Raw genomic sequence first — 111,050 nt, forward strand, 5'->3', positions numbered from 1 at the left:
GCACGCAGCTGCTGCACACGCCGCCGACGGATCTCAGATGCAAACATCGGGCCAAACCGGTTCCACCAGAACCGGATGGTCTCGTGGCTGACGTCGATGCCTCGCTCGTGCAGCAGGTCCTCGACATTGCGGAGTGACAACGGGAAACGCACATAGAGCATCACCGCCAGGCGGATGATCTCAGGGCTGGTTTTAAAGTACTTGAAAGGAGAGCTTTTGGTCATGGCCAGAGGCTACGCAAGCCCCCTGCCCGCCTCAAGCCAAGTTCCTCTGACAAAGCCTCAGGGCTGGTTTTGAAGTACTTGAAAGGTGAGCTTTTGGTCATGACCAGAGGCTAAGCAAGCCCCCTGCCCGGCTCAAGCCAAGTTCCTCTGACAAGACCATCATGGGTGTGGTACCGACAGGTCGCGCCTCCCGCGCAAGGGTCTGCCGACACCCGCTGTCCCATCAACGCAAACGGGCCGCGCCGGACGCACAAGACACAGCCCTTTCTCATGGGAGAAGGGGACATAAAAGCAGGTTCAGCATCCCCCTGCCCAAGGGCCCGTGCAAACCCCTTCGCCTGGCCGCCAGACAGGACTGGACTACTCGCCCGAACCACGCATCACTGTCACTACGCCCGCAGGAGATCGGGCCTTCCTCGGTACAGGGGCCGGCATCCTGCCGGTCCGAACACTCCGAGGAGACACACAATGTCCAAACAGAAACAGAGCAAGATCGGAACGGTGCAGGCAATGCTCAAGCGCCCGGCCGGGGCCAGCCTCGACACGATCTGCGCCGCCACGGGCTGGCAACCGCATTCGGCTCGGGCCGCCCTGAGCGGGTTGCGCAAGGCAGGCTTCACCATAGATCGCGAAGCCGCCCGGAAAGAAGGGGGCGACCCGGTTTACCGCATCACCGCTGGACCTGAGGATGCAGCATGATCCGGGTCAGCGATCTCGAGCACATGGACCGGGCCGCGTTGATCGCGGCCTGGACGGATATTGTCCGAAAGCCGGTGCCCAAAGGCCTGAGCAAGCCGTTCCTGCGGCGGTTTCTCGCCACGGAGATCCAGACACGCATGTCAGGAGGCCTGTCTCCTCGCATTCGAAAGACGTTGAAGCAGGACGAGACCGCTCCACAACGCGCAAGGCGCCCTGGTCTCGAGCCAGGCAGCCGCCTTCTGCGTGAATGGAATGGTGTCACCCATGTGGTCGAGGTGACCGACACCGGCTTCGAATGGAACGGACAGAACTGGCGCTCACTGTCGGTGATCGCGCGTGAGATCACAGGGGCACACTGGTCGGGCCCACGCTTCTTCGGGCTGGGCAGGAAAACCTCACAATGAGCCAGCGTCCGAAGATCCGCTGTGCAATCTACACCCGCAAGTCTTCCGACGAAGGGCTCGACCAGGATTTCAACTCGCTCGACGCGCAATACGAGGCCTGTGCCGCCTATATCGCCAGCCAGCGACATGAAGGCTGGAAGCTTGTGCCTGGGCGCTATGACGATGGCGGGCTGTCCGGGGGCACGCTCGAGCGCCCTGCCCTGCAGCGGCTTATGGATGAGATCGACGCCGGGCGCATCGACATGATCGTGGTCTACAAGATCGACCGGCTCACACGGTCGCTGGCGGACTTTGCCAAGCTGGTGGAACGGCTGGAACAGGTGGGGTGCTCTTTCGTTTCTGTCACGCAGGCCTTCAACACCTCCTCTTCGATGGGACGCCTCACCCTCAACGTGCTGCTCTCCTTTGCCCAGTTCGAACGCGAGGTCACCGCCGAACGCATCCGCGACAAGATCGCCGCCTCGAAGAAAAAAGGGCTCTGGATGGGAGGCGTCCCTCCGCTCGGGTATGATCCGCATCCCGACCGGACCCGGCGGGAGCTGGTTGTGAACGCGGTCGAAGCCGCGGTCGTCCGGCAACTCTTCACCCTCTACGCCGAGCACCGCTGTCTCAATGCTGTCACGCACCACGCAGAGGCGCTGGGTCTGCGCTCAAAGTATCATGTCTTTGCGAGCGGCCGCGAACAGGGTGGTGGCCGCCTGAGCCGGGGACAGATCCACAAGGTCCTGACGAACCCCGTCTATCGCGGATTGATCCGTCACAAAGATCAAAGCTTTGCCGGAAAGCACCCCGCCATTATCGACGCAGATCTGTGGGAGGACGTACAATGCGCGCTACAGGCTGCCAGCGCGCGCCGCCGTGGTGCAACTGCCGGACAGCCGTGTCCTGATACCGCTCCCCTGAAAGGCAAAATCCGGGACGAGACTGGTGATCTCCTCACGCCGACCCATACGAAGAAGGGTAGCAAGATCCTGCGCTATTACATCTCCAACCGGCTGGTATCCGGCGGAACCGATCCGACCGGATGGCGCCTGCCGGCCCCTGGCGTCGAGGCCGCCATGGCCACGCTCGTTGCCGATCACCTTGACAATTGTGCCAATCGCCACGCGCTTCTCAAGGAATGTGATGTCAGCCTGTCGGGCGCCATCGTGGATCGAACCATCGAACTTGCGCGGCACGTTCGCGACGCAGGCATCCGGGAGGCGGCTGCGCTGATCGAAACTGCAACACTGGGCAATGGTCGTATCGACGTCCAGCTTTCCTCTCGGGCCCTCGCCGCGGGTCTCGGTCTTGCAATCGATACCCTGAACGCGGAGGTTCTCCGGTTCAATAACCCGTTCACGCATCGGCGGCGCGGTGTCGAGATAAAGATCGTGGCGGGCACACAGAAGCCGGTGCCGGACGTTGCATTGCTCCGCGCGCTGCGCAATGCGCATTGCTGGGCGGATGCCATCAAATCCGGAACCGCACTGAAGCGCCTCGCCTCAGACGTGAATCGGACAGAGCGCTATCTGGCCAGGATCATCGCTTTGTCAGGTCTTTCGCCCAAAATTCAGGCGGCGATCATTGACGGTTCCCAGCCGGACGGTCTCACGGTCCGACGTCTTTTAAAGACGAACCTGCCCCTGGACTGGGGCGAGCAGGAAAGGCTCCTCGGCTTCGAAGGCTGATCATCACTCCCTGTTCGGGATGAAGCGCTCCCTGTTGCGCCCAGACTATTCCCTGTTCCAAGAATAAAATTCCCTGTTCCTACCTTTAGGGAAATCAGATTACAAACCATTGTTTTCCTAAGCATAATTGCATATCAAGATTCCGCCATTGCCTGAAAACATCCGCAGTTCCCTGTAAATCGAGCCATAACAGGGAAACACGCGAAAAAGCGGACCCACCATTCCGGCACACTGAGACTTCTGGGAATTTCACGCAATGGAATGCAAAGTTATGCGTCTCTGAACGTCGCAGAGCGACGTAAGCGTCGGGAATTTCGCGGGAATTAGGCGCGATATGGACACCGGAATGCGAGACGAATGTCGGTGGCGGAGAGACAGGGATTCGAACCCTGGAGACGGTTTCCCGCCTACACGCGTTCCAGGCGTGCGCCTTCGACCACTCGGCCACCTCTCCGTGCGGCGTGTTCTAGCCACAGCCGTGGGCGGAACACAAGACCGATCTTGCATTGATGACTGATCGTTGCCTCTTGTCATCGCATCACACATACTAGTTTGCACACGCAGAATGACAGGACCGGAATGAACCGCCCCGCCAACGACATGCCGCAACCGACAACCCAAGGCCCCGCTGCCCGCCGGCCCGATCCCTACAGGCTCCAGTCCGGGGCGCTTGTCATCATTGCTTTCGCGGTGGTGCTGTTCCTGCTCGTGCAGGCCCGGTTTCTGCTGATTTCGCTGGCCACAGCGATCGTTCTCTTCGCGCTGACATCGGATGCGATCAACTTCATCGCGCGGCAACGTGTCGGGCCGTTCCGCGTGCCGAACTGGCTTGCTTCGGTGGTTGCGCTGGTACTGATATCGACGGCCCTTCTGACCCTGACCTCGATCATTCTGACGCAGGTCAACACGGTGCTGTTCACCACCCTCACCTATACCGACCGCGCGCCCGAGGCGCTGGCCGCGATGTTCGCCTGGATGGGCGAAGACGTCGAGCAGGCGGTGTTCAACTCGGTGCGCACGGTCGAGGTGTCGGGCTACCTGCGCTCGCTGGCCGGACAGGCCGGCAACCTGATGCAGGGCACCGTGCTGGTGATCCTGTTCGTCGGCTTTCTTTTTGCCGAACGGATCTGGTTTTCGACGAAGCTGACCAATTTCTTCGGCGACCCGGCCCAGGCCGAGCGCGTGGGCCGCATCATCGGCTCGATCATTCACCGGGTGAACTACTACCTGCTGGTCAAGACACTGGTCAGCGCCGTCACCGGCGTCATGATCTTTGGCGTGGCGCAATTCTTCGGGCTGGAGCTGGCTGTGGCGATGGGGGTGATCACCTTCATCCTCAACTACATTCCGAACATCGGCTCGATCGTAGCGACCGTTCTGCTGGCTCTGGTGGCGTATGTGCAATTCGCAGACCCCACGATGACGCTGGCCATCTTCCTGATCGCCGGGGCAATCCAGTTCGTGAACGGCAACGTGATCGACCCGATGCTCATGGGGCGCGCTTTGCGGCTGTCGTCCTTCGGCATCATCATAAGCCTTGCATTCTGGGCCGCGGTATGGGGCATTCCGGGCATGTTCCTGTCGGTGCCGATCATGGTGGGGCTCATGATCGTGTGCAGCCATGTGCCCGCTCTGCGCCCGGTCGCGATCCTTCTGTCGCGGGAAGGGCTGCCCGAGGACGAGGACGACATTCCTCCTGCGCCTACACCCGAAGACAGCGCCACGCGCCCGGCATCCGCCTTTGCGCCCGACCCTGACGAACAGGCCAGGCGCAGCGGTTGAACCGCGAGCGTCCGATCAGTCGGCCAGGTGAATCGCGACGCGGCGGTTCTGCCGGCCCTTCTTTTCGATCTTGCCCAGGCGCAATTGCCCGATCTCGCCCGTGCGCGCGACATGCGTGCCGCCACAGGGCTGCAGATCGACCTGATCGTCGCCCTGCCCGATCCTGACAAGCCGGACACGCCCCTGCCCCATGGGCGGCATCACCGACATGGTTTTGACAAGACCGGGATTGGCGCGCAGCTCGTCGTCGGTGATCCAGTCGTCGGTTACCGGCAAATCGCGCGCGACAAGCGCGTTCAGGCGCGTTTCGATCCCGTCGCGGTCTTCCGGCGCTTCGGGCATGTCGAAGTCGAGCCGACCTTTTTCGGCAGTGATTGCGCCGCCGGAAACCGGAAGGGGGATGACGACCGACAACAGGTGAAGGGCGGTGTGAATCCGCATGTGCCTATACCGCCTGTCCCAGTCGAGCTGCTGCAGCACCTGGGTGCCGACAACCGGCAGAGGTCCGGGCTCGGACGGGACAAGCGCGATCGCGCCGTCATCCGTCTTCACGGATGTTGCGATGTCGATCGCACCGCCATCCCAGGACAGGCGCCCGCTGTCACCGGGCTGACCACCACCGGTGGCGTAAAAGATCGTTCCGTCCAGAACGATCCCGCCTTCGGGCGTGATTGCCACGACCTGCGCGGGTGTTTCACGCAGGTATGCGTCCGTTCGAAACAAGGGGTCGGTCATCGTCCATCTCCGTCGCCGCCGTCACCGTCCATGTCGTCCTCGTCCAGATGCGCTGTCTGGGCGGTTGTCTTTTGCGTTGCCTCGGTTTCGGGTTGTTGATCCGCGATTTCTGCCTTCTTCGGGGCGGTGTTGCCCGGCAGAACCTCGGGGTTACGCAACCAGATGTCGCGCTGCGCAAAGGGTATTTCTATGCCTTCCTCGGCAAAACGGCGCGCGATTTCGTGGTTCATTTCGGATTTCACCGACAAGACCCAGTTCACATCGCGCAGGATTGCACGAATTTCGAAATCGAGACTGTCGGCCCCGAAGCCCTGGAACACCACGTTGGGCGGCGGCTGCAAAAGGACCATGGGATGCGCCTCGGCGACTTCGCGCAAAATCTTCTCGACGCGCTTGGTATCGGTGCCGTAGGCGACACCGACCGGCACGATTACCCGGCCAACGGTGTTGCCGCGCGTGTAGTTGGTGACCGTTCCACTGACAAGATCGGCGTTGGGAATGATCACATCGGTCCGGTCGAAGGTTTCGATCCGCGTCGAACGGACCGATATGTTCCGCACATATCCCATCTGCCCGCCGACCTCGATCCAGTCGCCCTGGCTGATGGGCCGCTCGATCAGCAGGATGATGCCCGAGACAAAGTTCGAAACGATGTTCTGAAGGCCGAACCCGATACCGACCGACAAGGCCCCGGCGACGATGGCAAGGCCGGAAAGATCGATACCTGCGGTCGTGATCGCGATCAGGGCGGCAAGGAATATGCCGACATAGCCCAGCCCGGACACCACCGCGGTCTGCCCGCCGGTATCCAGTCGCGTTTTCGGCAGGACGGTCGTGCGCAACGCGCCCTGCAGCAGCCGGGTGGCGGTATACCCAAGTGCGAAGACCACGACAAAAGTCAGGAAATCGGTGGGCGAGATCCGCGTCGATCCGATCTGGAACCCTTCGCGGAAGCGCGTCCAAAGCTCGCTCAGGTCGCTGACGCGCGCGCCCCAGATCAACGCAAGGATCGGCAGCGCGGCGAAAGTCAGGAAAAACCCGATCAGAACCGGAACCAGGGCTTCGCGTGCGCCTTCCTCGCTTTTGGTGACAAGCGAGTAGATGTCGATCACCAGCCCCTGCAGCAGCGCCACGGCCCCCAGAAGGAACAGCGTGCCGGTCGTGGCGTAGATCAACAGATCGAACGCGCGCGCATATCCCATGATTCCCAGGACAAGCGCACCGATCCCGACAAGCCAAAGCCCCCGCCCGACAAGCGCAGCCAGGAAGTACCGGTAGGGCCGCGCCTGTCCCGGGTCGTCGTTCTCGGGCACGTCGTACTGGCGCAACGCCTTGCCGATCCGCCACAAAAGGACCGCTGCGATCGCACCGACGGGGAACATCAGCACCGAGCGCGCCGCGTCGCCGATATCGGCAGTGTCGGACAGAAGCTTGACCAGCACACCAGCCGAAAGAACCCAGGCCAGCGAGATGAACAGCCAGCGCACCATGTTCAGCGCCTCGTCGGACATCTCGAGCGGGTTGCCCCGTCCGCCGTCGCGATTGGTGAACAGCAGCGAAGTCAGCCAGCGCGCGACGATAATGTTCACCGCGATTGCGGGCAGGTTCTCGATTATGTTCTCACCGCGCAGGCCGAACAACCCGGTCAGCTTGAGCGAGATGGACAACAGGAAGATACCGGCAAGCGGAAGGACAAGCTTGCCAAGCGACAGGACGAATTCCACAACACCGCGTCCACGCCGTGTGCGGGCGCTGACCCTTTGGGACAGCCAGTCGCTCCACATCCGCCCCCGCAGCGTCAGTACCAGCCCGACCACGGCGAGCACGATCGTGAACGGCAGATTGTTGTTGAACTGATCACGCCTGATGGGGTTGGCCCACTGGCTCCGGGCCTCGTTGTACAGCGCCCGAGTGGCATCGCGCAGCCCCTGCGCCGCCTGTGGCCATACTTCGGGGTTGAGAGGCGACGTGACCCGCGTCATCAGGTCTTCGGTCCACCGCTGGCGCACAAGCGCGTCGATTTCCGCAATCAGGCGGTCGGCGCGTGTATGTGCCTCGGTGGCCAGTTGCACGGGAACGCGCAGTTCGGCCAGTTGTTCATTCAGGCGCGCGCGTTCCGTGGCGATCCGATCTGGTTCGCTTTCTCCCTCGGCGGGGGCCGGGCCAAGCGCGTCCAGCTGGCTTTGCAATGTGCGGATGCGGCCGCTATTGGCCGATTGCATCCCCAGAAACGTTGCCCGCCAGTTCACGAGGTCTTCACGCAGTGTCGCCAATGCGAAATTCGATGCACGCGCGGCCTGCAGCGCCTCTTCGGACCGCTTGGCAAGGTTCTGCCATTCGGGATCGTCATAGGCCGGAACAGGGCCGGCTGGCTGCGTTGCGGCGACAGGCGCGGTATCGGCCGCCTGCACAGGGCTATCGGCCGATGCCGAATCCTGCTGGGCCAATGCCAGACCGGTCCATAGCGTCAGCGCCAGAACGGCAAGAGTTTCGACGACCCGGCGCATGTCAGGCATCCGCAAAGACGGTCGGCACATCACGGCCCGGCCCGGTCAGCCATCCCGGCAGCGGAAGCCCCTTTTCGGTCAGGAAGGACGGGTTGAAAAGCTTTGACTGGTAGCGCGTGCCGTAATCACACAGGATGGTAACGATGGTGTGGCCGGGGCCCATCTCCTGCGCCATGCGGATCGCGCCCGCGACGTTCACGCCAGACGACCCGCCAAGGCATAGCCCCTCTTCCGACAGCATGTCGAACACCACCGGCAGCGCCTCGGCATCAGGGATGCGATAGCAGAAATCGGGTGTGAACCCTTCGAGATTGGCGGTGATGCGCCCCTGCCCGATCCCCTCGGTGATCGAGTTTCCGGGGTTCTCCTGTCCGGTGTACAGCTTGAAAAGCCCCGCACCTTCGGGATCGGCCAGACCGATCTTCACACCTTTCGGCTGAAGCGCCATGCCGACCCCGGCCAGCGTCCCGCCCGAGCCGACGGCACAGATGAACCCGTCGACCTTGCCATCCGTCTGTTCCCATATCTCGGGGCCGGTGCCGTCGATATGCGCCTGCCGATTTGCCACGTTGTCGAACTGGTTGGCCCAGATCGCGCCCTTGGGGTCGGATTTCGCCAGCTCGGCCGCAAGCCGCCCGGAATAGCGCACGTAGTTGTCCAGGTTCGCGTAGGGCACTGCCGGCACCTCGACCAGTTCGGCCCCGGCAAGGCGCAGCATGTCCTTCTTTTCCTGGCTTTGGGTTTCGGGGATGACGATGACGGTGCGAAACCCCATCGACGAGCCGACCAGCGCCAGACCGATCCCGGTATTTCCGGCCGTACCCTCGACGATCGTGCCACCGGGTTCCAACTGCCCCTTGGCGATCGCGTCGTGAATGATGAAAAGCGCGGCACGATCCTTGACCGATTGTCCGGGATTCATGAATTCCGCTTTGCCGAGGATGGTGCATCCGGTCATTTCGCTGGCCTTGCGCAGCTTGATCAGCGGCGTGTTCCCGATGGCTCCGGCCAGATCCTGTGCGATATGCATGCCTTCATCCCCCTTACTGCGTCATTTCAGGTGTAGGGGCCCCGGCAAGGGAACTCAAGACGATGCGCGCAGGTGTTCACGATGCCGTGCAAGCCAAAGAAGCATCGCAACCAATGGCATGGCATTGATTTCACCGCTGTCGACCAGCGCCATCGCCCGGTCAAACGGGATCACGTGGCTGCGGATATCCTCGTTTTCATCGGGCAGGCCGTCACTGTGCGCCCGCTGCTGGTTCAGGTCGCAAATGCCCAGAAAACAATGGAAAAACTCGGTCGAATATCCGGGCGAAGGATAGGCCCGGATCATCGGCTGCAGATCGCCGAGTTCAAGACCCGCCTCCTCGACCGCTTCGCGGCGCGCTGTATCGGCGGGCATTTCGCCCGCATCGACAAGGCCCGCAATCGGTTCAAGCACCCAAGGCGCCGGGTCGTCGCGCCAGATCGGTCCGAAGCGAAGCTGTTCAACCAGCAAAACCTGGTCCGTCCTCGGATCGTATGGCAGGACCAGAGCCGCATCGTAGGCCACGAAGGTTTCGCGCTGGAACCAGTCGCTCATCCCGCCGTCAAAGCGGCGGTGCCGCAGATCGAAATGCTTCAGGCTGAAGAACCCTTCGAACCCGGTCGTTCTTTCCGATATCTCGACGTCGCCGGGACGCGCATCCCGGCGCAACGCGGTTGGCGCGGGGCGTTGCCCCAGCATCTGCGCCCAGGCGCGCGACCGGATGAACGGCGCAAGGGCCGCAACGTCATCGGCACCGATGCGCCCCAGACGCCGCATCACCTCGCGGGCAAAGCGCAGCGTCAGCGCCCCGTGCCGATCGACCCAGTCCTGCAGGCTCCAGGCGCCCCCCGGCGTCCAAAGCCCCGGATCGGGAAAATAGACCTGTGCGTCGACCGGACCGGATGAGGTATCCACCTTGACCGGGCGCAAGGTGTATCCGAACCCGCCCTCGTAGAAATCGAGCCGCGCGATATCGTCATCGTCCAACCCGTCCAGCAGCAGCCCCTCGGCCTGCGCGCCGTGCTGTTCGACGATCATGGGAAAGGATTGCCCGTCAGCCCAGTAAACGGCGTGACCGGAAAGATGCGCGGCCACGGCATCGGCTTTCACCGGTCTACCCATAACGATTTCCAGAAGCGGCAAATGCCGCAAGGTGCCATATAGAAAAAGAGCCACGGCCTAACGCCAGCGGCGCGAGGCGCTTTCGGCAAGGATGCCCGTGACGATCCCGCCGATCAGAAGAACCGACATGACTTCGACCGTCATGACCTCGGTAATGTAGTCGATGCCGATGTTGAACATGCCGACCAGTGCCTCAAACGGGCCGTCATATATGCGGCGGTTGGCCATTTTGAACATCTCGCGCGCCGACTGCAGGAACAGCCCCCAGAAAGCCAGCGTGACACCCGCGGTGATGCCGATGCCGATCGCATTGGACATGCCGCGCCCGGTGCGGCTGCCGATCACGACCCAGCCCACCGCCGCGCCAAGGGCGGTGTTCACATATGGAAAGTTGCCGAAATTCTGCAACTCTTCCATCTGTGCCATCACGACATCGGATGCCAACCATCCTGTCAGTGCAAGAAAAAGCGCGGCCACAACGCGCGCGGCGGTATAAGTCATGCGGGTTTCGTCACCGTGATCTGCGTCACGTCGCAATTTCCGCTATGAAATGTCGCCGCGCAAGAGGTCAGGTAAAAATTCCACATCCGGCGAAACCTGTCATCAAAGCCGAGACTGGCCACATCATCCCATTTTTCGTTGAACGTGTCGTGCCACCTGCGCAACGTCTGGCTATAGCTTTCGCCGAATTCGATGTGTCGCGCGACGGTCAGTCCGGCTTTTTCGACCTCGGCCTTCAACGCGCCGGGTGAGGGCAGCATACCGCCGGGAAAGATGTATTTCTGGATGAAATCGACGCCACGCTTGTAGACCTCCCACCGGCGATCCTGCACCGTGATGATCTGCAAAGTCGCGTTCTTGCCGGGTTTCAGGCGCTCGCGCAGTGTGTTGAAATAGACCGGCCAGTATTTCTCGCCCACCGCCTCGAACATCTCGATGCTGGCGATGCCGTCATAGGTGCCTTTTTCGTCACGGTAGTCCTGCAGCTTGAAGGTCACTAGATCGGAAAGCCCTGCCTTTTCAATCCGTTCCTTTGCATACTTGAACTGCTCTTCACTGATGGTAAGCCCCGTGACGCGCAGCCCGCGTTCCTTTGCGGCGTACTCGGCAAAACCGCCCCAGCCACAGCCGATTTCCAGTATGTGATCGCCGGGCTTGGCACCCATCTGATCGACCATGCTGGCGTATTTCGCGATCTGCGCCTGCTCCATGCTGTTCTGACCGGGCTCGAACAGCGCGCTGGAATAGGTCATCGTATCGTCCAGCCACAGCGCGTAGAAATCGTTGCCCAGATCGTAGTGGTAGCTGATGTTCTTCTTCGCCTGGCGCTTGCTGTTGGATTGCAGCCAGAACCGCATCCTCTCATAGGCCCGCACAAGGCCCATTCCCGGAAAGCCATCGTACATTTCGTCGTTGCCATCATGCACCAGGTCCATGAAAGCCTGCAGGTCCGGCGTGCTCCACCAGCCATCGAGATAGGCGTCGCAAAAGCCCAGATCGCCCTCGCGGATCAGGCGCGCGAAGATGTCGGCATTGTGGATCTGCAGTTCTGCCACATAGCCGGGCTCGGCCCCGTCGGCCCGGAACCTCCGGCCATCGGGCAGTACGAAGTCCAGCCGCCCGCGCTGCATGCCTTTGGCCATGTCGAAGACGCGCGTGAAATAGCGTGGCAAATCCTTTTGGTTTTCGGTTGTTGTCAGGATCATCCGCTTTTCCTTCTGCGGTTTTGTCAAAGGCTGGCAATAAATGCCCGTCAGGGCAAGGTTTTCGTGTTTTCCCGGATCAGAAGTTGCGCCCTTCATACGCGCTCAACGCACGTTTGCGCCCATCGGCCAGCGCCACGACCGGCGCGGGATAGCGGTCGGACGCGGACAATGCCCAACTGCGCGGGACCGCGTCGAAATAGCTGCATGCCGTGGCGGGCGGGTTGCCCTGCCCTTCGGCGATCCAGCGGCGCACAAAGCGACGATCGGGGTCGAACTTGTCAAGCTGCGTGTCGGGGTTGAACACCCGGAAATAGGGTGTCGCGTCCGGCCCGGAACCTGCGGACCATTGCCAACCCATCGCGTTGCTGGCCGGATCCCAGTCGATCAGGCAATCCTCGAACCACTTCATCCCGATTTTCCAATGGCTCAGCAAGTGCTTGGTCAGGAAACTGGCCACGATCATCCGCCCGCGATTGTGCATGCGCCCCGTCACATACATCTCGCGCATGGCGGCATCGACCATCTCGATGCCCGTGCGGCCCTGTTTCCACCGGGTGACGTCCTCATTTTCGTCCTCGTTCCAGGGAAAGGCATCCCATTCCTCGCGCCAGTTGGCGGTCAGGATACGCGGGGTGTGATACATCAGGTGATAGGCGAATTCGCGCCAGACCAGTTCTTTCAGAAAGGTCTCGGCGCCTTTCTTGCCCTCTTCGCGGGCGCGAAGACCGGCATGCCAGCATTGATGCGGGCTGATTTCGCCCAGCGCCAGGTTCTCGGACAAGGCGGATGTGCCATCCTCGGCCATGATATCGCGCATGCGGTCGTAGTCTGCCACCTTGTGGGCAATGAACGCGCCCAGCCGTGATTGCGCCGCGCTTTCGCCAAGCTGCACATATGGGCGCACCACAGCCGCGCCACGCCGCATCGCCGCGCCGAGGTTCCACGCACCGAGATCATCCGAGGCAGGCCATCTGTCCGGCGCCGGAATACCCGAGGGCGCAGGCAAAGGCGCATCGACATCGCGTGTCTTCACCGCGTTCCAGAAGGGTGTGTAGACCTTGTATAGCCCGCCCTGCTTGGTTTCGACCGTCCAGGGTTCGAACATTAGGTGGCCGCCGAAACTGCGCGCATCGACGCCGTCTTCCTTCAGCGCGGCCTTGACCGCCTTGTCGCGCGCCATGGCATCCGGGTCGTAAAGCCGCGTCCAATAGACCGCGTGCGCACCGGTTTCGCGCACGAGATCACGCAGCACGTCAAGCGCCTCGCCCTTGCGCAGGATCAGCCGGCTGCCCTTGTCCGCAAGGGCGAGCCCCATTTCCTCCAGCCCCAGGCCCAGCCGCCATTTCGGGGCCGCTCCAAGCCGGGCGACCTGATCGTCATTGACGAAAACGGGTATTACCGGCCCGCCGGATTTGCAGGCCGCGGTCAAGGCTGGGTGGTCGCTCAGCCGCAGGTCGCGGCGGAGCCAGAGGATCGTAGGCGCTGTGTCCGGCAAAAGGCTGCTCCGATTTTATCAGGAATACGCGCCAAGCCCACGCCCGGATTAAAGAATTTCCTCCAATGCGCCGATTAGTTTCGTCACCTCGTCGGGATGGGTGTAATGCACGAAGCTCAGCCGCAAAACGCCCTGCGCCGGATCGACCCCCATGCCTTCGAGCGCGCGCACGGCATAGAAATCCCCGCCGCCAGCCATGATCCCGCGCTCGGCCAGCGCGGCAGCCAAGGGGGCGGCCGGCTGGCGCGCGTCGACGGCCACCGTGGGGGCACGGTCCTCGGCGCGATCGGGGCCCAGCAGCCGGACCGAGTTCTTGGCCTTCAGGTAATCCAGAAGTGGCTGCAAAAGCTGCACCTCGTGCCCGCGCATCAGGTCATGCACCTCTGCCCCACGCGCGGCCGCATTGCCGGAAATGCCGTGATGGCCGGCCAGCAGATCGAAATAATCGGCCATGCCCGCGCTGGCCGCCACCTGAGCGTGATCGGGTCCGGCCGGCGTGAACCGTTTATAGAGCGTGCCCGCGTTGAAATAATGCGCCTGGTTCGGCAGCTGCTCGCCCAGCGCCCGGCGGATGACCATGACGCCCTGATGCGGGCCATAGGTCTTGTAGGCCGAAAACAGGTAGATATCCGGCCCCATAAGACCGACATTCGGCAGACCGTGCGGCGCATAGCTGACGCCATCAACGCAGACGAAAGCGCCCGCCGCATGGGCCATCGCGGTGATCTCGACCACGGGGTTCACCTGGCCCACCACGTTCGAACAATGCGGAAAACAGACAAGCCGCACCTTTTCGTCCAGCAGCTCGGCCAGATCGTCCGGGTTCAATGCGCCGGTTTCGGGGTCGATCTGCCATTCGCGTATCTCGATCCCTTCATCGGCCAGGCGCCGCCACGGTCCGGTATTGGCCTCGTGGTCCTGGTTGGTGACGATGATCGCCTCGCCCGGCTGCATCCACTGGCGAAATGCCTGCGCCAGCACATAGGTGTTCTGCGTGGTCGATGGGCCAAAGCTCAGCTCGTCGTTATCCACCCCCATCAGCGCAGCAAGGCGGCTGCGCGCTTCGTCCATCTCCTCGCCGGCAAGGCGGCTGGCCTCGTAGGGGCCATAGGGTTGCACCTTGCGGCTGTGATAATAGCGGGTCAGACGGTCGATCACCGGCTTGCAGGTATAGGATCCTCCGGCGTTTTCGAAAAACGCCTGCCCCTCCAAGGACGGTTCGGCAAAGGCCGGAAACTGCGCCCGCACGAAATCGATATCAAGATCCATCACCCACTCCCCTGGCTGTGTCTCGCCCAATGAATGGGAAACGCGGCACGGGCGCAACCCGTGCTGTTACGCAAATGAAAAGGCCCCGCGCGAACGGGGCCCTTTGCAAGGGTTTGAACTGCGGCTTATCCAGCGCGGCGTTCGGCCACAAGGCCCTTCCAGATCGCCCAGCACATCACCAGCAGAACCAGCGTGAACGGCAACCCGGTCGAGATCACCATGGATTGCAGCGAACTCAACCCGCCTGCCGAGAGCAGCAGCACGATGGCGACCGCACCTTCGAAGATGCACCAGAACACGCGCTGCGGCACCGGGGCATCGACCTTGCCGCCGGCGGTGATCGTGTCGATCACGAGACTGCCGGAGTCGGACGAGGTGACGAAGAACACGATCACCAGCACGATACCGATCAGCGACGTGATCTGCGTCAGCGGCAGCTGGTCCAGCATCTTGAACAGCTTCAGCTCCAACGGCGCTTCCTGTGCGGCGGTATAGCCGTCCAGGATAACCTGCTGGATCGCGACGCCACCAAAGACGCTCATCCACAGCACGCAGACGAGGCTTGGGATAAGCAGGACGCAGATGATGAATTCGCGGACCGTGCGGCCCCGGCTGACGCGGGCGATGAACATGCCCACAAACGGTGACCAGCTGATCCACCACGCCCAGTAGAACGAGGTCCAGCCCTGGCTGAAGTTCACGTCCTCACGCCCGATGGGGTTCGACAAGGCCGGCAGGTACTGCAGGTAGGCGCCGAGATATTCGACGAACCCGGTCAGGATCGCGATTGTCGGCCCTGCCAGCAACACGAACAGCAGCAAGAGTGCCGCAAGGCCCATGTTGATCTCGGACAGAACCTTCACACCACCGTCGAGGCCGCGCACGACCGAGATCAGCGCGATGGCCGTGATACCGGAAATCAGCACCACCTCGGTGGTCGGGCCGACAGGTATGCCGAACAGTTCGTTCAGACCGGCATTGGCCTGCGTTGCGCCGAAACCCAGCGACGTGGCCAGACCAAAGAGCGTGGCGAACACCGCAAGGATGTCGATGACATGGCCGACCCAACCCCAGACGGCATCGCCGAAAATCGGGTAAAAGGCCGAACGGATCGTCAGCGGCAGCCCCTTGTTATAGCTGAACAAGGCAAGCGCCAGCGCCACCACCGCGTAGATCGCCCAGGGGTGCAGACCCCAATGGAAGATCGTCGCAGCAAAGGCCAGGCGCACGGCCTCCTGTTCGTTTCCGGCGGCGGCGCCCAGCGGCGCCCAGTCGGTCCGCACGCCGTTTTCGACCGCCGTGCCGCCCATGGACGAGCCAAAATGGCTCATCGGTTCGGACACGCCATAGAACATCAGCCCGATGCCCATGCCTGCAGCAAACAGCATCGCGAACCAGCCGACGTAACTGTAGTCAGGCGTCGCGTCTGCCCCGCCCAACCGCACACTGCCCACAGGCAGAACGATCAGCAGCAGGCAGAACAGAACGAAGATGTTGGCCGCGCCAAGGAAGAACCAGTCAAATCCCTTGGTAACGGCCGAAAACATCCAGCTGAATGCCGCTCCTGCCTGTTCCGGCAGCGCCAGCGTGTAGAAAACGAAGGCGATGATGACGAGACCGGAGACCAGAAAGACCGGGTTGTGAATATCCAGCCCGAACGGGCCGATCTGCGTTTCGATGTTGTCCTGACCGATCTCGTAATCGGTCTCGATGATATCCGCTACGCCTTCCGGCTCGGGGATACCCTGATTTGTTGTATCACTCATGTATTGCGTTCCCTCGATGTCTGTTGTCGCGCCCGCTCATCCGCGGACGACCATGACGCTGACCTTGGCGTGGGCCGCGACCTTGCCGCCGTTGGACGGCCAGATGTAATCGGACAGGCCCGGTATGTGGCTGGCCATCACGACCAGATCGGCACCGGTTGTGTCGATTGCACGAAGCAGGCAATCGTCCATGTCCGAGGTCGGGTCATGGCTCAGTTCCATGTGCCCGCTTGCCTCGATCCCGTGCGATTCCCCTTCGGCCGCGGCAAAGGCCGACAGTTTTTCATTATATTCCGAAGGGTTATGACCAAGACTTCCAGGCGTTTCAGCGGTAACGCCGACATAGACGATCTGCGCGCTGTAAAGCCGTGCCAGATCGGCACCACATTGCAGGGCGCGTGTCTGCTTGTCCTTATGTGCCAAGTCTATCGGCACCATTATCGTTTTGAACACGGGTGTTCCCTCCTTCCACGCGATTGTTTTCGGGGGTGGCCAGACCGTCGGGCCAACCGTCCCGCACGTCTTTTCTTTGTCGTGTCCCAGGGGGCGCCACGGCGGCTCCGGGGCGCGTCCTCCTGACCCAACGGTAACGCGCAATTGACCCCAAGTGCAAATCGACGCGGCACTTCCGTAGCGGAAAGCGACATTCGATGTCGCATTCGGGAAGCGGCATACCGCAAAAGAAAACCGGGGCCAGACGGCCCCGGTTGAAACGGCTCGACGATAAAATCAGGCGTTCAGGTCGACCACGACGCGCCCCTTGACCTGACCTTTGAGGATGTCGCCCCCCAGCTTTGGCAGGTCCGACAGCGTCGCCGGCTGCACCATCGCCTCGAGCTTGTCCATCGGCAGGTCGCGGGCGATCCGCTCCCAGGCGCGCTGGCGGTTTGCAAAGGGCTGCATCACGCTGTCGATGCCCAGCAGGTTGACGCCACGCAGAATGAAGGGCGTGATCAGCGCGCCCTCGATCGCCGCGCCGCCGGCCAGGCCGACCGCCGCGACGGAGGTGCCGTATTTCATCTGCTTCAGCACGCGGCCCAGCATCGCGCCGGCCACGGCATCGACGCAGCCGGCCCACAACTCGGATTCCAGCGGTTTGCGGGTTACCTCGGTCAGTTCCTCGCGGGCCACGATCTGGGTCGCGCCCAGATCGCGCAGATACGCCTCCTGTTCGGGGCGGCCGGTGACGGCGGCCACCTCGTGGCCCAGACTGGCCAGCAGCGCCACCGCGACCGAGCCGACACCACCCGCTGCGCCGGTGACCAGAACGGGGCCGTGCCCGGGCTCGAGCCCGTGATCCTCCAGCGCCATGACAGACAGCATCGACGTCAGCCCGGCAGTGCCGACCGCCATCGCCTGCCGGGTGTCCAGCCCCTTTGGCAGCGGCACCAGCCAGTCGGCCTTGACCCGTGCCTTTTGCGAATACCCGCCCCAATGCGCCTCGCCCACGCGCCAGCCGGTCAGCACGACCTTGTCGCCCGGCTTGTAGCGGTCGTCGTCCGAAGCCTCGACAGTGCCCGCGAAATCGATACCGGGAACGTGCGGATAGTTCCGCACCAGCCCGCCGCCTGGCCCGATGCACAGCCCGTCCTTGTAGTTGACCGTGGAATACTCCACGGCGACCGTCACCTCGGCATGGGGCAGATCGTCCAGCGACAGCTCCTTGACCGCGGCGTGCGTCTTGCCGTCATCGTCCTTGTCCACAACCAGTGCGTTGAACATCTTTCGCTCCTTCTAGTTCCAGAATACACCGTTCACGACCGCGGGCCGCACCGTCCCGTCGGGCAGCACGACATCGAGATCGGTGCCTGCCTCCCAATGGGTGATGCGAACCATGCCGATCGCGACATTGGTTTCGAAATCCGGCGACCATGTCGCCGACGTGACCTGCCCGACCTGCAGCTGGCCATCCATCAGCGGCCAGGGACGATCGCAGGGCGGCACCGGGCCACCCTCGATCGCCACGGGACGGATCTGTTTCAGCGGCCCTTCGGATGCGACGCGCAGCAACGCGTCCCGCCCGACGCAGCCGATGGCCGTCTGGGTGTTGCAGAACCGGCCGAGCCCGCATTCGTGCGGCGTGTTCGCCCGCGTCATGTCGTTGCCATAGCTCAGCAGCCCGCTTTCGATCCGTTCGATCAGGTTGGGACAGCCGGCATGCACGTCCAGGTCGCGGCCCGCCTCCATCAGGGCGTTCCACAGCGGCATGGCGATATCGCTGCCCTCGACATAGATTTCAAAGCCACCCTGCTTGGAATAGCCAGAACGCGCCACGGCAAGCGACCGGCCCTGGAAATCGAACCAGCCGAAGCGGAAGAACCGCACATCGCGCACGGACTCGCCAAAGACGCGTGCCATCAGATCGTCGGCCAAGGGCCCCTGCACCGCCAGAGGCGAGACATCGGGCTCGTCCACCAGCACATCCAGGCGATAGCCATAGGCGATCCCCTTGACCCAGAACAGAAGGTCGCTGTCGGCAATCGAAATCCACCAACGATCCTCGGCCAGCTTCACGGCGACCGGATCGTTCAGCATCCCCCCGGTCTCGTCGACGATCGGCACGTAATAGCACTGGCCGGGCAGCATCCCGCGCAAATCGCGCGGTGTCAGCATCTGCATCAGCCGCCCCGCGTCGGGGCCACGCAATTCGACCTGGCGTTCGCAGGCCACATCCCAGACCTGCACGGCCGTTTTCAGGTGATGGTAATCCTCTTCGATCGACCGGAATACCGTGGGCAGCAGCATGTGGTTGTAAACCGTATAGCCCTTGACCCCCGCGGCTTCGACGCCATCGGAAAACGCTGTCCGCCGCAACCGCCGTGAAAGAGAAATGACAGCCATCAAGACATCTCCGGCATGAGGAACAGGTCGCTGACAGGCGCCTCCACCCCCGCTTCGGTCAGCATGGCGTGGATCTGGCCGCGGTGATGGGTCTGGTGGTTGAACATGTGCATCACGACCAGCGCCATCGGCTTTTCGACCTCGCGCCCAAGCACGCCTGAATACCAGCGATGCGGCCCCGCAAGGTCGACGGCGCGCAGTCCTTCGGCCCATAACCGGATACGCCCATCCATGCGAAACCGTTCCGCACTCCACGCCGCCAGCGTGGGATGCATCGTGGCGCTTTCGCTCATCGGCACACCGGGCCCGGGCCCGCCGTCAAAACGCGTCATCCAGACGCCATCCCCCCAAAGTATGTGATTTGCCGTCGCAAGGATCGACCCCCAGAACGCATCGCGGTCCCGGGTCAACGCTTCGGTTCCGAGACCCTCCATCGCCTGAGTGATCTGCTGGTTCTGCCACGTATTATAAGCCGCCATCCGGCGCACATATTCCGGTGTGATCATGCCCCCTCCTGATCCCATGGCGCCAGACCGCGCCCCGCCGCGGCGTCATGGCGCGCGCCAGTGTCGAAGCCTTGGGAACAAAGATCAATCCCCCCTTTTCAAGTTCCCGGCCGATCCCTATATTCAAGCTGTCCTTCGGGACTATGGACATAAACGCGCTCGTAATAAGCGGATCGGACCCGGGGGCGGTACCCGGCGGCTCCACCAAATACCCGGTCGTTGGCGGGTCTTGGGGCCGAAACAGGATCGACGAACGTCTAAAGGGGTTAGCTTTGTCCCGGTGAGATACCACCGTTATCGGTTCACTAAGCATAATTGCCAACGACAATCGTGCTCCGGTTGCAGTTGCTGCGTAAGCAGTAACAAGACCGAAATCTAAGCCCTTGCGCCTAGCAGCGTAAGGCGGGGTTCGCAGGCACCTGGCAACAGAAGCCTGCACTTTCTTCCCTTCCCCGCTTTTCTTAAAGAATTCCGCACGACCCTCGTGCGGAGCGATCGCGCATGAAAAAGGGCCGCTCCAACGGAACGACCCTCCGTCTTTTTCGGGCAAACCCTACTTGGTGATGATTTCGGGGCCCATGAAGGTTGTCGGCAACCATGTCGACAAGATCGGTATGTAGGTCACCATGATCAGGAACACGAACAGCACGGCCAGGAACGGCAGCGCCGCGCGCACGACCCGCATCATCGGCATACCCGCCACACCCGACGTCACGAACAGGTTCAGACCGACCGGAGGCGTGATCATCCCGATTTCCATGTTCACCACCATGATGATGCCCAGATGGATCGGGTCGATGCCCAACTCGATCGCGATCGGAAAGACCAGCGGAGCCACGATCACGATCAGGCCCGACGGCTCCATGAACTGACCGCCGATCAGCAGGATGACGTTGACGATGATCAGGAACATCACCGGTCCGAAACCTGCATCCAGCATCGCCGCAGCAATGGATTGCGGGATCTGCTCGTCCGTCAGCACGTGCTTGAGGATCAGCGCGTTGGCGATGATGAACATCAGCGTGATGGTCAGCTTGCCCGCCTCGAACAGCGTGTCGCGCGTGTCCCGGTGAAAGAATGCCGTCACCAGCGCGATGGGTTTCTGCATCAGGCTGAGGTTACGTTCGCCCTCGGGGCGCGACAGCGGCCCCATGTCGCGATAGACGAAGGTCGCGATGAAGAAGGCATAGATCGCCGCAACGGCCGCGGCCTCGGTCGGGGTAAAGATCCCGCCATAGATGCCGCCCAGGATGATGACGATCAGGAACAGGCCCCAACCCGCCTCGGCCCCGGATTCGAACACCTCGCTCCAGCCGCGCCATTCGCCCTTGGGCAGGTCGCGCATCTTGGCGATGATGTAGATCGTCAGCATCAGCATGGTGCCGGCCATCAGCCCCGGAATCACACCGGCCAGGAACATTCGGCCCACCGACACGTCCGTGGCGCTGGCATAGACCACCATCACGATGGACGGCGGGATCAGGATGCCCAGCGTGCCTGCGTTGGCGATGACGCCTGCGGCGAAATCCTTGGAGTACCCGACCTGCCGCATGCCCGCAATCACGATCGACCCGATCGCGACCACCGTCGCCGGGGACGACCCCGACAGCGCGGCGAACAACATGCAGGCAAAGACGCCCGCGATGGCAAGCCCGCCGGGAAAATGGCCCACGATGGCAATCGAAAAGCGGATGATCCGCCGCGCCACCCCGCCCGTCGACATGAAGGACGACGCCAGGATGAAGAACGGAATGGCCAGCAGCGTGTAATGCCCCGCCATGGCCTGGAAAAAGCTTTGCGCAATCGAGGCCAGCGAGGTGTCGCTGAGCACCAGAAGGAAGATGGTCGAGGAAAAGCCCAGCGCAACGGCGATCGGCACGCCGATCAGCATCAGGCCCACGACCATGGCAAAGAGAATGGCGACTTCCATGGATCAATCCCCCCGGTTCATGTGGGCCACGTCTTCGACCGCGTCTTCGGCCTCGTGGCTGACGATCAGGCTCTGGGCCTGGCCGGTCCAGATCCGCCAGGTGGCCTGCAGAAAACGGAACAGCAGCAGCGCCATGCCGAAAGGCAGCATGAAATAAGGGATGAAGCGCGGGATCTTTTCGTAATGTTCGCCCTCGTTCATGATCGGCTCGATCCAGCGCAGCATCTCGGGCATCGGGATGTCGACGACCTCGTACCAGCCGCGATAAGACGTGCGCTTCATCTCTTCGAAACCGGTCGGGAACCAGCGCCCGGTGGTCTGTGGGAAATTGGCGAAATTGGCCCAGTAATCCCACGCACCCTTCAGCAACAGCGCGGCATAGGCCACGCAAACCGCGCCAGCGACCAATGCCAGAACCCGGCGAACGGAGGGCGAAAAGACGTTGATCAGCGCATCCACGCCAAGATTGGCGGTGACCTTCACGGCATAGCTCACACCGAACAGGACAAGCCAGGCAAACAGGAACGTCGTTGCCTCAAGCCCCCAGATAAGCCCGGTGTTGAAGCCATAGCGCAGAACGACGTTGATGAAGGTGATGATGGTCATCAGGCCAAGCAGAACGGCGATCGCTGTTTCCTCGATCTCGTTCACGGCACGGCCCAGTATCGTGTCCGGCTCGTAGCGTCCCGACATCTGGCAATCCTCCCCCGATTTTGACGGATGTAGAAAGGCCCGGCCCCGATCGTGGGGGCCGGGCCGTCCGGCATGTGCCGGGCCTTAGTGCTTGGCGTTGATCGCCTGGGCCGCGTCGATGTTGTCCTGGCCCACGTCGTCCTTGAACTGCTCCCACACGGGCTTCATCGCGTCGACCCACATGGCGCGCTGTTCAGGCGTCAGTGTGCGGACGGTGCCGCCGGCATCGATGATGGCCTGCTTGGCCTCTTCGTTCACCTTGGTCGATTCCGCGTTACGCGCTTCGGTCACTTCGCGCAGGATGGTGCCGAGCTGCTCACGCACGTCGGCATCCAGGCTTTCCCACCAGTCCACGTTGGTCACGACCAGGTAGTCGATGATGCCGTGGTTGGTTTCGGTCGTGCCGTCCTGCACCTCAAAGAATTTCTGGCCGTAGATGTTCGACCAGGTGTTTTCCTGACCGTCCACAACGCCGGTCTGCAAAGCGCCGTACACTTCCGAGAAGGCCATCGGCTGCGGGCTGCCGCCCAGCGCCGCCATCTGCGCCTTGAGAACGTCCGAGTTCTGCACGCGGAATTTCAGGCCGTTGGCGTCGGTCGGCTCGATCAGAGGCTTGTTGGCCGACATCTGCTTCATGCCGTTATGCCAGAACTGCAGACCCAGCAGGCCGCGGCGGGTCATCGATTCCTTCATCGCCTGGCCGGTTTCCGAGGTCTGGAACTCGTCCACGGCGTCGATGTTCTTGAACATGAACGGCAGGTCGAAGATGCGGAACTGCTTGGTGAACTGCTCGAATTTCGACAGTGACGGCGCGGCCAGCTGCACGTCGCCCTGCAGCATCGCCTCGAGCACCTGGTCATCGTTGTAAAGCGTCGAGTTCGGGAAGACCTCCATGCAGGCCTTGCCGTTCATCTCGTCGTTCACGCGCTGTTGCAGCAGCGACGCCGCGATCCCCTTGGGGTGGCGGTCGGTGTTGGTGACGTGGCTGAACTTGATGACGATCTCGCCGTCGTCACATGCAGCGGTCGCGGTTTGCGCGGTGGCGGTCATCGCCAGCGCCATTGCGGCGGTGGTCAAAAACTTTTTCATCTGTCTCCTCCCAAGTCTCGAGACGTTACATTCGGCGCGCCAGAGACCCCGGCGCGCGCTGCGGGAAGAGTTGCCAAGGACGCGGCATCGCTCAAGGGAATGTGAGATTCGCCGGCAATATGGGCGAAATGCAGCTTTTTTCAGCAGGTTAGAATGTGCGCAGTTGCAGGCATGCCGGGCGCACCGCACGGGATGTGCGAAAACCCGCACAGCAAACCGCGCGGTTTGTGCGGGATTCCGCACAGTTTTGCATATGGGCGATTCTAGACTTCAGACCGGAAGGGCCGCCAGCGCGACGCGCCGGCCCTCGGACAAAAGCACGTTGTATGTCCGGCACGCCGCCGGCGACGACATGACCTCGACCCCCAGCCCCAGATCTTCCAGGCGGGCGCGCAAAGCAGCCGGCGCGTGCGCGATGTCGCCGCCCATCCCCAGAAAGACGACATCCACCTGCCCTGCCAGCGCTTCGAGCGGGGACGGATCGTCCAGTCCGGCCCAGCCTTGCGCACGTTCGGAGGTCGCGATCATCGCGCCTTTGATGACCCGTCCGTCGATGCGGAAAAAGCCGGGGCCGTAGCCTTCGACCGGCACGGCGCTGTCATATCGGATCTCGTGCATTTCCATCGGATCAGTCCCAAAGTGGCAGGCCGCTGATCGCAGCGGCAATGGTTATGGCGTAGGCGGCCCCACGATAAACACGAGCGCGGTCTGGATGAAACACCCGCGCCCCCAGAATATTTCCGGCGATGTTCGGCAGCGCCATCAGCAAGCCCAATACGACCGGCACCGCCTCGAGCCGGCCCTGAAGGCCCAGCAGCGCCAGCAGCATCAGGTCATAGGCATAAAGATAGAGCATCGTGTTCGCGCGGATCAGCGCGGGCGGATTCGGCCCTGCCATGTAAAGCAGGATCACCGGCGGCCCTGGCAGGCCGGCCACTCCGCCCAGGAATCCCGATGCGCCTCCGGTGCCTGTCAACAAAGGCCGGGACATGGGGCCATGGTAGCGCAGCCCGAGGCTGAGAACGATTGGTGCGGCAATGGCCAGCAGCGACACCGCATAACGAAACGCTTCGGGCGACACACGAACCAGGATCGCCAGCCCGAGAGGCAGGCAGACAACGGCCCCCAGCAACAGCCAGCCAACCTGGGCCGCCGCGCCGTCGCGCCACGCGCGCGGCAGGTTCGGTGCCGGGCCAAACATATCCATCACGACAAGGATCGTGATCACCCAGATCGGAGGCACCACCTGCCCTGCCAGCGGAATGAAGATCAGCGCGGTTCCAAACCCAGAAAACCCGCGCACGATGCCTGACAGGACGGCACCAAGGACGATCAGCCACAGGCCCTCGAGCGTGAGGGCCTGCGACAGGATGTCAGGCATCGATATTGGCGTATTGGTTACCGGCGGTGTTGTCCGGTTTGTTCCAGTCGCGCTTGACCCCAAGGCGGAGCAACAGGGCCGACGCCACGAAGATCGAGCTGTAGGTGCCCACGATCACGCCCCAGATCATCGCGAAGACAAAGCCGCGGATCACGTCGCCGCCAAGGATGAACAGCGCGATCAGCGCGATCAGCGTGGTGACCGATGTCATCATGGTCCGGCTGAGCGTTTCGTTGATCGACTGGTTCAACACTTCTTTCAGCGGCGTCTGCTTGTATTTGCGCAGGTTTTCCCGAACGCGGTCGAACACGACCACCGTGTCGTTCAGCGAATAGCCGACAATGGTCAGCAGTGCCGCGATGATCGCAAGGTCGAACCGGATCTGCAGCTCCGAGAAGATGCCGATCGTCAGAATGACGTCGTGCACCAGCGCGGCGACCGCACCCAGCGCGAACTGCCATTCGAACCGCAGCCAGATGTAGACCAGCACCGCGCCAATCGCGAGAACGACCGCGATGATGGCCGTCTGGATCAACTCGCCGGACACTTTCGGGCCCACCGACTCGACGCTGACAAAGCGGATATCGGGCGCGAAGGTCGCCAACGCGTCCTCGACCTGCTGGACGGTTTCGGGGCTGACCGCCTCTTGGCCGTCCTGGGCCTGGATGCGGATCATCGCGACGTTCTGATCGTCGGCGAATGTGGGATCGAACACCTCGGTGATGGTGATGTCGCCCAGCCCCAGCGGCGCGACAGCATCACGATAGGCGCCGACATCGACCGGCGTCGGGCTTTCTGTGCGGATCGTCGTGCCGCCGCGGAAGTCGATACCGTAGTTGAGCCCCTGCACCAGGAAGGATCCAAAGGCGATCACGACCATGACGGCCGATATGCCCAGCCAGAGCTTGGAGCGCGAAAAGAAATCCCAGTTGGTGATTTCGGGAACGAGTCTCAGGCGCATATCACACCTCCAGCGTTTTGGGGCGGCGGCGCTCGAACCACATGGCAACAAGCAACCGGGTGACGAAGAAGGCGGTGAATACGGACGTGATGATGCCCAGGCCAAGCGTGATGGCAAAGCCGCGCACCGGGCCGGACCCCATGACATAGAGGATCACGGCGGTGATGAAGGTGGTAATGTTGGCGTCAACGATCGCGCTCATTGCCTTTTCATAGCCAAGCTCGATCGCGCGGGCCGGACCTCGTGCTGTCTTCAACTCTTCGCGGATACGCTCGAACACCAGAACGTTGGCGTCGACCGCCATCCCGATGGTCAGGACGATGCCGGCGATGCCCGGCAGGGTCAGTGTCGCCCCGATCAGGCTGAGCAGCCCGAAAATCAGCGCGACGTTCACCATCAGCGCGATATTCGCGAACACGCCGAAGGTGCCATAGCTGAGGAACATGAACACTAGCACGGCGATACCCGCCACGATACACGCGACGGTGCCCGCCTCGATGCTGTCGGCGCCAAGTTCCGGGCCGATCGTCCGCTCTTCGAGGAATTCCAGCCCCGCCGGCAGGGCGCCCGCGCGCAGCAGAACGGCGAGGTTGGTCGATTCCTCGACCGTGAAATTGCCGGTGATGATACCCGATCCGCCTGGGATGTGGCTCTGGATCACGGGGGCGCTGATAACCTCGTTGTCCAGCACGATGGCGAAGGGACTGCCGATGTTCTCGGCGGTGTAATCGCCGAACCGGCGCGCGCCGGTCGGATCGAAACGGAAATTCACCGCCGGGCGGCCGTTCTGGTCGAATGTCGGCTGTGCGTCCACCAGTTCCTCGCCGGTGACGACCGCGGCCTCTTCCAGCACGTAATAGACATCGTCCTCGTCCATGGCGGGCAGCAATTCGTTGCCCGGCCCCGGAGGCATGTCGGCATTGGTGGTGCGCGTCACGACCGGTTGAAAGGTCAACTGCGCGGTGGTGCCGATGATTTCCTTCAGTTCGGCCGCGCTGCCGATGCCGGGCACCTGGATCAGGATGCGGTCGGACCCCTGCCGCTGGATCGTGGGCTCGCGGGTGCCGACCTCGTCGATGCGGCGGCGGATGATTTCCAGCGCCTGCGCCACCGTGCGCTGGTCCATGGCAAGGCGTTCGGCCTCGGACAGGCGAATGACCACGTCCGGGCCTTCGACCGTCACCTCGATATCGCTGGCGCCGGCACCCGTCATGCTGACGACCGGGCGGGACAGGCCGCGCACAAGCGCCGCGGCTTCGGCGGCCATGTCGGGCTTTTCGTTCAGGCGGATGCGCAGTTCCTCGGCGTTGCTGTCCTGCAGGCGGAACGTGCCGATGCGGCCGCGTTCCTCGCGCAGAAGGGCCAGAACCTCGGGCCACATCGCCTTGATCCGCGTTTCGTAGACATCGGCGACCTGGACCTCGGCCAGCAGGTGCGCGCCGCCGCGCAGGTCGAGCCCGAGGTTGACCAGCCCCGAGGGCAGGAACGAGGGCCACAGGCTTGCCTGCTCTTGCAGCCCTTCGGCGGTGGCGCCGGTTTCCAGAGCGGCCCGCGCGTCGTTCGAAGTTTCAACCCGCGTGTAGAACGCGTTGGGCAGCGCCAGAAGCAGACCGAGGGCCACGAGGCCCCAGATCACCACCCGTTTCCATAGTTCAATCTGCAACATGGCCGTGCCTGCTGTCTTGGCGCCGCTGTCCGGCGCGGGGGGCGGTTTACTTGGCTTCGGCGGGTTCGGTCTTGTTTAGAACCTGCGCGATGGTCGACTTGACGACGCGAACGCGCACGCCCTCGGCCAGTTCCACCTCGATTTCGTTGTCTTCCTTGACCTTGCTGACCTTGCCGATCAGCCCGCCCTGCGTGACCACCTGGTCGCCCCGGCGCAGCGCCTCGACCATTTGCTGGTGGTCCTTCAGCTTTTTCTGCTGGGGCCGGATCAGCAGGAAATACATGATCGCGAAGATCAGAATGAGGGGGATGAACTGGCCAAAGGCTTCCATCTGGGGCTTCCTTGTCTGCAATGGGATCGCGCCGCCGGACGCGGCGTGAAAGTTGGCGGGAACCTATGTGCGCGCATGGGGTTTTGCAAGACGAAGTGGGCCTGCGCGCTGCGACGAAAAGCCAAACCGCGCACTACCGGCCGCATCCGTCCATATCGGGCCCGCCGCATCCCCCTTTCCCCGCCCTGCGAAATCGGGCAATAGGGGCGCGACCTGATCAAAGCCAAGGGAACCAGACCCATGCATGACATCCGTGCCATCCGCGAAAATCCTGCCGCACTGGACGCGGCGCTTGCGCGTCGCGGGGCAGAGCCGGCGTCGTCGCACGTTCTGGCGCTGGACGAAAAAAGGCGCACGGTCATCCATGCCGCGGAAACCGCGCAGGCCGAGCAGAACAAGGCCAGCAAGGAAGTGGGCGCCGCCAAGGCCAAGGGCGACGAGGCCGAATTCGAACGCCTGCGCGCGCTCGTGGCCGAGAAAAAGGCCGAGGTCGCCGCGATGCAGAGCCAGGCCAAGGAGCTGGATGCGGAACTGACCGCGTTCCTGATGACGCTGCCCAACACGCCCCTTGCCGACGTGCCCGATGGCGCGGACGAAGACGACAACGTCGAAATCCGCCGCTGGGGCACCCCGCGCGAATTCACATTCGCCCCCAAGGAACATTACGAGCTTGAAGGCGTCAAACCGGGGATGGATTTCGAAACGGCCGCAAAGCTTTCCGGCTCGCGTTTCGTCGTGCTGTCCGCGGGCGTTGCCCGTATCCACCGGGCGCTGGCGCAGTTCATGATCGACCATCATGTCGAAAACAACGGGCTGTCGGAAACCTGGACGCCCGTTCTGGTGCGCGACGAGATGATGCAGGGCACCGGGCAATTGCCGAAATTCGGCGAAGACAGCTATCAGACCACGAATGGCTGGTGGCTGGTGCCCACGGCCGAGGTGACGCTGACCAACATCGTCAACGGCATGACGGTCGAAGAAAGCTACCTGCCCCGCCGCTATGTCGCGCATACGCAGTGCTTCCGATCCGAGGCGGGCAGCGCGGGCAAGGACACCGCCGGGATGCTGCGTCAGCACCAGTTCGAAAAGGTCGAGATGGTCAGCGTCACCCATCCCGACCAAAGCCTGAACGAACATGACCGCATGACGAAATGCGCCGAAGGCGTGCTCGAAGCCCTGGGTCTGCCGTACCGCACGGTGGTTCTGTGCACCGGCGACATGGGGTTCGGCGCGCAAAAGACCCACGATATCGAGGTCTGGCTGCCGGGGCAGAACACCTATCGCGAGATCAGCTCGGTCTCGGTTTGCGGCGATTTCCAGGCGCGGCGCATGAATGCGCGGTTCAAGCCCGCGGATGGCGGCAAGCCGCAATTCCTGCACACGCTGAACGGATCGGGCCTGGCCGTGGGCCGCGCGCTGATCGCGGTGCTGGAAAACGGCCAGCAAGAGGACGGATCGGTCGACCTGCCCGAGGCGCTCTACCCCTACCTGCGGGGCAAGACGCGGCTTGCGGCCGACGGTACGCTGACCTGACCGGACACACCCACCAATTAGATGGCCCCCGGCGCAACACGCCGGGGGCCTTTTTGTTCCGTGAGTGATTAAGGCGGTCAGCCTTCGCTGGGGATCATCCCGGCGTCCTTGGCCATCGCCAGTTCATCCGCATCGATCTCACCGTCGCCGTTTGCATCCATTTCGGCAAAGGCGTCTTCGCTCACATCGGGGTGTGCGGCGCTGATCTCGTTGTACGAGTAGGTTCCGTTGCCATCGGCATCGACCAGCGGCGTTTCCGCCAGAAGCGGGGTGGCCAGCAGTGCGGGCAGGATGATCAGAGCAGTCTTTTTCATGTCACGTTCCTCCATGAGTGGTGTGAACGGCAGCCTGTGCCGCCGATGACCCGGATATTCACGTGATGGAGTGATTTTTCAAATGACGGCAAAGACTTAACCGGCATTATTCGACCGATGGCCTGGCGACTTTCTGCACATTGAAGAAACAGGCCGCCGGATATTCTGCGCTTTGGCCGGTGCGGCCGCAGACGGGATCGCCAAATTTTCGTGGCGCCATCATGAGTTGCACCCCCCACGCCTCGGTTGCGCGAATGTCAATCGGGTGAACCAGGCCCGCCCCGCCAGCACGCGGCCAATTGCCTAAACCGGAGCCGGACGCGCAAAAGCCTGCCTGCGGGTCCGGGCGGCCATCAATCCCCGGCCGAATCGACCAGAGTCAATCCGGGCATCGCGCGCAACCGATCGAGGTCGGCATGATAGCGGTCGCGCAGTTTCTGCCGGTCGGTCGCGGCGAATTCCGCCAGGCCCAGCGTGTCGCGGGCGCCCGCATGGCGTTCCATGATCTCGTGAAACGCCTCTTTCGATAGGGTTTCCCCCGCGTGATAGCGGCGCTGCAACTCCTCCAGCGCCGCATCCGTCGGGCTGCGGTTCAATTGGCGATCGGGTTCGGCCAGACTGTCCTTGGCGATGTCGGGCAATAGCCGTGCCACAAGGCTGCGGCTGCTGCCCCGCGCGGGATAAGTCAGAACTGTCAGTTTTGCGGGTTTCAGATACGCCTGAAAAACGGCCATCAATTCGGGCCAGCCTTCGTCCACCTGCATCAGGCCGGGAATGACCTCGTGAAATGGATCGACGGGAATATCCTCGGCCCGCTTGCGATAGGCGGAGACGAACAATTCGTCATAGGGCCGCACGACATAGATCAGATGCGCCACCGGCCCAGGCAGCGCCTGGGCCAGGATGCGCGCGCGGATTTCCTTGGCGGGATAGAACTTGCCTTGCGTGAAATGCAGCATGCGGCCGGGGATGTTTTCCTCGGACAGGACAAGGCGGCTCCGTCCCTGCCGCCGCTTGTCGATCTCGGCGCGGGCCGGCTCGATGAACCCCTTGGCCTTTTTCAGGCCGTGGCGCGGGCTGGGCAACTTCATCTTCAGCTTGCCGCCGGGGATACCGTCGCGCCCGGGATAGGCCAGATCACAACCTGCGTCCCGCAGAAGATCGGCGTTCCGGTCCAGGCACATCTGAAAGCTGCTTGTGCCGGTGCGATGTGCGCCCGCATGCAGGTAAACCCGAACCTCGTCCGCCATCTATTCCCCCGGCCTTTTTGGTCTTTGGCGCAGAATGGGCGGAAATGGGCCGGGGCGCAATCGGCGGTTATGGACAAGGCCGGTTCGGGTTGCCACTGTCCCGCAAACGACTTAGGGACCGCGCATGTCAGCCAGAAAGATCATCATCGACACCGATCCCGGCCAGGATGACGCCGTCGCGATCCTGCTGGCGCTCGCCAGCCCCGACGAGATCGAAGTTCTGGGCGTCACTGCCGTTGCCGGCAACGTGCCCCTTCACCTGACCGAGCGCAACGCGCGCATGGTGTGCGAACTGGCCGGGCGCCCGGACATGCGGGTTTTCGCCGGGTGCGACCGCCCGCTCGGGCGCGAGTTGGTGACAGCCGAACATGTGCACGGAAAGTCCGGGCTGGATGGCCCCACCCTGCCCGAGCCGACAATGCCGCTGCAAGACGACCATGCGGTCGATTTCATTATCGACACCCTGCGCAACGAACCGCCCGGCACCGTCACGTTGTGCCCACTGGGGCCGCTGACGAATATCGCCGTGGCGTTCGAAAAGGCCCCCGATATCGCAGAGCGCGTGGCGGAAGTCGTGCTGATGGGGGGCGCCTATTTCGAGGTGGGCAACATCACGCCCGCGGCCGAGTTCAACATCTATGTCGACCCCCAGGCCGCGAAGATCGTTTTCAAATCCGGCGCCAGGCTGACCGTCATGCCGCTGGACGTGACGCACAAGGCGCTGGTGACCAAGCCGCGCAACGACGCCTTTCGCGCGCTTGGCACGCCGGTCGGCATGGCCGTGGCGCAGATGACGGATTTCTTCGAACGGTTCGACCGTGAAAAATACGGCAGCGCCGGCGCGCCGCTGCACGATCCATGCGTGACGGCCTACCTGATCCGGCCCGATCTCTTTTCCGGCCGGCATATCAACGTCGAAATCGAAACCCAGTCCGATCTGACCATGGGCATGACCGTCGCCGACTGGTGGCGGGTATCGGGGCGCGCACCCAACGCGATGTTCATGGGCGACATCGATGCCGACGGGTTCTTTGCCCTGCTGACGGAAAGGCTGGCCCGCCTGTGACCGCTCTTCACATCGCAAGCATAGAAGACCTTCCGCGCCTGTTGCCGATGGTAGCGGCCTATCACGCCGAAGAAGGCATCCAGAGCGACGAGGCGCATCTGACCGCCGCGCTGACACCGCTTCTGGAAGGCACTCCGCTTGGCGTTGCCTACCTTATCGGGCCGCGCCGCAGCCCCGTGGGGTATATCGTGATTTCCTTCGGCTATTCGGTCGAACTTGGCGGAATCGACGGGGTGATCGATGAATTCTGGATCCGCCCTCCGGTGCGTGGTCGCGGCATGGGCATGGATGTGCTTCTGGGGCTTGTGCCGGCGCTGGCCCAGCATGGGTTGTGCGGGCTGTCGCTCGAGGTCGACCGCGAAAACACCCGCGCGCAACGGCTCTATACCCGCGCGGGTTTCCGGCTGCGCGACAAGTACAGCCTGATGACGCGGGTTCTGCGGTGAGGATCGGCCCCGCGCCGGAAGAATTCGGCAACTGGGACGGATTGCTGTCGCTGATCCTGGAAAGTTTTGCCTATATGGAAGGCCGGATCGACCCGCCATCCTCTGCCCTGCGCCTGACGCCGCAGGCGCTGGCCCACCGCGCCCGGGCGGAACACCTGTATCTCGCGACCGGGGACAACGCATTGCTGGGCTGCGCCTTTTTCGCGCCGCAGGGCAATGCGCTCTATATCGGAAAGCTGGCGGTGTCCCCCGGCGCGCAGCGGCGCGGCGTCGGTGCGCGGCTTGTCGCGGCGGCCGAAGCGTTGGCCCGCGATCTGAACCTGCGCTGCCTGCGGCTGGAAACCCGGATCGAGCTGACGGGCAATCATGCGGCCTTTGCCCGGATGGGTTTCGAAAAGGTCGGGGAAAAGGCGCATCCCGGTTTTGCGCGGCCGACCTCGATCACGATGGAAAAACCGCTCTGGTAAAGATGCGCATCGTGGTTATCTTTGCGCCATGACCCTGCATGTGCCCTTCGACAACACCTATGCCGCCCTGCCCGACCGGTTTTTCACCCGGCAGGCCCCCGAACCCGTGGGCACCCCCCGCCTGATCCGGTTCAACACCGCGCTGGCCGAAGAGCTGGGCATAGAGCCGGGCACACCCGACGAAATGGCACGGGTATTTTCCGGCAATGAAATTCCCCAAGGCGCGACGCCGCTGGCCCAGGCCTATGCCGGGCATCAGTTCGGCGGGTTTTCCCCGCAGCTTGGCGATGGCCGCGCGATCCTGCTGGGCGAGGTCGTGGACCGCGCGGGCCGGCGGCGCGACATCCAGCTCAAGGGTGCGGGGCGCACCCCCTATTCGCGGATGGGTGACGGACGGGCATGGCTGGGCCCGGTCCTGCGCGAATACGTGCTGAGCGAGGCGATGCACGCGCTTGGCATCCCGACGACGCGCGCACTGGTGGCCGTCGCCACGGGCGATCCGGTTTATCGCGAACAGGGCGCGCTCCCCGGTGCGGTGCTGACGCGTGTCGCCGCCAGCCATATCCGTGTGGGCACATTCGAATTCTTCGCCGCGCGCCGCGATCTGGACGCGCTGAAGGCGCTTTATGCCTATACCCGTGACCGGCATTACCCGGAGGCGGGCGATCCTGGCGAACTGCTCGAGGCGGTGATCGACCGGCAGGCCGCGCTGGTGGCGGACTGGATGTCCATCGGGTTCATCCACGGCGTGATGAACACCGACAACACCACGCTGTCGGGCGAAACCATCGATTACGGGCCCGCGGCCTACATGGATGCCTACCATCCGGTCACGGTCTATTCCTCGATCGACCGCTACGGGCGCTACGCGTTCGACAACCAGGCGCAGATCATCGCGTGGAACCTGGCGCAGCTTGCCTCGGCGCTGGTGCCGCTGATGCCCGACCAGGACGATGCGATCCAGGTGTTCACCCGCATGATCCATGCCATGCCCACCCGTGTCGAAGGGGAACGGCGGCGGCGCTTTCGCGCCAAGCTGGGCCTTGCGACGCATCAGGGCGGGGACACGGCCCTGATCGACGACCTGCTGAAACTGATGCAGGACCACGGCGCCGATTTCACCAACACGTTCCGGGGCCTTGCCGACGGCTCTGCCCGCGACCAGTTCACCGATACGGCCGCTTTCGATGCCTGGGAACCGCGCTGGAAGGCCCGGATCGCGGACGAGGCCGATCCCGATGGCCTCATGCGGCGCACCAACCCTGCCTTCATCCCGCGCAATCACCGGGTGGAGCAGATGATCGCCGCCGCCACGCGCGGGGACTATGCCCCGTTCGAACGGCTTCTCGACGTGCTTTCCCGTCCGTTCGACGACCAACCCGATGCCGCCGACCTGCGCCTGCCCCCCGAACCGCATGAAGAAGTGAAACAGACCTTTTGCGGCACCTGAGATTGCGTGGGCGCACGGGGCAGCCTAGGCTTGCCGACGTAATTACCGGTACAAGGAACGGCCCCATGACCCGAACCCTGCGTATGATCGCTTTTTCCATCTCTCTCGCCGTGGCGGGGCCCGTGCTGGCACAGGATGCCGATTACGACGCCAGGCTGGCCGCAGCCCACGAATACGTCGAAGCGTCGATGCAGGATGTGGAAATGCCGCGCATCATCGAACAGATGTGGCGTGGCGCCCTGCCCCAGTTCCAGCAGATCGCGGGCGGCCCGTTGTCCGAGCAGCAAGAGGCCGATCTGCAGGCGCTGTACATGGAAGTCTACGAACAGCCGATGCGCGACGTGATGCGCGAACAGGACAAGCTGATGGCGGACTTGCTGACGCTTGAGGAAATCATCGCCCTGCGCGATTTCTATGCCACACCCGAAGGCCGGTCGGTGCTGCGCAAGCTGCCGGACATACTGGCCCGTCAGCAACCCCAGATCATGGCCCTTGTCCAGGAATCGCTGCCCGCCATCCTTCCTCGGATCATGGAAATCCTCAAACCGCAATAACGGCGTCAGGGTTCGGTGCCGAGCCCCGAAAGCACGGCCGTCGCGGCGCGTATGCCGGGATCGGCCTGCCCGCGCCCCAAACGTTCCATCGTCAGGTCCATCGCGTCATGCTGTGCCATTGGATCGGCAAGGACCGCGCGCACGGCCGGCGTGATCAGATCGGCACGGCAGCGCGCCCCGATGAATTCCGGCACAGCGCGGGTGTCCGACACCAAGTTTACCAGCGTCACCGTATCGACCTTGAGCATGCGGCTGATGATCTGCCGGCTGAGCCAGCTCATGTCATAGGCGATGACCATCGGCGTCGCGCTCGCCGCCAGTTCCAGCGACACCGTGCCGGACGCGGCAAGCGCCACGTCCGCCGCCCGGAACGCCGCGCGTTTCTGTGCCGCGAACCCGGCGGCATCCCCCTGCCGCGGATCAAGGACAAGCGGAGGAGTTTTCCAGCCCTTCGTCGCATCCACGATCATGTCGGCGACGTGGGCCACCGCAGGTATGACGACGCGGAGTTGCGGCATGTCCTTGCAGAGCCTGTCGCACACCTGGGAAAAGACCGGCATCAGCCGCCCCACCTCGCCCCGGCGCGATCCGGGCAGCAGCAGCAGTAGCGGCGCGTCCGCAAGCCCGTTGTCAGAACGGAACGACTCGGCCTGCGCATCGCTGGCCACCGGTTCCGACACCACCGGATGGCCGACGAAATCGCAGCGCATGCCGGCGGCCTCCATATAGGGCGGCTCGAACGGGAAAAGCGCCAGAACCTGGTCGATCACCTGCGCCATCTTTTCGGCCCGACCTGCCCGCCAGGCCCAAACCGTCGGGGCCACGTAATGCACCGTTCGAATACGGCTGGCTGCCTTGACGCGTCGCGCGACGCGCAGGCAGAAATCGGGGCTGTCGATCGTGATCAGAACATCGGGCTGCGCATCCAGCACGGCCTGGGCGGTCTGATCGATCCGGCGCTTGAGTTGGCGGTACTTGGGCAGGATTTCCGCCAGGCCCATCACCGACAGTTCCTCCATCGGAAACAGGCTCTGCATACCTTCGGCCTGCATCAACGGGCCGGCCACACCCTGGAACTCGACCGCGCGCAAGGATTTCAGCCCCGCCATGAGAGCCGCGCCCAACTTGTCGCCCGAGGCTTCGCCGGCGATCAGGAAAACCTTCAGCGCACCCACAGGAACATACCCATCGCGTCGAGGATCGCGACGACCTCATGCTGGTCGAGGACGATCACGCCGCCCGCTTCGATCACGATACCGTCCAAACCGGCCTCGGCCGCGCGGCGCGCGGTCTGTGCACCGATCGTCGGCAGGTCGGCACGGCGGTCCTGACCGGGCTTGGGGGCCTTGAACAGGATCGCGCCCGCGCCCGGGGCATCCGGCGCGTCCTCGGTCGTGTTCGACAGCCAGTCGGCCGCCTGCCCGATCATGTCCCCCGCCAGATCGAACGTCCAGGTGATCGGCCCGAAATCGGGCGAACCGCTGCCGCGCGGCATTGCGAGCCGCGCCAGCATCGCATCGGTGCCGGCCTGACCCTCGCGCGCAAGCACCTTGCCGCGCTTGACCACGCAAGCCTGGCCCAGATCCGCGCGCCCCTGGTCCTGCAGCACCTGCAATGCGATCTCGACGTCGTCGCGATGGGTCTGTTGCGGCTGACGCCGGGTCGGCACACCCCGGTCGGGCAGCAATGCGGGCGCCAGGTCATGCGCGGCCCGTATGGTGAACCCGGTCCTTTCCAAAAGCTCCATCACCGCGCGCAAAGCACCGTCATCGCCCTGGTCCAGCGCCTCTTGCAGTACGGGCACCAGCGGCGCGGTTTCCGCGTCCAGCCGGGCCGGGTCGATCTCGGGTCGTTCGATCGATCCGCACAGGCAGATATCGGTGACGCCACGCTCACCCAGCTGCAACAGGAAGCTGCCCAGGGTTTCCAGACGAAAGGTGATGTCGGGCGCCAGGCCGTCGGGTTCGAACCCGTCGAGAGAGCAGACAAGCGGCGGCCGATCCTGCGCCGCGGCCACTGCCGCGGGCAACCGTCCCCGCCCTGCGATCAGCGCAAGCACCGGCCTACCTTGGCGTCAGGAAATGCCGGTCCGAGGCGGCGGTGACGAAATCGACGATCTGGCGCACGTAGTCGCTGCTGGTTTCCTCGCCCAGCCGGCGCGCGCGGTCCTGAAAGGTGCCGTCGCCCTGCGCCAGCATCTGAAAGGCGGCGCGCAAGGCCGTGATGTCCGAGCGCGCCACACCGCGGCGTTTGAGTCCCACGAGGTTCAGCCCGTCCAATTCGCCCCGCGGCCCCTGGACCAGGCCATGCGGGATCACGTCATTGGTAACCATCGACAGCGCGCCGATGATCGCGCCCTGCCCGATGCGCACCCATTGATGCACGCCGGAAAGCCCACCGACGATCACGTCGTCCTCGATCACGCAATGGCCTGCGATGGCCGAGTTGTTGACGATGATCACGCGGTTGCCGACCTGTGCGTCATGGGCGATGTGACAACCTGCCATGAACAGCCCGTCATCGCCGATGCGCGTCACGCCGCCACCGCCCTCGGTGCCCGTATTCATCGTGACATGTTCGCGGATGCGGTTGCGCGCCCCGATTTCAAGCCGCGTCTGTTCACCCCTGAACTTCAGATCCTGCGGGATCTCGCCCACCACGGCAAAAGGAAAGACCACCGAGTCTTCGCCGATCATGGTGTTGCCGGAAATGACGACGTGCGATTTCAGTTCGACCCGATCGCCCAGGCGGGCTTCGGGGCCGACATGGCAGAATGGGCCGATGCGCACATCCGCGCCCAATTCCGCGCCGTCCTCGATCACGGCAGAAGGGTGAATGAGGCTGGCCATGCGGGCTTACTCCTGCGGCAGGTCCATCATCGCGGTGAACTCGGCCTCGGCGGCCATTTCACCATCGACAGTCGCCACGCCCTTGAACTTCCAGACCTTCGCGCCCGGCTTGCCCCGCAGGGTCGTCAGCTCCATCCGCAACTGGTCGCCCGGCACCACCTTGCGGCGGAATTTGCAGCCGTCGATGCCCATGAAGTAAATCAGCAGATCCTTGTCGGCCAAGTCCATGGCCACACCCACCATGACGGCAGCGGTCTGGGCCATCGCCTCGACGATGGTCACACCCGGCATGATCGGCGTGCCGGGGAAATGGCCCTGGAAATGCGGCTCGTTCATCGAAACGTTCTTGAGGCCCACTGCGCTCGACGTCCCGTCGATATCGCTCACGCGGTCCACCAGAAGGAACGGGTAACGATGCGGCAGGATGCGCTGGATCAGTTGGATGTCGGCGCTTTTGAGCGTGTCACTCATGTGGGTGTCCTTGATAAGTGGCTGGCATCGCTTGTCCCTAGCAACTCCCCCGGTCCGGGGCAAGCGCGGGGGCGCGTCAGTCGGCGGGTTCGTCCCTGGGCGCCGGTTCGGCCGGATCGGGGGACGTGCCGGTTTCATCCCGCGGGGCGGTTTCGTTTTCCGTCGCCTGCGCCGCATCCAGCCGGCTGATCGCCAATGCGGTTATGTCGATCGCTTCCAGCGTCAGCACGACCGAGCGGGTGTCGACGACCATCACCGCCCCGGTTTCCCGCACGATCTCGGTCAGCACGGGCAGGGCGGCATCGTCGAACCTCTTGCGCATCGCATCGCTCTTTTGTGTCAGTTCGACCGCCAGTTGCCGCCGCTCGGCGCGGATCTGTTCGACCTTGCGATCGAAGGCGCTGGCCGCCTCGCGAAAGGCGTCGGGCTCCATCGTGTCGCGCTGTTCCGTCAGCTCGATTTCCTCGGCTTCCAGTTCGGCCTCGATCTTGCGGTTCTCGGCTTCGAGCAGAATGCGTTCGGCCTCGAGTTCCGCCACGAGTTCCCGGCCAAGCTGCGAACCGGAGAAAAACCGATCGTAGTTGATCGACAGGATCGGGCTGCGGATCACCGGCTCGCCCTGGGACAGCGGCTGCGCCGCCACCGGCGGCGCAAACGCCATCAAGGCAGCCAGAAAGACTGCCCGCAGCGCCATCAGAACCGGGTCGAGATCGTGACGTCGAATTTCTGCTCGTCGTCGCGTTCCTCTTTTTGCAGCGCCTTGGAGAAGTTGAACCGCAGCGGGCCGATCGGCGTGTCCCAGAAGATCGACAAGCCGATCACGTGACGGAACGACTGGTCCTCATACAGAACGTTCGAGCTGCTGAAGGTGTTGTCCAGCCCCCAGACCGACCCGACATCGTAGAACGCGCCACCGCGAATGCCGTATTCCTCGGGCAGGCCCAGCGGGAATTCGGCTTCGAACTTGGCAACCGCGTAGATATTGCCGCCCAGCGCGTCGTCGATGACGTTGTTGGGATCGCTGTTGTCGAATTCACGCGGGCCGATGCCGTCCGGCGCAAAGCCGCGCATGATCGAGTTGCCGATCATGAAGCGGTCGGTGACGCGGCTGTTGCCATTGCGGAAGTTCAGCATCCCGCCCTCGATCGAGGCGCGCAGCGTCACTTCTTCGTTGGCGATCTTGGTTTCGAACGTGGCTTTCGCCTTGGTGCGGATGAACTTGCTGTCACCGCCAAGCCCGGCGAATTCCTGACCAAACTGCAGGCGGAAACCGGTATTCGGGTTCAGCCCGTTGATCCGGCTGTCATACGTGTAGTTATAGCCGAGCGCACTGGTCCAGACATCGCCCTGCGCGGCCTCGCGCGAGATGATCGTGCCCGAGGCGTCGAAACTTGGCGACAAGTCCTCGTAGTCGGCATCCATGTCCATCGTTTCGGCCAGGTAATACAGGTTCAGGCGTCCGCGTTCGCTGACCGGGAAGGTCAGGCCGGGGCGGAACCTGCCAAGACGCGTGTCATAGTTGGCGTTCTGGTTGTCGGTTTCGATGTAGCCGACATCCAGCCCGAATTCGAGATCGCGCCCGAGGAAGGCCGGTTCCGCGAATTGCAGACGGTAGATGCGGTTGTCCTGCGCACCCGAGATCGAGAAGGACAGCCTCTGCCCGCGCCCGAGGAAGTTCTCTTCCTCGAAGGAGGCGACCAGCGAGAAGCCGTTATTTGTCGAGAACGCACCACCGAAGGACAGCGACCCGGTGGGCTGTTCCTCGACATTCACGTCGATCACCACCTGGTCGGGGCTCGAACCTTCGCGGGCATCGATATCGGCATTCGAGAAGAACCCGAGCGCGCGGATACGTTCCGCGCTTTCGCGGATTTCGCGCGGGTTGAACGGATCGCCTTCGACGATCTTGAACTGGCGGCGCACGACGCGGTCGAGCGTGGTGGCGTTGCCTTCGATGTCGATGCGTTCGACGAAGACGCGCGGGCCACGCACGACGGCGAATTCCACATCCAGCGTCAGGTCGCGGTCATTACGGGTGATGCGCGGCTCGACCCGGATGAAGTTCAGCCCCTTCTGGATCGCCAGCCGTTCCAGCCGGGCGATCGAGTTTTCCACGATTGTCGGCGAATAGATGACCCCCGGACGCACGCGCAGAGCATCCTGGAATTCGTCGGCATCCACGTCGGGCAGTTCGGTCGTCGTGGTGATCTCGCCAAAGCGGAACTGCTGGCCTTCGTAGACGTTGAAGGTCAGGAAATAGCCGTCACGCTCGCGGGTAAGCTCGGCATTCACGGCTGTCGTGCGGAAATCTACATAGCCGCGCGAGTTGTAGAAATCGCGCAGAACCTGCTTATCGAACTCGATCCGGTCCTCGACGAAGGTGTCGCGGCGGATGAAGGCGCGCAGCAGGCCCGCCTGCTTGGTTTCCAGAACACGGCGCAGACGGCGGTCGGAATAGACCTGGTTGCCGACAAAGCCGATGCGCTCGATCTCGACAAGGTCGCCCTCGAAGATCTCGAACACGAGATCGACGCGGTTGTCGCTGCGGCGGATGATGCGCGGGGTCACGCGGGCGGCCAGGCGGCCGGCGGTGTTGTAGGCTTCGGCGATGCGGGTGGCATCGCGTTCCGCAACGGCCGCGCTGAACACACGGCGCGAGCGGGATTCGACAACGGTTTCCAGTACCTCGTCATCCAGCCGGCGGTTGCCTTCAAACGAAATGCGGTTGATCGTCGGGAATTCGGTGACACGGATGAACAGCGTGTTGCCGCGCGGCTCCAGCTCGACTGTTTCGAACAGGCCCGAGCCAAGAATGTTCTGATAGGCGTCGTTCAACTGCCCTGCCGACACCGTTTGGCCACGGGCGATTCCCGCATAGGACAGGATCGTCGCGGGTTCGATGCGCTGGTTTCCTTCGATTCTCACGTTGCTGAAGCGGTAGGTCTGCGCCTCGGCCTGATCGGGCAACGCGGCGAAAGCCATTGCAATAACAAGGAAAATGAACGCGCCTGCCCGGCGCAGTCTGGCGGTTGTCGTAACCGGGCCTCGGCCCAGCGCAGAAAAAGCGGCGATCATCGGTTCCCCCAGACAGACCTTCAGATGCATCCTGACTACTGGCAATAAAGCCCCTTGTCAAAACGCCAAACGCGCGCCGCATCGGGCGCGCGCTTGAAAGTCGGTCCTATGGGGGATCACAAACTGTAGAGGTAGGTCGCGAAAACGAGGCAGATATAGATGGTCCCGACGAAAAGGATGCGGTCCCAATTCAGCTTGACCAAGAGCCCGAGCCCCCGTGCACCTGTCTGGATCGTTTGCATGTCCGTTCCTCGCGTATTCTGCGTTCAGGACAGAAATTAACAATTGATTGTGGCACGAATTTGGCAGCGTGGCGTCAACCTGCCGTCACGGGTTATGGACAGAAGATGTCGTTTGTCAGCGCAAAGGCCATGAGCGACAGGATCACAACCAGGCCCATCGTCATCAACACGCGCAGAACCTTGTCGCTGGGCGGTTTTCCGGTAACGGCCTCATACGCATAGAAAACGAGGTGCCCGCCATCCAGCACGGGGATGGGGAACAGGTTGAGCAAACCCACAGCCGCCGAAAGCACGCCGATGAAATAGACAAAATTCATCGCGCCCTGGCTGGCCATCTGTCCCGACACTTCTGCAATCCCGATGGGCCCGGACATGTTGCAGCTGGAAATCGCACCGGTGATCATGTGCCACAGCCCTGACACCGAACCTTTCATGATGTCCCAGGTGCCGATCACGCCGCCCCACAGCGCCTCGCCAAAGCCCGGCGCCATGGTTGCGGGTTCGAACGCCATGCCGCCCACGATGCCGATGCGCCAGTTGGTCTGAAACCCGCCATCGGCCTGGGGCTCGTCCACACGGCGGGGCGCAAGGGTCATGTCGAGCGTTTCGCCTTGACGCCAGACAGTCAGGGCAAGCGGCTCTCCCTCGCCCGCCTCGACGCGTTCCTTGAGCTGCGAGAATGCGAAGATCGGCGTTCCATCCACAGCAGTGATGACATCGCCCACCTCGAGCCCGGCGGAAAAGGCCGCCGATTGCGGCGCAAGCTGCGTCACGACGGGCGGCAGCAGCCAAGGGCCGTCAAGCTCTATCCGCGACCCGCCGCGTTCGACCGTGTAGGTCAGGTTCGGCGCTTCGGGAAGTGACTCGATCAAGGCATCGAATGCGTTTTCTTCGTCGAAGGACGGGACCGCCTGGCCGCCGATCGCCACCAGAACATCACCTGATTGCAACGCGGTCGCCTGTGGAAGGGGCCGCATTTCCCCGACGGTCAGCGGATCGACCGCCACACCACGCGTCATTCCGACAGCGGTGAAAACGGCAATCGCCAGAACGAAATTGAAGATCGGGCCCGCCGCCACTGTGGCGGTCCGCGCCCAGAGCGGCGCCCCGGCCATCGTGCTGCGCTTTTCTTCGGGGCTCATGTCGCGCACCGCGGCGCCGTCAGGCGCGCTTGCCGCGTTGGCATCGCCGCGGAATTTCACATAGCCGCCGAATGGCAGGGCCGCGATCTGCCAGACCGTGCCGCGCTTGTCGGTTCGGGCATAAAGAACCGGACCGAAGCCGAGGGAAAAGATATCTGCGTGAATGCCCGACCAGCGGCCGACGATGTAATGCCCGTATTCATGGATCGCCACGATCAACGACAATGCGATCACAAATGCGACAAGCGTCCAGATCAACCCGCCGAACTGGGGAAGCAACGTCAGAATATCCAAAAGCCCGTCCTTTTTCTTGCCTGTCCTGCCCGTGTGCCCGCGCTGTCAGCCGCGCATGGCGATCTCGGCATCGACACCCTTACGTGCCAGATGGTCCAGCCGGGCCACGTTATCAAGGGTGATTTGGTCATTAACAAGGCCGGACTGGGACGTCAGCTTGTCCAGAACCCGCGCCACGATGCCGGCCATGTCGGTAAAGCCGATATGCCCGGCGATGAACGCATCCAGCGCGCGTTCCTTTGCACCGTTGAACACCGCGCCCGCCAGCCCGCCTTGGCGCATCACCTGCTGCGCCAGGTCCAGTGCCGGGTAACGCGCCGGGTCGGGGCTGCGGAAATTCAGCTGCCCGATGCGCGCCAGGTCCAGCCGCTCCACCGGCAAATCGACGCGGTCGGGCCAGTTCAGCGCATAGCCGATCGCGTGGCGCATGTCCGACGGGCCGACATGGGCCATCAGCGCACCATCGCGGAATCCCACCAGCGCATGAACCAGGGATTCCGGGTGGACAAGCACCTCGATCTGCCCAGGCGAAACGCCGAAGAATTCTTTTGTTTCAATAACCTCCAGCGCCTTGTTGAACATGGATGCGCTGTCGATCGTGATACGTTGCCCCATGTCCCAGTTCGGATGGCTGGACGCCTCGGCCACGCTGGCCTGCGCCAGTTTTTCCAGCGGCCAGTCGCGGAAGGCACCGCCCGACGCGGTGATGACGATCCGTTCGACTGCGGCGATGTCTTCGCCGACAAGGGCCTGGAAGATAGCCGAATGTTCGCTGTCCACCGGCAGGATGCGCGCGCCATGCCGCGCGGCTGTCGCCATCAGAAGCGGGCCTGCCGTCACCAGGGATTCCTTGTTGGCCAGCGCCAGCGTGGTGCCCTGCTCCAGCGCCTTCAGGCCCGGCGCCAGCCCGGCCACGCCGACGATGGCCGACATGATCCAGTCGGCCGGGCGCGTGGCAGCCTCGATCAGCGCCGCCTGCCCTGCCGCCACCTCGATACCCGTTCCGGCCAGCGCCGCGCGCAGGTCGTCCAACCGCGCAGGATCGGCTGTAACGGCCAGCTCCGCCTTCAGCCGCTTCGCATCTTCCGCAAGCCGCGCGATGTTCTGCCCACCGGTCAGCGCCACGACATCGAACCGCCCCGGATCGCGCGCGATCAGGTCTATCGTGTTCTGCCCGATCGATCCCGTGGCACCGAAAATCGACACGCGCCGCGTCATTGGAACAGCCCCAGAACCAGGACCACCAGCGCGCCGCCGATCAAGCCATCGAAGCGGTCCAGAAGCCCGCCATGCCCCGGGATCAGCGACGAACTGTCCTTGACACCGGCCCGGCGCTTTATGGCGCTTTCGGCGATGTCGCCCATTTGGGCCGCGAACCCCACGAACATCGAGAAGACAACAACCGTCAGCGGCTGCGCGGGCTTTTCGAAGAAATCGCTGAAGACATGCACGAAATAGAGTCCCACCAGCCCCGCACCGATCCAACCGGCCACCGTGCCGGACCAGGTTTTCTTGGGGCTGATCGCCGGCCAGAATTTCGGCCCGCCGATCATCCGTCCCGCGAAATAGCCTGCCACGTCCGAGGCGATCACGACGCAAAGCAGCCAGATCAGGAATTCGACCCCAAGCCCGTCGCGCATCCAGCACAGGCTGTACCCCGCCAGCAGGATCATCGGCGCATAGAGAAGCCAGGATTTTCGGTACGAACGGATCAGCACCGCCCCCAATGCCACGATGCCCGCGATCACTGGCAGCACCACGATCCCCGGCACGTAATTCAGCGCGATCATCACGGCGCCCGACAAGGCGCCAAGCTGCGCGGCGCGCCCATCCCCCTTACCGGTCAGCATGCGCACCAATTCCCAGATCATGACCCCGATCAGGAGGCCGGCAAAGACATGAAACCATAGTCCGCCCAGCCAGACCTCGACCCCGCCAATCGCAAGCATCGCCGCTGCAGAGGCGATACGCACCCACAGGTCATCCCATTTCGAGGTTGGGGCACTCATGCCGGGACAGCACCAAAGCGGCGTTCGCGGTTCGAGTAACTCTCGACCAGGGAGGCAAATTCCTGGCGCGTGAAATCGGGCCACAGCGTGTCGATAAATTCGTATTCAGCATAAGCTGATTGCCACAGCAGAAAGTTGGAAATCCGTGCCTCGCCGCTGGTGCGGATCACCAAATCGGGGTCTGGCAAAACGCAGGTATCCAAATACCTTGGCAGGGTTTCCTCATTCACGCTGGCAGGGTCCAGACGCCCGTTGGCCACGTCCTGGGCCAGGCGTTTGGTGGCGCGCGCGACCTCGTCGCGGCCACCATAATTCAGCGCGATCGTCAGGTGTACCAGATCGTTTTCGCAGGTCAGATTCTCAAGCTCGTCCATCATCGCGACCAGCTTGGCGTCCAGCCGCACCCTGTCGCCGATGAACCGAACCCGAACGCCGGCTTCACGCAGGGCGCGGGCCTCTTTGGTGATGTAGCGGCGGAACAAGTTCATAAGCCCCGCCACCTCGACCTGGGTCCGTTTCCAGTTCTCGGTCGAAAAGGCAAAGATCGTCAGATACTTGACGCCCAGATCGGGGCAGGCCTCGACGATTTCGCGCACCCGGCGCGCCCCGGCATGGTGGCCGAAAAGACGCGGCCGGCCACGCTGAGTCGCCCAGCGGCCGTTTCCGTCCATGATGATGGCGACATGGCGCGGGCCGCGCCCGATATCGGGGATGGGTTTCAAGGGTTCCGCGCCGCCGTCCATCAAACCTGCATGATCTCGGCTTGCTTGGTTTCCAGCGCCTCATCCACCGACTTGATGTAGCGGTCGGTCAATTCCTGCACCTCGGTTTCCCAGAATTTCTGATCGTCCTCGGACACCTGATCCTTGGCTTTCTTGATCTGGTCCATGCCATCGCGGCGCACGTTGCGGATCGCGACGCGGGCATGTTCGGCATATTGCGCGGCCACGCGGCCCAGTTCGCGGCGGCGTTCCTCGTTGAGTTCGGGGATCGGCAGCATGATGATCGTGCCGTTGGTCTGCGGGTTGATACCCAGGCCCGAATTCATGATCGCCTTTTCCACGGCGCTGACCAGGGATTTGTCCCAGACGTTGATCGTCACCATGCGCGGTTCGGGCACATTCACCGTACCGAGCTGGTTGATCGGGGTCTGCTGGCCATAAGCCTCGACCACCACGGGCTCCAGCATCGTGGCCGAGGCACGGCCCGTGCGCAGCGATGCGAATTCGGTTCTCAGCGATCCCATCGCGCCTTGCATACGGCGCTCGAGGTCGGCGGTATCCAGTTCAAAGTCTTCGTCGGCCATCTGCTCGTCTCTCCCCAAAGGGCTTGTCTTCGCCCTTGCTATACCCCCAAGACGCGCAGTTTGTATAGGGCCGAGCTTTGGGCAATTGCGCCTGTTAGCCGTGGACCTTGGTATAGGTGCCCTCGCCCGCAAGGATACCGCGGAACCCGCCCGGCTCATCCAGGCTGAACACGATGATCGGCAGATTGTTGTCGCGCGCCAGGGCGATTGCACTGGCATCCATCACGCCAAGGTGCTGCTGCAGCACGTCGTCATAGGTGATCGTGTCGTACCGCGTGGCATCATCGAATTTCTTGGGATCCTTGTCATAGACCCCGTCCACCTTGGTCCCCTTGAAGATCGCCTCGCAGGTCATTTCGTTGGCGCGCAGCGTGGCGGCTGTATCGGTGGTGAAATACGGGTTGCCGGTGCCGGCGGCAAAGATGCAGACCCGCTTTTTCTCAAGGTGGCGCACGGCGCGGCGGCGGATATAGGGCTCGGCCACCTCGTCCATGCGGATGGCGCTGATGACGCGGGTGTAGACGCCGATCGCCTCGAGCGCGGATTGCATGGCCAGCGCATTCATCACGGTGGCGAGCATCCCCATGTAGTCGGCGGTCGTCCGTTCCATCCCCTGCGCGCTGCCGGCAAGGCCGCGAAAGATGTTGCCGCCGCCGATGACCATGCAGATTTCGACCCCCATGTCGTGGACCGACTTCACCTCTTGTGCGATTCGCTGGACGGTAGGCGGATGCAGGCCGAAACCCTGGTCGCCCATCAGCGCCTCCCCCGAAATCTTCAGCATCACGCGTTTGAAAGTGGCTTTCGGGGATTGGGCTGCGTCATTCATCGCGGTGCTTTCCGTGCCTTATGTCTGGATCGCCCGCAAAATGTCGGAAAACGCGTCCGGGTTCAATGCGAGTCGTCGCGGTTTCGGCTTTGGCTTTTGAAACCGCGCGGTTTTGCGGCTAAATCGCGCGGCATGGAGTATCTGAACACCCTACCCGCGGACCGCCCCGTCCTGATCGCCGGCCCGACTGCCAGCGGCAAGTCGGCGCTTGCCCTGCGTATTGCGGAAACCGCGGGCGGCGTGATCGTCAACGCCGACGCGATACAGGTGTTCGCGTGCTGGCGCGTGCTGACGGCGCGTCCCGATGCCGCGGAAGAAGCCCGCGCGCCGCATCGGCTTTATGGCCATGTGCCTTGCGATTTTGCCTATTCGGTGGGGCATTGGTTGCGCGAGGTCGCGGAAATTCTGCAAGGTGACGGGCGGCCGATCATCGTGGGCGGCACGGGGCTCTATTTCCGCGCCCTGACCGAAGGACTGGCAGAGATTCCGCCGACACAGCCGGAAATCCGGGCCGAGGCCGACGCCCGGCTGCGTTCGGACGGGTTGGAGGCCATGTTGTCCGATCTCGATGCACCCACCGCCGCGCGGATCGACCGGCAGAACCCGATGCGGGTGCAGCGCGCATGGGAAGTTCTGCGCGCCACGGGGCGCGGGCTGGCCGACTGGCAGGATGACACACCACCGCCCCTGCTGCCGCTGGATGCCACGACGCCGCTGCTGGTCGAGGCCGGCAAGGATTGGCTGAACGCCCGCATCGCACGGCGTTTCGACAAGATGCTGGACGAGGGTGCGCTGGACGAGGCGCGTGCCATGCTGCCGCGCTGGGACGCAACGCTGCCCGCAGCCAAGGCAATCGGCGCGCCTGAATTGATCGCCCATCTGCGCGGCGAGCTGTCATTGGACGCCGCGCGCGAGGCGGCTACGATCGCAACACGGCAATTCGCCAAGCGGCAGCGCACATGGTTCCGCGCCCGGATGGGCGGATGGACGCGGATTGCCGCCGAGACGCTTTGATTTCGCCATTGTTTTTTGCGACGACTGTCTGAACCGCAACCGCAGCCTTCCGTGTGACCACCCTATGCAGGATCATTCGTCACTTCCGGCCCCGGCCATCCAGACCATCGTTCAGTTCGCCGGGGGGGCGCCCTGGCGGCTGGAACTGCTGCATGCGCATGATCATGACGTGCTGTTCTGGATCACGCGCGGCCAGGGCCGTGCGATCGTCGAAGGCACAAGGCGCGGGATCGGGGCGCATAACGCGCTTTTCCTGCCTGCGGGCACGCTTCACAGCCTGGAACTGGGGCCGCAAAGCTTCGGCCTTGCTCTGAGCCTGCCGGACGGACCCGCGCACGGGTTCGGCCGCATGGCGCGTCACTTGCGTATCCGTGACCAGCAGGCGCAAGCCGACCTGACGGCGATCCTGGATGCGATGCAGCGCGAGAACGGTCGGCGCGCTGCCCTTCAGGATCGGGCCATGGCCGCACATGCGCAACTGGTTGCCGTCTGGATGCACCGTCAGGAAATCGACCCGCCCACCGTTCGCGACACCGCCGCACAGCGGCTGGTGGCTGCCTATTGCGATCTACTGGTGCGCCGGCACCGCAGCGGTGCCAGCATGGCGGACCTGGCCGAAGCCCTGGGCGTCACGCCGACCCATCTCAGCCGGAGCTGCAAGCAGATGTGCGGGCTGACCGCGGCCGAGATGCAGACTCAGGTCACGCTTCACGCCGCGCGCGACTTGATCGAAAGCGGGAAAACGCCCCTTTCGGGCATCGCAAATCACCTCGGATTCGGTAGTGCTGCTTATTTTTCCCGTTTCATCACGCATCACACCGGCAAAACCCCCAGCGCCCTGCGACAAGCCCGCGCGGCGGTTTCAAAAAGTCCCGCCTAGGGGATTTTCAGGTTGCACCATCGCCCTATGTCGTTTTTGTATTACCGAAATGTCGCTTTCGGTAAGCGAAATGACGATTGCGAGCGTTGACGCATGGGAAAAACTCGTGCCGAATGCCTGCAAAGGAGGGGATGCAAACGCCGCTAGAGGCGGAGGGGTGGCATGTGCCGGCCCCGGCATATCATCCAAAAAGACCAAACCACTGTGTCACAGGGAGAAAAAGATGACGCAAACCAATAGTGTAACCGAGACCGTGCACGATGCGGCGAAGATGTACGCAGAAGAGTTCAAGGCAGGCAAACTCAGCCGCCGCGAATTCCTGACGCGCACGACCGCTCTGGGTGTCTCGGCTGCGACCGCCTATGCGCTTGGCGGCCTTTCGCAGCCGGCCAAGGCGGCCGCACACGGCACCCCGAAGCGTGGCGGAACGATCCGCATGCAAATGGAAGTGCGCGCATTCAAGGATCCGCGCACCTATGACTGGACCCAGATCGCCCACCTGACCGCGGGCACGCTGGAATACCTGGTCGAATACAACAACGACGGTACGTTCCGCGGCATGCTGGTGGAAAGCTGGGATGTGAACGACGACGCGACCGTCTACACCATGAATGTCCGCAAGGGCGTGAAATGGTCGAACGGCGACGATTTCACCGCCGAAGACGTGGCCCGTATCTTTACCGACTGGGCCGACAAGTCGGTCGAAGGTAACTCGATGGCAGCGCGCGTTGCATCGCTGATCGACGACGAAACCGGCAAGGCCGCCGACGGCGCCATCGAAGTGGTCGACAGCCACACCGTCCGCCTGACCTGCAAGACGCCCGACATCACCATCATTCCGGGCATCGCGGATTATCCGGCAGCCGTCTATCACAGCAGCTTCGACCCGAACGCCGACATCACCACGCTTGTGGGCACCGGGCCGATGAAGGTCGAAAGCCTCGAGGTTGGCGTCAAGGCCGTGCTGGTCAAGTCGGGCCATCCCTGGTGGGGCGACGAAGCCTTTGAAGAGGGTGGGTTCTACGCGGACTCGATCGAATATATCGACTACGGCACCGATCCGGCGGCCTGGGTTGCCGCGGCCGAAGCCGAAGAAGTCGACATGTTCTATGAAACAGTCGGCGACTACATCGAGATCATGGACGGCCTGGGCTGGAACAAGTCCGAGGTTGCCACCGGGTCGACCATCGTGGTGCGTCCCAACCAGTTGGCCGAAGTCGACGGCAAGCAGATCTATGCCGACAAGCGGGCGCGTCAGGCGCTGGCCATGGCGGTGGACAATGCGGTCTGCCTTGAACTGGGCAACTCCAACAACGGTGTCGTGGCCGAAAACCATCACGCCGCCCCGGTTCACCCGGAAACCGACCCCGATGTGGGCCGCCTGCCCTATGATCCGGCCAAGGCCAAGGAACTGTGGGATGCCGCCGGCATGACCGATGTCGAGATCGAGCTGCACTCGATCGACGACGACTGGCGCAAGAACACTACCGATGCGGTCGCCGCGCAGCTGCGCGACGCCGGCATCATGGTGAAGCGCACGATCCTGCCCGGTTCGACGTTCTGGAACGACTGGACGAAATATGCGTTCAGCTCGACCAACTGGAACCACCGCCCGCTGGCCACCCAGGTCTGGGGCCTGGCCTATCGCTCGGGCGAGGCGTGGAACGAGTTCGGCTATGCCAACCCCGAGTTCGACGCCCTGCTGGCCGAGGCGAACGCGATCGCAGATGCCGACAAGCGCCGCGAGGTGGCGGGCAAGCTGCAGGCGATCCTGGTCGAGGATGGCGTGACGATCCAGCCTTACTGGCGCTCGCTGTATCGCCACTTCAACGACAAAGTGACGAATTGCGACATGCACATCGCCTACCTGCCGCAGATCTACAAGTGGTGGGTCACGGCCTAAAAGGATCGGGGGCGCGGATGAAAACGCGCCCCCTTTCGTCTGTCCTGGCGGCATCGCCGCCACAAGCAAAAAGACCCACAAACCGGGTCACCTAGCCACCAACAGGGGCACCAATGGGACTTTTCATTTTGCGCCGCGTCGGGGTCATGATCCTGACCGCTCTATGTCTGACCTTCGTCGTGTTCTTCATGACGAACTTGTATCCGAACCTCGAAAAACTGGCCAAAACGCAGGGCAACTTCCGCATGTCGGATGAAGCCGTGGCAAGCTGGCTGGAAAAACGGGGCTACATGCAATCGACACCCAAGAAATACGCCGAATGGCTGGGGGTCGTGCCATCCTACCGCTTCGAGGCGGAAGACGGCACCGTGACCGGGCGATGCATCGACCCGGGCGTTGACCCGGCAGACGCGCCGAATTTCTGCGGTATCCTGCAGGGATACTGGGGATATTCGACGGTTTTCAAGGAACCGGTGTCCGAGATCGTATCCACGCGACTGGGCCTGACAGGCGTGCTGATGTTCTGGGTGATGCTTCTGATGGTGCCATCGGCGCTGATCCTGGGTGTTCTGGCGGGCATGCGGGAAGGCAGCGCGACGGACCGCACCCTTTCGACATTCGCCATCACGACCACGGCGACGCCGGAATACGTGTCGGGCGTGATCCTGATCGCGGTTTTCGCGTCCTCGGCAGTCGGGCTCAAATGGTTCAAGGGCACGGCCGCAAGCGCCATGGAAAGCCCGAACTTCGAGAACTTCTTTCTGCCGGTGCTGACCATCGCGCTTTACGGCATGGGGTACATCGCCCGGATGACACGGGCCTCGATGGCCGAGGTCATGACCGCGCAATACATCCGCACCGCGCGGCTGAAGGGCGTAAGCTTTCCCAACATCGTGATGCGGCACGCGCTGCGCAACGCGCTGATCGCGCCCTTCACTGTCATCATGCTGCAGTTTCCATGGCTGCTGAACGGCGTCGTGATCGTCGAGACCCTGTTCAACTACAAGGGCTTTGGCTGGACGCTGGTGCAGGCGGCCGGCAACAACGACATCGAATTGCTGCTGGGCGTTTCCGTGGTGTCGGTGATCGTCGTCCTGGTGACGCAGCTCATATCCGATATCGGGTATGTCTATCTCAACCCGCGCATCAGCGTAACCTAAGGGAGGGCCGGTATCATGGAAGAACTTACCTGGACCGGATCGCTCGGGGATATCCTTGACCCGATCCTTTTCGTGCTGGTGCCCGTGTTCGTGGCGCTGGTCGTGCTGCGCATCGCGGTGTCGGTGCTGCTGCCCGCCCCCACCATGCAAACCAATCCCGACGGCACACTGAGCGCCGTCAGCGGCGGCCCCGCCGTTTGGGTGCCGAAGCTGTCGAACCTGTCGGGCCTTCTGCTGCTGGCGCTGGTGCTGGCCTACCTGATCGTCGGCGCGATCATGGGTGCGCCGGGCGCGGGCATCATCGGCGGCATGAGCCAGCAACTCGTGCCGGTCTGGATCGCGCTGGTGGTGCTGTTCGCGGTCTCGATCAACTTCAAGCGCCGGCTGGGCCTCTATGGCAAGCTGTTCGACAGCACGATCGGGATGATCGGCTTTGGCCTTGTCATGTTCTGGGTCTTCGTCGGGGCCTTCGCGGCCGTCGACATGCTGCTGACCCACGCGCCGCTGGATCAGGTATCGGGCATGAAGAACAAGGTGCCGGGCACACCGCTGCGGGGCGCCGAAGAAGGTGAATTCCAATGGTATCTGCTGGGTGGCGACGCGCTGGCGCGCGACGTGTTCAGCCGGATGCTCAAGGGATCGACCATCGTGATCGCGATTGCACCGCTTGCGACGCTTTTCGCCTTCATGGTGGGGATCACGCTGGGCCTGCCGGCGGGTTACTACGGCGGTAAGCTGGACACGTTCCTGTCGTTCCTCGCGAACCTGATCCTGGCCTTCCCGGTGATCTTGCTGTTCTACCTGCTGGTCACGCCCGAGATCGTCGCCACGGGCCTGCCGCAATACATGGCGGTGGTTCTGTTCGTGTTCCCGCTGATCTTTTCCGCTGTGCTGATCAACTCGCGATACGGCGGGCAACCCGGCAAGAACTGGACTTACCTGGCCATCGTGCTGGTGCCTTTGTTCCTGCTCTACATGTCGGTGATCAACGCCAACGATTCCAAGATCGATTTCTGGCCGCTCGATTTCTTCGACATCGCGCCGGGTATCCTAGTGGTCTTTGTCTCGGTGGTCTTCGTGAACTCGCCCACGGTGTTCCGCATCGTGCGCGGCCTGGCGATGGACATCAAGACGCGCGACTACGTGGCCGCGGCCCAAACCCGTGGTGAAGGCCCCTGGTACATCATGCTGTGGGAAATCCTGCCAAATGCGCGCGGTCCGCTGATCGTCGATTTCTGCCTGCGTATCGGCTATACCACGATCCTTCTGGGAACCCTTGGCTTCTTCGGGCTGGGCCTGCCGCCAGAAAGCCCCGACTGGGGGTCCACGATCAACGAGGGCCGCAAGCTCTTGTCGATCTACCTGCATCCCGCCCTGCCCCCCGCGCTGGCGCTGCTGAGCCTTGTTCTGGGGCTCAACCTGCTGGCGGACGGGCTGCGCGAGGAAAGCCTGAAGGACTGATGAAGAACTCCGGGGGGCCAGCCCCCCGGACACCCCGGATATTTCCGGCAAGAGGAAAGCGACAAGGCTTTCCCGGCTGACAGGGAGATAACAAGAATGAGCAAACTGGCTGATTACGACGGTCCCATCCTCGAGATCGACAAGCTGTCGATTTCGTTTTTCACCCGGCTGCGGGAAATCCCCGCCGTGATGGATTTTTCCTGCGTGGTGCAACCGGGCGAGGCGATGGGCCTTGTCGGTGAATCGGGCTGCGGGAAATCCACCGTGGCGCTTGGGGTCATGCAGGACCTGGGTGTGAACGGGCGGATCGTCGGCGGGTCCATCAAGTTCAAGGGCCGCGACCTGAGCGAAATGAGCACGGACGAGCTGCGCGACATCCGCGGCAACGAGATCGCGATGATCTATCAGGAGCCGATGGCCAGCCTGAACCCGGCGATGAAGATCGGCAAGCAGCTGATGGAAGTGCCGATGATCCACGAAGGCATCGGCGAGAAAGAGGCCTATCAGCGTGCGCTCGAGGTGGTCACGGACGTGAAGCTTCCCGATCCCGAACGCATCCTGAAATCCTATCCTCACCAGCTTTCCGGCGGTCAGCAGCAACGCATCGTGATCGCGATGGCGCTGATGTCCAAGCCCTCGCTGCTGATCCTCGATGAACCGACGACGGCGCTTGACGTGACGGTCGAGGCGGCGGTCGTCGAGCTGGTCAAGGACCTGGGCAAGAAATACGGCACCTCGATGCTGTTCATCAGCCACAACCTCGGGCTTGTGCTGGAAACCTGCGACCGGATCTGCGTGATGTATTCGGGCGAGGCAGTGGAAACCGGCAGCATCGCGGACGTGTTCGACAAGATGCAGCACCCCTATACGCAGGCGCTGTTCCGGTCGATCCCTCTGCCGGGCGCCGACAAGAACGCCCGACCGCTCAAGGCTATTCCGGGCAATTTCCCCCTGCCCCACGAACGCCCGCCGGGCTGCAATTTCGGGCCGCGCTGCGATTACTTCGCGAAGGGTCTCTGCGATATCGACGAGCGGGTGCCGATGGTGGACATTCCCGGCGACGACCGGCACAGGTCGCGTTGCCTGCGCATCGACGAAATCGACTGGCACGCCCCGATCGAGGCCTCGACCGAAACAGCCAAGACCGAGCCTGGCGATGTCGTGCTGCGGATGGACAAGCTCAAGAAATACTACGAGGTCGCGGCCAACGCGCTGTTCGGCGGCAGCGGGGCGACCAAGGTGGTCAAGGCCAACGAGGAGCTGTCCTTCGAGGCACGCGAATCCGAAACGCTGGCCATCGTGGGCGAATCCGGCTGTGGCAAATCGACCTTCGCCAAGGTTCTGATGGGGCTGGAAACGGCGACCGACGGGCAGATCCTGCTGGACAACCGCAACATCGAGGCCACGCCGATCCAGGCCCGCGACACCAAGACCGTGGCCGATGTACAGATGGTGTTCCAGAACCCGTTCGACACGCTCAACCCGTCGATGACGGTGGGCCGGCAGATCATACGCGCGCTCGAAGTGTTCGGCGTGGGCAAGAACGATGCCGAACGGCGCGACCGGATGCTGCAATTGCTGGACCTTGTAAAGCTGCCCCGCGCCTTTGCCGATCGCATGCCGCGCCAGTTGTCGGGCGGTCAGAAGCAGCGCGTCGGCATCGCCCGCGCCTTTGCCGGCGGCGCCCGCATCGTTGTGGCGGACGAACCCGTTTCGGCGCTCGACGTGTCGGTCCAGGCGGCGGTGACGGACCTGCTGATGGAAATCCAGCGCGAGAACAAGACGACGCTGCTATTCATCAGCCACGACCTGTCGATCGTGCGCTATCTCAGCGACCGGGTGATGGTGATGTATCTGGGCCATGTCGTGGAACTGGGCACCACCGAACAGGTCTTTGCACCGCCCTACCACCCCTATACCGAGGCGCTCCTTTCCGCCGTGCCGATCGCCGACACCAAGGTGGAAAAGCAGCATATCGTTCTCGAAGGCGATATCCCGTCGGCCATGAACCCACCGCCCGGCTGCCCGTTCCAGACCCGCTGCCGCTGGAAGGACAAGGTGCCAGGGGGGCTGTGCGAGAAAGAGGTGCCGCCCCAACGCACCATGGCGGAGGGCCACCAGGTCAAATGCCACCTGTCCGACGAAATCCTCGCCGGAATGGAACCCGTCATCAAGGTCGCGGCAGAGTAGACCCCAAAGGGCCGCCCCGTTCGGGCGGCCTTTCTTTTTGCTTGTTGGTTACAAATGTAACCGTTACGCCCTCAACCAATACGCCAAAGGAGGGCCCCATGAAGATCGAGAAAATCCACCACGTCGCCTATCGCTGCAAGGACGCCAAGCAGACCGTCGAATGGTATCGCGACATGCTGAACATGGATTTCATGCTGGCGATCGCGGAAAACCGCGTGCCGTCTACCCATGAACCCGACCCGTATATGCACGTCTTCATCGATGCGGGCCAAGGCAACGTCCTGGCGTTCTTCGAACTGCCGACGAAACCCGAAATGGGCCGTGATCCCAACACACCGGAATGGGTGCAGCACATCGCCTTCAAGGTGAAGGACCGCGACGAGCTGGTCGCCTACAAGGATCATCTGGAAAAGAGCGGGGTCGAGGTTCTGGGCGTCACGGATCACTCGATCTTTCATTCGATCTATTTCTTCGACCCGAACGGACACCGCATCGAACTGGCCTGCCCCGATCCCGAAGAGGACGCGATGCTGGCGAAACTGGACGCGGTGAAATGGGACATGCTCGAAGAATGGAGCCGCACGAAAAAGGCGCCGCGCCACGCCGACTGGATGCATGCGAAGGAACTTGAAGGGCTGGAATGATCCTTCATCTTGCCGGAAATACTCCGGGGAGTGTGAGGGGCAGCGCCCCTCACCCATGAACAAGACTGCGCGCCGCAGGCGCACCACTGGCCCAGTGGTCCAGGCCGGGCTTGCGCCCGGCTTGCCATCGGCATTAGCCTTCGCGCACCAGCACGAAGGATACCCCGTTGGACCGCTTTGCCCCCCTGCCTGATCCTCCCTACTACGCCGTCATCTTTTCAAACCAGCGCGCCGATGGCGATCACGGCTATGCCGCCATGGCCGAACGCATGGCCGATCTTGCGGCCGCTTCTCCGGGTTGCATCGGCATGGAAAGCACACGCGACGAACAGGGGTTCGGGATCACCGTCAGCTATTGGACGGACGAGGCGGCGATCCTGGCGTGGAAGGAAGATGCGCATCATCTGGTCGCCCAGCAACTGGGCAAGGACAGGTGGTATGAACATTACCGCCTGCGCGTGGCACGGATCGAACGGCAATATAGCGGGCCCGAAGGACGCTGAAGCTCAGCTGCCCCAGATGACGCGCACGTAGTTGCGGGTTTCGTTGAACGGCGGCACACCGCCGTATTTCTTGACCGCCCCCGGCCCCGCGTTATACGCGGCCAGCGCCAATCGCCAGTTTCGAAATTCGCGGTATTGCTCGGCCAAATAGCGCGCGCCACCGTCCAGGTTCTGATAGGGATCGTGCGGATCGACACCCAGCTTGGCGGCCGTGAACGGCATAAGTTGCGCCAATCCGATCGCCCCCTTGTGGGACCGGGCCCTGGGATTGAACCGGCTTTCCTGGTGGACCAGCCGCAGGAACAGATCCTCGGGGACGCCGTGCCGGCGCGCGGCGTCGCGGGCCATCTGCAGGTATGGGCCGTTATAGCGGCCCTCGTAGCTTTCGACATCGTCGCCCCAGATGGTCGGGGTCATGACCTTTTGCGGCTGCAGCCGGACAGAGCTGTTGTATTGCTCGGCCGCCCGCGTATCGAGAACCTTGGTCTGCGAGCGGAACAGTTTCGTCCGCGACTTGGACGACAAGACATCCGCCGTCGCCGCACCGGACATGGTCACGCCGCAAATCAGGGAAACAAGCACAGTTCTACGCATATTCCGAAAGCCCCCCAGAACTTCCGGCGCAGTATACGCATTTCGCCTGTCACGAAAACCCTTAACGCTTAGACGGTCCCGGCCCGCGTGCCGCACCGTCGAGCAGTGGCGACTGCATCAGATCCTCGACCAGCAGGCTCAGCAGCGCGCCCCGACCGGACACACCTGCCTTGCGGTAAATCCCGTTCAGGTGCGCCTTGACCGTGCCTTCGGCCGATCCGCGCAGCTCGGCGATTTCGGTATTACTCATACCTTTGAGCGCAAAGGTCGCGACATCACGCTCGGCCGGGGTCAGCGCCCAGGTGTCGAAATAGGCTTCCATCACTTCGTGCAGCGCCCCCGCCGCGATCGACAGCCCGCGTTCGACATGCGCCTTGCGGCGAAGCAGCCGAAACAGATAGCGCAGTTCGAAAACGATACCGACGACAAGACCGAGTGCCGCCACCGTTTCTACGATCAGGTGCCAATCCTTGAACGCAAAGCGCCCGGCATCGGCAAAATCGCTCATGGCGTCTGTCAGAAAAAAGACGGCGCAAAAGGCCTGGACCAGTATCAACAGTACCAGCCCCAGCCCTTCGCGTCGTATCCGAGTCAGATTGTCACCCGTCAAAAGCGTCATCCGGCATTACCTTGGAGCCCGTCACCATCGCGCGCGGCAGGTTTACCCCCGTCCGGCAGCTTTCCACGATGACAGCCACCACATGAACGCCGGCGGACAGTCCTACCCACACAACCAGAACTTCGTGCAATTCTTCGACCCAGTCCACACCCCAGAAGGTCGCGGTCGTCATCATCCAGCCTGTCAGGCTGATCGCGGCGATGCCCACAAGCAGGTTCCAGATCATCCAGGCACCCAACGGGCTATGCCCCAAATGATGCCGCACGCGCCCGGTGGCCATGTCGCGCAACTGCCCGATCGCGCCGCTGAAGCTTGGCAAGAAATCGCTGAAACGCGCGTGACGCGACCCGATCAGCCCCCAGACCAGCCGCGCAGACAACAGCGCCACGATCACCCAGCCGATCTGTTCGTGCAGTTTGCTGTCCTCGTCGATTATCAGCGCATTCAGGACGAAGCCGCCCACAAGCGTCCAGTGGAACACCCGGATCAGCGGATCCCAGACCTTTTTTGTTACCATGGTTTCTTCTCCTGTGTTGCGGGGGCCGGCGAGATGCCGGCCCCCCGATGCCCGGATCAGTCGTCGACCTTGGTGCGGCTCACGGTCAGGTCGGGGTTGAGGTAGATTTCCAGCCGCTGACCGTCCTTGAGGGCGTAGACTTCGATCTCGCCATCTTCCATGTCGATCTTGCGCACTTCATACCCTTCGCCGGTCAGTTTCTCGGTGATCTGGGCGCGCTTTTCCTGCGTCAGCCCACGGTAATCGTCGCCGTCATCGGACGCGTGCGCCATCGGGGCGACCAGGGCCAGGGCTGCAATCAGGGGAATGGTCTTGAGCGATTTCATGGGTATCATCCTTTTGCATGTGTTTGAGTTGGTCTTACATCAGCCGGCACCAGCGCCGGTCTGACGGCTATCTCGGACCTGCCGGCCGCAAAAGGAATTGACCCGGGGGTGTAGCCCGGCCGACCACACCCGGCCTATAACCGGGGTTTAGAGCGAAAAACCGCGTAATTTCGGAAAAGTTTACCTTTCCTTCACGCACGCGGGATGATGTAACCTGCGCAAACACGACTCGACAGGAGGGATGGCATGGCCGGTTCGGTGAACAAGGTAATTCTGGTGGGCAACCTGGGACGCGACCCCGAGGTTCGTACGTTCCAGAACGGCGGCAAGGTCTGCAACCTGCGTATCGCCACCTCCGAAAACTGGAAAGACCGCAACACCGGCGAACGCCGCGAACGCACCGAATGGCATTCGGTCGCGATCTTTTCCGAACCGCTGGCGCGCATCGCCGAACAATACCTGCGCAAAGGCTCCAAGGTATATATCGAAGGCCAGCTCGAAACCCGCAAATGGCAGGACCAGTCGGGCCAGGACCGGTACACGACCGAGGTCGTGCTGCGTCCCTACCGGGGTGAGCTGACCCTGCTGGACAGCCGTGGCGATAGTGGCGGCGGCGGCGGCGGGAACTTTGGCGGAGGCCAGGGCGGCGACTACGGCGGGGATTACGGCGGCGGCTATGACAGCGGCGGATCGCAAGGCGGCGGGTCGCCCGCGCCCTCGCGCGACCTGGACGACGAAATCCCGTTCTGATCCACAGACCGCCCCCGATCCGGGGGCGGTTTTCGTTTCAGCCCCACACCATCTGGATCAGGCAGCCGCAGGGGATCGCGACCACGAGCGCCGACAGCGCGGCCAATTGCCATGTGGGGCGAGCGCGCGGGGCGCGAATCCCCATTACTTCCGGTCCTTTCCTGCTCATGCGCCGATTAAGCCGGAATTCACTTTCACATGGGTTAATCCACCCATGATGGATGGCAGCTTTCTCCAAAATTCCACCGCGGCGCATGTCCCGCTGCAGCAGCACCCCGCGCACCTGACCGCCTTGCGCATGATCGGAGCCGAGGCGCGCCGGGTCGACCTCGAAGATGGGGGACACGCCAACATCCTCCTGCGCCGCTTCGGCCCCTTGCAGCTTGCGCTGGTGCCACGCGGCCCGGTCTGGCCTGACGGTCGGCTGCCGCGACCCTCCGATCTCACGGCACTGCGCCGCCAACTGCCCGCGCTGATCGTCAACGCCGATACGCCGCTGCCGGTCAGCCCGCGGCTTTTGCCACTCTTCACGGCGCAATGGGTGGCCGAATGGGATATCGACCGCCCCCGTTCCGAGTTGCGCGCGCGCCTGCACCAGAAATGGCGCAACCGCCTGTGCCGGGCCGAGTCTGCGGAACTGGCGCTTCGCGACCAGCCAATGCCCGCGCGGCCGGATCACTGGCTTTTGCGGCTGGACGCCGCCCATGCCCGGCAGAAACGCTATGCAACCTGGCCCCCTGCCCTGATCGCGGCCCATGCGGCCGCCGGAAATGCCAGGTTGTTCACCGCCGGGCCCGACGCCGCGCCGGTGGCGGCCATGCTGTTTCTTGTTCATGGCCGGCGCGCCACCTATCAGGTGGGCTGGACCGGCGCGACGGGCCGCGCGCAGGATGCACATCGCCTGTTGATGTGGCACGCGGCGATGACACTGCGCGATCGGGGTGTGCAACGGCTCGATCTCGGCACGATCGACACCGACAGCGCGCCGGGTCTGGCGCGGTTCAAGCTGGGCACCGGCGCGGCCGCAAGGCCGCTTGGCCCTACGGTACTGGCGCTTTGACGCCGCAGCGCGGCGTTTTGCGGCTGGTATTTCCGTCGCACACAGGCTAGGCGGTCCGCGAACAGGCCCAAAGGACATGCGCATGGATCTTCGCAATATCGCCATTATCGCCCACGTCGACCACGGCAAGACCACCCTGGTGGACGAGTTGCTCAAGCAATCGGGGGCGTTCCGCGAAAATCAGGCCGTTGCCGAACGCGCGATGGACAGTAACGACCTGGAGCGTGAACGCGGCATCACCATCCTTGCCAAGGCCACCAGCGTGGAATGGAAAGGCACCCGCATCAACATCGTCGACACGCCCGGCCACGCCGATTTCGGCGGCGAGGTCGAACGCATCCTGTCGATGGTCGACGGCGTCGTCCTGCTGGTCGATGCCGCCGAAGGCCCGATGCCACAGACCAAGTTCGTGACATCCAAGGCACTGGCGCTGGGTCTGCGCCCGATCGTCGTGCTGAACAAGGTCGACAAGCCCGACGCCGAACCCGACCGCGCGCTGGACGAATGTTTCGACCTGTTCGCCAACCTCGGCGCGGACGAGGATCAGCTTGATTTCCCGCATCTCTACGCCTCGGGGCGCTCGGGCTGGGCCGATGCCGAACTGGACGGCCCGCGCAAGAACCTCGATGCGCTGTTCCAGCTTGTGGTCAACCACGTGCCTGCACCGCGCCAGATCAAGCACCAGGACGAACCGTTCCGCATGCTGGCCACCACGCTCGGATCGGACCCGTTCGTTGGCCGCATCCTGACCGGCCGGGTTGAATCGGGCCGCGCCAAGGTGGGCGCAACCGTGCAGGCGATCAGCCGCGTGGGCCAGAAGATCGAACAATTCCGCGTCACCAAGATCCAGGCTTTCCGCGGCCTTCAGATGCAGGACATCGACGAGGCCGTGGCCGGCGACATCGTCAGTCTTGCCGGGATGTCCAAGGCCACCGTGTCGGACACGATCTGCGCGCTTGCGGTCGAAGACCCGCTCGAGGCGCAGCCGATCGACCCGCCGACCATCACCGTCACCTTCGGCATCAACGACAGCCCGCTGGCCGGGCGCGACGGCAAGAAGGTGCAAAGCCGCGTGATCCGCGAACGCCTGCTGAAAGAGGCGGAATCGAACGTCGCGATCCGCGTCAAGGACACCCCCGGCGGCGAGGCGTTCGAGGTTTCGGGCCGCGGCGAATTGCAGATGGGCGTGCTGATCGAAAACATGCGCCGCGAAGGGTTCGAGCTGTCGATCTCCCGCCCGCAGGTGATCCTGCGTGAAGAGGACGGACAGAAACTGGAACCGGTCGAAGAGGTCACGATCGACGTCGATGACGACTATACCGGCGCGGTGATCGAAAAGATCACCGGCCCGCGCAAGGGCGAGCTGGCCGAGATGAAACCCGCAGGCGTCGGTAAGACGCGCATCATCGCGCATGTGCCGTCGCGCGGGCTGATCGGCTATCACGGCGAATTCCTGACCGACACGCGCGGCACCGGCGTTCTGAACCGCGTCTTCCACGGCTGGACCCCGCACAAGGGCGCGATCCCGGGCCGGCGCGCGGGCGTTCTGATCTCGATGGAGGATGGCGAGGCCGTGGCCTATGCGCTGTGGAACCTCGAAGAGCGCGGCCGCATGTTCATCGGCCCGCAGGAAAAGGTCTACCAGGGCATGATCATCGGCGAACACAGCCGCGACAACGATCTCGAGGTGAACCCGCTGAAGGGCAAGAAGCTGACCAACGTGCGGGCCAGCGGCACGGACGACGCGGTCCGGCTGACGCCCCATATCCAGTTCACGCTGGAAGAGGCGATTGCCTATATTAACGACGACGAACTGGTCGAGGTGACGCCGAACGCGATCCGTCTGCGCAAGCGGTATCTCGATCCGCACGAACGCAAGCGGATGTCGAAAACGATATAAGCCACCAGCAGGTTACGGGTCGATCAGGATGCGGCCCGTGACCTGCAGCGCGCCGTCGCGAAGCTCGGCCACGACGATCTCGCCCGACCGGGGGAAAACTCCGGTCAGCGCGGTGATGTTCACCTGGTGCGTCACCAGCATCAGCCGCGCGCCTTGCGCCCCAGCCAGCAGATCAAGCGTCGCCCGAGTCTGAGCCTCTTCGTTTTCGCGCGACTGAAAGAACGAATTGAGGGGCGGTTTTTCCGTCACCTCGCCAAGGTCCAGCAAACGGGCCGTGTCACGGCAGCGGCACCATTGGCTGGTCCACACGGCATCGAACGCGATCCCGCGTCCGCGCAAGGCTGCACCGATCCGGCGGGCCTGATCGCGGCCCCGATCATCCAGGTTTCGTTGCGTGGAGCAATCGGTCACATCGAACCGCGCAGGATCGCCCGTTCCGGGCGCCAGCGCATGACGCATGATGGCAATCGCGCCCGGCCGTTCCAGCGCGGCCCAGTCGTTGGCCGCCGCTATCGTGGGCAGCAGAAAGCAGAAAAAGGCAAACAGAAACCGGTGCATCGCATCCTCCTTTGGGATGCGAAGCTAGGGCCGCGCGGCCCGGCGACCAGTTACTCGCTGGTTTCGACGATCAGCAATTCCCGTTCGGACGCGCCGCGTGCGTGATCCAGCGCTTCCTGGTATTCGGGGCTGTGATAGCAGGCCTCGGCCGCTTCGACCGAAGGGAACTTCGCCACCACATTGCGCGGGCGTTCCTTGCCTTCAAGCTGCACGAAACGGCCGCCGCGGGCGATGAACTGCCCGCCATGCTTGGCGATGGCGGGGCCGGCCAGCTTGGCGTATTTGCCATAGGCCTCGTCGTCGGTGACGGTCACATGGGCGATCCAGAGTGCGGGCATCAGTCTTATCCTCCGATGACGGCCTTGGCGGCCGCGATTGCCTGGGGCGCGTTGGCGGCGTCCTTGCCACCACCCTGCGCCATGTCGGGACGGCCACCGCCGCCCTTGCCACCCAGCGCCTCAACCGCCGCCTTGACCAGGTCGACCGCCGACAGTTTTCCGGTCAGGTCATCGGTGACGCCTGCTGCCACGGCGGCCTTGCCGCCCGTGTCGGCAATCAGAAGCACCGCGCCCGAGCCGATCCGCGCCTTGTGTTCGTCGATCAGCGCGGGCAGGTCTTTGCCGCTGACGCCCTGCAGGCTCTGAGCAAGGAATTTCACGCCCGCGACCTCTTCGGCCTCGGCTCCGCCGCCCTGCCCCGCGCCGCCGGCCATCGCCAGTTCGCGCCGCAATTGGGCGACCTCGTTTTCCAGCCGCTTGCGTTCGTCCAGAACGGCACGCACGCGCGCGGCCACGTCACCCGGCGCGGTGCGCAACTCGGCCGCGGCAGCCGCAAGCTGTGCGGATTGCGCATGCAGATGCGCCAGTGCCGGCGCACCGGTCAGGGCCTCGATCCGGCGCACGCCCGCGCTGCTGGCGCTGTCGCCCAGCAGGACGAACATACCGATATCGCCGGTCTGGCGCACATGGGTACCGCCGCACAGCTCGATCGAATAGGTCTTGCCGTCGGCGCCCTTGCCGGTGCCGTCCAGCGCACCCATCGACACGACGCGCACTTCGTCGCCGTATTTTTCACCGAACAGCGCCTGCGCCCCGATCTCGCGCGCATCATCCGGCGTCATGATCCGGGTGGTGACGGGGCTGTTCTGGCGGATGAAGGCGTTCACCTCGTCCTCGACCTGCACAAGCTCCTGCTCGGACAGGGCCTTGGCGTGGCTGAAATCGAAGCGCAGCCGGTCTTCGGCGTTCAAACTGCCGCGCTGTGCGACGTGATCGCCAAGAGCACGGCGCAATGCCTCGTGCAGAAGGTGCGTGGCCGAGTGGTTGGCCCGAATCGCAGTGCGCCGGGCATGATCGACCTCGAGAACCGCCGCGGAACCGCGCGCGATCTCACCGTCTTCGACTTCGGCGATGTGGATGAACACGCCCGCCACCTTGCGCGTATCGGTCACACGGGCACGGCCCGTTTCGGTGCGGATGAGTCCGGTGTCGCCGACCTGACCGCCGGATTCGGCGTAAAACGGCGTCTGGTTCATCACGATCTGCACGGCCTGGCCCTTGGCGGCGCTTTGCACCTCGGCCCCGTCCTGCACCAGCGCCATCACCTGGCCCTCGGCGGTTTCGGTGTCGTAGCCCAGGAAATCGGTCGCGCCGTGGGTTTCGCCCAAATCGTACCAGATCGCAGCATCCGCCGCCTCACCCGACCCGGCCCATGCGGCACGCGCCTTTGCCTTTTGCTCGGCCATGGCGGCGTCGAACCCGTCGGTATCGACGGTCCGGCCCTTTTCGCGCAGCGCGTCCTGCGTCAGATCCAGCGGGAAACCATAGGTGTCATAGAGTTTGAAGGCCGCCTCGCCCGGCAGCGCTGCGCCGTCGGGCAGAGACGACAATTCGTCATCCAGCAGCTTCAGCCCGCGGTCCAGCGTCTGCTTGAAGCGGGTTTCCTCCAGCTTCAACGTCTCTTCGATCAGCGCCTGCGCACGGTTCAGCTCCGGGTAAGCCGCACCCATCTGGTTGACCAGCGACGGCACCAGCCGGTGCATCAGCGGATCCTTCGCACCCAAAAGGTGGGCGTGGCGCATGGCGCGGCGCATGATCCGGCGCAGAACATAGCCGCGGCCGTCATTCGATGGCATCACGCCGTCCGCGATCAGGAACGAGGTCGACCGCAGGTGATCCGCGATCACCCGGTGATGCACGCTGCCCGGCCCGTCCGGGTCGGTGCTGGTGGCGTCGGCGCTTGCCTCGATCAGGCTGCGGATCAGGTCGGTCGCGTAGTTGTCGTTGGTGCCCTGCAACAGCGCGGCCACCCTTTCGATCCCCATCCCGGTGTCGATCGACTGGTTCGGCAGCTCGGTCCGGCTGCCATCCTCGAACTGCTCGTATTGCATGAAGACGAGGTTCCAGATCTCGACGAACCGGTCGCCGTCTTCCTCGGGCGATCCCGGAGGGCCGCCCCAATACTTGTCGCCATGATCGAAGAAGATCTCCGAACAGGGGCCGCAGGGGCCGGTCGGCCCCATCATCCAGAAATTGTCGTCCGTGGGGATGCGGATGATGCGGTCGTCGGACAGGCCGGCCACCTTTTTCCAGATGTCCGCCGCCTCGTCATCGGTGTGATAGACGGTCACCAGCAGCCGGTCCTTGGGGATATCGAGCTCCTTGGTGATCAGCTCCCACGCAAAGGGGATGGCGTTTTCCTTGAAATAGTCGCCAAAGCTGAAATTCCCCAGCATCTCGAAAAACGTATGGTGGCGCGCGGTATAGCCCACATTGTCCAGATCGTTGTGCTTGCCGCCGGCACGCACGCATTTCTGCGCCGTCGTCGCGCGCTTGTAATCGCGGTGTTCGACCCCGGTGAACAGGTTCTTGAACTGCACCATGCCCGAATTCGCGAACATCAGGGTCGGGTCGTTGCGCGGCACCAGCGGGCTGGACGGCACGATCTCGTGCCCCTGCTTGGCGAAGTAGTTCAAAAAGGTCGAGCGGATGTTGTTCAGCGTCGGCATGATGGGCGGTCTCTGGCCTTGTCATTTGCGGGTTTGCGCAGATGTATCCTTGCCATTGCGCGCTGTCCATAACGGGTTGGGATTTCTTCGCCCCGTCAACGAAAAGGGCGCCTGCCCGGCGCCCTTTGGATACGTGTCAAACGGGTGATGCGGTCAGCCTTCGAAAACGTCGTCGTCTTCGGCCTCGTGATCGCCTGCGGCCATATCGAACTCAAGCCCGTGCGCGGCGCGGATCTTGTCTTCGATCTCCAGCGCCATGGCGGCATTTTCCTTGAGGAAGGTCTTGGCGTTCTCACGCCCCTGGCCGATGCGTTCGTCACCGTAGCTGAACCATGCACCCGATTTTTCGACCACCCCGGCCTTGACGCCCAGATCCAGCAATTCGCCGGTTTTCGAAATGCCCTCGCCATACATGATGTCGAATTCAACCTGCTTGAAGGGGGGGGCGACCTTGTTCTTGACCACTTTCACGCGGGTTGCGTTGCCGACCACTTCGTCCCGGTCCTTGATCGCGCCGATGCGGCGGATATCCAGGCGCACCGAAGAATAGAACTTCAGCGCGTTGCCGCCGGTCGTGGTTTCGGGGCTGCCAAACATGACGCCGATCTTCATGCGGATCTGGTTGATGAAGATCACCATGCAGTTGCTGCGGCTGATCGAGCCGGTCAGCTTGCGCATTGCCTGGCTCATCAGGCGGGCCTGAACGCCCACATTGCTGTCGCCCATATCGCCTTCGAGTTCGGATTTCGGCGTAAGCGCGGCGACCGAGTCGACTACAACCATGTTGACGGCGCCCGAACGTACCAGCGTATCGACGATCTCCAGCGCCTGTTCACCGGTATCGGGCTGGCTGATCAGCAACTCGTCCAGATCGACACCCAACTTCTTGGCATACTGCGGATCGAACGCGTGCTCGGCGTCCACGAAGGCGCAGACGCCGCCCTTTTTCTGCTCTTCCGCGATGCAATGCAGCGTCAGCGTCGTCTTGCCCGAGGATTCGGGGCCGTAAATCTCGATGATACGGCCCTTGGGCAGGCCGCCGATGCCCAGCGCGATGTCCAGGCCCAGCGATCCGGTCGACGTGGCCTCGATATCGCGGACGGGATTGTCGCTGCCCATCTTCATGATCGAACCCTTGCCGAATTGCCGTTCGATCTGGGCAAGCGCGCTGTCGAGCGCCTTTTGCTTGTCGGCGTTTTTCTTGCTGTCCATGCTGAGAAGATCTGCCATTGTGGTTGCTCCGATCCGTTATTCCACACCCTGTCGGGGGCGGCAACACTTGCCTGTTGTTCACATATTGTTCCTGATCCCCTTATGAGATCAAAAGCAGAACATTTCAACCGAAATGTTGTACATTTCCAGATTTGGCGGTTTTGGTTAAAAACTCTTTAAGGTGCGCAGGGCGATACGGGCGACAAAAGGCGGGCAGCGGTATGTTGGTGTTCTGGAAACAGAAATTGGTGTTTCTTTCGGTGCCCAAAACCGGGACCACCGCCTATCAGGAGGCGCTGGCCCCCCTCGCCTCGATGGTGATTCTCGACCCGCCCGAACTGAAACATGCGCCGCTTTACCGCTATAATCGGTTCTTCCGGCCGATGTTCGAAAAGGCGTGCCGCACCGATGACATGGAAACCCTGGCGGTGATGCGCGAACCGATCTCGTGGCTGGGCAGCTGGTACCGGTATCGCCGGCGCCCGTTCATGCAGGGGCGGTCCAATGCGACCTTCGATGTCAGCTTCGACGATTTCGTCGAAGGCTACATGCAGGGCAATCCGCCCGGCTTCGCAAATGTCGGCAGCCAGGCCAAGTTCCTCGAGCCGCGCCCCAATGGCACGGCTGTCACGCATCTTTTCCGCTACGAAGACCAGGCCGGGCTGATCGCCTTTCTCGAACAGCGGCTGGACACGACCATCACGCTGCCCCGCGCCAATGTCTCGCCCGAGATGACGTTGACGCTATCGCCGCAGGTCGAACGCAAGCTGCGCCGGAAAAAGGCCGAAGAGTTCGATCTTTACGCCTCGATCCCCGTTCGGTGAGGCACGGGATGTCAATGCATCTGGCGCTGCACCGTTTCGGTCAGATCGTTGAGAGAGAAAGGCTTGGGAAGAAAGACGGAATTGGGCAAGTCCTTTTGCGCCTCGCCAAAGCTTTCCTCCGCATATCCCGACACAAACACCACCTGCACGTCAGGCCGGTCGCGCAGCGCCTCGCGCACCCAGCTTGGCCCGTCGCGTCCCGGCATCACGACATCCGTCACGAACAGGTCCACTTCGAGTGCCGGATCGCGTAGCAGTTCCAGCGCGGCCTCGGCCGACTCCGCCTCGATCACCGTGTAGCCGCGCAACCGCAGGGCCCGCGCCGCAAAGGCGCGCACGGGCGCCTCGTCCTCGACCAGCAGGATCACCCCGTCGGCCGGTTTCGCGGGCACCGACGGTTTGTGCACAGCAGGCGCGACGTCGCGGCCCGAATCCTCCAACGCGGGGAAATACAGCGTGAAACACGCGCCCTGCCCCGGCGTGCTGTCGACAAAGATGTAGCCGCCGCTTTGCTTGACGATGCCATAGACCGTCGACAGGCCAAGCCCGGTGCCCTGCCCGACGGCCTTTGTGGTGAAAAACGGCTCGAACACCTTTTGCCGCACGTCGTCATCCATGCCGCCGCCATCGTCGCTGACGCGGATCGTGACATAGCGGCCCGCCGGCACCGTCGCACGATCGCGCGACAGGGGGGCATCCAGCCGCAGGCAATCGGTTTCGATACGGATTTCGCCGCCTTGCGGCATGGCATCGCGCGCGTTCACGACAAGGTTCATCAACACCTGCTCAAGCTGCCGTTTGTCCACGCGGATCGGGCGCAGCGCCGGATCGTGGATCAGCGACAGCGTCACCCGTTCGCCAACCAGCCGGTTCAGCAGATGCGCCAGGTCGGCCAGCGTGTTGCGGATATCCACCGTTTCGGGCTGCAGGGTCTGCTTGCGTGAGAACGCCAGCAACTGCCCCACAAGCGCGGCCGCCCGGTTGGCGTTCTGGTTGATCTGAACGAGGTCGGCATAATCCGGGTCGCCCTGGTCGTGGCGCAGCAACAGCAGGTCGCAATGCCCGGTTATCGCGGTCAGCAGGTTGTTGAAATCGTGGGCGACACCACCGGCCAGTTCACCGATCGCCTGCATCTTCTGGCTCTGCACGAATTGCGCCTCGAGGGTCTTGAACTCGGTCGCGTCCGACAACACCGCCATAAGCTCGGCCTGCCCGGTGTCCCCGGTGGCGTGCAGCGCCACCTGTACGAACACCTCGCGGTCGGATCGGGCCAGTCGCAGAAACTCCGAATGGCGGGGCAACCGGCCGGCCAGTGCATCCGCGATCCAGTCCGAGATCGAGCGGCCCAACCCCTCCATCAGCGAAGACAGGGGCTGACCCTCGCAATCCATCCTTCCCAGAAGCTCCAGCGCCATGCGGTTGGCGCGCCTGACATGCCCGCGGGCATCGACCTGCACCAGCGCGACGGGCAATGTGTCGAAGAATTCGTTCGTCGCCGGCGTTTTCCGCATGTCGGCCGGCGGCGGCAAAAGAAATATCTCGCGCCGGCCTGCAACCCCTTCGGATTGGGCGATCAGGCAATCGATGCCACCTTCGGCGGTGCTGACCTTCTGGACGTGCCCGGGCCTGAGCGGAAGGTCCGGGAAAATCCGGTCGAGCGATTTGTGCCGATCGCCGATCAGACGGCGCGCGGCGTCGTTCATCGACAGCACCGTGCCGCTGCGCCCGACCGTCAGCAACGGCAGCGCGACCGACCCGCGCCCGCCCGCCACGCGGTCGGCCATGTCTTCGAGACGCCAGAGAAAGGCATTCGGTTCCAGCCGGTGGGCCGAGATCCGGGTATGCCCACGCCGCGAAACGACGTCTTCGCCGGCGTGGCCGTCGCTTGCCGCCTTGGTCTGGAGGCGGAAAAGCACGGCCCCCGGATTGGCGAAACTTCGCTCCAGCGCCCCGGCCATCGTGTTTGCACCGCCCGCAAGCTTTTCCGCGGCAGCGTTGCGGCTGCGGATCGCGCCGTCGCCATCGGTGACAAAGGTCGGCAGAACGTCGTTGTCGACAAACCCTTTCACAAGGTCGAGCGCGCGGTTCTTTCGCCTTTCATGCAGCCATACGCCGATCCCGGCGACTGCAAAAGCCGAAAGCAATGTGGCCCCCATCGTCAGGCTGCCCAGCGCAAGCGCCCGGTTTGGCAGGCTCCAGGCGGCCATGAGGCAGATGCACCCAAGCAGCATAACGACACCGCCGCGCTGCAGCACGCGAGCCGCACCGCGCGTGAATGGACCTTGGGAAATCACGGTGTCGGCCAAGTCGCTGCCCCCGATGCAATCTGTATCGGCGCATTAAGGCGCGCGATGCGTTAACCGGGGTTTAACACGGCAGAAAATCTCTCTGAAGTTGTATTTCTGACGCCTACTTCGCCAAAACAGCCAGGTAAAAGCCGTCGCCTTCGGCACCCGGCAACCAACGGCGCTCGTGGACAAGGCGCCAGTCTTTCCGCCGTTGCAGGAACGCCTCCACTCTTTGCGAGTTCTCGCATTCCAGGAGAGAACATGTCGCATAGGCCAGCACGCCCTCGGGCGCAACGAGCGGGGCGACTTGCTCAAGAATGCGGTCCTGCGTGGTATTCAACGCTTCCAGCTTGTCGGGCGTCAGCGTCCACTTGCCTTCCGGCGCTCGGCGCCACGCACCGCTGCCTGAACAGGGCACATCGACCAGGACAAGATCATAGGGTGCGGCCGCCTCGACCTCGGCGTTACCGGCAAGGCGGATGTCGGCACCGGCCCGGGCGGCACGCGCGGGGATATCCTTCATCCGGTCCGGCGCGGCGTCATGGGCCAGAACCGGGCACCCGAACCGCGCGGCCAGGGCCAGCGCCTTGCCACCACCACCAGCACAAAAATCCAAAATCTTTCGGGAGCTTACATCCGGTATTTCATGCACCATCGCCTGGCTGGAGCCGTCCTGCAATTCGACCAACCCGGCCGTATAGGGGGCCGACTGGGCAATGCGCCGCGCACCTTCGGTGACGATCAGGGCCGTGGGGGCGCTGGCCGCGTTCATGGCGGCAATGCCCGCTTCGGCCAGGGCGCCGCGTGCTGCGTCACGTGTGCCGCGCAGGGTGTTGACGCGCAGCATGACCGGCGCGCGATGGCGCAGGGTTTCGGCCACATCGGATGCCGCGTCGCCAAGGCTTTGTTGCCAAAGCGGCAAAAGCCAGTCGGGCAGATCCAGCGCATCCGCCCCCTGCGGTTCGGTGCCGGCTTCCAATTCTTGCGCGCTCAGCGGTGCCGGTGCGTGGCCTGCGCCGTTGAATAGCGCGGCCAGATCGGCGCCTTCCTCGCGCAAGAGGCCGATCATCCGCGCCCGGCCGGTATCCGCGCCCCCACGCACCGCACAAGACCGCCAGCGCCGCAGGGCATCGAACACATGATCCCGGACCGCCGCGCGGTCCTTGGACCCGGCAAAGCGCGAGGCGCGCGCCCATCGGGTCAGCGCAACCTCGGCCGGGGTGCCGTCACGCACGGTATCGAGGATCCCGGCCGCTGCCTCCACGCGCGCGCCCGGCGTCAAATCCGCACCTCAAGACCAGCCTGCAACCCCATGATAAAGTTACATGATCCGGTAGTTCGGGCTTTCGCGCGTGATCTGCACGTCATGGACATGGCTTTCCTTCAGTCCGGCGCCGGTGATCTTGACGAAACGGCAGTTGCTGCGCATTTCCTCGACCGTGGCACAACCGGTATAGCCCATCGCAGCGCGCAGGCCGCCCACCAGCTGGTGGATCACCGCGCCTGCCGACCCCTTGTAGGGCACTTGCCCTTCAATGCCTTCGGGCACGAGCTTGTCGCTGGCGGCGTCCTTCTGGAAATACCGGTCGGCGGAGCCGCGCGCCATCGCGCCCAGGCTGCCCATGCCGCGATAGGCCTTGAACGACCGGCCCTGGTACAGGATCACCTCGCCGGGGGATTCGTCGGTGCCCGCGATCATGCTGCCCACCATCGCGCAGGACGCGCCCGCCGCGATCGCCTTGGCGAAATCGCCCGAGAACTTGATGCCGCCATCGGCAATGACCGGCACGTCGCCCGCGGCGGCCGCGCAATCCATGATCGCGGTCATCTGCGGCACGCCCACGCCGGCCACCATCCGCGTCGTGCAGATCGAGCCCGGCCCGATCCCCACCTTGATCGCGTCCGCGCCCGCATCGATCAGCGCCCGTGTCGCCTCGGATGTGGCAACGTTGCCCGCGATCACCTGCACCTCGTTCGACAGCTTCTTGACCCGGCCGACCGCGTCCAGCACGCCCTGGCTGTGACCGTGGGCGGTATCGACCACGATGATGTCGCAGCCCGCATCGACCAGAGCCTCGGACCGTTCGAACCCGGAATCGCCCACGCCGGTCGCCGCGGCGACGCGCAGACGTCCCAACTGGTCCTTGCATGCCGTCGGGTTCAGCACCGCCTGCTCGGTATCCTTAAGCGTCAGAAGGCCGGTCAGCTTGCCGTCCTTGTCGGTGACCAGCAGCTTTTCGATCCTGCGGGCCTTCATAAGGCTGATCGCCTCTTCGCGGTCAGCCGGTTCGCGCAGGATCGCCAGGTTGTCGGCGGTCATCATCACCCGCACCGGCGTGTCGTCCTTTTCGGCGAACCGCATGTCGCGGTTGGTCACGATGCCGACGACGCGGTGCTTTTCATCGACCACGGGAAACCCGGTGAACCCATACCGCTCGGTCAGCGCCTTGGCGTCGGCCAGCGTCTGGTTCGGGGTCAGCGTGACGGGGTTGTAGACGATGCCGGATTCGAACCGTTTCACGCGGCGCACCTCGCGGGCCTGTTCATCGACCGTCAGGTTCTTGTGAATGACGCCGATACCGCCGGCCTGCGCCATGGTGATCGCCATGTGGCTTTCGGTGACCGTGTCCATCGCCGAGCTCAGCAATGGAATGTTCATCGAAATGGATTTGGTCACTTTCGTGCGCGTATCCGCCGTCGATGGCAGCACGGACGACGCGGCGGGAACAAGCAGAACATCATCGAAGGTCAGGGCCTCGCGAATCTCCATGGGGCAACTCCTTGGGAGGGGTTCGGTTGGCACGTCCCTATCGCATGGATGCGCGCCGGTGGAAAGCCCGATTCCCGCTTGCCCGCTGCGACAATCGCGGCCAATCTCGCGGCCGGAACAAAAAGGAGCGCAAGATATGGCTGGGCACGGGTATCAAGACGGGCGGCTCGACCTGCCATTCGTGGGCATTTCGACCTTCGGCAAACGCCCCTATGTCAGCGACTGGTCCACGATCGACGCCGATATCGCGATCCTTGGCGCGCCGTTCGATTTCGGCACCCAATGGCGTGCAGGCGCCCGGTTCGGGCCGCGCGGCGTGCGCGAGGCCTCGACGCTGTTTTCCTTCGGCCACGCGGGTGCCTACGATCACGAGGACGACGTGACCTACCTTCCCGGCTCGGTGCGGATCGTGGATATCGGTGACGCCGACATCGTGCATACCGACACAAGCAAGAGCCACGCCAATATCGAAACCGGCGTGCGCGCGATCCTGGACGCCGGTGCGCTGCCGGTGGTGATCGGCGGCGATCATTCCATCAACATTCCCTGCATCGAGGCGTTCGAAGGCCGGGGCGACATCCACATCCTGCAGATCGACGCGCATCTCGATTTCGTCGACGAACGCCACGGCGTGACGCGCGGCCATGGCAATCCGATGCGCCGCGCGGCAGAAAAACCCTATGTCACCGGGCTGACCCAGGTGGGTATCCGCAATGTCAGTTCCACCGCGAAAGAAGGTTACGACGCCGCGCGCGCAATGGGCTCGGACATTCTCAGTGTGCGCCAGGCCCGCAATCTCGGCCCGCAGACGGTGATAGACCGCATCCCGCAAGGCGCACGCGTCTATGTCACTGTGGATATCGACGGCTTCTGCCCCTCGATCGCACCGGGCACCGGCACGCCCAGCCATGGCGGGTTTCTCTACTACGAAGTGCTGGAGATGATGCAGGCCCTCGCAAGGCGGCACGAGGTCGTGGGCATCGACCTTGTCGAGGTCGCCCCCGATTACGATCCGACCGGCTCGACCTCGATCCTGGCGGCACAGCTTTTGCTAAATACGCTGGGCTTCATCTTTCACGCGCGCGGTTTTTCCTGAACCGGATCGAACATCATCTGGAAAAGATTTCAGCCGCATCTGCCGCCCAAGGCGCGAAAAATGACGTTTGCCGCCTTTCGCACGGCGCCTCAGCGTCTATGTTCTGCGCAAGCGCGAACAAGCAGGGCCAGACATGAGCACCGATCCCTCCAAAGATCCCCTTGTCATCTTCACGCCTTCGGGCAAACGCGGGCGGTTCGCCAGGGGCACCCCGATCCTGACGGCGGCCCGGCAACTGGGCGTCGATCTCGACAGCGTCTGCGGCGGGCGCGGCATCTGTTCGAAATGCCAAGTCACGCCGTCCTATGGCGAATTTTCCAAACATGGCGTCACCGTCGCCGATGACGCGCTGTCGGAATGGAACGCGGTCGAGGAACGCTACCAGCAGAAACGCGGGTTGAAACCGGGCCGGCGTCTGGGCTGCCAGGCCACGGTGCAGGGCGATGTCGTGATCGACGTGCCCCCCGAAAGCCAGGTCCACCGCCAGGTCGTGCGCAAGGCCGCATCGGCCCGCGCGATCACGATGGACCCGGCCACGCGGCTCTATTTCGTCGAGGTGCAGGAACCCGACATGCACGAGCCCACCGGCGATCTCGAACGCCTCGAACGCGCGTTGGGCGAACAATGGGAAATCGGCGAGATCACCGCCGATCTCAGCGTTCTGGGCAAGCTCCAGCCGACCCTGCGCAAGGGCAAGTGGCAGGTCACCGTCGCGCTTTACCACGATCACACCGGCGGCCCCGCGCGCCTGATCGACATCTGGCCGGGCCTGCACGAGGGCGGCATCTACGGCCTGGCGATCGACCTCGGCTCGACCACCATCGCGGGCCATCTGTGCAATCTGGACACCGGCGAGGTTCTGGCCTCGTCAGGGTTGATGAACCCGCAGATCCGCTTTGGCGAAGACCTGATGAGCCGGGTCAGCTATGCCATGATGAATCCCGGCGGCGACGCCGAAATGACCCGCACGGTGCGCGAGGCGCTGAACGCGCTGGCGCAGGAACTGGCCGACGAGGCGTCGATCGACGCCACGCTGATCTGCGAGATCACGCTGGTCTGCAATCCGGTGATGCACCACCTCGCGCTGGGGATCGACCCGGTCGAACTGGGCCAGGCACCGTTTGCGCTGGCGACCTCGGACAGCCTGTCGCTGCCGGCCCGCGAACTGGACATGACCGCGATCAACCCCCGCGCCCGCACCTATGTGCTGCCCTGCATCGCGGGCCATGTGGGCGCAGATGCCGCCGCCGTGGCGCTGTCGGAAGAACCCGACAAATCCGAAGACCTCGTGCTGGTCTGCGATGTCGGCACAAATGCCGAGATCCTTCTGGGCAACAAGACACGCGTGCTGGCCTGCTCTTCGCCCACCGGACCGGCCTTCGAAGGCGCGCAGATCAGCTCGGGCCAGCGCGCCGCCCCCGGCGCCATCGAACGGATCGAGATCGACCCCGCCACAAAGGAACCGCGCTTTCGCGTGATCGGGGTCGAGCTGTGGTCGGACGAGGACGGGTTCGACGCCGCCGTGGCCGAAACCGGCATCACCGGCATCTGCGGATCGGGCATCATCGAGGCGGTGGCCGAGATGCGCATGGCGGGCCTTCTCGACCCGTCCGGGCTGATCGGGTCGGCGGCACAGACAGGCACGCCGCGCTGCGTGGCCGATGGGCGGACGCATTCCTACGTCATCCATGACGGCACCGCCGAGGGCGGCCCCCTGATCAGCGTGACGCAGGGCGATATCCGCGCGATCCAGCTGGCGAAATCGGCGCTTTACGCCGGTGCGCGGTTGTTGATGGACGAAATGGGCGTCGACCGGGTCGACCGCGTGGTTCTGGCTGGCGCCTTCGGCGCGCATATCAGCCCCAAGCACGCGATGGTGCTGGGCATGATCCCCGACGTGCCGCTCGACCGCGTGACAAGCGCGGGCAACGCGGCGGGCACCGGCGCGCGCATCGCGCTGCACAACGTCGCCGCCCGCGCCGCGATTGAAAAGACAGTGCGCGAGATCACCAAGGTCGAAACCGCGATCGAGCCGAAATTCCAGGAACATTTCGTCGCCGCCAACGCGATCCCGCACGCGACCGACCCGTTCCCGGAACTGTCGGCCGTGGTGCCCCTGCCCGCTGTCAGCTTCAACACCGGCGGCGGCGACGCCGAAGGCGGCCGCAGACGCCGGCGGCGGGGATAGCGCGTCACTGCGCCTGAACTTCCGCGCTCCACTCGCGAAAGCAGCCAACAGCAGGCTTGCCTTCTGAGCGGACAGTCATGCGTCGTTATCAAGCGTCAGCATCGTTCCCTTGGCAGGTTGTCGTTACGGCAATCCCGGTTTTCTGAATTGATCCGGATCAAGGCATGTCGGTTTTTCGTCAGTGTTCACTGATCCATGAAGATTTTCTGCGAAACACTGACAGGAGAAAGGTCATGAACACCAAAGGTTTCAGTCTACTCATCGGTCTGGTCACGGTCGTAGGTTTGGCCGGGTGCGTAGAAACCACCCAGGTAGGTGTTCCCAGTGATGCGACGGCACAATACTCGAAGGTCGCCTTGGTCACTCAAATCGGCGACAGGGTTGTATCGACATATTGGGAAGCCGCATTTTCCGAACCTCAACCGATTGACGGCAAGTTGGGATGGAACGCTGCGTCGGCGGCAAGCGGTTTCGTGAAGGAGCAGCTCGGCCCTGTCGGCACGGTTGTTTCAAGCGTATCCTCGCATACTGGCGCCGCGGCAAAGCAGAACGATGCGGTCATCGTGCTTCAGCAAACGCCGCTGGATATGCTGGGTCAAAACTACAATCCCGGGCGCGATTTCTTTGCGCTTGGCGGTGGGCTCATTGCAATCGCCGCGGTTGCAGGGGCCGAGAAAAACAAAGCCGAAAAATATCAACCGCGGTTTGTATTGTGGGTGCGCAACCCTGCGGCCAACAAGGCGGTTATCGGGGAAAATGCCTGTACCGTCGGTTTGACCGCATCCCTCCTGGATCCTCAAACCGGCGATCAGATTGTCGAAGGCAAACAGGTAACCGGACGATCCGTCATTCCGGGCGCCTTGCAGGCAAGGGATTGGGCACGTTTTTCGAAAAGCGAAAAGCAGCTCGTGATTTCGCATTGCTCTTTGGCGCTCCGCAGCGCGGTGTCGCAGGCACTACTGGCGCTGAAGGTCGTGCGATGAAATCAACCGCTTTCGGGCCGTTCTACCCTGCTGCCCCAAGCGCCTGCTCCGCCCCCGGCACCCAACCGCCTTGCCCTGCCCCCTCACACGGCTATCCTGCCCGCAACACATCGTCAGGAGGCAGCAATGAAAATCCACCGTGCGGGCAGCCGCCCCTCGCAAGGGCCCAACCCCGATTACTTCACCGGCACCGTCCGGTTCGATCCCGTCATCTCGGCCGAGCCGCCCGCGCGCATCAACGCCGTGACCGTCACGTTCGAGCCGGGCGCGCGCACGGCATGGCACACCCATCCTTACGGCCAGACCCTGATCGTCACCTCCGGCAAGGGCCGTATCGGCAAGCGCGGCGGCCCGGTGCAGGAAATTTCCCCCGGCGATGTCGTCTGGTTCGAACCGGGCGAAGAACACTGGCACGGCGCCGCACCCGACTGCGCGATGACCCATATCGCGATCCAGGAGAAAGAGGGCGACAGCGCCGCCGACTGGCTGGAAAAGGTGGCCGACACCGACTATCTGGCCGACCCGTCCTGAACCGCGCGGTGCCGCGCCGAAACCGCGCGGTTTCGGCATATTTACGGACCGCAGGAATATACGGGACACGGGTTTGCGGCCCGTGAAACGGTCTTGACGGAACCGGCGCGCTGGCATACCTCTGGCGCGCTCAAGCGGGTGTAGCTCAATGGTAGAGCCGCAGCTTCCCAAGCTGAAGACGAGGGTTCGATTCCCTTCACCCGCTCCAAGCCTTCCCCCCATTGGCATTCCGGTTGGCGCTGCGCTATAGCATGCAGGCAACGGACGGTTTTCAATGACGCGTGACAGCATTCTGACAACGCTGGCCCTGGTGCTGGTGGGCGGGCTTGGTGGGTTTGCGGCCCATCTTTTGCACACGCCCCTGCCTTTCATGCTGGGCAGCCTTGTGGCCACCGCTCTCAGCGCGACGCTGTTTGCCCGCGCGATCCCGGAAGGTTATGTTTTCCCTCAGAAATTCCGCCTGATCTTTTTGGCTGTGATCGGTGTGATGATCGGGGCGCAGGTGTCGCCCGACCTGCTGGACCTGCTGCCGGCGATGCTGGCCAGCTTTACCGCGATCGTGCTGTTCGTCGGGCTGGCGCATGGTGGAAACTACCTGATCTTCCGACATGTCGGAGGATACGATCCCGCCACGGCATTCTATTCCGGCACACCCGGCGGTCTGCTGGAATCCATCGCCATGGGCGAGGCCGCGGGCGCCGATATCGCCACGCTGACGATGCAGCAGTTCCTGCGGATCATCCTGGTGATCACGATGGTGCCCGTGGGGCTGTCGATCTGGATGGGCGCGCCCGTAGGCAGCGCCAGCGGCATGACCCTCGCACATGCCAGCCCGTCGGATTTCAGCCATGTGCATCTTGTTGTTCTTACGGGACTTATCGGGATCCTGATCGGCAAACCGCTGCGCCTGCCCGCCTGGCAGTTGACAGGCCCGCTATTCGCCGCCGCCATCGTCAGCTCGACCGGCCTCGGCGTGCTGGACCTGCCGAACTGGATGATCTCGGTCTGCCAGGTGGTGATCGGGGCCAGTCTCGGCATGCGGCTCGGGGGCTTGCGCGGGCGCGCGGTGCTGCGCGGTGCGGGCCTTGGTATCCTGTCGGTGGGCCTGATGCTGTCGATCGGGCTGGCGTTCGCACTGGTGCTGGTGCGCCTGACGGGACAGCCGATCGACGTTCTGATGGTCAGCTTCGCGCCAGGCGGCGTGACGGAAATGGCGCTTGTCGCGCTCAGCCTCAATGCCAACCCGGCGCTGGTGACGGCCCACCACATCTGGCGTATCATCCTGACCGTGATCGAACTGGCGTTCATCGGACGCTACGTTCAGCCGCGCACACTTTGACAGGGCGGCTGACGCTGCGTTATCTGAACGCATGTTCAATTGACCGGCAGGAAAGGCCACAGCCATGAAAATGCAAGATACCGCTGCGATCATCACCGGGGGCGCTTCGGGCCTTGGCGAGGCGACGGCGCGCCTGTTCCGCGAAAGCGGCGCGCAGGTGACGATCCTCGACCGCGACGCCGAACGCGGCCAGAAGGTCGCCGACGAGATCGGCGCGACCTTCGTCGAAACCGACGTCACCAGCGAGTCATCGGTACAGAACGCGGTCGATACCGCCGTCAAGGCCATGGGCCGCATCAACGCCGCGATCAACTGCGCGGGCGTCGGCACGGCGGAAAAGACCATCCACAAGGACGGCGCGCACAGCCTGGACCACTATAACCGCGTGATCGGCATCAACCTGGTGGGCACCTTCAACGTGTCTCGCCTGGCCGCCGTCGAGATGGCCAAGAACGACCCCACCGAGGACGGCCAGCGCGGCGTGATCGTCAACACCGCATCGGTCGCGGCTTTTGACGGCCAGAAGGGCCAGGTGGCCTATGCGTCGTCCAAGGCGGGGATCGCGGGCATGTCCCTGCCCATGGCGCGCGACCTGTCGCGCGAAGGCATCCGCGTTATGGCGATTGCACCCGGCATCTTCCTGACGCCGATGCTGATGAGCCTGCCCGAAGAGGTGCGCCAGCAACTGGCGATGGACGTCACCTGCCCCAAACGCCTGGGCGATCCGCGCGAATACGCCGAACTGGCACGGTTTATCACCGAGTCGGGTTACCTGAACGGCGAAACGATCCGCATCGACGGCGCGCTGCGGATGCGCTGATTGCGCATCACGATGCTTGCAAGACACGGCAAGGCCGGGGCGTTTCCTACGCCTCGGCCTTTTCCATGAGGGTCAGCCATTCCTCTTCGGCATTGGCCAGGGCGGTCTGGCGTTGAACCAGCGCCTCGGTCGCCTTTTGGAATTTCACCGGTTCGCGGGTGTATAGATCGGGCTGGGCCAGCAGCTCTTCCAGCTTGGCAATCTCGGCGCCGAGGCGGTCGATCTCGGCCGGCAGCGCTTCGAGCCGGTGCTTTTCGGTAAAGGTCAGCCCCTGGCTGGCGGGCTTTTCTTTCTTCGAGTCGCGCTTGACTTCTGGCTCTTTCGGCTTTGATTTTTCTGCCTTTTCCTCAGGCGCGGCTGTCTGCGCCTGGGCCTGGTAATCGCTCCAACCGCCGGCATAGACGGTGGCGCGGCCATCCCCTTCCATCGCGATGGTGGTGGTGGCGACGCGGTCCAGGAAATCGCGGTCGTGGCTGACCAGCAGAACGGTGCCGTCGAAATCGTCCAGCAGTTCCTGCAACAGGTCCAGCGTTTCGATATCCAGATCGTTCGTCGGTTCGTCGAGCACCAGAAGGTTCGATTCCCGCGCCATCAGCTTGGCCAGCAAAAGCCGCGCCTTTTCCCCGCCCGAAAGCGACCGGACAGGCGCGCGCGCCTGGGCGTCGTCGAACAGGAAATCCTTGAGATAGGCCACCACATGCTTGGGCTGACCGCGCACCAGAACCTGATCGGCCTTGCCGGAAACGCGCATGTCCGGGTCGCCGGTCAGGCTGTCCCACAGCGTCATGTCCGGGTCGAGCTGCGCGCGCGCCTGGTCGAACACGGCGGGCACGAGGTTGGTGCCATGCGTTACGGTGCCGGTGTCAGGGTCGATTTCCTTCATCAGCAGTTTAAGCAGCGTGGTCTTGCCAACACCGTTCGGCCCGACAAACGCCACGCGATCCCCGCGCAGGATGCGGATGTCGAACGGGCGCAGAATCACCTTTTCGCCGTAAGCCTTTGAAATTCCGTTCGCCTCGATCACCTTGCGGCCGGATTTCGGGCCATCGGCCAGTTCCATCGCTGCCGTGCCCTGGCGTTTGATCTGGGCGGCACGGTCGGCGCGCAATTCCTGCAGGGCGCGAACCCGGCCCTGGTTGCGCTTGCGCCGTGCGCTGATGCCTTCGACTGCCCAGCGGGCCTCGGCCTTGATCTTTCGGTCCAGCTTGTGGCGGGCGGTGTCCTCTTCTTCCCAGACCTTGTCGCGCCACGCCTCGAAGCCTTCGAACCCTTCCTCGCGGCGGCGCACGGCGCCGCGGTCGATCCAGAGCGTGGCGCGGGTCAACGCCCTGAGAAAGGCGCGGTCGTGGCTGATCAGGACAAACCCCGCGCGGGTCTGTTTCAACTCGTTTTCCAGCCAGCGGATCGCCTGGATATCCAGGTGGTTCGTGGGCTCGTCCAGCAGCATCAGGTCGGGTGCCTCGGCCATCAGCTTGGCCAGGGCCGCGCGGCGCCGCTCGCCGCCGCTGGCGGTCGCGACAGGGCGCGCGGGGTCGAATTTCAGCCCCTCGCCCGCCATCTCGACGCGATACATCTCACCGGGTTCCAAGGCACTGGCCGCATAGTCGCCCAGCGTGGCAAAACCGGCCATGTCGGGCTCTTGCTCCATGTAGCCCACGGAAATGCCCGGCGGAACGACGCGTTCGCCGGTATCGGGTTCGACCAGCCCGGCCATCACCTTCATCAGGGTGGACTTGCCCGACCCGTTGCGCCCCACCAGCGCCACCCGGTCGCCGGGCTGCACCACGAGCGACAAGCCGGAGAAAACCGGATCGCCGCCGAAAGTCAGCGAGATGTCATTGAGTTGAAGCAAAGGTGCGCGTGCCATGACGCGCAGCTATCCCCGCGCCCCGTGGCCGTCAAGCGGTTCAACCGGCCACAGCGCGCAGCAGTTTCTTGCGCGCCGGCGGAATGGCGCTGATTTCCAGACCTGTGAACACATGCAGCGTGTTCATCTGGTCATCGACGACCGCGTGATCGCTGACCCATCCCCCCATCAGCAGGTAGGTGCGCAGCAGCGGCGGCATCCGCAGCATCGCCAGCTTCGCGTCGGGCTTGCGCCGCAAAAGCTGGGCGAAACGAAAGACGCGCGGCGCCTTGACCCGCGGCAGCCAGCGTTTGGGGGCGATATGGCGGTCGCGCAGAACGGTGAAGGCATCCAGATACTGGTCGGCTTCGGTCCCCTTGAAGGACGAGCATCCAAACAGCAGCTCGACGCCGTTTTCATCGACATAGGCCGTCATCGCCCCCCAGGCCACGCGCAGGATGTCGGCGTCACGGAAATGCGGATGGATGCAGAACCGGCCCAGCTCCACCATGGGGCCGCGGAAGGTGCGCAGGCGGGACAGCTCGTAATATTGTGCGGAATAGCTACGGTCGATTTCGGCCCCGTCCTTCAGCGGCAGGAATCGGAAACAGCAGACAAGTTGCCCGGTCTTCGCGTCCTCGATCAGGACGTGCGCGCAAATGTCATCGAACCGGTCAGCATCCACGCCATCGGTTCCGTGGAAGCACAGGTGCCGCAAGCGTTGCGCGGCGGTCAGGTCGTCTGGCGCGTCGGCCAGGCGCGCGTTGTAGCGGCCCCGCTTCAGTGTCGTCATGGCGGCCATCCTGCAATGAGCCCTGCGCAAAATGTAATCGCAGGCCGAATAGCACACAAGATGTGACGACAAGGCGAAGGTTAGCGCGCTTATTCCAGAATATCGCCCGCGGCGAAGTTGCCGAGGTTGCGCAGAAGCTGCCGCAGGAAGCCGTTATCCGATGCGGCGGTTTCGGTCACGCGGCGCGTCAGCGGCACGACCTGGCCATCTTCCAGGCCAAAGCGTTCGATATTGCGCACGACGCCCGCGTTGTCGAAGGTGATGGCCAGAACCTCGCGGCTGACCACCTCGGGGCGGCGATAGGCAAAGTGGCGCACACGGCTCTGGACATAGTAATAGCCCGAACTGTCCAGGACGCCCCCGGCCGAGGGTGAGCCGACGGTTTCGGCCACGGTGTCGCGCGTATCCACGCCGACCACGATTTCGGACAATTCCTCGTCCTTGGGCACGTAGCCATGGTTGCGATAGACCGATGTACATCCCGCCACGACGAGAACGCACAGAATTGCAACGAATTTGCGGACCATCGACGCCCCCCTTGCCATGGCACCCGGTGCCTTCTATCCCGATTACAGAAGGAACCGTCAGGGTTCAAGAATGGAAGCACTGAACGATGACCAAAGCCCCGACCCGTTTTCTCATGTCCGAGCTGCCGCCCTCGCGCGCCGTCACGTTCGAATTGCGCCCCACACCCGAGGAAAACCGCGCGATTGCGGACGATCTGGGGATCTCCGGGCTTCGCAAGTTGTCGTTCACGGGCGAGCTTGCCCCCGAAGGAAAAAAAGATTGGCGGCTGATCGCGCATCTCGGCGCCACCGTCACCCAGCCCTGCGTCGTGACGCTGGCCCCCGTGACCACCCGCATCGAAGAGGACGTGGAACGCCTGTACCTTGCGCACATGCCCGAGCTGCCCGACGAGGAAGAGGTCGAGATGCCCGAAGACGACCGGGCCGAAGCGCTGCCGGATATGCTGGACCTGCAGGCCGTCATGACCGAGGCGCTGGCACTTGCTTTGCCGCTTTACCCGCGCGCGGCCGATGCCGAACTGGGCGAAACCGTTGTCACGGAACCCGGCAAGACGCCGCTGAAAGATGAAGATACCAAGCCATTTGCGGGCCTTGCCGCCTTGCGTGACACGCTGAAAAAAGACGATTGAGCCATGGCTTGCCGCACCCGCAAAAAACCGCTTGCTTATACAAGGAATCGCAGTATTTTCCGGCCTTCATCGGATTCAGGGTTGGACATGCGGGCAACACTTCTGTAACTGCCCGGTAAACCCTTGTGAAACACGGCGCAGCGCGCCACAGGAATAAAGGTTGTGACATGGCTGTCCAACAGAACAAAGTATCGAAATCGCGCCGCAACAACCGCCGCGCACATGACGCGCTGGTTGCGGCAAACCCGAACGAATGTCCCAACTGCGGTGAACTGAAGCGTCCGCACCACGTCTGCGCGGCCTGCGGCCATTATGCCGACCGCGAAGTGGTCGCCATGGTCGACGAGGTTGATCTGGACGAAGACGCGGCCTGAACGCGGGGCGATGTGTCCGCATGAGTGGCTCTCAGGATCAATCCTCGAACGCTCGCAGACGCATCGTCATTTCCGTTGACGCCATGGGCGGTGACCAGGGGCCGGCGACAGTTGTCGCCGGCATTTCGCGTTCTGCGAAGAAGAATCCCGATGTCGCGTTCATTCTGCACGGGCCCAGGGACGAGTTGGAACGACTCGTCGCCAAACGGCGCAACCTGGCCGGCCGCTGCGAGATTCGCGACGCAACCGACGTCGTCCACATGGAGGACAAGCCCAGCCATGTGATGCGCCACGGCACCGAAACCTCGATGTGGTCGGCGCTGGAATCGGTGCGCAACGGCGAAGCGACGGTCTGTGTCTCCTGCGGGAATACCGGCGCGCTCATGGTGCTGTCGATGGTCCGGCTGAAAAAGCTGCCCGGCGTGAACCGCCCTGCCATCGCGGTGCTCTGGCCGTCGCGCAACCCGCATGGGTTCAACGTGATGCTGGATGTGGGTGCGGATATCCGTGCCGATGCGCAGGATCTGCTGCAATATGCGTTGATGGGCGCGTCCTATGCCCGAAACGGCCTGGCGCTGGAACGGCCGCGGATCGGCCTGCTGAATGTCGGCACCGAAGAGCACAAGGGCCGGGCCGAGTTGAAGGCCGCGCATGACCTGATCGCGGCCAACGCCGAAAAGGCGCGGTTCGATTTCGTGGGCTTCGTCGAAGGCGGCGATATCCCGGGCAATCGCTGCGATGTCATCGTGACGGACGGGTTTACCGGAAACATCGCCCTGAAAACCGGCGAAGGCACGGCCAGCCTGATCGGCGACCTGTTGAAGGAAGCCTTTGAATACACACCGCTTTCGCGAATTGCCGCGCTGCTTGCGCTGACATCGCTAAGGCGGCTGAAAAAGCGGATCGACCCGCGCCGCGTGAACGGCGGGGTGTTCCTGGGCCTGAACGGAACGGTCGTGAAATCCCACGGCGCGGCAGACGCGACAGGCGTATCGGCCGCCGTGAAACTGGCCTTTCAACTGGCCCAGAGCGGGTTTTCGGAAAAGATCGCTGCGCGGCTTGCGGCCGCGACCTCGCAGCTGGAAGACATGAAGAACGAAAAGGACGTGGCAGAATGACGATACGGGCAGTGGTGCGGGGCGTTGGGCATTACCTGCCCGAGCGTGTCGTCGAAAACTCCGAATTCGAGGAATCGCTGGACACGAGCGACGAATGGATTCGCTCGCGCTCGGGGATCGAGCGCCGTCACTTTGCCGCCGACAACGAGACCACATCCGATCTGGCGACCCATGCCGCCAAAGCCGCGTTGGCCGATGCCGGGCTTGCCGCCGACGATCTGGACGCGATCATCCTTGCGACATCGACCGCGGACCTGACCTTTCCGTCGGCCGCCACCATGGTGCAGGCCAACCTTGGCATGACGTCCGGCTTTGCCTTCGACGTTCAGGCAGTGTGCGCGGGGTTCATCTTTGCGCTGGCCAACGCCAATGCGCTGATCGCGTCGGGTCAGGCCAGCCGCGTTCTGGTGATCGGGGCGGAAACCTTCAGCCGGATCATGGACTGGACCGACAGGTCGACCTGCGTGCTGTTCGGGGATGGCGCGGGCGCGCTGGTGCTCGAGGCGCAGGAAGGCGCGGGCACGACCGCGGACCGGGGCATCCTGTCGACCGACCTTCATTCCGATGGCCGCCACCGGGACATCCTGTATGTGGATGGCGGCGTTTCCACGCAAAGCACCGGTTACCTGCGCATGGAAGGCAAAGAGGTCTTCCGCCACGCCATCGAAAAACTGGCCGCGACAGCACATAGTGCGCTGGAAAAGGCCGGGCTGTCCGACAGCGAGGTGGATTGGATCGTGCCGCACCAGGCGAATATACGCATCATCCAGGGCACCGCGAAAAAGATGGGCCTGCCGATGGATCATGTCGTCGTCACCGTTCAGGATCACGGCAACACCTCGGCGGCGTCCATCCCGCTGGCGCTGTCGGTGGGACGCGCGCGCGGGCAGATCAAGCAAGGCGATCTTATCGTCACCGAGGCGATCGGCGGCGGGCTTGCCTGGGGTGCTGTGGTGCTCCGCTGGTAAGAGAAAATCCGGCATGTAAACGCCGCTCTCCAAGTCATTGATATTGACTCGTAAATTGCCCTGCCCCTATCATCCCGAAAACCGCAGGGGGATATGTGGATGTCTGGCAAAACCTTAACGCGTATGGATCTGAGCGAGGCGATATACCGCGAGGTCGGTTTATCGCGCAACGACGCCAGCCAGTTGGTCGAAACGGTGCTTGATCACATGTCCGATGCGCTGGTGCGCGGCGAGCAGGTCAAGATCTCTTCTTTCGGGACGTTCTCGGTACGCGACAAGGCCGCCCGTGTCGGCCGCAACCCCAAGACCGGCGAAGAGGTTCCGATCAACCCGCGCCGGGTGCTGACCTTCCGGCCCTCGCATCTGATGAAGGACCGGGTTGCCGCAGGTAACAAACGGTAAGGAAAGGACAAAAGGGCGATGGCGAAATCCCCTGACGCATTCCGCACCATCAGTGAAGTGGCGGAATGGCTGGACAAGCCCGCCCATGTCCTGCGCTTCTGGGAAAGCAAGTTCACGCAGGTGAAACCGGTCAAGCGCGCCGGCGGACGCCGCTATTACCGGCCCGAAGACATGCTGCTTTTGGGCGGTATAAAAAAGCTGCTGCACGACGATGGCATGACCATCAAGGGCGTGCAGAAAATCCTGCGCGAACAGGGCGTGAAATACGTGGCCTCGCTGTCGCAACCGCTTGACGAAATCAGCCAGGCAACTGACTCGCACGACACGATCGACGCAACGCCGGCACCGGCGCCACCCGTGTCCGACCCTGCCCCGACCCCGCCCGAGACAGCGGATCCGCCGGTTTCCGCGCGTGACAGCGACGATGAAGCCACTCAGCAGGATATTGACGCGAAACCGGAAGAAGGCCCCGCAGAACCCGTCCCCGTGCCGGAAGAGGTGGACACAGCCGAGGCCGACACCTGGGACGACGGAACTGCCCTGCCCGCCTTTCTCCGCATGAGTCAGGCGCGCGCACAGGCGCCGGACAAGGGCACGGAAGAAACTTCGCAAGATGGCGAACCGGACGCGGACGAACCCGATGCCGAACCCGCAGCACCGGCGATTGAACAACTCGATCTGCCCGAGGTTCCGCCCCTGGATCAGATCGACGCCGCACCCGGCGTGATTTCGGCGGCCCTCGCACGGCGATTGCCGTTGGACGCTGCCACGCGGGCGAAACTCTCTGCCGCGCGCGACGATCTGGCCCGTCTGCGGACGCGCCTGGCGCAAAACGCCAAAGAGTGACGAAAGGCGCGAAATTCGCCCTTGCCCCCCGGCGCAAATCCGGTATGTAGGCGCAGTCGTCGGGCTATAGCGCAGTCTGGTAGCGCGTCCGTCTGGGGGACGGGAGGTCGTAGGTTCGAATCCTGCTAGCCCGACCATCATCCACCCCGCCCCAGCCAATCCATTGAAAACCGCGCGATTTGCCTTGCGTTCCGCGCGATTTTTCCTGCAAAACACCCCGGACCATCAGGGGACGGATGCGATGACAGGGGTTCTTGCCAGCCAGCAGATCGAAGGGTTGTGTGACAGCGGTGCGATCACGCTGGATGCGCCGCTGGCCGAAGGCCAGGTGCAACCCGCGAGCCTGGATTTGCGGCTGGGAAACACCGCCTACCGGGTGCGCGCGTCGTTCCTTGCCGGGCATGGCCGCCGCGTCGAAGACCGCCTTGAGCAATTCGAGATGCACCGCGTCGACCTGCGCGAGGGCGCGGTTCTGGAAAAGGGCTGCGTCTATCTTGTGCCGCTGATGGAGTCGCTGGCACTGCCGGGCGACATCCATGCCGTCGCCAACGCCAAAAGCTCGACCGGGCGGTTGGACCTTCTGACTCGTGTCATCACCGATGGCGGGGTCGAATTCGACCGGATTCCCGCGGGTTACCAAGGCCCCCTGTTCGCCGAGATCTGCCCGCGCTCTTTTTCCGTGCTTGTGCGCCCGGGGATGCGGCTGAACCAGATCAGGTTCCGACAGGGGCAAGCGGTGCTTTCCGACGATGAATTGCGTGCGCTTCATGCCCAACAGCGCCTTGTCGATGGCGAGGCGGTGATCCAGGACGGGCTGGGGTTTTCGGTTGACCTGACCGCGGGGCCGCGTGGCCTTGTGGGGTATCGCGCCAAGCCGCATACCGGGGTGATCGACCTTGAACGGACCGGTGCCTACGACCCGGCCGATTTCTGGGAAGAGGTGATTTCCCATGACGGCCAGATCATCCTCGATCCCGGCGCGTTCTACATCCTCGTCAGTCGCGAGGCCGTGCATATCCCGCCCGACTATGCAGCCGAAATGGCCCCCTATATCGCGATGGTGGGCGAATTCCGTGTGCATTACGCGGGCTTCTTCGACCCCGGTTTCGGCCATGACGCCGCGGGCGGCGCCGGATCGCGCGGCGTGCTCGAGGTTCGCTGCCACGAAGCGCCCTTCGTGCTGGAACACGGGCAGGTCGTGGGGCGGCTGGTCTATGAACGCATGTCGCAAGCGCCGCGTCAGGTATATGGCGCGGGTATCGCGTCGAATTATCAGGGCCAGGGGCTGAAGCTGTCCAAACATTTCCGTGCGGGCTGACCCGCGCGGCGTTCAGAACTTGCCGACGCGCCGCGTGATCCGTGCGGCCTTGCGCGCGGTACGTGCGGCCTGCTTGCCCTTACGGGCCTGCGAGCGTTCCGCATCGGTCATCTGGTCACGGGACTTGCCGCCCCCGGACACCCGGTCAATTCCGGCGTTGAGGCCCTTGTTGACCACTTTTCGCACGAACATGCGCGTGATCATGTTGATAAGCTGATTGGCGTTCATCGCGCCCTCCTTTCCTGCCTCACCTCACGATATAGCAGGAAATTACGCAAATTTCAGGGCATCGCCGCAGGTTTCCCGCGACATGGCGCGCGCGATCAGTCCTCGAACAGTTCGCTCTGGCCTTCGGCCGTTTCTTCCTCGGCGTCCTGATCGCCCTCACCCATCTGGGGCATCACGCCCGGCGGCGGGCGGTTGTCCAACAGCCCGGCGGCGCGCAATTCCTTGAGGCCCGGCAGGTCACGGGCCGATTCCAGGCCGAAATGATCCAGGAATTCCTGCGTCACCACGAAGGTGACAGGCCGGCCCGGCGTCATGCGGCGGCGGCCGAAACGGATCCACTCCATTTCAAGCAACTGGTCGACCGTGCCGCGGCTGACGGCGACACCGCGGATTTCCTCGATCTCGGCGCGCGTGACGGGCTGGTGATAGGCCACGATCGCGAGGGTTTCGATGGCCGCGCGCGACAGCTTGCGCGTCTCGACCGTTTCCTTCTGCATCAGGAAACCGAGGTCGGGCGCGGTGCGGATCGCCCAGGCGTCGCCCACCCGTACAAGGTTCACGCCACGGCCTTCGTAGCGTTTGCGCAAATGCACAAGCGCCTCGGCGGCGTCGCAGCCATGCGGCATGCGGCCGTTCAACTCCTTCACGGTGACGGGTTCCGCACTGGCGAAAAGGATCGCTTCGACCATGCGTTCCTGTTCGCCCATGGGCGGGGCTTCGAACAGGCTCTTTTCCTCGGTTTCGGCGGCGTCCTGCGGCATGTCTGTGTCGTCAGCCATCGCTCTCTCCTCGTCTGCGCAGCTGGATCGGCGCGAATGTGTCGGACTGGCGCAGCTCGACCCGGCCTTCCTTGGCCAGTTCCAGCGATGCCGCGAATGTCGCCGCTGTGGCCGAGCGCAACCGCACCGGATCGGACGACCAGCCATCCGGGAGATAGGCGGAAATATCCGTCCATGTGCCGGCAAACCCGATCAGCCCGCGCATTCGGTCCAGGGCCTGTTCCATGGTGAACACGCGGTCGCGATCCATCACGAAGGGGCGGAACTCGTCACGGGTGCGGATGCGGCTGTAGGCCTGCATCAGGTCCAGCAGAGTCGCGGTATAGGTCACGCGTTTTACACGCTCGACATTTTCGGGGATGCCGCGCACAAAGAAATCCCGCCCTTTCTGATCGCGCGCCATCAGCCGGGCGGCGACATCGCGCATCGCCTGCAGGCGTTCGAGCTGGAAGGCAAGGTGGGCGGCCAGTTCCTCGCCCGAGGGGCCCTCTTCGGTCGGGTCGGGCGGCAACAAAAGGCGCGATTTCAGAAAGGCGAGCCACGCCGCCATCACGAGGTAATCGGCCGCCAGTTCGATGCGCAGTTGCTTGGCCTTTTCCACGAAGGCCAGGTATTGCTGCGCCAGATGCAGGATCGAGATCTTGCGCAGGTCCACCTTTTGGGTGCGTCCCAGCGTCAGCAGCAGGTCCAGCGGGCCTTCGAACCCGTCCACATCGACGATCAGCGCCTCGGCGGCAAGCCGGGCGGCAACGCTGTCTGTATCCTGCGTGTCGTCGAATTCGGGATCGTCAGTCATCCGGGCGCCCGTTCAATAGCGCCTCCAACTTGGCCGCAAGGGCGGGGATGTCAACCTCGTCCGGTGTTTTGCGCGCCTCCAGGGCGCGCTCCGCCCGTGCCTGCGCCGCGTCCGACATCGGCCCGGCAGCCCCGGCCACCGCGCGGCGTTCGTCCAGCGAGCCGTTGCAATGCAGGATCACGTCGCAGCCCGCATCGAGCGCCGCACGGCTGAGATCGGCCAGATCGCCCGAAAGCGCCTTCATCGAAATGTCGTCGGTCATGATCAGACCGTCGAACCCAATCTCTTCGCGGATCAGGCCCATGATGCGTGGCGACAGGGTCGCGGGGCGCTCGTCCAGCGCGGAATAGACCAAGTGTGCGGTCATCCCCATCGGCAGGTCGTTCAGAGCCTTGAACGGCGCAAAATCGCTGGCGCGCAACGTTGCGGGATCGTCGGCGACGACCGGAAGGTCGAAATGGCTGTCGACCACGGCGCGGCCATGGCCGGGGATGTGTTTCAGCACCGGCAGAACGCCGCCATCCAGCAGCCCGTCGGCGGCCGCGCGGCCCAGGCGGGCCACGGTGCCGGCATCGAAACCGTAGCAGCGGTTTTGCAGAAATGCATGGGTATCGGGGGTGGCCACGTCGACCATGGGCGCACAATTGCTGTCTATACCCAGGGCGTGCAGTTCGTCGGCAATGATGCGGTACCGCAGGTACATCGCCTGTTCGGCTTGCGCCCCCGCGCGCTGGACGTGTTCGAGCGGCGGCAGCCATTCGCGCCAGCGTGGCCCGCGCAGGCGTTGCACGCGCCCGCCCTCCTGGTCGATGGTGATGGGGGCATCGCGGCCCACGGCCTCGCGCAGGTCGCCACACAGCGCCCGCACCTGGTCCGGCGTATCGATGTTGCGGGCGAACAGGATGAAGCCGAAGGGGTTTGCCTCGGCGAAGAAGCGCTTTTCGTCAGGCGTCAGGCGCAGACCATCCGCATCGAGGATGGTCGCACCGAAGCTTGCGCTCACCGCGTCACCACGGGGATGCAATCGGCCTTTTCGCTGACGAAGGCCGCGCAGAAGCGGCGCGCATCGGCCAGGTCTTCGAAGCCCATGGCGCGCAGACGATAAAAGGTGCGCCCACCCGATTGTGCACGTTCGATCACGCGATCCTTGCCTTCCATGTAATGGCCAAAGCGGATTTCCAGCCGGTCCCATTCGCGGCGCGCGATGTCTTCGCTGTCATAGGCGCCAAGCTGCGCAAGGCGTGTGCCAGCGGGAATGTCCGCGGGGTCGACATCGCGCGCACCCGCGGCGGCGGCGACGGCCGCAGCGACGGCGGCGGGGTCCACGCTGGCGACGCGCTGACCGATACTGGCAGGGCGGAGCTGCGGACGCAGCGACCGCGCAAGCCCGGTGGTCGGGCGGTCGGTTTCGACCTCTTCGGCAATCTCGGCCACGGTCTCGTCAGCGGCGGCGGTTTCGTCCTGCTGCGCATCCAGGGGCTGCGCGCCGGCTGTCAGCTGCGCCACGATGTCGTCCACGCTGGTCGCGGCGGGCTGGATCGGTGCGTCGGTGACGGGTTCGCCTGCTTCGGCGTTGCTCTGCGGGGCCGGTTCGACGGCCGGCAGGTTGTCCTGAACAGGCGCTGCGGCAAGCTGCGCGGCAGGTGCGTCCTCATCGGTAAGGTCGACCGGCCGTGGCGCCAATACAAGGCGGTCGGCGGGATCTTCGGCGGTGCCCACGGCGGCGACGCTGTTCACCGCAAGCCCCTGGTGGGCCGCGGGACGCCCGCCGGGATCGTCGGGTTGCACCCGCATCGGGCCTTCGGCTGCGCGCACCACCGGAACGCCGCTGACGTCGCGCACCAACAGCTTGTAACCCCAGACAGCCACGCCGATCAAAAGCGCCACGGAAATAGCCGCGCCGATCCAGTTCGCCACCGTTCCGATAGGAGTGCCCGCCACAGGCTGCCCGCCCTGCGCGTTCAGGTGTAGTTCCGCCATGTTTCGCCTCACTGCCACCGGCGATACGTTGCCACCGGGGTTTCTTGCTGCCTCAACTCAACCCGGCGGCGGCGCGATTTGTTACCGCATCTCTTCCGCCGGTTCGACGCCAAGAATACCAAGGCCGGCGGAAATGACAACGGCGACGGACCGCGCAAGGGCAATTTTCGCCTGCGATGTGGCTACATCACCCTCTTGCAGGAAGCGAAGGCTGGTATCCTCGTTGCCGCGGTTCCACAAAGTGTGGAAATCGCTGGCCAGTTCATAGAGGAAGAACGCCACGCGGTGCGGCTCGTTCGCGCGGGCGGCGATTTCCACAAGGCGCGGCCATTCGGCCAGCTTTTTCATCACCGCCTGTTCGGCGTCGTCGTCGAGTTTCGACAGGTCCGCCGCACCAAGCGTCGCGTCATCCGCGGCAATGCCCGCCTCGGCGGCCTTGCGCAGTACCGAACGGACCCGCGCATGGGCATATTGCACGTAAAAGACCGGGTTGTCCTTGGATTGCTCCAGCACCTTGTCGAAGTCGAAATCCAGCGGCGCATCGTTCTTGCGCGTCAGCATGTGAAACCGCGTGACGCCGGGGCCGACCTGATCGACCACATCCCGCAGGGTCACGAAGTTGCCCGCGCGCTTGGACATCTTGAAGGGTTCGCCGTTCTTCCACAGCTTGACGAGCTGTGTCAGCTTGATGTCGAGCGGCACCTTGCCGTCGGACAGGGCCGACACGGCGGCTTTCATGCGTTTGACATAGCCGCCGTGATCGGCGCCGAAGACGTCGATCAGCAGGTCGTAGCCGCGCTCGACCTTGTCATAGTGATAGGCGATGTCGGGGGCAAAATAGGTCCAGCTTCCGTCCGATTTCATGATCGGGCGGTCCACGTCGTCACCATGTTCGGTGGATTTGAACAGGGTCTGTTCGCGCGGTTCCCAGTCTTCGGGGGTCTTGCCCTTGGGCGGCTCCAGCACACCGCGATAGATCAGGCCCTTGCTGCGCAACGCCTCGATCGCGGCTTCGATCCGGCCGGTGCCGTAAAGCGATTTTTCACTGAAAAAGCGGTCCATCTCGACGCCCAGCGCCTTCAGGTCGGCGCGGATCAGATCCATCATCGCGTCGGTCGCGAAATCGCGGATTTCGGCCAGCCAGACGTCTTCGGGCTGATCGACATAGGCATCGCCCACCTTGTCCTTGAGCGCCTCGCCCACCGGTATCAGGTAATCGCCGGGATAGGTGCCATCCTCGAACGCGACCTTCTGGCCATGCGCTTCGAGGTAGCGCAGGTAGACCGAGCGCGCCAGCACATCGACCTGCGCGCCGCCATCGTTGATGTAGTATTCGCGCGTGACGTCATAGCCCGCGTAGTCCAGCAGGCTGGCCAGCGCATCACCGAACACAGCGCCGCGGGTATGGCCCACATGCAGCGGCCCTGTGGGGTTGGCGGACACGTATTCGACATTCACGCGCTTGCCCTGCCCCAGGTCCGAGCGGCCGAAATCGGCGCCTTCGGCCAGCACACGGCTGACGACGCCCTGCCAGACCGATGGTGCAAGCCGCAGGTTCAGGAAACCGGGGCCGGCAACCTCGGCGCTGGCGATGCGGTCATCGGCGCGCAGGTGTTCGGCCAGCGCCTCTGCAATGTCGCGCGGCTTCTTCTGGGCGGGCTTGGCCAATACCATCGCGGCGTTGGTGGCCATGTCGCCATGGGCGGCGTCGCGCGGCGGCTCGACCGCGACATTGGCGGTATCAAGGCCAACGGGCAGATCCCCGGCCTCGGCCATCTTGCCAAGACTGTCGATCACAAGCTCGCGCAAATCGGTAAAGAGGTTCATGCGTCCCATCCTTTCGCTTGGCCGCGGGTTTACCAGCAATCGCGCCCGCGTCAATCGTCAGGCATCACGCATCGGGCGGAACTGGCTGGCGATCCTTCTTGGCGGGCGAAAAATGCAGGATGCGCAGCCCCTCGCCCGAGCCGATGCTCTCTTCGTCGCGCGGAAAGCGCAGCGTACCGCGCGGTCCGATCGTCGCGATCAGCTTTGCATCGGGCCGGTCGGCGCGCCATTTGTCGATGCCATATTCGTCGGTCAGGCCGGTCACGCGGAATTCCCAGCCCTCGGCCAGCAGCCGGGCCATTTCACGGTAGGTGGCGCATTGCGCGAAGGGGCGGCCACCCAGCGTGGACGGCAGGGCGTGGCGGCTGGTTTCCGACGCGTCGCGCTTGATCTGCAGCACGTTCTCGCGTCCGAATTCTGGCGCAAGGTCGGTGGTGACAAGCGTGTTGTAGGCGTCGTTGTCGGACAGCGCGATCACGGTGGCGTATTGCGTCAGTTCGACATTGTGCTCGGCGGCTTCGGACAGGATATCGCCGTAGAACGTGGGCAGGCCCAGTTCGCGCGCACCGCGCAGGCGCAGGTGGTTGGCGTCGCTGATCAGGACCGGCACCTCTGCCCTTTTGAGCGCCTCGGCAAGCGCGGTCGCCCAGGCCGAACCACCGACCAGCAGAACGCCGGGGCGGTCCGTCGCCGCAACCCCAAGCAGCCGCGCCATGGGCGCAAGGGTAAAGCCGTGCAGCAGCACCGTGACGGTGACCAGCGCAAAGGCCAGCGGCCCGACCAGCGCGGCATCGGCGATGCCGATTTCCTGCAGGCGTTCCCCGAAAAGGCCCGCCACCGCAACCAGCACCACGCCGCGCGGTCCGGTAAAGGCAATGAGCGCTCGTTCGCGCCACGGAAGGTCCGTCCCAAGAAGCGACACGAACACCGTCACCGGCCGCGCCACCAGCACGACCAGCGCCACGAAGACGGCAGCCCGCCAGGTCAGCGTCCCCAGCGTTTCAAGATCGAGCGAGGCGGTCAGCAGGATGAACACGCCCGACACCAGCAGGACGGTCGCATGCTCCTTGAAGCGGCGCAGTTCGGTAAAGGAAGGCAAGTCGGAATTGGCGATCCAGATACCCATTACGGTCACCGCCAACAGCCCGCTTTCATGCAGCACCCAGTCGGACAGCGCGAACGCGCCCAGAACGCTGACGAAAAGCAGCGGCACCTTGATGTATTCCGGCACCCAGCCACGGCGGAAACTTTGAACCAGAAGCGCACCGGCCGCCGCGCCGACGATCAGCGCCACCACGATCCCCAGCCCCAGTTGCAGCGCGGCCTCGGCCCCGTCTGCCGAGGTATAGATCACCTGAACCACGGAAAACGCCAGAACGGCCGCCAGCGCGCCGATCGGATCGTTGATGATCGCCTCCCACTGCAGCAGTTGGGCGGGGCGGCGCGACAGGCGCGCACCGCGCAGCAGGGGCGCGATCACCGTGGGGCCGGTGACGATCATGATGCCGCCAAAGACAGCGGCGGTTTCCCATCCGAGGCCTGCGCCATAGTGCAAGGCCAGCGCCGACAGCAGCCAGCCCAACGGCGCGCCGATCACGACAAGCCGCAAAACCCCATGAGCCGCGTCACGCAAGCTTTTGAAATTGAGCGTCAAACCGCCTTCGAACAGGATGATCGCCACGGCGATGGCAATCATCGGCGTCATCACCGGGCCGATATCGCGCGCAGGATCGAACACGCCCAGCACCGGGCCCACCACGAAACCTGCGGCCAGCATCAACACGATGGCAGGGATGTTCATCCGCCATGCCCAGAGCTGTGCACCCACACCCAGTACGCCCACCAGCGCAATCGCCGTGACCGGAGCAAGTGCGGCGCCGTCCGCTGCTGTCGCCATCCTGTTTCCCCCGTCCCTCGTCAGACGCCCTGGCCGCCGACGGAAACCGTCTTGCCGGTCAGGCGGTTGTAATCTTGCAGGGCGAACCGGTCGGTCATCCCGGAAATATAATCGCTGACGATCCGCGCCAGACCGGTTTCGCCATCCGCCTGCGCCACGTCCTTTTGCCATGCCGAGGGCAGCAGCGTGGTGTCCGCCATATAAATCGGAAATAGCGCGTGGATCACTTGTGTCACCTCGGCGCGCATCTGCACCACCGATGGCGCGCGATACATCCGCGCAAAGAGGAACGCGCGGATTTCCTTGAGATCAGACCACACGCCCGGGGAAAACTGCACCATCATGCGCCCGGCAGCGCGGATATCGCGCACGTCCGCCGCCCCGCTGTCGACGAGGTTCTTGCGGCTGACGGCGATCACATCCGCCACGAGGACGCCGAAGAAACGGCGCAGCGCCTCGTGCCGGAGGCGCTTGGGCTCTAGCCCCGGATGCGCGGCGTCGACCTCGGCGAAGCAGTCGCGCAGGATGGGCAACGCGCGCAGTTCGTCCATCGTGAACAACTCGGCCCGCAGCCCGTCATGAAGATCGTGGTTGTTATAGGCGATGTCGTCCGACAGGGCGGCGACCTGCGCCTCGGCGCTGGCATGGGTGTGAAGCTCCAGGTCGAACCCGGCGTTGCATTCGGCCAGCGCCCAGGGAATGTCACCCGTCACGGGACCGTTGTGCTTGGCGATGCCTTCCAATGTTTCCCAGGTCAGGTTCAGCCCGTCCCAGTCTGCGTAATGACGTTCCAGCGCCGTGACGATCCGAATGGCCTGCGCGTTGTGATCGAACCCGCCATAGGGGGCCATAAGCTCGGCCAGCGCGTCTTCGCCGGTGTGGCCAAAGGGCGTGTGGCCCAGATCATGCGCAAGCGCCACCGCCTCGGTCAGTTCGAGGTTGAGATCGAGCGCGCCGGCAATCGTGCGCGCCACCTGCGCCACCTCGATCGAATGGGTCAGGCGGGTGCGGAAATAATCGCCCTCATGTTCGACGAAAACCTGCGTCTTGTGCTTGAGCCGGCGAAAGGCGCTGGAATGGATGATCCGGTCACGATCACGTTGGAAACAGGATCGAAAAGCGCTTTCTTCCTCGGGGAAACGCCGTCCGCGCGATGCCTGCGGGTCGGATGCATAGGGCGCGATCATTCTTTGTCGGTCCTTGTCGCCTGAGCCTGTGCCCCATATATTTGAACGCACAAGGAAACGAAACACCGGGAATTTCAAGATGCAGCTTCCCCCTTCCGTGACAGAGCGCGCCTTTGCCCGCCTTGCCGAGATCGGAGCCGCCGATCAGGGTCAGGCCCTGCGTGTGGCCGTCGAAGGTGGCGGCTGCTCGGGGTTTCAGTATGACATCAGGCTGGATCAGCCCGCCGACGATGACCTTGTATTGGAAGGCAACGGCCAGAAGGTGGTCGTCGACAACGTGTCGCTGCCCTTCCTTGCCGGCGCCGTGATCGATTTCAGCGAAGAGCTGATCGGCGCGCGTTTCGTCATCGACAACCCCAACGCAGCCTCGTCCTGCGGCTGCGGCGTGTCGTTTTCGATCTGAGCGCGCTAGCCGGCGCCGACCCGGCCGGTGCGGGCGAAATGGACAAAGAACTCGTCGAAAAGATCACCTGACGCTTCTGCCAGTCGCAGGGTTGCCCTGCCCTGACCGCCTATGTCGGCCAGCACGCTCAATCGCATGCGCGGCCAGTCGGGACTGCGCGCGCGGGTCGATTGCAGCAGAGCATTGGACAGCACGCGCAGCGGCCCGTCCGGTGGCGCCACGTAAAAACCGAAGGCGCCAGGCGTGACGCCGCCCCCGACAAGGCCCCCGACCGACAGCGCCCGCGCCCATTCCGCCATCAGCCAGTCATGGTAGGTGTCGGGCAGCTGCGTTTGCGCCCCGGTCGTGATCCGCGATGCGCGCCGCCGCCCCTCGACAAAAGCCAGCCAGGCAGCCGGGGGTTCTGCGCCTGTGAACAGCATGGCAATGCAGATTTCGGCCAGCAGATCGGCGTTATGCTCAAGCAGCGCGACAAGACCCGCGAAATGCAGCGATTTCGACACCTCGTCGCCCAGGGCTGCATCGCGGCGTCCGTATTCGGTCAGGTAGAACACGATATGGGTCAGTTCATACGCGGCCTTGCGATTGGGCAGCGCAAAGGTGCCGGACCTTGCCGCGAAGGACAGCAGGCGGCCGTCAAGCCCTGGATCGCGCACCGCGCCGTGCATCGCGCGCCGAGCCAGAAGCCTGCGTGCCTCGGCGCGCTGCAAGTCGGACAGTTCACTGTCAAACAGGCGCGTCTTTGCCACAAACCGCGCCATCGCATCGGAATCCACGCCCGGCACGCCCATGTCGTCGAGGTCGAGCGCGATCGACAGCAGGAACCGGTAATATTGCGGGAAGAATCGCAAGCGCTCGGGCAGCGCGGCGGCGTGTGGCGCGTAGGGGGTCAGAAGGTTCGCATCGCCCTGCCCGGCCGATTCCAGCACGTTCAGAAGCTCGGCATTTTCCTTGAGCCAGAAAACATCTTCGTGCGAACGCCGGCCATTGACGACAGACGCGACCAAGGCGGCCGGTCCGGCTACTCCGTCGCCACCGCGCGGGCGAAATGCGATCACCTGCGCCATGCCCTGCCCCCTGTAAACACTGCGCTGTGGGTTCAGGCACCGGATGAAAAGAGATGCGTTCCGGTGCCATCGTCCAGCCCTGCCCGCGATGCCGGTGCCGCGCCGGATGAAAAAAGCCCGGTTTCAACGCCGCTTTCCATCAATGGGACAGCACCGGACGAATAATGGCCCACCCCACAGCCGTCATGCATGCTGAATTCGACCGTGTCCGCCATATGTGGATTTTTCTGTTTCACTGCCTGCATTCCAAACTCTCCCTATGATTGCATCTGGTTCAGAAAATATACTTTTGCATGTTCGTCAACGATTTTTGCAATTCTCGGGTGCATTGCCGCATCCCGACCCTTGCGGCCACCCCGCCCCTGCGCGATAGACTGCGCCCTGTTCAGCAGGGGATCGGTCATGAAAATAGCCACGTTCAACATCAACGGCATCAAGGCGCGGCATCAGGCCCTTTGCGACTGGCTGGACGAGGCACAGCCCGATATCGCGATCCTGCAAGAAATCAAATCGGTGGACGAGGCATTTCCCCGCGAATTGTTCGAGGACCGCGGCTATCAGGTCGAAACCCATGGGCAGAAAAGCTTCAACGGCGTGGCGATCCTGTCGAAACTCCCGCTCGAGGATGTCAGCCGCGGCCTGCCCGGCGACGATGGCGACGAGCAGGCCCGTTACATCGAAGCGACGGTCGTCGGCCGCGAGGCGATCCGCATATGCGGGCTGTATCTGCCCAATGGCAACCCGGTGGAACTGGATGACGCGGGCCGCCCCGTCGCGGACGGCAAGTTCGCTTATAAACTGGCGTGGATGGAGCGGCTCAAGGCGCGCGCCGAGGCGCTGCTGGCCGAAGAGATGCCGTTCCTGATGGCGGGGGATTACAACATCATCCCGCAAGAGGAAGACGCCAAAAGCCCCGAAAAATGGCGTGGCGACGCGCTGTTCCGCCCCGAAAGCCGCGCCGCGTTCCGCCGCATCGTCAACCTTGGCCTGACCGAGGCGTTCCGCGCGCGTGTGCAGGCGCCGGGCCATTATTCGTTCTGGGACTACCAGGCCGGCGCCTGGAACCGCGACGAAGGGATCAGGATCGACCATTTCCTGCTCAGCCCGCAGGTGGCCGACATGATGACCGACTGCCAGATCGACCGCGATATTCGGGGGCGCGAAAAGCCGTCGGATCACGTTCCGGTCTGGATCACGCTGGAGAACTGAACGGGCCTAGCGTTCGTCCGTGATGTCGTAATCGTAGAGCCAGTCGAACTGGTGGAGCATCCGGTCCGGCATCAAGGCACCGCCCAGGCGCAATGCGCCGTGCGCGGCCATGCGCAGCGGACCGAAGCGCAGGTGATACTTCCAGGCATTGGCGCTGGCGGCATCGATGACACGGCGCGCACGACCCGCGCGCAAGCCCTGATAGGCGGCAAGCCCGCTTTCCACGCCATCCGCCCCATCGAGTGCCCGGACCAGCCCCCACGCGTCCTCCAGCGCCATGCAGGCGCCTTGCGCCAGAAACGGCAATGTCGGATGTGCCGCATCGCCCAGCAACGCACAATGGCCACCATGCCAGTGCCGCGCGACGGGGTGACGGAACAGCCCCCACTGACGGACGGTTTCGACACGCTCCAGAAGTGCGCGCAGGTCCGGCCCGAAATCGGGAAATGCCGCGCGCAGGTTCGCGGGGTCGTCCTCTTGCGTCCAGCTTTCCGCGACCCAGTCGCGTTGCTCGCGCACGGCAACGAGGTTCAAGAGGCCGCCATCGCGCAGCGGATAACTGACGACGTGCCGCCCCGGCCCCATATGCACCTGCACCTGTGCGCCGCGGCCTTCGGTGTTGGGCACCAGCGCGCGCCAGGCGACCTGGCCGGTAAAGAACGGCGCCTCTGCCCCGTTGAGCGTGCCGCGCAACACGGAATGAAGCCCATCCGCGCCGATGATCAGATCCGCCTCGCGAGTGTCGCCCGTCTGCAGCGTCACCCGCGGTGTCCGGCCCGGTTCGATGGCCGTCACCTTTTGCAGCAGGCGGATCCTGACGCCGGCGGCGCGGGCGCCCTTGGCCAGCAGATCGATCATGTCGGCACGATGCACGAAGAAATAGTCGCGCCGCGCCAAGCGGCGCAAATCGAGTTGCAGCACCTCGCCACCACGGTAGTCGCGCAGGCTGATCGTTTCGCCCCGCACGGAACAGGTCCGCAAGGCACCGTCGAGCCCCAAAGTGCGCAGCACCGCGAATCCGTTCGGGCTGACCTGGATGCCGGCGCCGACCTCGGTGATTTCGGGGGCCTGCTCCAGAACGGTGACATCAGCGCCACGCAACGCCAAAGCGCGGGACACGGCCAACCCGCCGATGCCCCCTCCGACTACCAGTACCTTCAGTCCCGAAATGTCCATGTGGCGCCTTTTGTGACGAAAAACGCCGGAGCGAAAGCCCCGGCGTCCCCCGAATTCGTCGATTGACTGCGATCAGTCGTCGCGATGAACCTTTTCGCGGCGCTCGTGACGTTCCTGGGCCTCAAGGCTCATGGTGGCGATCGGGCGCGCATCCAGTCGCTTCAGGCTGATCGGTTCGCCCGTCACTTCGCAATAACCGTATTCACCCTCTTCGATGCGGCGCAGCGCGGCGTCGATCTTGGCCACCAGCTTGCGCTGGCGGTCGCGGGTGCGCAGTTCGATCGCGCGGTCGGTTTCCTCGCTCGCGCGGTCGGCGATGTCGGGAATGTTCCGGGTGCTTTCCTGCAGGCCTTCGATGGTGTCGCGGCTGTCTTCCAGCAGCTCGCTTTTCCAGGCCACGAGCTTGCGCCGGAAATACTCCAACTGCCGCTCGTTCATGAATGGTTCGTCTTCCGCCGGTCGATAATCGTCGGGAAGAAAGGTTTCAGCCTTCATATCCGCTCCCTCATCAAGGCCAACAGCATTCAGGTTTTCCTGTGGCATATGGCACCCCCTTCGCGCAGGCAGATACACCCCCCTTGCGGGATTGTCACTACCCGAATGCGCGAATGATACGCCCTGCATTGCCCGTGCCCGACGTTCGGGCTAGGTTGCCGCGAAATACGCGCAACAAGGGATTGATGATCCATGAAATTCCAGGGCACCGACGCCTATGTCGCCACCGAAGACCTGACCGTCGCGGTCAATGCAGCCGTCACGCTGGAACGCCCCCTGCTGGTCAAGGGCGAGCCGGGCACGGGCAAGACCGAACTGGCCCGCCAGGTCGCCAACGCGCTGGGGCTGCGGATGATCGAGTGGAACATCAAATCCACCACCAAGGCACAGCAGGGCCTTTACGAATACGATGCCGTCAGCCGCCTGCGCGACAGCCAGCTTGGCGACGAGCGCGTGCATGACGTGCGCAACTACATCAAGAAGGGCAAGCTTTGGGAAGCGTTCGAAGCCGGTGAAAAGGTGGTTCTGCTTATCGACGAGATCGACAAGGCCGATATCGAGTTTCCCAACGACCTGCTTCAGGAACTCGACAAGATGGAGTTCTATGTCTACGAGACCGGCGAAACGATCGCCGCGCAGAACCGGCCCATCGTCATCATCACATCGAACAACGAAAAGGAACTGCCCGACGCGTTCCTGCGGCGGTGTTTCTTTCACTACATCCGCTTCCCCGAAGCCGACACGATGAAGAAGATCGTCGAGGTGCACCACCCCGGCATCAAAGAGGCGCTTCTGACGACCGCGCTGACCCAGTTCTACGAAATCCGCGATATGGCCGGGCTCAAGAAAAAGCCGTCGACCTCGGAGGTGCTGGACTGGCTCAAGCTGCTCTTGGCCGAAGACCTCAGCCCCGAGGATCTCAAGCGTGACGGACCCAACGCCCTGCCCAAACTGCACGGCGCGCTTTTGAAGAACGAACAGGATGTTCACCTGTTCGAACGCCTTGCCTTCATGGCCCGGCGCGGAGGCTGACACCGGCGGGACGGCATGCAGGCACATTTCCGCCACATTCAGGGGGAAAAACCCCAATTCTGCTGGTTTTGCCCCCTGAAATTCGATGCGCGGACGCCTGAAGACCTGCAAAACCGCGCCGCAAGCAATTGTATTAAAACGATTTCCCCTGGCACCTCGCAGCCGCACCCGCGGAAAGTGAGCTGCCACATTTATGCCCTAATTCACCCTTATGACCGACAACAAGAGAGGCAAAAGTTCTCTCAACTGAATAAGAATTCGAGGCAGAAAATGACCGGGACAGTTGACGCCCCTTTCGCGGGTCTCCATCTTTCTGCGCGCTTCATCCGAGCAAATTATCCGTTCCCGGAATGCAGGAGGGGCTTTCGATGATGCGCCGCCTCCTGTTGCCAGCCTGCCTTGTTCTGAGCGCCTGTATGCCAGGCGGGCCCAGTGAAACCGCAACCCGTGCGGCGCAGTTCACCGAAAGCGCGCTGCCGCCGATGAAAACGTTCTCGTCGCCACGGCCCACGCCGCCTGTGCAATCGAATGCCGACGTGGCGCGCGACTTCCTCGACCTGGCCTTCATGCTGGAATCGGGACGCCGCCTGCCCTATTTCTCGCGCTTCGAAGGGCCGATATCGGTGCGCGTCACCGGGTCGCCGCCGGCCCATCTAGGGCTGGATCTGAACCGCCTTCTGACGCGGCTGCGCACCGAGGCCGGGATCGACATCCGCCAAACCAGCAATGCAAACGCGAATATTACCATCCAGGCCGTCCCGCGCGCCGACATCCGCCGCAACCTGCCGCAAGCCGCATGTTTCGTCGTGCCGAACATCTCGCGGCTGAGCGAGTATCGCAAGGCGCGGCGCAGTCCGCGCACCGACTGGGGCCAGTTGCGTGTGCGGGAAAAGCTGGCGATCTTCCTGCCGGCGGACGCCTCGCCGCAAGAGGTGCGCGATTGCCTGCACGAAGAGCTGGCCCAGGCGCTTGGCCCGCTGAACGACCTTTACCGCCTGCAGGACAGCGTGTTCAACGACGACAACGTGCACACGGTTCTGACCGGCTATGACATGATGATCCTCCGGGTTTACTACGCGCCCGAATTGCGCGCCGGCATGTCGCAGCGCGACGTGGCCGAACGGTTGCCGGCCATTCTTGCACGGATCAATCCTGGCGGGCAGAACCTGTCGCCACGCCGCGCAGAGGCCACCCCACGCGCCTGGGTGCAGGCGATCCAGACCGCGCTTGGCCCCGGTGCCGGCCCGATCGAACGCCGCCGCGCTGCAGCCGAGGCTCTGGATATCGCGCGCCGGATGGGTTGGTCCGATCACAGAATGGCCTTTGCGCATTATGCCATGGGCCGGTTGACGCAGCGCGTCGATGAAAGCGTCGCGCAAGAGCATTTCCTGGCAGCCGATCACTATTATTCACTGACCCCGCATACCGAGTTGCATCGCGCCTACGTGGCATCCCAACTCGCGGCCTACGCGTTGGTGCAAGGCCGGGGACAGGATGCGCTGGCGCTGGTGACAAAGCACCTGGGCACCGCCGCACGGCACGAAAACGCCGCCCTGCTCGCCACGCTTCTGATGTTGCGTGCCGAGGCACTGGATTACCTTGGCCGCACCGCCGAAGCTGCAAGCGTCAGGGTGGACAGTCTGGGTTGGGCGCGCTACGGATTCGGCGCGGATTGGGCGGTGCGCGCCAAGCTGCGCGAGGTCGCCGCGCTCAATCCGGGCAAAGGACGCAGCTGAGGCTTGAACACATGATCGTACTGTCGGGGGCGCTTATCGGCGCGGCCTTCGGGGCATTTCTGGCGAAGCGCCGCAAGGGCAAGGCGCTGGATATCGCGCAATATGCGGCAGCATATGCGATCTTGTTCATGATTGTCGGTGTTTTCCTGACCTTGTTCGTCCATCGCGCATCGCTCTGATCCCATGTTCCTGCCGTTCTTCGAAAATCTGCGAAAAGGCGGCGTTCCGGTCACGGTGCGGGAATACCTCGCCTTTCTCGAGGCGATGAAATCGGGCCTTGTCACCTATGACGTGGAAGGTTTCTACTATCTCGCCCGCACTGCGATGGTTAAGGACGAACGGAACCTCGACAAGTTCGACCGTGCATTCGCCGCGACCTTCAAGGGGCTGGAGGATATCCAGCTTGGCGACGTGCTGAACGCCGTCGACATCCCCGCGGACTGGCTGGAAAAGCTGGCAGAAAAGCACCTGAGCGAAGAGGAAAAGGCCGAGATCGAGGCGCTTGGCGGCTTTGAAAAGCTGATGGAGACCCTCAAGGAGCGGCTCAAGGAACAGCAGGGCCGCCACCAGGGCGGCAACAAGTGGATCGGCACCGCCGGCACCTCGCCGTTCGGCGCGCACGGCTACAACCCCGAAGGTGTGCGCATCGGGCAGGAAAAATCCCGCCACCAGCGCGCCGTCAAGGTCTGGGACAAACGCGAATTCAAGAACCTCGACGACAGCGTCGAGCTGGGCACCCGCAACATCAAGGTCGCGCTAAAGCGCCTGCGCCGCTGGGCGCGGGACGGCGCGCATGACGAGCTGGACCTCGACGGCACGATCCGCGCGACGGCGGAACACGGATACCTGGACGTCAAGACCCGTCCCGAGCGGCGGAATGCCGTCAAGGTGCTGCTGTTTCTCGACGTGGGCGGCTCGATGGATCCGCATATCAAGGTGGTCGAGGAGTTGTTCAGCGCCGCGCGGGCCGAATTCAAGCACCTGGAATACTACTATTTCCACAATTGCCTGTACGAAGGCGTCTGGCGCGACAACCGCCGCCGCTGGGATCAGCAGACCCCCACCTGGGACGTGCTGCACACCTACGGGTCTGATTACAAATGCATTTTCGTGGGCGACGCCAGCATGTCGCCTTATGAAGTCGCCTATCCGGGCGGCGCGAACGAACACTGGAACGCCGAGGCCGGTCAGGTCTGGCTGCAACGCGCGCGCGACCAGTGGCCGGACCACCTGTGGATCAACCCGGTTCCCGAGAAATACTGGGGTTACACCCATTCGATCGGCATGATCCGCGAGATTTTCGAGAACCGCATGGTGCCTATGACGCTAGCCGGGATCGAACAGGGCATGAAGGAACTGACGCGCTGAGCGCAGCCACCCGGTCCCACCCGCGCGAGGGTCAGGAATGAAAAAGATCGGCCATCTCTGGCGGCATCACCGCATCGGGTTGCTGGCGTTCTGCCTGGCGGTGGCGGTCACCCTGTTCTTCGTCTTGCGCCTGATCGTGCAGACCCTGCACTGGATCGACGCGGATAACCGGTTCCAGCCCCCTGCCCCATGGATGACGCCGCGCTATATCGCGCTGTCCTGGGATGTGCCGCCCTCCGAGATCGGCGCGGCGCTGCAGGCCGACGCGGTTACCAGCGGCCGCCCGACGCTCGAAGCGATCGCAAGGGCGCGTGGCGTGCCGGTCGCGCAGGTGCTGGACGAGGCCGCGGCCTATCTGCAGACGCGGACGCCGGGCCAATGACCGACGAGGCGCTTGCCCTGCTTGCGGCCTGGGGAACGCCGGCGCTGTTTTTCGTCACGCTGGCGTCATGCCTGGCGCTGCCTGTTCCCGCCTCGATGATGATGCTGTCTGCGGGCGCCTTTGCCGCGTCGGGCGATCTTTCGGCATCAACCGTCGGCCTGGCGGCATTGGCGGGCGCGATATCGGGCGACCAGGTCGGTTACTGGCTGGCGCGTCTGGGGCGTGGACGTTTGCCACCCGACCAGGCCGCGGGCAAACGTGGCGCCTTGATCAAGAAAGCGGCGCGGCTGATGCACAGCCACGGCGGATACGGCGTGTTTCTCAGCCGCTGGCTGTTCAGCCCGCTTGGACCCTACGCAAACCTGGCGGCCGGGGCCGCGGGCATGCGCTGGGGCAGGTTCACGGCCTGGGGCGCGTTGGGCGAAGCGGTGTGGGTCGGGCTGTACGTCGGTCTTGGCCTGGCTTTCGCCCGCAACCTGTCGATCGCGGTCGATGTGGCGGCGAACCTGATCGGCATCCTGTCGGGCGCCCTGGTCAGCCTGGGCCTGGCCTGGTGGCTGCGCCGCGCGCTACGCAAGGCGCGGCGCAGGCGGGCCGTCAGAGGCTGAAAAGCCGCCCCGGCCCCCAACCGCGCGCGTCCACGCCGGCCAGGTGCAGCATGTGCCACAAGAGCGCCTGGTTCGAACTGACCACCGGGCGGCCCGTTGCCGCCTCGACCGCGTCGATGATACCGAAGGTGCGCAGGTTGGTGCAGCTTGTGAAGAACCCTTCGGCTTCCGGGGTTTCCGCCAGCGATTCCAGCATGTTGCGCGTCGATCCTTCGGTGATCCGGGCCACCGTGTAATCGTCGCTCTGGTCAAAGCTCGTCTCGGCCACGGTGTCGATCCCTTGCCCCGCCAGGAATTCGCGCATCGGGGCCGTCACGCTTTGCACGTAAGGAGAGCCATAGCCGATACGCCCGACACCCAGCGCCTTGAGCGCCGCTGTGACGGCGGTGATCGGGGTGCTGACCTTGACGCCCGGATGCGCCTGCTGGATCAGCGCGGCCACCTTGTCGGGGCCGATGATCGTCGAGGCGCTGGTGCAGCCATACCCGATGACGTCCAGCCCCTGCGGCAGGCGCGCGGCTGTGGCGGTCATCTCGTCGGCCATGCGGCGCAGGCTGTCAGGTGTCACGTCGGGCTGGGCGGGGATGCGCGCATGCAGCAGGCTGACGGGGCGGCCCGCCAGTACCATGCGTGCCTCGTTTTCCAGGCTTTCGTCGGTCGACAGAACGATAAGCCCCATGCGCACGCCCTCGCCATAGCCCGCGTCCAGTTCATATGGCTGTGTCATCGTCTTCTCCGTCATGTCCCTCCGCAAGCAGATCGTGATTCACGCGCCGAGGCAACCCGGCGCTTGCCGCCCGCCGAAAGCTGCCCCATATCTGATCCATGTTGAAATTCACACCCATACTTCTGGCGCTTATCTACGGCCTTGTGATGTACCGGTTTTCGGTCTGGCGCACGCAGGCCGAGCTGTCGGCGCGTTCGACCGAGCTGAAGGATCCGCAACTGCAGCCGATGCTGGACCGGATGGCCGCCGCACTGGAACTGCCGCGTGTGCGGGTGCATCTCTACGATATCGAACCGGTGAACGGACTTGCCGCGCCGGATGGGCGGATTTTCATTACCAATGGCTTCTACCAGAAATTCCGCCAGGGCGAGGTCACGGCCGAGGAAATGGCCAGTGTGGTAGCGCATGAACTGGGTCATGTGGCCCTGGGCCATGCCCGCCGCCGGATGATCGACTTTTCCGGTCAGAACGCGCTGCGCACGGCGCTTGCGATGGTGTTCGCGCGCTTCCTGCCCGGTATCGGCGTCTGGATCGCCAACATGCTGACCACGCTTCTGGCCGCACGGCTGAGCCGCGGCGACGAGTACGAGGCAGATGAGTATGCCTCGGCCCTGCTGATCAAGGCCGGGATCGGCACCGCGCCGCAGAAATCGCTGTTCGAAAAGCTCGAGGCGCTGACGAATTCTCGCGCGGGCGTCATGCCGGCCTGGCTGATGTCGCACCCGCCGACAAAAGACCGTATCGCCGCCATTGAACGGCATGAAATCAGCTGGGGTGCGCCCTAGGCGGCCAGCGCCTTGCCGAGCCTTGGCAGGCGGGCTTTCTTCATCAAGCCGCGAATGTCCCATTCCTCGCCCGAAAGGCGCCGCGCCTCGGCCAGCACCTGGTTGCCGACATGGGCCACCATATCCGGCCGGGCTTTCCAATGCCCCAGAAGAAAGGCATCCGGGTCGGCGCGGCTCAGCCCCTCCTCGGCCAGGATGTTGCGGGGAAAATCGCCGGCGTTCATCGTCACGATAACATCGGCGCTGCCCGCGATGGCGGCGGCCAGAACGTGCAGATCGGCCGGATCGGGCAGCCACAAACGCGATTCCAGCGAGGGCGGCCACGTGACTGCGGCATCGGGCCAGGCCACCTCGACCATGGCGATCTCGGCGCGGGCCTGCGCCTCGCCACCGGGGCCCAGCTTGCGCGCCGCGCGGGCCCATTCCTCGAGGATGCGGGCCGACCACAGCGGCGTGAATGCGCCCTGCCCGGCCACGCCCAGCAGCATCTCGCGCATGACGGTCGGATACAGCACGCAGGTGTCCAGAAGCACCTTCATAGACGGTAGAACAGCGCCTTGAGATACCCGCTTTCCGCCAGTTGTGGCATCAGCGGATGGTCCGGTCCGGCAAAGCCTGTGTGGATGATCTGGCCCGCGCGGCCCGCCCGGCCAATCCCGCGGGTGCAGGCCGTGCGGAACTTGGACAGGTCCGCGGCGTGCGAGCATGAACAAAGCCCCAGGTATCCGCCCGGCGCCACCAGCGGCGCGGCCAGCCGCGCGATGCGCTCATACGCGCGCAGACCGGCCTCGAGCGCCTGTTTCGACGGGGCGAATGCCGGCGGGTCGCAGATCACAACGTCGAACTGCGCGCCTTCGTCGCCCAAGGCGGTCAGCATGTCGAAGGCATCGCCCCGTCGCGTTTCGAACCGGTCGGCCATGCCGCCGGCCTGCGCACCTGCGCGCGCCAGTTCCAGCGCCGGTTCCGAGCCGTCGACCGACAGAGCATGCGCCGCGCCCCCCGCAAGGCACGCCAGCGCAAAGCCACCGACATGGGAAAACACGTCCAGCACCCGCGCACCGTTTGCAAGGCGGGCGGCAAAGGCGTGGTTCGGGCGCTGATCGAAAAACAGGCCCGTCTTCTGGCCCCCGGTCAGGTCGGCCATGTAGGTCGCACCGTTCATCGGGACGGGCACCGGCGCATCCGGCGCGGCACCGCGCAGAACGGCGCTGTCTTCGTCCAACCCTTCAAGCGTGCGCGCCCGGCCGCTTGCGTTCTTCAGAACGTTCGCCACGCCCGTCACGTCCACCAGCGCATCGGCCAGCTCGTCCAGCAGAAGCTCGGCCCAGGCCGCGTTGGGCTGGATCACCGCCGTGTCGCCAAAGCGGTCGATCACGACACCGGGCAGCCCGTCGGCCTCGGCGTGGATCAGGCGATAGAACGGCGCATCATAAAGCCTTGCCCGCATCTCCAGCGCACGGGTCAAACGGTCGGCCAGCCAAGCCTTATCGATCCGCGCGGTCATGTCGCGATCGAGAACGCGGGCAAAGATGCGCGAATTCGGGTTGACCGCCACCAGGGCCAGCGCGTTGCGCTCGGCATCTTCCAGAACGGCGATGCTGCCGGGCTGCAGGGCCTTGGTGCGGCGGTCGGTGACCAGTTCGTTGTCGAACACCCAGGGCGCCCCGTGCCGTACGGCGCGGGCATTGGCCTTTGGTTTCAGGCGGACAACAGGAAAAGAGGACGGCGTCATGCCGTCCTCTTACTCATCTTCGAAAGCGGGGGAAAGATCAGACTGCGTTGTCGTCCACACCGGCAACCAGTTGCGCCACGCCCTTCGGTGCCGAGCCGGGATTGTCCAGTTCCATCCGTATCACGTTGGCAAGATGCTGGGTGATACGGACCTTCTGCGTGATACCCTTTTGTTCGGCTTCGATCGCCCGCGACCCGCCAAAGCCCTTGAGATCGGCCCTGATTTCGCGCGGGGGCATGATCGCGATGCCTGTTTCGGGGTCGCGCAGGATCAGTTCGAACCGGATCGAGTGCACGCCGCCAATGGTGTAGCGGGTCTTTTCCGTCAGCGCGTGAAACCGTTTGACGACGATTTCGGCCGTCACGGGCAGCGCACCGGACATGTCGGCGGTGGCCCGCGACAGGCTTTCGTCGAAGATCGCGGCGATCTGCTGATGACGGTCGCCCAGCGGATCCTCGCGCCAGACGATATCGCCCATCGGGTAATAGCTGTTGGCCTCGCTCACCTTCAGCGAACGCGGCACCTTGACCACGTAGGACTGAACCGAAATCGACCGCACGGCAGCCGAGGGCGC

Annotated in this window: 112 protein-coding genes, 3 tRNA genes, 1 other RNA gene and 1 pseudogene (1 of these 117 running past the window's edge); 47 read left to right on the top strand and 70 right to left on the bottom strand. The window is 63.6% G+C overall.

All coding sequences use genetic code 11. The annotated features are described in order from the left end of the window. Positions 1-224 (bottom strand): annotated as a pseudogene (locus BLT50_RS16140) (IS6 family transposase); the annotation flags it as partial. Positions 225-692: 468 nt separating this feature from the next. Here BLT50_RS16140 and BLT50_RS19330 point away from each other — a divergent pair. The 3 genes from BLT50_RS19330 to BLT50_RS16155 are packed head-to-tail and all read left to right on the top strand — an operon-like array spanning position 693 to position 2,997. Beyond that, the gene (locus BLT50_RS19330; RefSeq protein WP_175491503.1) at positions 693-923 is read left to right on the top strand and encodes a DUF3489 domain-containing protein; all 231 of its coding nucleotides are present in this window, start codon (positions 693-695) and stop codon (positions 921-923) included. After that, complete coding sequence (locus BLT50_RS16150) at positions 920-1,327, top strand: DUF2924 domain-containing protein (RefSeq protein WP_090029863.1); 408 nt, start codon at positions 920-922, stop codon at positions 1,325-1,327. Before BLT50_RS19330 ends, BLT50_RS16150 begins: the two co-directional genes overlap by 4 nt. After that, the gene (locus tag BLT50_RS16155; RefSeq protein WP_090029867.1) at positions 1,324-2,997 is read left to right on the top strand and encodes a recombinase family protein; all 1,674 of its coding nucleotides are present in this window, start codon (positions 1,324-1,326) and stop codon (positions 2,995-2,997) included. The genes BLT50_RS16150 and BLT50_RS16155 overlap by 4 nt, the downstream gene beginning before the upstream one ends. Positions 2,998-3,361: 364 nt before the next feature. Here the strand turns inward: BLT50_RS16155 and BLT50_RS16160 are convergent. Then, positions 3,362-3,451 (bottom strand) — tRNA-Ser (locus tag BLT50_RS16160). A 146-nt stretch (positions 3,452-3,597) separates the two neighbouring features. Between BLT50_RS16160 and BLT50_RS16165 the strand changes: the two genes are divergently transcribed. Next, the gene (locus BLT50_RS16165) at positions 3,598-4,779 is read left to right on the top strand and encodes an AI-2E family transporter (protein WP_090030097.1); all 1,182 of its coding nucleotides are present in this window, start codon (positions 3,598-3,600) and stop codon (positions 4,777-4,779) included. Between the two features lie 15 nt (positions 4,780-4,794). Here the strand turns inward: BLT50_RS16165 and BLT50_RS16170 are convergent, their stop codons facing one another. The 13 genes from BLT50_RS16170 to BLT50_RS16230 all read right to left on the bottom strand — a co-directional run bounded on the left by BLT50_RS16170 (position 4,795) and on the right by BLT50_RS16230 (position 19,756). Further along, positions 4,795-5,514, bottom strand: coding sequence for an alanyl-tRNA editing protein (locus tag BLT50_RS16170; protein WP_090029870.1), 720 nt, complete (start codon positions 5,512-5,514; stop codon positions 4,795-4,797). Further along, the gene (locus BLT50_RS16175) at positions 5,511-8,021 is read right to left on the bottom strand and encodes a DUF3772 domain-containing protein (protein ID WP_175491504.1); all 2,511 of its coding nucleotides are present in this window, start codon (positions 8,019-8,021) and stop codon (positions 5,511-5,513) included. Before BLT50_RS16175 ends, BLT50_RS16170 begins: the two co-directional genes overlap by 4 nt. A gap of 1 nt (position 8,022) precedes the next feature. After that, positions 8,023-9,051 carry a cysteine synthase A gene (locus BLT50_RS16180; RefSeq protein ID WP_090029874.1) on the bottom strand — a complete coding sequence of 343 codons (1,029 nt, stop codon included), beginning with the start codon at positions 9,049-9,051 and terminating at the stop codon, positions 8,023-8,025. A 54-nt stretch (positions 9,052-9,105) separates the two neighbouring features. Next, positions 9,106-10,227 (bottom strand): gamma-glutamylcyclotransferase, encoded by a 1,122-nt coding sequence (locus tag BLT50_RS16185; RefSeq protein WP_245723424.1) that lies wholly within the window; start codon positions 10,225-10,227, stop codon positions 9,106-9,108. Between the two features lie 3 nt (positions 10,228-10,230). Continuing rightward, entirely contained in the window at positions 10,231-10,674 is a 444-nt protein-coding gene (locus BLT50_RS16190; RefSeq protein WP_090029876.1) for a TrgA family protein, read from the bottom strand. After that, positions 10,671-11,879 carry an SAM-dependent methyltransferase gene (locus tag BLT50_RS16195; RefSeq protein WP_090030099.1) on the bottom strand — a complete coding sequence of 403 codons (1,209 nt, stop codon included), beginning with the start codon at positions 11,877-11,879 and terminating at the stop codon, positions 10,671-10,673. The genes BLT50_RS16190 and BLT50_RS16195 overlap by 4 nt, the downstream gene beginning before the upstream one ends. Before the next feature lie 76 nt (positions 11,880-11,955). Further along, positions 11,956-13,374, bottom strand: coding sequence for a cryptochrome/photolyase family protein (locus BLT50_RS16200; protein WP_090029878.1), 1,419 nt, complete (start codon positions 13,372-13,374; stop codon positions 11,956-11,958). A 48-nt stretch (positions 13,375-13,422) separates the two neighbouring features. Beyond that, positions 13,423-14,643 (bottom strand): aminotransferase class V-fold PLP-dependent enzyme, encoded by a 1,221-nt coding sequence (locus BLT50_RS16205; protein WP_090029880.1) that lies wholly within the window; start codon positions 14,641-14,643, stop codon positions 13,423-13,425. Positions 14,644-14,768: 125 nt separating this feature from the next. After that, positions 14,769-16,409, bottom strand: coding sequence for a BCCT family transporter (locus BLT50_RS16210; RefSeq protein WP_090029883.1), 1,641 nt, complete (start codon positions 16,407-16,409; stop codon positions 14,769-14,771). A gap of 36 nt (positions 16,410-16,445) precedes the next feature. Next, positions 16,446-16,862: a universal stress protein gene (locus BLT50_RS16215; protein WP_090029886.1), complete on the bottom strand. Its 417-nt coding sequence runs from the start codon at positions 16,860-16,862 to the stop codon at positions 16,446-16,448. Positions 16,863-17,138: 276 nt separating this feature from the next. Beyond that, entirely contained in the window at positions 17,139-18,131 is a 993-nt protein-coding gene (gene acuI / locus BLT50_RS16220; protein WP_090029888.1) for an acryloyl-CoA reductase, read from the bottom strand. 12 nt (positions 18,132-18,143) lie between these two features. After that, the gene (locus BLT50_RS16225; RefSeq protein ID WP_090029891.1) at positions 18,144-19,250 is read right to left on the bottom strand and encodes a dimethylsulfoniopropionate demethylase; all 1,107 of its coding nucleotides are present in this window, start codon (positions 19,248-19,250) and stop codon (positions 18,144-18,146) included. Continuing rightward, positions 19,250-19,756 carry a DinB family protein gene (locus BLT50_RS16230; RefSeq protein WP_090029894.1) on the bottom strand — a complete coding sequence of 169 codons (507 nt, stop codon included), beginning with the start codon at positions 19,754-19,756 and terminating at the stop codon, positions 19,250-19,252. The genes BLT50_RS16225 and BLT50_RS16230 overlap by 1 nt, the downstream gene beginning before the upstream one ends. 91 nt (positions 19,757-19,847) lie before the next feature. Here BLT50_RS16230 and ssrA point away from each other — a divergent pair. Then, positions 19,848-20,196: a transfer-messenger RNA gene (gene ssrA / locus BLT50_RS16235) on the top strand. Positions 20,197-20,309: 113 nt separating this feature from the next. Here the strand turns inward: ssrA and BLT50_RS16240 are convergent. The 8 genes from BLT50_RS16240 to yajC form a co-directional block, all read right to left on the bottom strand. Then, a complete protein-coding gene (locus BLT50_RS16240) occupies positions 20,310-21,686 on the bottom strand; it encodes a TRAP transporter large permease (protein ID WP_090029897.1) in 1,377 nt (458 codons plus the stop codon). A 3-nt stretch (positions 21,687-21,689) separates the two neighbouring features. Then, a complete protein-coding gene (locus tag BLT50_RS16245) occupies positions 21,690-22,379 on the bottom strand; it encodes a TRAP transporter small permease (protein ID WP_090029899.1) in 690 nt (229 codons plus the stop codon). Positions 22,380-22,463: 84 nt separating this feature from the next. After that, positions 22,464-23,468, bottom strand: coding sequence for a DctP family TRAP transporter solute-binding subunit (locus tag BLT50_RS16250; RefSeq protein ID WP_090029901.1), 1,005 nt, complete (start codon positions 23,466-23,468; stop codon positions 22,464-22,466). 270 nt (positions 23,469-23,738) lie between these two features. Further along, on the bottom strand, positions 23,739-24,092 hold the full coding sequence (locus BLT50_RS16255; protein WP_090029902.1) for an Mth938-like domain-containing protein: 354 nt from the start codon (positions 24,090-24,092) through the stop codon (positions 23,739-23,741). A 4-nt stretch (positions 24,093-24,096) separates the two neighbouring features. Continuing rightward, on the bottom strand, positions 24,097-24,849 hold the full coding sequence (locus tag BLT50_RS16260; RefSeq protein WP_090029904.1) for a sulfite exporter TauE/SafE family protein: 753 nt from the start codon (positions 24,847-24,849) through the stop codon (positions 24,097-24,099). Further along, positions 24,842-25,810, bottom strand: a complete 969-nt coding sequence (gene secF / locus BLT50_RS16265) for a protein translocase subunit SecF (protein ID WP_090029907.1) — start codon at positions 25,808-25,810, stop codon at positions 24,842-24,844. Before secF ends, BLT50_RS16260 begins: the two co-directional genes overlap by 8 nt. Position 25,811: 1 nt before the next feature. After that, positions 25,812-27,476 (bottom strand): protein translocase subunit SecD, encoded by a 1,665-nt coding sequence (gene secD, locus BLT50_RS16270; RefSeq protein WP_090029909.1) that lies wholly within the window; start codon positions 27,474-27,476, stop codon positions 25,812-25,814. Positions 27,477-27,522: 46 nt separating this feature from the next. Continuing rightward, the gene (gene yajC / locus BLT50_RS16275) at positions 27,523-27,807 is read right to left on the bottom strand and encodes a preprotein translocase subunit YajC (RefSeq protein ID WP_090029911.1); all 285 of its coding nucleotides are present in this window, start codon (positions 27,805-27,807) and stop codon (positions 27,523-27,525) included. A 240-nt stretch (positions 27,808-28,047) separates the two neighbouring features. Between yajC and serS the strand changes: the two genes are divergently transcribed. Further along, positions 28,048-29,340, top strand: a complete 1,293-nt coding sequence (gene serS / locus BLT50_RS16280) for a serine--tRNA ligase (protein WP_090029913.1) — start codon at positions 28,048-28,050, stop codon at positions 29,338-29,340. 77 nt (positions 29,341-29,417) lie between these two features. Here serS and BLT50_RS16285 read toward each other — a convergent pair whose 3' ends face one another. After that, the gene (locus tag BLT50_RS16285; RefSeq protein ID WP_090030101.1) at positions 29,418-29,654 is read right to left on the bottom strand and encodes an EF-hand domain-containing protein; all 237 of its coding nucleotides are present in this window, start codon (positions 29,652-29,654) and stop codon (positions 29,418-29,420) included. A gap of 353 nt (positions 29,655-30,007) precedes the next feature. Then, the gene (locus tag BLT50_RS16290; protein WP_090029915.1) at positions 30,008-30,904 is read right to left on the bottom strand and encodes a hypothetical protein; all 897 of its coding nucleotides are present in this window, start codon (positions 30,902-30,904) and stop codon (positions 30,008-30,010) included. Positions 30,905-31,028: 124 nt separating this feature from the next. Between BLT50_RS16290 and BLT50_RS16295 the strand changes: the two genes are divergently transcribed. The 5 genes from BLT50_RS16295 (at position 31,029) to BLT50_RS16315 (ending at position 34,887) form a co-directional block, all read left to right on the top strand. After that, positions 31,029-31,970, top strand: a complete 942-nt coding sequence (locus BLT50_RS16295) for a nucleoside hydrolase (RefSeq protein WP_090029916.1) — start codon at positions 31,029-31,031, stop codon at positions 31,968-31,970. After that, the gene (locus BLT50_RS16300) at positions 31,967-32,416 is read left to right on the top strand and encodes a GNAT family N-acetyltransferase (protein ID WP_245723425.1); all 450 of its coding nucleotides are present in this window, start codon (positions 31,967-31,969) and stop codon (positions 32,414-32,416) included. Before BLT50_RS16295 ends, BLT50_RS16300 begins: the two co-directional genes overlap by 4 nt. A 74-nt stretch (positions 32,417-32,490) precedes the next feature. Next, positions 32,491-32,883 (top strand): GNAT family N-acetyltransferase, encoded by a 393-nt coding sequence (locus tag BLT50_RS16305; protein ID WP_090030103.1) that lies wholly within the window; start codon positions 32,491-32,493, stop codon positions 32,881-32,883. Positions 32,884-32,911: 28 nt separating this feature from the next. Then, positions 32,912-34,333, top strand: coding sequence for a protein adenylyltransferase SelO (locus BLT50_RS16310; RefSeq protein ID WP_090029918.1), 1,422 nt, complete (start codon positions 32,912-32,914; stop codon positions 34,331-34,333). Between the two features lie 65 nt (positions 34,334-34,398). After that, the gene (locus BLT50_RS16315; protein ID WP_090029920.1) at positions 34,399-34,887 is read left to right on the top strand and encodes a DUF2059 domain-containing protein; all 489 of its coding nucleotides are present in this window, start codon (positions 34,399-34,401) and stop codon (positions 34,885-34,887) included. Between the two features lie 5 nt (positions 34,888-34,892). Here BLT50_RS16315 and lpxB read toward each other — a convergent pair whose 3' ends face one another. From lpxB to pyrH, 13 genes are all read right to left on the bottom strand, one after another. Then, positions 34,893-36,053 carry a lipid-A-disaccharide synthase gene (gene lpxB, locus BLT50_RS16320; RefSeq protein WP_090030107.1) on the bottom strand — a complete coding sequence of 387 codons (1,161 nt, stop codon included), beginning with the start codon at positions 36,051-36,053 and terminating at the stop codon, positions 34,893-34,895. Continuing rightward, the gene (locus tag BLT50_RS16325) at positions 36,050-36,946 is read right to left on the bottom strand and encodes an LpxI family protein (RefSeq protein ID WP_090029922.1); all 897 of its coding nucleotides are present in this window, start codon (positions 36,944-36,946) and stop codon (positions 36,050-36,052) included. Before BLT50_RS16325 ends, lpxB begins: the two co-directional genes overlap by 4 nt. Positions 36,947-36,950: 4 nt before the next feature. Beyond that, entirely contained in the window at positions 36,951-37,736 is a 786-nt protein-coding gene (gene lpxA / locus BLT50_RS16330; protein WP_090029924.1) for an acyl-ACP--UDP-N-acetylglucosamine O-acyltransferase, read from the bottom strand. Positions 37,737-37,742: 6 nt separating this feature from the next. Continuing rightward, positions 37,743-38,207: a 3-hydroxyacyl-ACP dehydratase FabZ gene (gene fabZ, locus BLT50_RS16335; RefSeq protein WP_090029926.1), complete on the bottom strand. Its 465-nt coding sequence runs from the start codon at positions 38,205-38,207 to the stop codon at positions 37,743-37,745. 76 nt (positions 38,208-38,283) lie between these two features. Further along, on the bottom strand, positions 38,284-38,901 hold the full coding sequence (locus BLT50_RS16340) for an OmpH/Skp family outer membrane protein (protein WP_090029928.1): 618 nt from the start codon (positions 38,899-38,901) through the stop codon (positions 38,284-38,286). After that, the gene (bamA, locus tag BLT50_RS16345; RefSeq protein ID WP_245723427.1) at positions 38,901-41,189 is read right to left on the bottom strand and encodes an outer membrane protein assembly factor BamA; all 2,289 of its coding nucleotides are present in this window, start codon (positions 41,187-41,189) and stop codon (positions 38,901-38,903) included. The genes BLT50_RS16340 and bamA overlap by 1 nt, the downstream gene beginning before the upstream one ends. Before the next feature lie 209 nt (positions 41,190-41,398). Further along, positions 41,399-41,524 carry a hypothetical protein gene (locus BLT50_RS19710; protein WP_281241657.1) on the bottom strand — a complete coding sequence of 42 codons (126 nt, stop codon included), beginning with the start codon at positions 41,522-41,524 and terminating at the stop codon, positions 41,399-41,401. Positions 41,525-41,616: 92 nt separating this feature from the next. Then, positions 41,617-42,960 (bottom strand): RIP metalloprotease RseP, encoded by a 1,344-nt coding sequence (rseP, locus tag BLT50_RS16350; protein WP_090029930.1) that lies wholly within the window; start codon positions 42,958-42,960, stop codon positions 41,617-41,619. Positions 42,961-43,005: 45 nt separating this feature from the next. After that, positions 43,006-44,178: a 1-deoxy-D-xylulose-5-phosphate reductoisomerase gene (gene dxr / locus BLT50_RS16355; protein ID WP_090029933.1), complete on the bottom strand. Its 1,173-nt coding sequence runs from the start codon at positions 44,176-44,178 to the stop codon at positions 43,006-43,008. Continuing rightward, on the bottom strand, positions 44,175-44,969 hold the full coding sequence (locus BLT50_RS16360) for a phosphatidate cytidylyltransferase (RefSeq protein WP_090029935.1): 795 nt from the start codon (positions 44,967-44,969) through the stop codon (positions 44,175-44,177). The genes dxr and BLT50_RS16360 overlap by 4 nt, the downstream gene beginning before the upstream one ends. Continuing rightward, on the bottom strand, positions 44,966-45,712 hold the full coding sequence (gene uppS, locus BLT50_RS16365; protein WP_090029937.1) for a polyprenyl diphosphate synthase: 747 nt from the start codon (positions 45,710-45,712) through the stop codon (positions 44,966-44,968). The genes BLT50_RS16360 and uppS overlap by 4 nt, the downstream gene beginning before the upstream one ends. Continuing rightward, entirely contained in the window at positions 45,712-46,275 is a 564-nt protein-coding gene (frr, locus tag BLT50_RS16370; protein ID WP_090029939.1) for a ribosome recycling factor, read from the bottom strand. Before frr ends, uppS begins: the two co-directional genes overlap by 1 nt. 94 nt (positions 46,276-46,369) lie before the next feature. After that, complete coding sequence (pyrH, locus tag BLT50_RS16375; protein ID WP_090029941.1) at positions 46,370-47,104, bottom strand: UMP kinase; 735 nt, start codon at positions 47,102-47,104, stop codon at positions 46,370-46,372. Between the two features lie 132 nt (positions 47,105-47,236). Between pyrH and miaA the strand changes: the two genes are divergently transcribed. The 8 genes from miaA to BLT50_RS16415 all read left to right on the top strand — a co-directional run bounded on the left by miaA (position 47,237) and on the right by BLT50_RS16415 (position 56,859). After that, entirely contained in the window at positions 47,237-48,118 is an 882-nt protein-coding gene (miaA, locus tag BLT50_RS16380) for a tRNA (adenosine(37)-N6)-dimethylallyltransferase MiaA (protein ID WP_090029943.1), read from the top strand. A 64-nt stretch (positions 48,119-48,182) separates the two neighbouring features. Then, a complete protein-coding gene (locus BLT50_RS16385) occupies positions 48,183-48,998 on the top strand; it encodes a helix-turn-helix domain-containing protein (RefSeq protein ID WP_090029946.1) in 816 nt (271 codons plus the stop codon). Positions 48,999-49,221: 223 nt separating this feature from the next. Beyond that, positions 49,222-50,901 carry an ABC transporter substrate-binding protein gene (locus BLT50_RS16390; RefSeq protein ID WP_090029948.1) on the top strand — a complete coding sequence of 560 codons (1,680 nt, stop codon included), beginning with the start codon at positions 49,222-49,224 and terminating at the stop codon, positions 50,899-50,901. A 113-nt stretch (positions 50,902-51,014) separates the two neighbouring features. Next, a complete protein-coding gene (locus BLT50_RS16395; protein ID WP_090029951.1) occupies positions 51,015-52,061 on the top strand; it encodes an ABC transporter permease in 1,047 nt (348 codons plus the stop codon). A gap of 15 nt (positions 52,062-52,076) precedes the next feature. Beyond that, a complete protein-coding gene (locus tag BLT50_RS16400) occupies positions 52,077-53,522 on the top strand; it encodes an ABC transporter permease (protein WP_090029953.1) in 1,446 nt (481 codons plus the stop codon). A 96-nt stretch (positions 53,523-53,618) separates the two neighbouring features. After that, positions 53,619-55,712, top strand: a complete 2,094-nt coding sequence (locus BLT50_RS16405; protein WP_090029955.1) for a dipeptide ABC transporter ATP-binding protein — start codon at positions 53,619-53,621, stop codon at positions 55,710-55,712. Between the two features lie 98 nt (positions 55,713-55,810). Continuing rightward, complete coding sequence (locus BLT50_RS16410) at positions 55,811-56,356, top strand: VOC family protein (protein WP_090029957.1); 546 nt, start codon at positions 55,811-55,813, stop codon at positions 56,354-56,356. Positions 56,357-56,523: 167 nt separating this feature from the next. Further along, on the top strand, positions 56,524-56,859 hold the full coding sequence (locus tag BLT50_RS16415; protein WP_090029959.1) for an antibiotic biosynthesis monooxygenase family protein: 336 nt from the start codon (positions 56,524-56,526) through the stop codon (positions 56,857-56,859). Positions 56,860-56,862: 3 nt separating this feature from the next. Here the strand turns inward: BLT50_RS16415 and BLT50_RS16420 are convergent, their stop codons facing one another. The 4 genes from BLT50_RS16420 to BLT50_RS16435 form a co-directional block, all read right to left on the bottom strand. Continuing rightward, positions 56,863-57,453, bottom strand: a complete 591-nt coding sequence (locus tag BLT50_RS16420; RefSeq protein ID WP_090029961.1) for a lytic transglycosylase domain-containing protein — start codon at positions 57,451-57,453, stop codon at positions 56,863-56,865. 61 nt (positions 57,454-57,514) lie between these two features. Beyond that, positions 57,515-57,961, bottom strand: coding sequence for a helix-turn-helix transcriptional regulator (locus tag BLT50_RS16425; protein WP_245723428.1), 447 nt, complete (start codon positions 57,959-57,961; stop codon positions 57,515-57,517). 91 nt (positions 57,962-58,052) lie between these two features. After that, positions 58,053-58,589 (bottom strand): cytochrome b/b6 domain-containing protein, encoded by a 537-nt coding sequence (locus BLT50_RS16430; RefSeq protein WP_090029965.1) that lies wholly within the window; start codon positions 58,587-58,589, stop codon positions 58,053-58,055. 56 nt (positions 58,590-58,645) lie between these two features. Beyond that, positions 58,646-58,915 carry a PepSY domain-containing protein gene (locus tag BLT50_RS16435; RefSeq protein WP_090029967.1) on the bottom strand — a complete coding sequence of 90 codons (270 nt, stop codon included), beginning with the start codon at positions 58,913-58,915 and terminating at the stop codon, positions 58,646-58,648. A 246-nt stretch (positions 58,916-59,161) separates the two neighbouring features. Here BLT50_RS16435 and ssb point away from each other — a divergent pair, with 246 nt between their 5' ends. Then, on the top strand, positions 59,162-59,665 hold the full coding sequence (gene ssb, locus BLT50_RS16440; RefSeq protein WP_090029969.1) for a single-stranded DNA-binding protein: 504 nt from the start codon (positions 59,162-59,164) through the stop codon (positions 59,663-59,665). A 37-nt stretch (positions 59,666-59,702) separates the two neighbouring features. Here ssb and BLT50_RS19715 read toward each other — a convergent pair whose 3' ends face one another. After that, on the bottom strand, positions 59,703-59,834 hold the full coding sequence (locus tag BLT50_RS19715; protein ID WP_281241658.1) for a hypothetical protein: 132 nt from the start codon (positions 59,832-59,834) through the stop codon (positions 59,703-59,705). A 45-nt stretch (positions 59,835-59,879) separates the two neighbouring features. Here BLT50_RS19715 and BLT50_RS16445 point away from each other — a divergent pair, with 45 nt between their 5' ends. Both BLT50_RS16445 and typA read left to right on the top strand, forming a co-directional pair. Next, entirely contained in the window at positions 59,880-60,725 is an 846-nt protein-coding gene (locus tag BLT50_RS16445; RefSeq protein ID WP_175491505.1) for a GNAT family N-acetyltransferase, read from the top strand. Positions 60,726-60,807: 82 nt separating this feature from the next. After that, positions 60,808-62,625, top strand: coding sequence for a translational GTPase TypA (typA, locus tag BLT50_RS16450; protein ID WP_090029973.1), 1,818 nt, complete (start codon positions 60,808-60,810; stop codon positions 62,623-62,625). Positions 62,626-62,637: 12 nt separating this feature from the next. On the opposite strand, the gene BLT50_RS16455 is transcribed toward typA, so the two are convergent. From BLT50_RS16455 to recA, 4 genes are all read right to left on the bottom strand, one after another. Next, a complete protein-coding gene (locus BLT50_RS16455) occupies positions 62,638-63,183 on the bottom strand; it encodes a histidine phosphatase family protein (RefSeq protein WP_090029975.1) in 546 nt (181 codons plus the stop codon). A 50-nt stretch (positions 63,184-63,233) separates the two neighbouring features. Further along, on the bottom strand, positions 63,234-63,521 hold the full coding sequence (locus tag BLT50_RS16460; RefSeq protein WP_090029977.1) for a DUF1330 domain-containing protein: 288 nt from the start codon (positions 63,519-63,521) through the stop codon (positions 63,234-63,236). A gap of 5 nt (positions 63,522-63,526) precedes the next feature. Beyond that, positions 63,527-66,190, bottom strand: a complete 2,664-nt coding sequence (alaS, locus tag BLT50_RS16465) for an alanine--tRNA ligase (protein ID WP_090029979.1) — start codon at positions 66,188-66,190, stop codon at positions 63,527-63,529. Between the two features lie 153 nt (positions 66,191-66,343). Further along, entirely contained in the window at positions 66,344-67,420 is a 1,077-nt protein-coding gene (gene recA, locus BLT50_RS16470; RefSeq protein WP_090029980.1) for a recombinase RecA, read from the bottom strand. 203 nt (positions 67,421-67,623) lie between these two features. Here recA and BLT50_RS16475 point away from each other — a divergent pair, with 203 nt between their 5' ends. Further along, positions 67,624-68,226 (top strand): gamma-glutamyl kinase, encoded by a 603-nt coding sequence (locus BLT50_RS16475; protein ID WP_090029983.1) that lies wholly within the window; start codon positions 67,624-67,626, stop codon positions 68,224-68,226. An 11-nt stretch (positions 68,227-68,237) separates the two neighbouring features. Here the strand turns inward: BLT50_RS16475 and BLT50_RS16480 are convergent, their stop codons facing one another. The 3 genes from BLT50_RS16480 to guaB all read right to left on the bottom strand — a co-directional run bounded on the left by BLT50_RS16480 (position 68,238) and on the right by guaB (position 73,284). After that, complete coding sequence (locus BLT50_RS16480; RefSeq protein WP_090030111.1) at positions 68,238-70,457, bottom strand: hybrid sensor histidine kinase/response regulator; 2,220 nt, start codon at positions 70,455-70,457, stop codon at positions 68,238-68,240. A gap of 178 nt (positions 70,458-70,635) precedes the next feature. Then, entirely contained in the window at positions 70,636-71,796 is a 1,161-nt protein-coding gene (locus BLT50_RS16485; RefSeq protein WP_090029985.1) for an RsmB/NOP family class I SAM-dependent RNA methyltransferase, read from the bottom strand. A gap of 39 nt (positions 71,797-71,835) precedes the next feature. Next, complete coding sequence (guaB, locus tag BLT50_RS16490) at positions 71,836-73,284, bottom strand: IMP dehydrogenase (protein WP_090029987.1); 1,449 nt, start codon at positions 73,282-73,284, stop codon at positions 71,836-71,838. A gap of 136 nt (positions 73,285-73,420) precedes the next feature. Here guaB and speB point away from each other — a divergent pair, with 136 nt between their 5' ends. The 7 genes from speB to BLT50_RS16525 all read left to right on the top strand — a co-directional run bounded on the left by speB (position 73,421) and on the right by BLT50_RS16525 (position 80,241). After that, positions 73,421-74,380, top strand: a complete 960-nt coding sequence (gene speB / locus BLT50_RS16495; protein WP_090029989.1) for an agmatinase — start codon at positions 73,421-73,423, stop codon at positions 74,378-74,380. A gap of 133 nt (positions 74,381-74,513) precedes the next feature. Continuing rightward, on the top strand, positions 74,514-76,568 hold the full coding sequence (locus BLT50_RS16500; RefSeq protein ID WP_090029991.1) for an ASKHA domain-containing protein: 2,055 nt from the start codon (positions 74,514-74,516) through the stop codon (positions 76,566-76,568). Between the two features lie 233 nt (positions 76,569-76,801). After that, entirely contained in the window at positions 76,802-77,551 is a 750-nt protein-coding gene (locus BLT50_RS16505; protein WP_090029993.1) for a hypothetical protein, read from the top strand. Positions 77,552-77,677: 126 nt separating this feature from the next. Continuing rightward, entirely contained in the window at positions 77,678-78,082 is a 405-nt protein-coding gene (locus BLT50_RS16510) for a (R)-mandelonitrile lyase (RefSeq protein ID WP_090029995.1), read from the top strand. 134 nt (positions 78,083-78,216) lie between these two features. Continuing rightward, positions 78,217-78,290 (top strand) — tRNA-Gly (locus BLT50_RS16515). 66 nt (positions 78,291-78,356) lie between these two features. Then, positions 78,357-79,421, top strand: coding sequence for an AbrB family transcriptional regulator (locus tag BLT50_RS16520; protein ID WP_090029997.1), 1,065 nt, complete (start codon positions 78,357-78,359; stop codon positions 79,419-79,421). 64 nt (positions 79,422-79,485) lie between these two features. Beyond that, a complete protein-coding gene (locus BLT50_RS16525) occupies positions 79,486-80,241 on the top strand; it encodes a 3-hydroxyacyl-CoA dehydrogenase (RefSeq protein WP_090029999.1) in 756 nt (251 codons plus the stop codon). A gap of 46 nt (positions 80,242-80,287) precedes the next feature. Here BLT50_RS16525 and BLT50_RS16530 read toward each other — a convergent pair whose 3' ends face one another. The 3 genes from BLT50_RS16530 to BLT50_RS16540 all read right to left on the bottom strand — a co-directional run bounded on the left by BLT50_RS16530 (position 80,288) and on the right by BLT50_RS16540 (position 83,407). After that, positions 80,288-82,108 (bottom strand): ABC-F family ATP-binding cassette domain-containing protein, encoded by a 1,821-nt coding sequence (locus BLT50_RS16530; protein WP_090030001.1) that lies wholly within the window; start codon positions 82,106-82,108, stop codon positions 80,288-80,290. A gap of 40 nt (positions 82,109-82,148) precedes the next feature. Beyond that, positions 82,149-82,880, bottom strand: coding sequence for a GNAT family N-acetyltransferase (locus tag BLT50_RS16535; RefSeq protein ID WP_090030113.1), 732 nt, complete (start codon positions 82,878-82,880; stop codon positions 82,149-82,151). Between the two features lie 89 nt (positions 82,881-82,969). Further along, complete coding sequence (locus BLT50_RS16540) at positions 82,970-83,407, bottom strand: outer membrane protein assembly factor BamE (protein ID WP_245723429.1); 438 nt, start codon at positions 83,405-83,407, stop codon at positions 82,970-82,972. An 86-nt stretch (positions 83,408-83,493) separates the two neighbouring features. On the opposite strand from BLT50_RS16540, the gene BLT50_RS16545 reads away from it, so the two are divergent. From BLT50_RS16545 to BLT50_RS16580, 8 genes are all read left to right on the top strand, one after another. Further along, entirely contained in the window at positions 83,494-84,036 is a 543-nt protein-coding gene (locus BLT50_RS16545; RefSeq protein ID WP_245723430.1) for a YceD family protein, read from the top strand. 167 nt (positions 84,037-84,203) lie between these two features. Next, the gene (gene rpmF / locus BLT50_RS16550) at positions 84,204-84,410 is read left to right on the top strand and encodes a 50S ribosomal protein L32 (protein WP_090030007.1); all 207 of its coding nucleotides are present in this window, start codon (positions 84,204-84,206) and stop codon (positions 84,408-84,410) included. Between the two features lie 20 nt (positions 84,411-84,430). Continuing rightward, positions 84,431-85,528, top strand: coding sequence for a phosphate acyltransferase PlsX (gene plsX, locus BLT50_RS16555; RefSeq protein WP_090030009.1), 1,098 nt, complete (start codon positions 84,431-84,433; stop codon positions 85,526-85,528). After that, positions 85,525-86,496 (top strand): beta-ketoacyl-ACP synthase III, encoded by a 972-nt coding sequence (locus BLT50_RS16560; RefSeq protein ID WP_090030010.1) that lies wholly within the window; start codon positions 85,525-85,527, stop codon positions 86,494-86,496. Before plsX ends, BLT50_RS16560 begins: the two co-directional genes overlap by 4 nt. Before the next feature lie 99 nt (positions 86,497-86,595). Beyond that, complete coding sequence (gene ihfA / locus BLT50_RS16565) at positions 86,596-86,898, top strand: integration host factor subunit alpha (RefSeq protein ID WP_090030114.1); 303 nt, start codon at positions 86,596-86,598, stop codon at positions 86,896-86,898. 18 nt (positions 86,899-86,916) lie between these two features. Then, positions 86,917-87,744 (top strand): MerR family transcriptional regulator, encoded by an 828-nt coding sequence (locus tag BLT50_RS19590; RefSeq protein ID WP_245723431.1) that lies wholly within the window; start codon positions 86,917-86,919, stop codon positions 87,742-87,744. A 60-nt stretch (positions 87,745-87,804) separates the two neighbouring features. Further along, positions 87,805-87,881 (top strand) — tRNA-Pro (locus tag BLT50_RS16575). Positions 87,882-87,985: 104 nt separating this feature from the next. Continuing rightward, entirely contained in the window at positions 87,986-89,062 is a 1,077-nt protein-coding gene (locus BLT50_RS16580) for a 2'-deoxycytidine 5'-triphosphate deaminase (RefSeq protein WP_090030116.1), read from the top strand. 12 nt (positions 89,063-89,074) lie between these two features. Here BLT50_RS16580 and BLT50_RS16585 read toward each other — a convergent pair whose 3' ends face one another. The 8 genes from BLT50_RS16585 to BLT50_RS16615 form a co-directional block, all read right to left on the bottom strand. Then, the gene (locus tag BLT50_RS16585; RefSeq protein ID WP_090030012.1) at positions 89,075-89,290 is read right to left on the bottom strand and encodes a hypothetical protein; all 216 of its coding nucleotides are present in this window, start codon (positions 89,288-89,290) and stop codon (positions 89,075-89,077) included. Between the two features lie 95 nt (positions 89,291-89,385). After that, entirely contained in the window at positions 89,386-90,069 is a 684-nt protein-coding gene (gene scpB, locus BLT50_RS16590; protein WP_090030014.1) for an SMC-Scp complex subunit ScpB, read from the bottom strand. Beyond that, on the bottom strand, positions 90,062-90,865 hold the full coding sequence (locus BLT50_RS16595; protein WP_090030018.1) for a segregation and condensation protein A: 804 nt from the start codon (positions 90,863-90,865) through the stop codon (positions 90,062-90,064). Before BLT50_RS16595 ends, scpB begins: the two co-directional genes overlap by 8 nt. Next, the gene (gene nagZ / locus BLT50_RS16600) at positions 90,858-91,868 is read right to left on the bottom strand and encodes a beta-N-acetylhexosaminidase (protein ID WP_245723432.1); all 1,011 of its coding nucleotides are present in this window, start codon (positions 91,866-91,868) and stop codon (positions 90,858-90,860) included. Before nagZ ends, BLT50_RS16595 begins: the two co-directional genes overlap by 8 nt. Next, the gene (locus BLT50_RS19595; RefSeq protein WP_245723433.1) at positions 91,865-92,845 is read right to left on the bottom strand and encodes an SPOR domain-containing protein; all 981 of its coding nucleotides are present in this window, start codon (positions 92,843-92,845) and stop codon (positions 91,865-91,867) included. The genes nagZ and BLT50_RS19595 overlap by 4 nt, the downstream gene beginning before the upstream one ends. An 81-nt stretch (positions 92,846-92,926) precedes the next feature. Next, entirely contained in the window at positions 92,927-94,672 is a 1,746-nt protein-coding gene (gene argS / locus BLT50_RS16605) for an arginine--tRNA ligase (RefSeq protein WP_090030118.1), read from the bottom strand. 64 nt (positions 94,673-94,736) lie between these two features. Further along, the gene (locus BLT50_RS16610; protein WP_090030022.1) at positions 94,737-96,569 is read right to left on the bottom strand and encodes a cation:proton antiporter; all 1,833 of its coding nucleotides are present in this window, start codon (positions 96,567-96,569) and stop codon (positions 94,737-94,739) included. Between the two features lie 20 nt (positions 96,570-96,589). After that, complete coding sequence (locus BLT50_RS16615) at positions 96,590-97,756, bottom strand: deoxyguanosinetriphosphate triphosphohydrolase (protein ID WP_090030024.1); 1,167 nt, start codon at positions 97,754-97,756, stop codon at positions 96,590-96,592. Between the two features lie 79 nt (positions 97,757-97,835). On the opposite strand from BLT50_RS16615, the gene BLT50_RS16620 reads away from it, so the two are divergent. After that, positions 97,836-98,159, top strand: a complete 324-nt coding sequence (locus tag BLT50_RS16620; RefSeq protein WP_090030026.1) for a HesB/IscA family protein — start codon at positions 97,836-97,838, stop codon at positions 98,157-98,159. A 5-nt stretch (positions 98,160-98,164) separates the two neighbouring features. Here BLT50_RS16620 and BLT50_RS16625 read toward each other — a convergent pair whose 3' ends face one another. Genes BLT50_RS16625 through BLT50_RS19335 form a run of 3 tightly spaced genes read right to left on the bottom strand, consistent with a single transcriptional unit; the run spans position 98,165 to position 99,630 of the window. Further along, a complete protein-coding gene (locus BLT50_RS16625; RefSeq protein WP_090030027.1) occupies positions 98,165-99,226 on the bottom strand; it encodes a DUF6902 family protein in 1,062 nt (353 codons plus the stop codon). Positions 99,227-99,258: 32 nt separating this feature from the next. Beyond that, on the bottom strand, positions 99,259-99,471 hold the full coding sequence (locus BLT50_RS16630; RefSeq protein WP_090030029.1) for a DUF6749 family protein: 213 nt from the start codon (positions 99,469-99,471) through the stop codon (positions 99,259-99,261). Between the two features lie 12 nt (positions 99,472-99,483). After that, entirely contained in the window at positions 99,484-99,630 is a 147-nt protein-coding gene (locus tag BLT50_RS19335) for a hypothetical protein (RefSeq protein ID WP_175491506.1), read from the bottom strand. Between BLT50_RS19335 and xth the strand changes: the two genes are divergently transcribed. After that, the gene (xth, locus tag BLT50_RS16635) at positions 99,629-100,435 is read left to right on the top strand and encodes an exodeoxyribonuclease III (RefSeq protein WP_090030031.1); all 807 of its coding nucleotides are present in this window, start codon (positions 99,629-99,631) and stop codon (positions 100,433-100,435) included. The genes BLT50_RS19335 and xth overlap by 2 nt on opposite strands. 6 nt (positions 100,436-100,441) lie before the next feature. On the opposite strand, the gene BLT50_RS16640 is transcribed toward xth, so the two are convergent. Beyond that, positions 100,442-101,611, bottom strand: a complete 1,170-nt coding sequence (locus tag BLT50_RS16640) for an FAD-dependent monooxygenase (RefSeq protein WP_090030032.1) — start codon at positions 101,609-101,611, stop codon at positions 100,442-100,444. Between the two features lie 72 nt (positions 101,612-101,683). Then, positions 101,684-102,106, bottom strand: coding sequence for an RNA polymerase-binding protein DksA (gene dksA, locus BLT50_RS16645; protein WP_090030120.1), 423 nt, complete (start codon positions 102,104-102,106; stop codon positions 101,684-101,686). 192 nt (positions 102,107-102,298) lie between these two features. Between dksA and BLT50_RS16650 the strand changes: the two genes are divergently transcribed. The 6 genes from BLT50_RS16650 to BLT50_RS16670 all read left to right on the top strand — a co-directional run bounded on the left by BLT50_RS16650 (position 102,299) and on the right by BLT50_RS16670 (position 107,232). Continuing rightward, on the top strand, positions 102,299-103,138 hold the full coding sequence (locus BLT50_RS16650; RefSeq protein WP_090030034.1) for an AAA family ATPase: 840 nt from the start codon (positions 102,299-102,301) through the stop codon (positions 103,136-103,138). Positions 103,139-103,509: 371 nt separating this feature from the next. Then, positions 103,510-104,874 carry a DUF2927 domain-containing protein gene (locus BLT50_RS16655; RefSeq protein WP_090030122.1) on the top strand — a complete coding sequence of 455 codons (1,365 nt, stop codon included), beginning with the start codon at positions 103,510-103,512 and terminating at the stop codon, positions 104,872-104,874. A gap of 11 nt (positions 104,875-104,885) precedes the next feature. Beyond that, positions 104,886-105,053 carry a hypothetical protein gene (locus tag BLT50_RS19340; protein ID WP_090030036.1) on the top strand — a complete coding sequence of 56 codons (168 nt, stop codon included), beginning with the start codon at positions 104,886-104,888 and terminating at the stop codon, positions 105,051-105,053. 4 nt (positions 105,054-105,057) lie between these two features. Beyond that, a complete protein-coding gene (locus BLT50_RS16665) occupies positions 105,058-106,242 on the top strand; it encodes a vWA domain-containing protein (RefSeq protein WP_090030038.1) in 1,185 nt (394 codons plus the stop codon). 37 nt (positions 106,243-106,279) lie between these two features. Further along, positions 106,280-106,624: a hypothetical protein gene (locus BLT50_RS19345; RefSeq protein WP_175491507.1), complete on the top strand. Its 345-nt coding sequence runs from the start codon at positions 106,280-106,282 to the stop codon at positions 106,622-106,624. Beyond that, positions 106,621-107,232, top strand: a complete 612-nt coding sequence (locus tag BLT50_RS16670; protein WP_175491508.1) for a DedA family protein — start codon at positions 106,621-106,623, stop codon at positions 107,230-107,232. Before BLT50_RS19345 ends, BLT50_RS16670 begins: the two co-directional genes overlap by 4 nt. Here BLT50_RS16670 and BLT50_RS16675 read toward each other — a convergent pair. Next, complete coding sequence (locus BLT50_RS16675) at positions 107,222-107,959, bottom strand: maleate cis-trans isomerase family protein (protein ID WP_090030124.1); 738 nt, start codon at positions 107,957-107,959, stop codon at positions 107,222-107,224. The two genes, BLT50_RS16670 and BLT50_RS16675, sit on opposite strands and share 11 nt — an antisense overlap. A gap of 98 nt (positions 107,960-108,057) precedes the next feature. On the opposite strand from BLT50_RS16675, the gene BLT50_RS16680 reads away from it, so the two are divergent. Then, on the top strand, positions 108,058-108,744 hold the full coding sequence (locus BLT50_RS16680; protein WP_090030042.1) for a M48 family metallopeptidase: 687 nt from the start codon (positions 108,058-108,060) through the stop codon (positions 108,742-108,744). On the opposite strand, the gene BLT50_RS16685 is transcribed toward BLT50_RS16680, so the two are convergent. The 3 genes in view from BLT50_RS16685 to BLT50_RS16695 are tightly spaced (at most 37 nt apart) and all read right to left on the bottom strand, a layout consistent with a single transcriptional unit that may run on beyond the window. Beyond that, positions 108,741-109,283 (bottom strand): RSP_2648 family PIN domain-containing protein, encoded by a 543-nt coding sequence (locus tag BLT50_RS16685; protein WP_090030044.1) that lies wholly within the window; start codon positions 109,281-109,283, stop codon positions 108,741-108,743. The two genes, BLT50_RS16680 and BLT50_RS16685, sit on opposite strands and share 4 nt — an antisense overlap. Further along, the gene (locus tag BLT50_RS16690) at positions 109,280-110,476 is read right to left on the bottom strand and encodes an RSP_2647 family RNA methyltransferase (RefSeq protein WP_090030046.1); all 1,197 of its coding nucleotides are present in this window, start codon (positions 110,474-110,476) and stop codon (positions 109,280-109,282) included. Before BLT50_RS16690 ends, BLT50_RS16685 begins: the two co-directional genes overlap by 4 nt. 37 nt (positions 110,477-110,513) lie before the next feature. After that, positions 110,514-111,050, bottom strand: partial view of a DUF6778 family protein gene (locus tag BLT50_RS16695; RefSeq protein ID WP_090030048.1) — the 3' portion only. 120 nt of this gene lie beyond the right edge of the window; the window shows 537 of its 657 coding nt (coding positions 121-657); its start codon lies beyond the right edge, outside the window — the gene reads right to left on this strand; the stop codon is at positions 110,514-110,516.

Source organism: Lutimaribacter saemankumensis (genome assembly GCF_900100005.1).
GTDB lineage: Bacteria > Pseudomonadota > Alphaproteobacteria > Rhodobacterales > Rhodobacteraceae > Lutimaribacter > Lutimaribacter saemankumensis.

What these genes read in the sequence shown, in the direction of transcription:
- BLT50_RS16690 (WP_090030046.1), bottom strand. Translation starts at nt 110,476, where the DNA reads ATGACGCCGTCCTCTTTTCCTGTTGTCCGCCTGAAACCAAAGGCCAAT.
- pyrH (WP_090029941.1), bottom strand. Translation starts at nt 47,104, where the DNA reads ATGAATGACGCAGCCCAATCCCCGAAAGCCACTTTCAAACGCGTGATG.
- BLT50_RS16435 (WP_090029967.1), bottom strand. Translation starts at nt 58,915, where the DNA reads ATGAAATCGCTCAAGACCATTCCCCTGATTGCAGCCCTGGCCCTGGTC.
- BLT50_RS16505 (WP_090029993.1), top strand. Translation starts at nt 76,802, where the DNA reads ATGAACACCAAAGGTTTCAGTCTACTCATCGGTCTGGTCACGGTCGTA.
- BLT50_RS16395 (WP_090029951.1), top strand. Translation starts at nt 51,015, where the DNA reads ATGGGACTTTTCATTTTGCGCCGCGTCGGGGTCATGATCCTGACCGCT.
- BLT50_RS16420 (WP_090029961.1), bottom strand. Translation starts at nt 57,453, where the DNA reads ATGCGTAGAACTGTGCTTGTTTCCCTGATTTGCGGCGTGACCATGTCC.
- BLT50_RS16210 (WP_090029883.1), bottom strand. Translation starts at nt 16,409, where the DNA reads ATGAGTGATACAACAAATCAGGGTATCCCCGAGCCGGAAGGCGTAGCG.
- BLT50_RS16255 (WP_090029902.1), bottom strand. Translation starts at nt 24,092, where the DNA reads ATGGAAATGCACGAGATCCGATATGACAGCGCCGTGCCGGTCGAAGGC.
- uppS (WP_090029937.1), bottom strand. Translation starts at nt 45,712, where the DNA reads ATGGACGGCGGCGCGGAACCCTTGAAACCCATCCCCGATATCGGGCGC.
- BLT50_RS16625 (WP_090030027.1), bottom strand. Translation starts at nt 99,226, where the DNA reads ATGGCGCAGGTGATCGCATTTCGCCCGCGCGGTGGCGACGGAGTAGCC.
- speB (WP_090029989.1), top strand. Translation starts at nt 73,421, where the DNA reads ATGGCTGGGCACGGGTATCAAGACGGGCGGCTCGACCTGCCATTCGTG.
- miaA (WP_090029943.1), top strand. Translation starts at nt 47,237, where the DNA reads ATGGAGTATCTGAACACCCTACCCGCGGACCGCCCCGTCCTGATCGCC.
- BLT50_RS16535 (WP_090030113.1), bottom strand. Translation starts at nt 82,880, where the DNA reads ATGACGACACTGAAGCGGGGCCGCTACAACGCGCGCCTGGCCGACGCG.
- BLT50_RS16170 (WP_090029870.1), bottom strand. Translation starts at nt 5,514, where the DNA reads ATGACCGACCCCTTGTTTCGAACGGACGCATACCTGCGTGAAACACCC.
- alaS (WP_090029979.1), bottom strand. Translation starts at nt 66,190, where the DNA reads ATGCCGACGCTGAACAACATCCGCTCGACCTTTTTGAACTACTTCGCC.
- BLT50_RS16585 (WP_090030012.1), bottom strand. Translation starts at nt 89,290, where the DNA reads ATGAACGCCAATCAGCTTATCAACATGATCACGCGCATGTTCGTGCGA.
- BLT50_RS16385 (WP_090029946.1), top strand. Translation starts at nt 48,183, where the DNA reads ATGCAGGATCATTCGTCACTTCCGGCCCCGGCCATCCAGACCATCGTT.
- lpxA (WP_090029924.1), bottom strand. Translation starts at nt 37,736, where the DNA reads ATGGCCAGCCTCATTCACCCTTCTGCCGTGATCGAGGACGGCGCGGAA.
- scpB (WP_090030014.1), bottom strand. Translation starts at nt 90,069, where the DNA reads ATGGCTGACGACACAGACATGCCGCAGGACGCCGCCGAAACCGAGGAA.
- dxr (WP_090029933.1), bottom strand. Translation starts at nt 44,178, where the DNA reads ATGACGCGGCGCGTGTCGATTTTCGGTGCCACGGGATCGATCGGGCAG.
- secD (WP_090029909.1), bottom strand. Translation starts at nt 27,476, where the DNA reads ATGTTGCAGATTGAACTATGGAAACGGGTGGTGATCTGGGGCCTCGTG.
- BLT50_RS16410 (WP_090029957.1), top strand. Translation starts at nt 55,811, where the DNA reads ATGAAGATCGAGAAAATCCACCACGTCGCCTATCGCTGCAAGGACGCC.
- fabZ (WP_090029926.1), bottom strand. Translation starts at nt 38,207, where the DNA reads ATGAGTGACACGCTCAAAAGCGCCGACATCCAACTGATCCAGCGCATC.
- BLT50_RS16290 (WP_090029915.1), bottom strand. Translation starts at nt 30,904, where the DNA reads ATGGCGGACGAGGTTCGGGTTTACCTGCATGCGGGCGCACATCGCACC.
- BLT50_RS19715 (WP_281241658.1), bottom strand. Translation starts at nt 59,834, where the DNA reads ATGAGCAGGAAAGGACCGGAAGTAATGGGGATTCGCGCCCCGCGCGCT.
- BLT50_RS16390 (WP_090029948.1), top strand. Translation starts at nt 49,222, where the DNA reads ATGACGCAAACCAATAGTGTAACCGAGACCGTGCACGATGCGGCGAAG.
- BLT50_RS16295 (WP_090029916.1), top strand. Translation starts at nt 31,029, where the DNA reads ATGTCAGCCAGAAAGATCATCATCGACACCGATCCCGGCCAGGATGAC.
- BLT50_RS16430 (WP_090029965.1), bottom strand. Translation starts at nt 58,589, where the DNA reads ATGGTAACAAAAAAGGTCTGGGATCCGCTGATCCGGGTGTTCCACTGG.
- BLT50_RS19330 (WP_175491503.1), top strand. Translation starts at nt 693, where the DNA reads ATGTCCAAACAGAAACAGAGCAAGATCGGAACGGTGCAGGCAATGCTC.
- BLT50_RS16680 (WP_090030042.1), top strand. Translation starts at nt 108,058, where the DNA reads ATGTTGAAATTCACACCCATACTTCTGGCGCTTATCTACGGCCTTGTG.
- BLT50_RS19335 (WP_175491506.1), bottom strand. Translation starts at nt 99,630, where the DNA reads ATGACCGATCCCCTGCTGAACAGGGCGCAGTCTATCGCGCAGGGGCGG.
- yajC (WP_090029911.1), bottom strand. Translation starts at nt 27,807, where the DNA reads ATGGAAGCCTTTGGCCAGTTCATCCCCCTCATTCTGATCTTCGCGATC.
- BLT50_RS16250 (WP_090029901.1), bottom strand. Translation starts at nt 23,468, where the DNA reads ATGAAAAAGTTTTTGACCACCGCCGCAATGGCGCTGGCGATGACCGCC.
- BLT50_RS16240 (WP_090029897.1), bottom strand. Translation starts at nt 21,686, where the DNA reads ATGGAAGTCGCCATTCTCTTTGCCATGGTCGTGGGCCTGATGCTGATC.
- BLT50_RS16595 (WP_090030018.1), bottom strand. Translation starts at nt 90,865, where the DNA reads ATGACTGACGATCCCGAATTCGACGACACGCAGGATACAGACAGCGTT.
- BLT50_RS16665 (WP_090030038.1), top strand. Translation starts at nt 105,058, where the DNA reads ATGTTCCTGCCGTTCTTCGAAAATCTGCGAAAAGGCGGCGTTCCGGTC.
- recA (WP_090029980.1), bottom strand. Translation starts at nt 67,420, where the DNA reads ATGGCAGATCTTCTCAGCATGGACAGCAAGAAAAACGCCGACAAGCAA.
- BLT50_RS16445 (WP_175491505.1), top strand. Translation starts at nt 59,880, where the DNA reads ATGATGGATGGCAGCTTTCTCCAAAATTCCACCGCGGCGCATGTCCCG.
- BLT50_RS16545 (WP_245723430.1), top strand. Translation starts at nt 83,494, where the DNA reads ATGACCAAAGCCCCGACCCGTTTTCTCATGTCCGAGCTGCCGCCCTCG.
- frr (WP_090029939.1), bottom strand. Translation starts at nt 46,275, where the DNA reads ATGGCCGACGAAGACTTTGAACTGGATACCGCCGACCTCGAGCGCCGT.
- BLT50_RS19590 (WP_245723431.1), top strand. Translation starts at nt 86,917, where the DNA reads ATGGCGAAATCCCCTGACGCATTCCGCACCATCAGTGAAGTGGCGGAA.
- BLT50_RS16655 (WP_090030122.1), top strand. Translation starts at nt 103,510, where the DNA reads ATGCGCCGCCTCCTGTTGCCAGCCTGCCTTGTTCTGAGCGCCTGTATG.
- BLT50_RS16305 (WP_090030103.1), top strand. Translation starts at nt 32,491, where the DNA reads ATGGAAGGCCGGATCGACCCGCCATCCTCTGCCCTGCGCCTGACGCCG.
- dksA (WP_090030120.1), bottom strand. Translation starts at nt 102,106, where the DNA reads ATGAAGGCTGAAACCTTTCTTCCCGACGATTATCGACCGGCGGAAGAC.
- BLT50_RS16510 (WP_090029995.1), top strand. Translation starts at nt 77,678, where the DNA reads ATGAAAATCCACCGTGCGGGCAGCCGCCCCTCGCAAGGGCCCAACCCC.
- BLT50_RS19710 (WP_281241657.1), bottom strand. Translation starts at nt 41,524, where the DNA reads ATGCAAACGATCCAGACAGGTGCACGGGGGCTCGGGCTCTTGGTCAAG.
- BLT50_RS16520 (WP_090029997.1), top strand. Translation starts at nt 78,357, where the DNA reads ATGACGCGTGACAGCATTCTGACAACGCTGGCCCTGGTGCTGGTGGGC.
- BLT50_RS16455 (WP_090029975.1), bottom strand. Translation starts at nt 63,183, where the DNA reads ATGCACCGGTTTCTGTTTGCCTTTTTCTGCTTTCTGCTGCCCACGATA.
- BLT50_RS16610 (WP_090030022.1), bottom strand. Translation starts at nt 96,569, where the DNA reads ATGGCGACAGCAGCGGACGGCGCCGCACTTGCTCCGGTCACGGCGATT.
- BLT50_RS16670 (WP_175491508.1), top strand. Translation starts at nt 106,621, where the DNA reads ATGACCGACGAGGCGCTTGCCCTGCTTGCGGCCTGGGGAACGCCGGCG.
- BLT50_RS16640 (WP_090030032.1), bottom strand. Translation starts at nt 101,611, where the DNA reads ATGGACATTTCGGGACTGAAGGTACTGGTAGTCGGAGGGGGCATCGGC.
- BLT50_RS16150 (WP_090029863.1), top strand. Translation starts at nt 920, where the DNA reads ATGATCCGGGTCAGCGATCTCGAGCACATGGACCGGGCCGCGTTGATC.
- BLT50_RS16615 (WP_090030024.1), bottom strand. Translation starts at nt 97,756, where the DNA reads ATGATCGCGCCCTATGCATCCGACCCGCAGGCATCGCGCGGACGGCGT.
- BLT50_RS16190 (WP_090029876.1), bottom strand. Translation starts at nt 10,674, where the DNA reads ATGACTTATACCGCCGCGCGCGTTGTGGCCGCGCTTTTTCTTGCACTG.
- bamA (WP_245723427.1), bottom strand. Translation starts at nt 41,189, where the DNA reads ATGGCTTTCGCCGCGTTGCCCGATCAGGCCGAGGCGCAGACCTACCGC.
- BLT50_RS16310 (WP_090029918.1), top strand. Translation starts at nt 32,912, where the DNA reads ATGACCCTGCATGTGCCCTTCGACAACACCTATGCCGCCCTGCCCGAC.
- BLT50_RS19345 (WP_175491507.1), top strand. Translation starts at nt 106,280, where the DNA reads ATGAAAAAGATCGGCCATCTCTGGCGGCATCACCGCATCGGGTTGCTG.
- BLT50_RS16560 (WP_090030010.1), top strand. Translation starts at nt 85,525, where the DNA reads ATGACGATACGGGCAGTGGTGCGGGGCGTTGGGCATTACCTGCCCGAG.
- acuI (WP_090029888.1), bottom strand. Translation starts at nt 18,131, where the DNA reads ATGTTCAACGCACTGGTTGTGGACAAGGACGATGACGGCAAGACGCAC.
- BLT50_RS16480 (WP_090030111.1), bottom strand. Translation starts at nt 70,457, where the DNA reads ATGCTGCTTGGGTGCATCTGCCTCATGGCCGCCTGGAGCCTGCCAAAC.
- BLT50_RS19340 (WP_090030036.1), top strand. Translation starts at nt 104,886, where the DNA reads ATGATCGTACTGTCGGGGGCGCTTATCGGCGCGGCCTTCGGGGCATTT.
- BLT50_RS16405 (WP_090029955.1), top strand. Translation starts at nt 53,619, where the DNA reads ATGAGCAAACTGGCTGATTACGACGGTCCCATCCTCGAGATCGACAAG.
- ssb (WP_090029969.1), top strand. Translation starts at nt 59,162, where the DNA reads ATGGCCGGTTCGGTGAACAAGGTAATTCTGGTGGGCAACCTGGGACGC.
- typA (WP_090029973.1), top strand. Translation starts at nt 60,808, where the DNA reads ATGGATCTTCGCAATATCGCCATTATCGCCCACGTCGACCACGGCAAG.
- BLT50_RS16500 (WP_090029991.1), top strand. Translation starts at nt 74,514, where the DNA reads ATGAGCACCGATCCCTCCAAAGATCCCCTTGTCATCTTCACGCCTTCG.
- BLT50_RS16260 (WP_090029904.1), bottom strand. Translation starts at nt 24,849, where the DNA reads ATGCCTGACATCCTGTCGCAGGCCCTCACGCTCGAGGGCCTGTGGCTG.
- BLT50_RS16315 (WP_090029920.1), top strand. Translation starts at nt 34,399, where the DNA reads ATGACCCGAACCCTGCGTATGATCGCTTTTTCCATCTCTCTCGCCGTG.
- BLT50_RS16630 (WP_090030029.1), bottom strand. Translation starts at nt 99,471, where the DNA reads ATGCAGGCAGTGAAACAGAAAAATCCACATATGGCGGACACGGTCGAA.
- BLT50_RS16540 (WP_245723429.1), bottom strand. Translation starts at nt 83,407, where the DNA reads ATGGTCCGCAAATTCGTTGCAATTCTGTGCGTTCTCGTCGTGGCGGGA.
- BLT50_RS16650 (WP_090030034.1), top strand. Translation starts at nt 102,299, where the DNA reads ATGAAATTCCAGGGCACCGACGCCTATGTCGCCACCGAAGACCTGACC.
- BLT50_RS16580 (WP_090030116.1), top strand. Translation starts at nt 87,986, where the DNA reads ATGACAGGGGTTCTTGCCAGCCAGCAGATCGAAGGGTTGTGTGACAGC.
- secF (WP_090029907.1), bottom strand. Translation starts at nt 25,810, where the DNA reads ATGCGCCTGAGACTCGTTCCCGAAATCACCAACTGGGATTTCTTTTCG.
- BLT50_RS16165 (WP_090030097.1), top strand. Translation starts at nt 3,598, where the DNA reads ATGCCGCAACCGACAACCCAAGGCCCCGCTGCCCGCCGGCCCGATCCC.
- BLT50_RS16460 (WP_090029977.1), bottom strand. Translation starts at nt 63,521, where the DNA reads ATGCCCGCACTCTGGATCGCCCATGTGACCGTCACCGACGACGAGGCC.
- BLT50_RS16180 (WP_090029874.1), bottom strand. Translation starts at nt 9,051, where the DNA reads ATGCATATCGCACAGGATCTGGCCGGAGCCATCGGGAACACGCCGCTG.
- BLT50_RS16475 (WP_090029983.1), top strand. Translation starts at nt 67,624, where the DNA reads ATGTTGGTGTTCTGGAAACAGAAATTGGTGTTTCTTTCGGTGCCCAAA.
- serS (WP_090029913.1), top strand. Translation starts at nt 28,048, where the DNA reads ATGCATGACATCCGTGCCATCCGCGAAAATCCTGCCGCACTGGACGCG.
- BLT50_RS16425 (WP_245723428.1), bottom strand. Translation starts at nt 57,961, where the DNA reads ATGAGCGATTTTGCCGATGCCGGGCGCTTTGCGTTCAAGGATTGGCAC.
- BLT50_RS16675 (WP_090030124.1), bottom strand. Translation starts at nt 107,959, where the DNA reads ATGACACAGCCATATGAACTGGACGCGGGCTATGGCGAGGGCGTGCGC.
- argS (WP_090030118.1), bottom strand. Translation starts at nt 94,672, where the DNA reads ATGAACCTCTTTACCGATTTGCGCGAGCTTGTGATCGACAGTCTTGGC.
- BLT50_RS16225 (WP_090029891.1), bottom strand. Translation starts at nt 19,250, where the DNA reads ATGGCTGTCATTTCTCTTTCACGGCGGTTGCGGCGGACAGCGTTTTCC.
- BLT50_RS16205 (WP_090029880.1), bottom strand. Translation starts at nt 14,643, where the DNA reads ATGGATCTTGATATCGATTTCGTGCGGGCGCAGTTTCCGGCCTTTGCC.
- ihfA (WP_090030114.1), top strand. Translation starts at nt 86,596, where the DNA reads ATGTCTGGCAAAACCTTAACGCGTATGGATCTGAGCGAGGCGATATAC.
- plsX (WP_090030009.1), top strand. Translation starts at nt 84,431, where the DNA reads ATGAGTGGCTCTCAGGATCAATCCTCGAACGCTCGCAGACGCATCGTC.
- BLT50_RS16360 (WP_090029935.1), bottom strand. Translation starts at nt 44,969, where the DNA reads ATGAGTGCCCCAACCTCGAAATGGGATGACCTGTGGGTGCGTATCGCC.
- guaB (WP_090029987.1), bottom strand. Translation starts at nt 73,284, where the DNA reads ATGGAGATTCGCGAGGCCCTGACCTTCGATGATGTTCTGCTTGTTCCC.
- BLT50_RS16340 (WP_090029928.1), bottom strand. Translation starts at nt 38,901, where the DNA reads ATGGCGCTGCGGGCAGTCTTTCTGGCTGCCTTGATGGCGTTTGCGCCG.
- BLT50_RS16285 (WP_090030101.1), bottom strand. Translation starts at nt 29,654, where the DNA reads ATGAAAAAGACTGCTCTGATCATCCTGCCCGCACTGCTGGCCACCCCG.
- BLT50_RS16525 (WP_090029999.1), top strand. Translation starts at nt 79,486, where the DNA reads ATGAAAATGCAAGATACCGCTGCGATCATCACCGGGGGCGCTTCGGGC.
- BLT50_RS19595 (WP_245723433.1), bottom strand. Translation starts at nt 92,845, where the DNA reads ATGGCGGAACTACACCTGAACGCGCAGGGCGGGCAGCCTGTGGCGGGC.
- BLT50_RS16230 (WP_090029894.1), bottom strand. Translation starts at nt 19,756, where the DNA reads ATGATCACACCGGAATATGTGCGCCGGATGGCGGCTTATAATACGTGG.
- xth (WP_090030031.1), top strand. Translation starts at nt 99,629, where the DNA reads ATGAAAATAGCCACGTTCAACATCAACGGCATCAAGGCGCGGCATCAG.
- BLT50_RS16530 (WP_090030001.1), bottom strand. Translation starts at nt 82,108, where the DNA reads ATGGCACGCGCACCTTTGCTTCAACTCAATGACATCTCGCTGACTTTC.
- BLT50_RS16245 (WP_090029899.1), bottom strand. Translation starts at nt 22,379, where the DNA reads ATGTCGGGACGCTACGAGCCGGACACGATACTGGGCCGTGCCGTGAAC.
- BLT50_RS16155 (WP_090029867.1), top strand. Translation starts at nt 1,324, where the DNA reads ATGAGCCAGCGTCCGAAGATCCGCTGTGCAATCTACACCCGCAAGTCT.
- BLT50_RS16400 (WP_090029953.1), top strand. Translation starts at nt 52,077, where the DNA reads ATGGAAGAACTTACCTGGACCGGATCGCTCGGGGATATCCTTGACCCG.
- BLT50_RS16685 (WP_090030044.1), bottom strand. Translation starts at nt 109,283, where the DNA reads ATGAAGGTGCTTCTGGACACCTGCGTGCTGTATCCGACCGTCATGCGC.
- BLT50_RS16620 (WP_090030026.1), top strand. Translation starts at nt 97,836, where the DNA reads ATGCAGCTTCCCCCTTCCGTGACAGAGCGCGCCTTTGCCCGCCTTGCC.
- rpmF (WP_090030007.1), top strand. Translation starts at nt 84,204, where the DNA reads ATGGCTGTCCAACAGAACAAAGTATCGAAATCGCGCCGCAACAACCGC.
- BLT50_RS16175 (WP_175491504.1), bottom strand. Translation starts at nt 8,021, where the DNA reads ATGCGCCGGGTCGTCGAAACTCTTGCCGTTCTGGCGCTGACGCTATGG.
- BLT50_RS16195 (WP_090030099.1), bottom strand. Translation starts at nt 11,879, where the DNA reads ATGATCCTGACAACAACCGAAAACCAAAAGGATTTGCCACGCTATTTC.